Annotated in this window: 67 protein-coding genes, 1 tRNA gene and 12 pseudogenes (1 of these 80 only partly in view); 27 read left to right on the top strand and 53 right to left on the bottom strand. The window is 65.8% G+C overall.

The features are described from left to right. Positions 1–29: 29 nt before the first annotated feature. The 3 genes from ADT71_RS19105 to pobA form a co-directional block, all read right to left on the bottom strand. The gene (locus ADT71_RS19105; RefSeq protein ID WP_054439342.1) at positions 30–1,205 is read right to left on the bottom strand and encodes an efflux RND transporter periplasmic adaptor subunit; all 1,176 of its coding nucleotides are present in this window, start codon (positions 1,203–1,205) and stop codon (positions 30–32) included. Then, complete coding sequence (locus tag ADT71_RS19100) at positions 1,198–2,442, bottom strand: hypothetical protein (RefSeq protein WP_054439340.1); 1,245 nt, start codon at positions 2,440–2,442, stop codon at positions 1,198–1,200. Before ADT71_RS19100 ends, ADT71_RS19105 begins: the two co-directional genes overlap by 8 nt. A gap of 278 nt (positions 2,443–2,720) precedes the next feature. After that, complete coding sequence (pobA, locus tag ADT71_RS19095) at positions 2,721–3,890, bottom strand: 4-hydroxybenzoate 3-monooxygenase (RefSeq protein ID WP_054439338.1); 1,170 nt, start codon at positions 3,888–3,890, stop codon at positions 2,721–2,723. A 140-nt stretch (positions 3,891–4,030) separates the two neighbouring features. Here pobA and ADT71_RS19090 point away from each other — a divergent pair, with 140 nt between their 5' ends. After that, on the top strand, positions 4,031–4,897 hold the full coding sequence (locus ADT71_RS19090; protein ID WP_054439336.1) for a helix-turn-helix domain-containing protein: 867 nt from the start codon (positions 4,031–4,033) through the stop codon (positions 4,895–4,897). Positions 4,898–4,931: 34 nt separating this feature from the next. Here ADT71_RS19090 and phoB read toward each other — a convergent pair whose 3' ends face one another. Genes phoB through ADT71_RS19060 form a run of 6 tightly spaced genes read right to left on the bottom strand, consistent with a single transcriptional unit; the run spans position 4,932 to position 10,527 of the window. Next, complete coding sequence (gene phoB / locus ADT71_RS19085; RefSeq protein WP_054439334.1) at positions 4,932–5,618, bottom strand: phosphate regulon transcriptional regulator PhoB; 687 nt, start codon at positions 5,616–5,618, stop codon at positions 4,932–4,934. Then, positions 5,615–6,310, bottom strand: coding sequence for a phosphate signaling complex protein PhoU (phoU, locus tag ADT71_RS19080; protein ID WP_054439332.1), 696 nt, complete (start codon positions 6,308–6,310; stop codon positions 5,615–5,617). Before phoU ends, phoB begins: the two co-directional genes overlap by 4 nt. A 50-nt stretch (positions 6,311–6,360) precedes the next feature. Continuing rightward, a complete protein-coding gene (gene pstB / locus ADT71_RS19075) occupies positions 6,361–7,122 on the bottom strand; it encodes a phosphate ABC transporter ATP-binding protein PstB (RefSeq protein WP_054439330.1) in 762 nt (253 codons plus the stop codon). Between the two features lie 4 nt (positions 7,123–7,126). Next, positions 7,127–8,080, bottom strand: coding sequence for a phosphate ABC transporter permease PstA (gene pstA / locus ADT71_RS19070; RefSeq protein WP_132469284.1), 954 nt, complete (start codon positions 8,078–8,080; stop codon positions 7,127–7,129). Further along, positions 8,073–9,446 carry a phosphate ABC transporter permease subunit PstC gene (pstC, locus tag ADT71_RS19065; RefSeq protein WP_054439326.1) on the bottom strand — a complete coding sequence of 458 codons (1,374 nt, stop codon included), beginning with the start codon at positions 9,444–9,446 and terminating at the stop codon, positions 8,073–8,075. Before pstC ends, pstA begins: the two co-directional genes overlap by 8 nt. Before the next feature lie 37 nt (positions 9,447–9,483). Continuing rightward, a complete protein-coding gene (locus ADT71_RS19060; RefSeq protein ID WP_054439323.1) occupies positions 9,484–10,527 on the bottom strand; it encodes a substrate-binding domain-containing protein in 1,044 nt (347 codons plus the stop codon). 485 nt (positions 10,528–11,012) lie between these two features. On the opposite strand from ADT71_RS19060, the gene ADT71_RS19055 reads away from it, so the two are divergent. Then, a complete protein-coding gene (locus ADT71_RS19055) occupies positions 11,013–12,473 on the top strand; it encodes a porin (RefSeq protein WP_347812938.1) in 1,461 nt (486 codons plus the stop codon). 47 nt (positions 12,474–12,520) lie between these two features. Here the strand turns inward: ADT71_RS19055 and ADT71_RS19050 are convergent, their stop codons facing one another. Continuing rightward, a complete protein-coding gene (locus tag ADT71_RS19050) occupies positions 12,521–13,519 on the bottom strand; it encodes a cell wall metabolism sensor histidine kinase WalK (protein ID WP_054439320.1) in 999 nt (332 codons plus the stop codon). 424 nt (positions 13,520–13,943) lie between these two features. Between ADT71_RS19050 and zwf the strand changes: the two genes are divergently transcribed. The 5 genes and pseudogenes from zwf to ADT71_RS19025 all read left to right on the top strand — a co-directional run bounded on the left by zwf (position 13,944) and on the right by ADT71_RS19025 (position 21,844). Beyond that, positions 13,944–15,401, top strand: coding sequence for a glucose-6-phosphate dehydrogenase (gene zwf, locus ADT71_RS19045; protein ID WP_255351673.1), 1,458 nt, complete (start codon positions 13,944–13,946; stop codon positions 15,399–15,401). A 222-nt stretch (positions 15,402–15,623) separates the two neighbouring features. Beyond that, positions 15,624–17,438 carry a phosphogluconate dehydratase gene (edd, locus tag ADT71_RS19040; RefSeq protein WP_054439318.1) on the top strand — a complete coding sequence of 605 codons (1,815 nt, stop codon included), beginning with the start codon at positions 15,624–15,626 and terminating at the stop codon, positions 17,436–17,438. Beyond that, positions 17,435–18,439 (top strand): ROK family protein, encoded by a 1,005-nt coding sequence (locus ADT71_RS19035; protein ID WP_054439316.1) that lies wholly within the window; start codon positions 17,435–17,437, stop codon positions 18,437–18,439. The genes edd and ADT71_RS19035 overlap by 4 nt, the downstream gene beginning before the upstream one ends. Beyond that, the gene (gene eda / locus ADT71_RS19030) at positions 18,436–19,062 is read left to right on the top strand and encodes a bifunctional 4-hydroxy-2-oxoglutarate aldolase/2-dehydro-3-deoxy-phosphogluconate aldolase (protein ID WP_054439314.1); all 627 of its coding nucleotides are present in this window, start codon (positions 18,436–18,438) and stop codon (positions 19,060–19,062) included. Before ADT71_RS19035 ends, eda begins: the two co-directional genes overlap by 4 nt. Then, positions 19,059–21,844 (top strand): annotated as a pseudogene (locus ADT71_RS19025) (phosphoenolpyruvate carboxylase). Before eda ends, ADT71_RS19025 begins: the two are co-directional and overlap by 4 nt. Positions 21,845–21,889: 45 nt before the next feature. On the opposite strand, the gene ADT71_RS19020 reads toward ADT71_RS19025, so the two are convergent. From ADT71_RS19020 to ADT71_RS19010, 3 genes are all read right to left on the bottom strand, one after another. After that, positions 21,890–22,252 (bottom strand): tol-pal system YbgF family protein, encoded by a 363-nt coding sequence (locus ADT71_RS19020; RefSeq protein WP_054439312.1) that lies wholly within the window; start codon positions 22,250–22,252, stop codon positions 21,890–21,892. A 296-nt stretch (positions 22,253–22,548) separates the two neighbouring features. After that, on the bottom strand, positions 22,549–23,859 hold the full coding sequence (locus ADT71_RS19015) for a glycoside hydrolase family 130 protein (RefSeq protein WP_054439310.1): 1,311 nt from the start codon (positions 23,857–23,859) through the stop codon (positions 22,549–22,551). After that, positions 23,831–26,176 carry a glycosyltransferase family 4 protein gene (locus ADT71_RS19010; RefSeq protein WP_082370450.1) on the bottom strand — a complete coding sequence of 782 codons (2,346 nt, stop codon included), beginning with the start codon at positions 26,174–26,176 and terminating at the stop codon, positions 23,831–23,833. Before ADT71_RS19010 ends, ADT71_RS19015 begins: the two co-directional genes overlap by 29 nt. Before the next feature lie 297 nt (positions 26,177–26,473). Between ADT71_RS19010 and ADT71_RS19005 the strand changes: the two genes are divergently transcribed. The 7 genes and pseudogenes from ADT71_RS19005 (at position 26,474) to ADT71_RS18975 (ending at position 33,542) form a co-directional block, all read left to right on the top strand. Further along, positions 26,474–27,505, top strand: coding sequence for a 2-oxoadipate dioxygenase/decarboxylase family protein (locus ADT71_RS19005; RefSeq protein WP_054439308.1), 1,032 nt, complete (start codon positions 26,474–26,476; stop codon positions 27,503–27,505). Continuing rightward, a pseudogene (gene astD / locus ADT71_RS19000) lies at positions 27,502–28,916 on the top strand (succinylglutamate-semialdehyde dehydrogenase). Before ADT71_RS19005 ends, astD begins: the two are co-directional and overlap by 4 nt. Further along, a pseudogene (locus ADT71_RS18995) lies at positions 28,916–30,123 on the top strand (hydrolase). Before astD ends, ADT71_RS18995 begins: the two co-directional pseudogenes overlap by 1 nt. Next, entirely contained in the window at positions 30,120–31,139 is a 1,020-nt protein-coding gene (locus ADT71_RS18990) for an arginine N-succinyltransferase (RefSeq protein WP_054439306.1), read from the top strand. The pseudogene ADT71_RS18995 and the gene ADT71_RS18990 overlap by 4 nt, the downstream one beginning before the upstream one ends. Positions 31,140–31,147: 8 nt before the next feature. Further along, a pseudogene (locus tag ADT71_RS18985) lies at positions 31,148–32,409 on the top strand (N-succinylarginine dihydrolase). 127 nt (positions 32,410–32,536) lie between these two features. Further along, a complete protein-coding gene (locus tag ADT71_RS18980) occupies positions 32,537–33,238 on the top strand; it encodes an HAD family phosphatase (protein WP_054439304.1) in 702 nt (233 codons plus the stop codon). A 103-nt stretch (positions 33,239–33,341) separates the two neighbouring features. Then, complete coding sequence (locus tag ADT71_RS18975) at positions 33,342–33,542, top strand: hypothetical protein (RefSeq protein ID WP_054439302.1); 201 nt, start codon at positions 33,342–33,344, stop codon at positions 33,540–33,542. 21 nt (positions 33,543–33,563) lie between these two features. Here the strand turns inward: ADT71_RS18975 and maiA are convergent, their stop codons facing one another. The 4 genes from maiA to phhA all read right to left on the bottom strand — a co-directional run bounded on the left by maiA (position 33,564) and on the right by phhA (position 36,888). Beyond that, entirely contained in the window at positions 33,564–34,199 is a 636-nt protein-coding gene (gene maiA, locus ADT71_RS18970; protein ID WP_054439300.1) for a maleylacetoacetate isomerase, read from the bottom strand. A gap of 4 nt (positions 34,200–34,203) precedes the next feature. Beyond that, entirely contained in the window at positions 34,204–34,770 is a 567-nt protein-coding gene (locus tag ADT71_RS18965) for a VOC family protein (protein ID WP_054439298.1), read from the bottom strand. 124 nt (positions 34,771–34,894) lie between these two features. Continuing rightward, positions 34,895–36,034, bottom strand: coding sequence for a 4-hydroxyphenylpyruvate dioxygenase (hppD, locus tag ADT71_RS18960; RefSeq protein ID WP_054439296.1), 1,140 nt, complete (start codon positions 36,032–36,034; stop codon positions 34,895–34,897). After that, positions 36,031–36,888 carry a phenylalanine 4-monooxygenase gene (gene phhA / locus ADT71_RS18955; RefSeq protein ID WP_054439294.1) on the bottom strand — a complete coding sequence of 286 codons (858 nt, stop codon included), beginning with the start codon at positions 36,886–36,888 and terminating at the stop codon, positions 36,031–36,033. The genes hppD and phhA overlap by 4 nt, the downstream gene beginning before the upstream one ends. 107 nt (positions 36,889–36,995) lie before the next feature. On the opposite strand from phhA, the gene ADT71_RS18950 reads away from it, so the two are divergent. After that, the gene (locus ADT71_RS18950; RefSeq protein WP_054439292.1) at positions 36,996–37,457 is read left to right on the top strand and encodes an Lrp/AsnC family transcriptional regulator; all 462 of its coding nucleotides are present in this window, start codon (positions 36,996–36,998) and stop codon (positions 37,455–37,457) included. A gap of 40 nt (positions 37,458–37,497) precedes the next feature. Here the strand turns inward: ADT71_RS18950 and ADT71_RS18945 are convergent, their stop codons facing one another. The 3 genes and pseudogenes from ADT71_RS18945 to ADT71_RS18935 all read right to left on the bottom strand — a co-directional run bounded on the left by ADT71_RS18945 (position 37,498) and on the right by ADT71_RS18935 (position 42,466). Next, a complete protein-coding gene (locus ADT71_RS18945; protein WP_054439368.1) occupies positions 37,498–38,862 on the bottom strand; it encodes an SRPBCC family protein in 1,365 nt (454 codons plus the stop codon). Positions 38,863–39,137: 275 nt separating this feature from the next. Continuing rightward, a pseudogene (locus ADT71_RS18940) lies at positions 39,138–41,587 on the bottom strand (alkaline phosphatase PhoX); the annotation flags it as partial. Positions 41,588–41,737: 150 nt separating this feature from the next. Beyond that, positions 41,738–42,466: a Crp/Fnr family transcriptional regulator gene (locus ADT71_RS18935; protein WP_054439366.1), complete on the bottom strand. Its 729-nt coding sequence runs from the start codon at positions 42,464–42,466 to the stop codon at positions 41,738–41,740. Positions 42,467–42,723: 257 nt separating this feature from the next. Between ADT71_RS18935 and ADT71_RS31535 the strand changes: the two genes are divergently transcribed. The 4 genes and pseudogenes from ADT71_RS31535 to ADT71_RS34110 all read left to right on the top strand — a co-directional run bounded on the left by ADT71_RS31535 (position 42,724) and on the right by ADT71_RS34110 (position 45,440). After that, complete coding sequence (locus tag ADT71_RS31535) at positions 42,724–42,888, top strand: hypothetical protein (protein WP_156336691.1); 165 nt, start codon at positions 42,724–42,726, stop codon at positions 42,886–42,888. Then, positions 42,881–43,267: a hypothetical protein gene (locus ADT71_RS34120; RefSeq protein WP_231636039.1), complete on the top strand. Its 387-nt coding sequence runs from the start codon at positions 42,881–42,883 to the stop codon at positions 43,265–43,267. The genes ADT71_RS31535 and ADT71_RS34120 overlap by 8 nt, the downstream gene beginning before the upstream one ends. Positions 43,268–43,281: 14 nt before the next feature. Next, a pseudogene (locus ADT71_RS35895) lies at positions 43,282–43,680 on the top strand (GAF domain-containing protein); the annotation flags it as partial. Positions 43,681–44,057: 377 nt separating this feature from the next. Continuing rightward, positions 44,058–45,440, top strand: coding sequence for an HWE histidine kinase domain-containing protein (locus tag ADT71_RS34110; protein WP_231636038.1), 1,383 nt, complete (start codon positions 44,058–44,060; stop codon positions 45,438–45,440). Positions 45,441–45,488: 48 nt separating this feature from the next. Here ADT71_RS34110 and ADT71_RS18925 read toward each other — a convergent pair whose 3' ends face one another. Then, entirely contained in the window at positions 45,489–46,487 is a 999-nt protein-coding gene (locus tag ADT71_RS18925) for a DNA topoisomerase IB (RefSeq protein ID WP_054439290.1), read from the bottom strand. A 169-nt stretch (positions 46,488–46,656) separates the two neighbouring features. Between ADT71_RS18925 and ADT71_RS35890 the strand changes: the two genes are divergently transcribed. Next, on the top strand, positions 46,657–47,700 hold the full coding sequence (locus tag ADT71_RS35890) for a pyridoxamine 5'-phosphate oxidase family protein (protein WP_369818308.1): 1,044 nt from the start codon (positions 46,657–46,659) through the stop codon (positions 47,698–47,700). A gap of 62 nt (positions 47,701–47,762) precedes the next feature. Here the strand turns inward: ADT71_RS35890 and ADT71_RS18910 are convergent, their stop codons facing one another. Beyond that, the gene (locus ADT71_RS18910; protein WP_054439288.1) at positions 47,763–48,182 is read right to left on the bottom strand and encodes a response regulator; all 420 of its coding nucleotides are present in this window, start codon (positions 48,180–48,182) and stop codon (positions 47,763–47,765) included. A gap of 23 nt (positions 48,183–48,205) precedes the next feature. Further along, entirely contained in the window at positions 48,206–48,886 is a 681-nt protein-coding gene (locus ADT71_RS18905) for a sigma-70 family RNA polymerase sigma factor (protein WP_082370454.1), read from the bottom strand. A 511-nt stretch (positions 48,887–49,397) separates the two neighbouring features. On the opposite strand from ADT71_RS18905, the gene ADT71_RS18900 reads away from it, so the two are divergent. Beyond that, positions 49,398–50,192 (top strand): response regulator, encoded by a 795-nt coding sequence (locus tag ADT71_RS18900; RefSeq protein WP_054439286.1) that lies wholly within the window; start codon positions 49,398–49,400, stop codon positions 50,190–50,192. Between the two features lie 65 nt (positions 50,193–50,257). Here ADT71_RS18900 and ADT71_RS18895 read toward each other — a convergent pair whose 3' ends face one another. Next, positions 50,258–50,629, bottom strand: a complete 372-nt coding sequence (locus ADT71_RS18895) for a PilZ domain-containing protein (RefSeq protein WP_054439283.1) — start codon at positions 50,627–50,629, stop codon at positions 50,258–50,260. A gap of 142 nt (positions 50,630–50,771) precedes the next feature. Next, positions 50,772–52,388 carry a CHASE domain-containing protein gene (locus ADT71_RS18890; RefSeq protein WP_231636037.1) on the bottom strand — a complete coding sequence of 539 codons (1,617 nt, stop codon included), beginning with the start codon at positions 52,386–52,388 and terminating at the stop codon, positions 50,772–50,774. Positions 52,389–52,695: 307 nt separating this feature from the next. Here ADT71_RS18890 and ADT71_RS18885 point away from each other — a divergent pair, with 307 nt between their 5' ends. Further along, positions 52,696–52,878, top strand: coding sequence for a NepR family anti-sigma factor (locus ADT71_RS18885; RefSeq protein WP_132469274.1), 183 nt, complete (start codon positions 52,696–52,698; stop codon positions 52,876–52,878). Then, a complete protein-coding gene (locus ADT71_RS18880; RefSeq protein WP_082370448.1) occupies positions 52,871–53,461 on the top strand; it encodes a sigma-70 family RNA polymerase sigma factor in 591 nt (196 codons plus the stop codon). Before ADT71_RS18885 ends, ADT71_RS18880 begins: the two co-directional genes overlap by 8 nt. A gap of 40 nt (positions 53,462–53,501) precedes the next feature. On the opposite strand, the gene ADT71_RS18875 is transcribed toward ADT71_RS18880, so the two are convergent. Continuing rightward, positions 53,502–54,368 carry an NAD(P)-dependent oxidoreductase gene (locus tag ADT71_RS18875; protein ID WP_054439278.1) on the bottom strand — a complete coding sequence of 289 codons (867 nt, stop codon included), beginning with the start codon at positions 54,366–54,368 and terminating at the stop codon, positions 53,502–53,504. 122 nt (positions 54,369–54,490) lie between these two features. After that, positions 54,491–55,093, bottom strand: coding sequence for a superoxide dismutase (locus ADT71_RS18870; protein WP_054439275.1), 603 nt, complete (start codon positions 55,091–55,093; stop codon positions 54,491–54,493). On the opposite strand from ADT71_RS18870, the gene ADT71_RS31530 reads away from it, so the two are divergent. Next, positions 55,092–55,418, top strand: coding sequence for a hypothetical protein (locus tag ADT71_RS31530; protein WP_132469273.1), 327 nt, complete (start codon positions 55,092–55,094; stop codon positions 55,416–55,418). The genes ADT71_RS18870 and ADT71_RS31530 overlap by 2 nt on opposite strands. On the opposite strand, the gene ADT71_RS18865 is transcribed toward ADT71_RS31530, so the two are convergent. Both ADT71_RS18865 and ADT71_RS18860 read right to left on the bottom strand, forming a co-directional pair. After that, complete coding sequence (locus ADT71_RS18865) at positions 55,402–55,689, bottom strand: hypothetical protein (protein ID WP_054439356.1); 288 nt, start codon at positions 55,687–55,689, stop codon at positions 55,402–55,404. The genes ADT71_RS31530 and ADT71_RS18865 overlap by 17 nt on opposite strands. Before the next feature lie 85 nt (positions 55,690–55,774). Beyond that, a complete protein-coding gene (locus ADT71_RS18860; RefSeq protein WP_054439274.1) occupies positions 55,775–56,044 on the bottom strand; it encodes a GlsB/YeaQ/YmgE family stress response membrane protein in 270 nt (89 codons plus the stop codon). 188 nt (positions 56,045–56,232) lie between these two features. On the opposite strand from ADT71_RS18860, the gene ADT71_RS18855 reads away from it, so the two are divergent. Continuing rightward, positions 56,233–56,982: an energy transducer TonB gene (locus ADT71_RS18855; RefSeq protein ID WP_054439271.1), complete on the top strand. Its 750-nt coding sequence runs from the start codon at positions 56,233–56,235 to the stop codon at positions 56,980–56,982. Between the two features lie 60 nt (positions 56,983–57,042). Further along, positions 57,043–58,358, top strand: a pseudogene (fahA, locus tag ADT71_RS18850) (fumarylacetoacetase). A gap of 66 nt (positions 58,359–58,424) precedes the next feature. Here fahA and ADT71_RS18845 read toward each other — a convergent pair. The 3 genes from ADT71_RS18845 to ADT71_RS18835 form a co-directional block, all read right to left on the bottom strand. Then, positions 58,425–59,369, bottom strand: coding sequence for an NAD(P)-dependent oxidoreductase (locus tag ADT71_RS18845; protein ID WP_054439268.1), 945 nt, complete (start codon positions 59,367–59,369; stop codon positions 58,425–58,427). Then, on the bottom strand, positions 59,366–60,496 hold the full coding sequence (gene proB, locus ADT71_RS18840; RefSeq protein WP_054439265.1) for a glutamate 5-kinase: 1,131 nt from the start codon (positions 60,494–60,496) through the stop codon (positions 59,366–59,368). Before proB ends, ADT71_RS18845 begins: the two co-directional genes overlap by 4 nt. An 85-nt stretch (positions 60,497–60,581) precedes the next feature. Further along, positions 60,582–61,529 carry a DMT family transporter gene (locus tag ADT71_RS18835; protein ID WP_054439262.1) on the bottom strand — a complete coding sequence of 316 codons (948 nt, stop codon included), beginning with the start codon at positions 61,527–61,529 and terminating at the stop codon, positions 60,582–60,584. A 218-nt stretch (positions 61,530–61,747) separates the two neighbouring features. On the opposite strand from ADT71_RS18835, the gene ADT71_RS18830 reads away from it, so the two are divergent. Beyond that, positions 61,748–63,079, top strand: coding sequence for a family 1 glycosylhydrolase (locus ADT71_RS18830; RefSeq protein WP_054439259.1), 1,332 nt, complete (start codon positions 61,748–61,750; stop codon positions 63,077–63,079). A 62-nt stretch (positions 63,080–63,141) separates the two neighbouring features. Here ADT71_RS18830 and ADT71_RS18825 read toward each other — a convergent pair whose 3' ends face one another. From ADT71_RS18825 to ADT71_RS18725, 21 genes and pseudogenes are all read right to left on the bottom strand, one after another. Beyond that, positions 63,142–64,029 (bottom strand): alpha/beta hydrolase, encoded by an 888-nt coding sequence (locus ADT71_RS18825; RefSeq protein WP_054439256.1) that lies wholly within the window; start codon positions 64,027–64,029, stop codon positions 63,142–63,144. 98 nt (positions 64,030–64,127) lie between these two features. Continuing rightward, complete coding sequence (obgE, locus tag ADT71_RS18820; RefSeq protein ID WP_054439254.1) at positions 64,128–65,183, bottom strand: GTPase ObgE; 1,056 nt, start codon at positions 65,181–65,183, stop codon at positions 64,128–64,130. A 187-nt stretch (positions 65,184–65,370) separates the two neighbouring features. Further along, positions 65,371–65,446, bottom strand: a tRNA-Ala gene (locus ADT71_RS18815). 143 nt (positions 65,447–65,589) lie between these two features. Further along, entirely contained in the window at positions 65,590–66,159 is a 570-nt protein-coding gene (locus ADT71_RS18810) for a hypothetical protein (protein ID WP_197283081.1), read from the bottom strand. A 288-nt stretch (positions 66,160–66,447) separates the two neighbouring features. Then, positions 66,448–67,187: pseudogene (locus tag ADT71_RS18805) on the bottom strand (Bax inhibitor-1/YccA family protein). Positions 67,188–67,350: 163 nt separating this feature from the next. Then, complete coding sequence (locus tag ADT71_RS18800; RefSeq protein ID WP_054439251.1) at positions 67,351–68,157, bottom strand: pyrroline-5-carboxylate reductase; 807 nt, start codon at positions 68,155–68,157, stop codon at positions 67,351–67,353. Positions 68,158–68,299: 142 nt separating this feature from the next. Continuing rightward, entirely contained in the window at positions 68,300–68,818 is a 519-nt protein-coding gene (locus ADT71_RS18795) for a YbjN domain-containing protein (protein ID WP_082370452.1), read from the bottom strand. A 195-nt stretch (positions 68,819–69,013) separates the two neighbouring features. Continuing rightward, positions 69,014–70,948 (bottom strand): SPOR domain-containing protein, encoded by a 1,935-nt coding sequence (locus ADT71_RS18790; RefSeq protein WP_231636036.1) that lies wholly within the window; start codon positions 70,946–70,948, stop codon positions 69,014–69,016. A 195-nt stretch (positions 70,949–71,143) separates the two neighbouring features. After that, positions 71,144–72,711 (bottom strand): annotated as a pseudogene (gene ftsZ / locus ADT71_RS18785) (cell division protein FtsZ). A gap of 66 nt (positions 72,712–72,777) precedes the next feature. Continuing rightward, the gene (gene ftsA, locus ADT71_RS18780; RefSeq protein ID WP_082370447.1) at positions 72,778–74,160 is read right to left on the bottom strand and encodes a cell division protein FtsA; all 1,383 of its coding nucleotides are present in this window, start codon (positions 74,158–74,160) and stop codon (positions 72,778–72,780) included. Further along, complete coding sequence (locus ADT71_RS18775) at positions 74,160–75,122, bottom strand: cell division protein FtsQ/DivIB (RefSeq protein ID WP_054439245.1); 963 nt, start codon at positions 75,120–75,122, stop codon at positions 74,160–74,162. The genes ftsA and ADT71_RS18775 overlap by 1 nt, the downstream gene beginning before the upstream one ends. Then, a pseudogene (locus ADT71_RS18770) lies at positions 75,119–76,089 on the bottom strand (D-alanine--D-alanine ligase). Before ADT71_RS18770 ends, ADT71_RS18775 begins: the two are co-directional and overlap by 4 nt. Continuing rightward, complete coding sequence (murB, locus tag ADT71_RS18765; RefSeq protein ID WP_054439352.1) at positions 76,086–77,021, bottom strand: UDP-N-acetylmuramate dehydrogenase; 936 nt, start codon at positions 77,019–77,021, stop codon at positions 76,086–76,088. Before murB ends, ADT71_RS18770 begins: the two are co-directional and overlap by 4 nt. Further along, a complete protein-coding gene (murC, locus tag ADT71_RS18760) occupies positions 77,018–78,439 on the bottom strand; it encodes a UDP-N-acetylmuramate--L-alanine ligase (RefSeq protein WP_054439243.1) in 1,422 nt (473 codons plus the stop codon). Before murC ends, murB begins: the two co-directional genes overlap by 4 nt. Next, positions 78,436–79,724, bottom strand: a pseudogene (murG, locus tag ADT71_RS18755) (undecaprenyldiphospho-muramoylpentapeptide beta-N-acetylglucosaminyltransferase). Before murG ends, murC begins: the two are co-directional and overlap by 4 nt. Continuing rightward, positions 79,721–80,926, bottom strand: a complete 1,206-nt coding sequence (locus ADT71_RS18750; RefSeq protein ID WP_054439239.1) for an FtsW/RodA/SpoVE family cell cycle protein — start codon at positions 80,924–80,926, stop codon at positions 79,721–79,723. Before ADT71_RS18750 ends, murG begins: the two are co-directional and overlap by 4 nt. Continuing rightward, complete coding sequence (gene murD / locus ADT71_RS18745; RefSeq protein WP_054439236.1) at positions 80,926–82,305, bottom strand: UDP-N-acetylmuramoyl-L-alanine--D-glutamate ligase; 1,380 nt, start codon at positions 82,303–82,305, stop codon at positions 80,926–80,928. Before murD ends, ADT71_RS18750 begins: the two co-directional genes overlap by 1 nt. A gap of 10 nt (positions 82,306–82,315) precedes the next feature. After that, positions 82,316–83,386 (bottom strand): phospho-N-acetylmuramoyl-pentapeptide-transferase, encoded by a 1,071-nt coding sequence (gene mraY / locus ADT71_RS18740; protein ID WP_054439234.1) that lies wholly within the window; start codon positions 83,384–83,386, stop codon positions 82,316–82,318. A 17-nt stretch (positions 83,387–83,403) separates the two neighbouring features. Beyond that, a pseudogene (gene murF, locus ADT71_RS18735) lies at positions 83,404–84,950 on the bottom strand (UDP-N-acetylmuramoyl-tripeptide--D-alanyl-D-alanine ligase). A 6-nt stretch (positions 84,951–84,956) separates the two neighbouring features. Further along, a complete protein-coding gene (locus ADT71_RS18730; protein ID WP_054439230.1) occupies positions 84,957–86,420 on the bottom strand; it encodes a UDP-N-acetylmuramoyl-L-alanyl-D-glutamate--2,6-diaminopimelate ligase in 1,464 nt (487 codons plus the stop codon). Between the two features lie 10 nt (positions 86,421–86,430). Further along, positions 86,431–87,623, bottom strand: partial view of a peptidoglycan D,D-transpeptidase FtsI family protein gene (locus tag ADT71_RS18725; protein WP_369818310.1) — the 3' portion only. It continues 481 nt past the right edge of the window; 1,193 of the gene's 1,674 nt are visible here — the last part of the coding sequence; the start codon falls outside the window, past its right edge; it ends in the stop codon at positions 86,431–86,433.

Genomic DNA, 87,623 nt, shown 5'->3' with positions numbered 1-87,623 from the left:
ACGTCCCTCGATTGGGTGCTCGGGCAGTCTCAGCGAGCAGGCGGGTTGCGCCATCCGATGATGACCTCGTCGCCAGGCTTGAGGTCGTTCGCGATGACTTCGGTGCGCTTGCCATCGCCCGCGCCGGTCGCAACATAGACCCGGCGCGGCTCTCCGTCCGCCGAAACGAGATAAATGCGCGCCCTGCTGCGATCAGCCGAGTTTTCCGGTTCGAAGGTCAGCGCGGCATCGGGCACCAGCATCACGCCCTTGCGCGGCGGCAGGGCGATCTCGACGGTGGCGGCCATGCCGGGGCGAACGGTCTGCGCCGGATTTTCCAGCGTGAACGCCGCGCGGCGCGAACCCGGCGCATCGGCGCGGTCCACCAGCACGCGCGCCAGCGTGGCCTGCTGCGCTTCGTCCGGCATCGCATCCAGCCGCACCCGCGCGACCGTGCCGGTGCCGATCTCGGCATTGCCGGCCTTGGCCAGCGGGACCTCGATCTCCAGCGTCTCGTCGCTGGCCGCCAGCGTGAACAGGCGCATCCCGGTGCGGACGCGCTGGCCGTTGCTGATGTTGCGATCGACCACGAAGCCCGAGAACGGCGCGCGGACCACGGCGGAAGCCAGCTTCTCGCTATCGGCCTTCAGGCTGCTTCTTGCGGCGGAAAGCCGGGCTTCGGCGGCGGAAACCTCGCGGCCGGCACGTTCCACGGCGCCGCGCGCACCTTCGAGTTCGTTGATCGCGGGAACCCGGTGGCCGGAGCGCCGCCAGACATCCTCGAACCGGCCGAGCTTGGCCGCCGCCTCCTCGCGCGCGGCGCGGGCGGCCTCAAGGTCGGATTCGGCGGCGGACACCAGCGCACGGTCCGCGGCCAGCGTGCTGCGCAGGGGCTCGGCGTCGATGGTGGCAAGGACTTGCCCTTCCTCCACCTTGCCGCCGGCCGGAACGCCTTCCGCCGTGACGGTGCCGTCCAGCGCCGCCGCCAGCACGACTTCGCCGCTGCCGTGGACAGTGCCGCGCTCGGACACCAGCGGCGTCACGTCGCCGCGTTCGACCAGGGCGGTGTAATAAGGAGAATCGGTGCCGCCCAGGAACCGCATCAGCAGGAAGATCGAGGCGATCACCGCCAGCGCCAGCAGCGCGAGGCTGAGCTTGTGCCCCCGCCCGCGCCGGTTGCCCGCGCCCAGGAATGTATCGAGTACGCCCGTTTCGGCTTCAGTCACAGGCCGCGCCCCCCACCGGCGGTTCGAGGTCGGCGGCGGACCAGCCCGCGCCTTCCAGCCTGTGCAGGCGGATCACCGCCGCCGCGCGGTCGGCATGGAGCGAAACCCGCGCCTCTTCGGCGGCCAGTGCTGCCGCCTCGGTGACGTAGAGCGTGGCGAAATCGCCGAAACCGGCGCGATAGGCCGCGCGCGCATCGGTAACCGCGCGCTTCGCCTGCGCGGCCGCATCGGCCAGCGCGGCTTCCCGCGGGCCGAATGCGGCAAGCGCCTGGCGCGCCGAAACCATCTCGGCGCGGGCATCGGCCTGCGTCTTGTCGAGCTTGCGAATCGCCTCCCGCAAGGACGGCGGCACGGCCGCGCCATCCGGGTCGGCACGCGCCGCGTCGAGCTGCTCCTGCGTCACCTTTTCGTGCGCGAGGCTGGATTCGAGGCGGCTGCGCAGGGCCATGAGGTCCGCCCGGTGAAGCGGAGCATCGGGGGCGGGCGCGGTGCCCGGCGGGAAAGCGGGAATCTCTGCGCTTTCGCCGAGCGCGGTCAGCAGGGCATCGCCGTCCATCCCGGTCATCGCCGCAAGCGCGGCGCGCGCGGCATCGAAGCGGGCGCGCGTGGAAGCGACATCGGCATCGACCACGCCGGCCATGCTGTTGCCCAGCCCGCCGTCGATCGCGGTGACGAGCCCGGCCTGGCGGCGGAACTCGGCGATCACCGCATTGTCGCGGAACTGGTCGAGCCGCTCTGTCCGCAGCACGAGGATTTGCTGGAGCCTGCGAACCTGCACATAGGCCTGCGCCACTTCGCTGGCGCGGTCGGCGCGGGCCTGCGCATAGGCATAGGCCCAGGCGGAGCGGGCAGCGTCACGCTCGGGCGCCTCGTCCTTGCCCACCAGCGCGCGGACCTTCCCGGCCAGCCGCCGCGAAGCCGCCGCGTCGCTTTCCTCCTGCTGGTGAAGCCGCGCGGCCCGGCAGGCCAGATCGCCATCTGCGGCAAGGCCCCGCTCCACGAGGTTCGCGAGCAGCGGATCGCCTGCCGATTTCCACCAGTCCCCATCGGTCGGCGCTTCCACGGGGGGCGCCAGCGACAGGCTGGCGTGGACTTCGGGCGCCTGCGGCGTGGCGCAGGCGGCCAGCGCAAGCGGCACCGTAGCGGCCAGGGCACGGGGCAACGAACGGGGCAGCGCACGGGCCAGCGCCAGTACGAGCGGGCCGCCCGCGCGGCTTATGACAGCATGGTTTCGCACGTTGGCTGCGATAGCAGCAATGTTCGCAGAGGCAATCGTGCTGCGTATGCGAAGGCACCAACTTCTTGCAGTTCGGGGTAAAACCCCATCGCCGCCGCAGGCCGGAACATCCCTTTCGGCGCCCGTTTTCCTGCTGGCCAGACCGTAATTCATCGAACGTCCCATCCTCCCGTGCATTCGGCTTCGGGAACCGAACGCACGGGACGGAAGAGAGTTGTCGAAATGCTTCGCGGTCAGGCGGCGTGGGCCGGCGAGCAGGGGCTCCGCCAGTTTACGACCTAGACCGGAAGCCCCACGTAGTTCTCGGCGATCACCCGCCGGGCGTGTTCGCTCGATGCGATATAGTCTAGCTCGGCAAGCTGCATCCGGCGCTCGAAGGGGCCATCGTCGGGGAAGCGGTGCATGAGCTTGGTGAGCGACCAGCTGAACCGTTCAGAAGCCCAGACCCGGCGCAGCGCCTTGGCCGAGTAGCCCGCCACGGCGTCGTTGTCGCCCGCCTTGAAGAACGCGCCGAGCGCCTCGCAGGCGTAGTAGACGTCGCTGGCGGCAAGGTTGAGGCCCTTGGCGCCGGTGGGCGGCACGATATGCGCGGAATCGCCGCAGAGAAGCAGGCTGCCGTGCCGCATCGGCTCGAACACGAAGGAGCGCAGCGGCGCGATCGACTTTTCGATGGAAGGGCCGCGCGTGATGTGCGCGGCGGCATCGGGGCCGAGGCGGATCGAGAGTTCGTCCCAGATGCGCTCGTCGCTCCAGTCCTCCAGCTTCTCGGTCAGCGGCACGTCGATATAATAGCGGCTGCGCGTGTGGCTGCGCTGCGAGGCGAGCGCGAAGCCGCGTTCGTGGTGCGCATAGATCAGTTCGTGATTGCACGGCGGCACGTCGGCCAGGATGCCGAGCCAGCCGAAGGGGTAGACGCGCTCGAAAGTCTGGCCGACGCTGGCCGGGATCGCCGCGCGCGAGGGACCGTGGAAACCGTCGCAGCCGACGATGAAGCGCGCGTCGATGCGGTGCGCCTCGCCGTCTTTCATGTAGGTAACGAAAGGCGCGTCGCTCTCGATATCGTGCAGGGCGACATCGGCGGCCTGGTAGATCACTTCGAGGCCGCGTTCCTCGCTCGCTTCCATCAGGTCGCGCGTGAGTTCGGTCTGCCCGTAGACCATGACCTGCTTGCCGGTCAGCGCCTTGATGTCGATGCGGATCAGGCGTTCGCCGTCGGCCAGGTTGAACCCGTCATGCGGCAGCCCTTCGGCTTTCATCCGGGCATCGAGGCCGAGGCGCTCCATCAGTGCGACGGTGCCCTGTTCGAGCACGCCGGCGCGGATGCGGGAGAGGACATATTCGCCGGTCTGCCGCTCGACGACGACACAGTCGATGCCCTCGGCACGCAGCAGGTGTCCGAGCAGAAGTCCGGCCGGTCCGGCCCCGACGATGGCAACTTGAGTGCGCATGTTCGCATTCTCCCAATTTCAGACCTGCGGGCTCTCGCTCCTCTTGCGGGGGAGCCTCGCTTCGCCCTTGGGATTGACAGGCGCCGCCACCTGGCGGAATGCACCGGACGGCCATTCTTCCGGTACTTTCGAGACACGCCATGACAACAGCCCGGCCCGTCCCCTCTTATGTCCTCTATGGCGAGGACATACCCGACAGCTCGCCGGAATTCGGTCATATCGAGACGATAGCGGCCCGAAGTTCCTTGCACGACTGGGAAATCGCACCGCATCGCCATGTGCGCAGCGTGCAGGTCATGCTGGTATCGAAGGGACAGGTCACGCTCACGATCGACAATGTCACCGAGACGCTGGAGGGGCCGTGCCACATCGTCGTGCCGGTGGGCAGCGTCCATGGCTTCCGTTTCCGGCCGGAAACGGTCGGCTACGTGCTGACGCTGTCGAGCGGCTTCGCGCAGCGCCGCAGCGCCGACGCGGACCCGATGCTGCATGCCCTCACGCACGGGCGCGCCGGGATGACGCCGGCAGAGGTGCAGGATCGGGTGGAATTCCTGTCCGCCGAAATGCTGGGCATCACGCAGGACTGGCGGCGGCCGAGCGGCCTGTTCCTCGCCATGGCGGAAGCCCTGCTGCGCTCGCTGGTGCCGGAGATCGAGGCCGACGGCGGCGACCACGGCAGCGACCTGCGCCTCTCGCGCCTGCGCCACCTCGTGGAACTGCACTTTCGGGACCAGTTGCCGATCGGCTGGTATGCGCAGCGGCTGGGCATGACCACGCGCACCCTCACCCGCCTGTGCCGCGCAAAGCTGGATTGCTCGCCGCAGGAACTGCTTCACGCCCGCCTTGCCCTGGAGGCGCAGCGCCTGCTCTGCTTCGCCAATGCCAGCGTTGTGCAGGTCTCGAACGAACTGGGCTTCTCGGACCCGTCGTACTTCTCGCGGTTCTACTTGCGGATGACGGGGCATCGCCCGCACCTCGACAAGTCCACTCACGCCCATGGAGAATGAGGGCGCCCGGCCCTCACCCTCCCGTCAGGTCAGGTCAGGTGACGTCCATCGCGTAGCCGGCGGCGCGCACGGTGCGGATCGGATCGGTGTCACCGTCGCGGTTGATCGCCTTGCGCAACCGGCGGATGTGAACGTCCACCGTGCGCTCGTCGATGTCGGAGTCCATGCCCCAGACCCCGTCGAGGATCTGCTGGCGCGAGACCACCCGGTTCGGGCGTTCCATGAAGTAGCGCAGCAGGCGGAATTCGGTGGGGCCGAGGTGCAGTGCCTCGCCGCCGCGGCGCACGCGGTGGCTGGTGGCGTCCAGCTCGATGTCGCCCCACTGGAGCACGTTGCCCGCCAGCGAAGGCCGCGCGCGGCGCAGCAGCGCCTCGATACGGGCCAGCAGTTCGCGCGGGGAGAACGGCTTGGTCACATAGTCGTCCGCGCCGGTCTTGAGGCCGCGGATGCGGTCCTCCTCCTCGCCGCGGGCGGTGAGCATGAGGATCGGGATCTGCGCCGTGTCCTTGTCCTTGCGAAGCTGGCGGCAGACCTCGATGCCGGGCACATGCTCGATCATCCAGTCAAGAATGATGGCATCGGGCACCTGTTCCTGCACCATCAGCAGGGCTTCCTCGCCGTCGCCGGTGCTGCGCACCTGGTATCCTTCGGCGCTGAGGTTCCAGGTGAGCAGTTCGCAAAGGGCGCGGTCGTCTTCGACGACAAGGACGGAAGGGTTCACGGCAGGTCCCTTGTATCGTCGGTCTGGCTGTCGCGCTCGGCGTGGTATTCGCCGGTCGCGGCATAGTAGACCATTTCGGCGACATTGGTGGCGTGATCGCCGATGCGTTCGAGGTTGCGGGCGATGAAGAGAAGCTGCGCGGCGCTGGAAATCGTCGCCGGGTTCTCCATCATGTGGGTCAGCAGCGAGCGGAACAGCGTGTTGTAGAACTGGTCCAGCTTCTCATCGCGGCGGATCACTTCCTGCGCCAGCGCGGCATCGCGCGAGCCATAGGCATTGAGCACGTCGCGGACCATGCCCTCGGCAATCTCGGCCATCATCGGCACGAGTTCGAGCGGCTCGATCTTGCCCCGGTTTTCCAGCGCATTCACGCGCTTGGCGATGTTCTTCGCATAGTCGCCGATGCGCTCGATCACGCCGGAGATCTTCAGCGCGGCGATCACGTCGCGCAGATCGTCGGCCATGGGCGCGCGCAGCGCGATCGTGCGGACGGCGAGCCGGTCCACTTCGGCTTCCAGCGCATCGAGGCGCGCATCGGCCGCGACGACTTGCGCGGCGAGTTCCTCGTCGTGCTGCGTGAGCGCGACGATGGCGTCGCGGATCGCGACTTCGGCGAGCCCGCCCATTTCGGCGACGAGGCCGCGAAGCTGCCCGATCTCGCTGTCGAAGGCCTTGACTGTATGATCGACCATTTGGTGTCTTCCCTGAATTTCCCTGACTTATAGCACCGGCGGCGGGCCGATCAGCCGTAGCGGCCGGTGATATAGTCCTTGGTCTTTTCCTCGCGCGGGGTAGTGAAGATCTGGCTGGTGTCGCCATATTCCACCAGGTTGCCGAGGTGGAAGAACGCCGTGCGCTGCGAAACGCGCGCGGCCTGCTGCATCGAGTGCGTGACGATGACGATGGCGTAAGTGTCCTTCAGCTCGTCGATCAGTTCCTCGATGCGCGCGGTGGCGATCGGGTCGAGCGCGGAGCACGGCTCGTCCATCAGGATCACTTCCGGGCTGACGGCAATGGCGCGGGCGATGCACAGGCGCTGCTGCTGGCCGCCCGACAGCGCGGTGCCGGGCTCCTGCAGGCGGTCCTTCACCTCGTCCCACAGGCCCGCCTTGGTCAGCGAGCTTTCGATGATCCCGTCGAGGTCCGCCCTGGACGGCGCCAGGCCGTGGATGCGCGGGCCATAGGCGATGTTCTCGTAGATCGACTTGGGGAACGGGTTCGGCTTCTGGAACACCATGCCGACGCGGGCGCGCAGGGCCACCGGGTCCATCGAGGCGGCGTAGATGTCCTCGCCGTCCAGCAGGATCTCGCCGGTGACGCGGGCATCCGCGATCGTGTCGTTCATGCGGTTCAGCGAACGCAGGAACGTCGACTTGCCGCAGCCCGAGGGGCCGATGAAAGCGGTGACGAGGCCGTTGTCGATCTCGATAGAGACGTTGTTGATGGCCTTTTTGGGGCCGTAGAACACGTCGACGTTACGGGCGGTGAGTTTGGCTTTTGTCATGTCTCTACCAACGCACTTCGAACTTGTTTCGAAGGTAAATCGCAAGGCCGTTCATCGCCAGCAGGAAGACCAGCAGGACGATGATCGCAGCGGAAGTGTTCTGGACGAAACCGGCGTCGATCTCGTCAGACCACAGGAAGATCTGCATCGGCAGCACGCTGGAGGGATCGGTGATCCCGCCCGGCGGGGTGACGACGAAGGCGCGCATGCCGATCATCAGCAGCGGCGCGGTTTCACCCAGCGCGCGGGCCATGCCGATGATGGTGCCGGTGAGGATGCCGGGCAGCGCAAGCGGCAGGACATGGTGGAACACCGTCTGCATCTTGCTCGCCCCGATCGCCAGCGCGGCGTCGCGGATCGAGGGCGGCACCGCCTTGATCGCGTTGCGGCCCGAGATGACGATGACCGGCATCGTCATCAGCGCCAGCGTGAGGCCGCCGACCAGCGGCGAGGAGCGCGGCATGCCCAGCGTATTGATGAACACCGCAAGGCCCAGCAGGCCGAAGATGATCGAGGGCACCGCCGCGAGGTTGTTGATCGAGACTTCGACCCATTCGATCCAGCGCGCGCGGGGAGCGAATTCCTCGAGGTAGATCGCCGCCAGCACGCCCATCGGGAACGAGAGCAGCAGGGTGACGAGCATCGTCAGCAGCGAACCCTTGGCTGCCCCCCAGACGCCGGCGACGTCGGGATCGGTTGAATCGGAGCCGGAGAGGAAGTTCCAGTCCAGCCCGCCGAGGCCGTTCTTCAGCATGATGACCAGCAGCAGCGCCAGGAAGGCGAGGCTGAGGACGATCGCGCCAAGACCGATCAGCTTGAAGCGGCGCTCGGAGGCATTGCGGCGGGAAATCCGGCGCAATGCCTCGGGCGTTTGCCAGCGTGCATTGCCGTGGGTGCCGTGGGGGACGGCGCCCCCGGCGGTGCCCCCGCGCGCGTCACTGAGAGATGCGTTACTCATAAGCTTCCCGGAAGCGCTTCACCACGCGCAGCGCGATGATGTTGAGGATGAGCGTGACGATGAACAGCACCAGGCCCAGCGCGAAGGCGGACAGGGTCTTGGGGCTGTTGAATTCCTGGTCGCCGGTCAGCATCTGCACGATCTGGTAGGTGACCGTGGTCATCGAGGCGAAGGGATTGGCCGAAAGGTTCGCGGCAGCGCCCGCGGCCATGACGACGATCATGGTCTCGCCGATGGCGCGGCTGATCGCCAGCATCACGCCGGCGACGATGCCGGGCAGCGCGGCAGGCAGCAGCACTTTCTTGATCGTTTCCGACTTGGTGGCGCCCAGCGCCAGCGAACCGTCGCTCATCGCGCGGGGCACGGCAGCCAGAGCATCGTCCGCCATCGAGGAGACGAAGGGAATGATCATCACGCCCATGACGACGCCGGCAGCCAGCGCGCTCTCGGTAGACGGGTTGGACATGCCCAGCGAACCTGCAAAGTCGCGGAAGATCGGCGCCACCGTCAGCGCGGCGAAGTAGCCGTAGACCACCGTGGGAATGCCCGCGAGGATCTCCAGCATGGGCTTCAGCCACTTGCGGATCGTGCCCGAGGCATATTGCGTGAGGTAGACCGCGCTCATCAGGCCCAATGGGATGGCCACGATCATGGCGATGATCGCGCCGATGTAGATCGTGCCCCAGAACAGCGGCACCGCGCCGAAGCTGTCGGCCAGGTTGTCCGGCCGTGCATTGCCGGGCGACCAGTGCGTGCCGGTGAGGAACGCGATCGGCGAAACGTCCTTGAAGAACATCCCGGCCTCGAACACCAGCGAGGCGACGATGCCGAACGTGGTCAGCACCGCCATCAGCGAGGCGATCAGCAGCAGTCCCAACACGCCGCGTTCCACGCGGGTGCGCGCGGGATAGCCGGCCCGGATGCGGGTGAAGGCCCAGCCGCCGCCGGCCAGCGCGACGATCGCCACCACCAGCCCGCCGATCAGCCCGAAGCGGCCATGCGCCTCGCGGACCGGGACGGACAGGCTGTTGGACAGCGGATTGAACGCCACCGCATCGGGATTGTCGGCAATGGTCTTCGCTTCGGCAAGGATCGCCGCGCGGCTCATCGCATCGGCGGGAAGCTGCTGCGCGGCGGGGTCGGCCATGACCGCCCCGTCCACGAGGCCAGGCATGATCGCCTGCCACGCCCCCCAGGCGACCAGCGCCGGGATGACGATCCACAGGGCGACGTGCCATGCGTGATAGCCGGGCATCGAATGCATCGAGCCCCGGCCGGTATGGAGCAGCCGGGCCCGGCCCGTTGCGGCAAACCAGCCGACGAGACCGAGGCCGAGGACGGCCAGGAGAACTCCGGTGAGAATCATGAATGGCCGCCCTTCGCGTCCCAGTCGTCCAAGGTGATTACTTCAGTTCGGCCGGGTCGAGCACGGTCATCTTGGCGGCGATCTCGGCGCTCTTGCGGCGCACGTCCTCAGGCGCGATCACCATGCCCTTGGCCTTGAGCGAACCGTCGGGGCCCCACGACTTGGCCCATTCGGCCACGTAGCCCAGGAGGTCCTTGATCGGGCCGAGGTGCTGCTTCTTCACGTAGATGTAGAGCGGGCGGGCGCCGGGATAGGTGAAGTCGGAAATGGTGGCGTAGGTCGGCTCGATCCCGGACATGGTGATGCCCTTGATGGTGCCGGTGTTTTCCTCGAGGAACGAGAAGCCGAAGATGCCGATCGCCTTGGGGTTCTGCGAGATCTTCTGGACGATCAGGTTGTCGTTCTCGCCGGCGTCAACATAAGGGCCGTCCTCGCGGATGTCGTGGCAGATCGCCTCGTACTTGTCCTTGGCGGTTTCCTTGAGCGCGGCGGTCACGGCATCGGTCTTGCAGCCTGCTTCGAGGATCAGTTCCTTGAGAGCATCGCGCGTGCCCGAAGTCGAAGGCGGGCCATAGACCAGGATCGGCTCGTTCGGCAGCGACGGGTTCACGTCCTTCCAGGTCCTGGCGGTGTTCGGCTTGCCATAGGGATTGGCGGCCAGCGCCTTGTAGACGTCGGTCGGGGTCAGCTTCATGCCGGGGCCGTTCTTGCCCTCGGCGAAGGCGATGCCGTCAAGGCCGACCTGGATCTCGACGATCTCGGTCACGCCGTTCTTGCGGCATTCCTCGAATTCCGACTTCTTGATGCGGCGCGAGGCATCCTCGACGTCGGGGTGCTGGGCGCCGACGCCCGCGCAGAACAGCTTCATGCCGGCGCCGGTGCCGGTCGATTCGACCACCGGGGACTGCGCGCCGGTCTTCGCATACTGTTCGGCAATGACGTTGGCGAAAGGCGCCACGGTGGAGGAGCCCACGGCTCGCACGAAATTGCGCGAACCCGCGGTGGAGCCGCCCGAACCGCCACAGGCGCTCAGGGCCAGCACGGAAACGGCGGCAACAATGATTGTCTTGGTCGGACGCATGGATTTGACCCCTTGGGATTTCTTCTGCGACGCCCCTATTGGGATAGCATGACACTTCCATGACAATGAAGTGACATAACTCGGCAAGTCACGCAAATGCTGGGGTTCCAGCGCTTCGAACCGCCACCCGGCCAGGCGCCGCGAACCTGTTCTGGGCCTCGGCCGGGTCAGCAGGATGACAATCGTGAGACGTCGCGCAGGGAGGCGCCCGGCCGTTCAGCCGCCGGTCCCGGAGTCGCGCTGCGGCCCGGCGCCTCTCCTGCGCGACGTGTCGGGATTGTTTCCCGCCCGTGTCGATGAGAAACTCGATCATGTCGCCGGTGCGACTCCGGCCGAATCCCGGATCGGGCGCGGATACCCGAACGAAGCCCCCCGCGCCGATCGTCATATTCGTCATATTCGCAGTCACAATCGTCATCAAACTGTCACTGAACGGCAATAGTCGGCCTCGTCGCGCCCAGCACATCGGTGCAGCGCTCTGGAGAATGCCTGATATGCGCCTCGTCATGGCCTGCGCGACCGCCGTCGCCATCGTTCTGTCCGCCCCCGGCGCCCATGCGCAGGCGATCTCGGCTGAGGAAGCGGAAGTTCTCCGCGCGCAGATCCGCACGATGAAGGCCCAGATGGAGGCGATGGAAGCGCGGCTCAACGCGGCCTCCCCCGCCGCAGCCGCGGCACAAGCCTCCCCCGCCGCAGCCGCGGCACAGGGCACCGCCCAGAGCGCCGCGCCGGCCGGCACGCCTGCCATTGCCGCCGGCACCGCCGCTCCCGCCCCCCGCGCCGGCGACAAGGACGCCACCAGCATCGACTGGAAGGGCAGCCCGCAGTTCGCGCAGGGCGACCGCGCATTCAAGGTCAAGGGCCGCATCCAGGCCGACGCCAACTATGTCAGCGCGCCCGGCAGCCTCGACGACAAGGGTCTTGGCTTCAACAACGAGATGCGCCGCATCCGACTCGGCGCCGAAGGCGCGCTGGGCGCCGGTTTCGACTACAAGCTGGAACTGGAACTGTCCGACAACGCGGTCGATCTGGTGGATACCTATGTGGGCTATCACACCGGCCCGTGGCAGATCCGGCTCGGCAACCAGAACTCCTTCCAGTCGCTGGACGAACTCACCGGCGACACCTCCGGCAGCGTGATGGAGCGCGCCGCCTTCACCGACGCCTTCAACTTCGAACGCCGCCTCGGTCTCGCCTTCCAGTACGGCAAGGGGCCGTGGCTGGCGCAGGCGGGCGTGTTCACCGACGACATTTCCGCGCTCGCCAACGACAGCGACGGCGAGAACGGCGGCGACGAGAACAACAGCTACGGCCTCGACGGCCGCCTCGTCTTCGCGCCGAAGATCGGCGATCTCCAGCTGCACTTCGGCGGCTCGGCCCACTGGCGCCGCCTCGGCCGCCTTGCCGAAAGCGACACCCGCTACCGCCAGCGCCCCTTCGTCCATTCGACCAACACGCGCCTGATCGGCACCCCGGCGATGAACGTCTCGGAGGAGGATCACTACGGCGTGGAATTCGCCGCCATTCGCGGCCGCTGGCACGCCGCCGCCGAATATCACGCGCTCACCGCCAACCGCGTCGACGCCTCCACCGTCACCTTCCAGGGCGCCTATGCCGAGACCGGCCTGTTCCTGACCAAGGGCGATCATCGCGGCTACAAGGAAGGCATCTTCCGCGTCGAGAAGCCTGCCCACCCGGTGGGCGAAGGCGGCATCGGCTCGGTCCTGTTCACGCTGCGCTACGACTGGCTCGACCTCAACGACCGTGACATTCGCGGCGGCACCCAGAACGGCTACATCGCCGCGCTGGTGTGGGAGCCGATCCAGAACCTGCGCTTCAACGTGAACTATGCGCTGATGGACTATACCGGCGCCAAGGCCCTGCCCTCCGGCAAGACCGACTACGACGCGCAGGTCATCGGCACCCGGTTCGAACTGGATTTCTGAGGGCGAACAGCCTGCCGGGAGGCAGGCCCGCCGCCCAGGTTGTATACCTAACCCGCCGCCGCTTCCTTGCGCAGCGGCAACATCAGCGAGGCGGTAGTCCCCTGCCCCGGACGGCTGTCGATATCGAAGCGGCCCCGGTGGCGCTCGACGATGTGCTTGACGATCGACAGGCCCAGCCCGGTGCCGCCCACGGCGCGGCTGCGGCTGGTGTCGGCGCGGTAGAAGCGCTCGGTCACGCGGGGAAGATGCTCCGGCGCGATACCCTCGCCGTGATCGCGCACGGTCACCAGCACCCAGCCGGTCGCGGTCGCCTCCAGGCTCACGTCCACCGGCCCGCCCGATTTGCCGTACTTCAGCGAATTGTCGATGAGATTGCGCAGGACCTGCGCAAGCTGGCCGCGATCGCCGGCGACCACCGCCTGCTCGCAGTTGGACTGCACCGCGATCTGCGCGTCGCCGCGCGCCTCACCGGCGATCTCGTTGGCGAGCGACACCATCTCCACCCGCTCGGAGGGCACCTCGTGCTTCACCGCCTCGATCCGCGAAAGCGACATGAGGTCCGAGATCAGCGCTTCCATGCGCTGGGCCTCGTGGCGAATCGTGTCGAGGAAGCGCTTGCGCACGCCTTCGTCGCCGCCCGCCTTGGGGTTGTGCAGGGTTTCGACGTAGCCCAGCACGTTGGCCAGCGGCGTGCGCAGTTCGTGGCTGGCATTGGCGACGAAATCGGCATGGGACTTGGCCACGCTGACCCGTTCGGAAAGATCGTAGAGGCTGACCAGCCGGTCCGTCGCCGAGACCACCCGGCAATCGACTTCCCAGACGCTGCCGCCGGTGGACAGCCCGCTGACGCGGGCGGTGCCGCCCTCATCGCTGAGGATCGCCGCCACGGCGCGCGGCTCGCGGATGGCGATGCGGACGTCCTGCCCCACGATATGCGCGCCCAGCAGGGCACGCGCGGCGCTGTTGGCGAAACGGACCTGGCCCCGTGAAACCATCATCGCGGGTGTCTGGAGGTGTTCGAGGAGGTGTACGCCCTCACCGGCCATGATCTATTCGCCTTCCGTCCTTCTGCGCGCCGTTCCGATCGGCGCCGATCTTTCTCCATGCCCGCGCCGGACGACAGGACAAAGACGCCCGGGCAACGAACTTGCGGAAAATCCTGCCGCGAGCCGGTGCTAAATACGTATACGGGCACTTGTTGCGTTCAATCCGTGCAAACGTGGTTGAGGTTTGCCGCGCTCTCGCCTAGCACTTCGCACGCAGTCCATGTTATGCTGCAACCGCGAAGACCAGACGTCCTGCCTGATACCCCGATCGTGACATCCTGCCACTTCCAGGATCGACTCTATCCCATGGCCGACCCTTTCTCCTCGTGTTGCATATGACTGGATTGTTGGAGGAGGAGCCCGTCGATCCCCGGCGGAAAATGACCATATAGGTGGATAACCCCCAGAAGGTGGACTGCGCCCAGTGACCAATTCCATATCGGCCCCATTCACGTCAGATCGTCTGCTCCTGTTCGGCGCCACCGGCGACCTTTCGCGCCGCATGCTCCTTCCCTCGCTCTGCGCCCTCGATGCCGAAGGCCTGCTCGACCCCAAGGTCGAGATCATCGGCACGGCCCGTTCCGACCATGACGACGCCGAGTTCCGCAATTTCGCGCGGGCCTCGCTCGAACAGTTCCTGCCCGCCGACCGGCGCGGCGGCATGGCGCGGTTCCTCAACCGCCTGTCGTACCAGACGCTCGACGCCAACCAGATGGAAGGCTTCAATGCGCTGGCAGCCAAGGTCGGACAGCCGCAGGACGGTCTCTCGATCTTCCTGTCCACCGCGCCCAGCCTGTTCGAGCCGACCATTCGCGGCCTGCAGGCCAGCGGCCTTGCCGGGGACAATGTGCGCATCGGGCTGGAAAAGCCGCTCGGCATCGATCTTGCCTCCAGCAAGGTCATCAACGACGCCGTGGCCCGCGCCTTCCCGGAAGACCGCATCTTCCGCATCGACCACTATCTGGGCAAGGAAACCGTCCAGAACCTGCTGGCGCTGCGCTTCGCCAACCTGATGTTCGAACCGCTGTGGAACGCGGCGCATATCGATCATGTGCAGATCACCGTGGCCGAAACCGTGGGCCTCGAATCGCGCGTGGCTTATTACGACGATTCGGGCGCGCTGCGGGACATGGTGCAGAACCACATGCTCCAGCTGCTCGCGCTCGTCGCCATGGAGCCGCCGGTCAGCTATGACGCCACCAGCGTGCGGGACGAAAAGGTGAAGATCCTGCGCTCCTTGCGCAAGGTTGCCGCCAACGAGACCGTCACCGGCCAGTACCGCGCCGGCGCCATCGGCGGCCAGGCCGTGCCCGGCTACGACGACGAACTGGGCAAGGATTCGAACACCGAGACTTTCGTCGCGATCAAGGCGCATATCGACAACTGGCGCTGGCAGGGCGTGCCCTTCTATCTGCGCACCGGCAAGCGCCTGCCCAAGCGCACGACCGAGATCGTCGTCCAGTTCCGCGACGTGCCGCACTCGATCTTCCATGGCAGGGGCGCCCGCACGGTGCCCAACCGCCTCGTCATCGGCATCCAGCCGAGCGAAAACATCACGCTTTCGCTCATGGCCAAGGTGCCGGGCCTCGATCGCAACGGCTTCGGCCTGCGCTCGATCCCGCTCGCCATCACCATGCCCGACGCATTCGCCGGCCCGCAGCGCCGCATCGCTTACGAGCGCCTGCTGCTGGACCTGATCGAGGGTGAGCAGACGCTGTTCGTCCGCCGGGACGAAGTGGAAGCCCAGTGGGACTGGATCGACGCCATCCGCGCCGAGTGGGAGGAACAGGCCCAGGAGCCCAAGACCTACACTGCCGGAAGCTGGGGCCCCTCCGCCGCCATCGCCCTCGCCGAGCGCGACGGCGTCACGTGGCATGAGTGACCGGGCCAGAGTAAAAAGGCCAGGGCGGGCATGACCTCGCAGCGCACCCTATATGCCAGGGTGCGCGCGTCGTCCCGCGCCCCCGTTCCCCCGCAAACCGGTGGAAGATAGATGTTGACACCGGTTACCTAAATGCCTTCAAGCCTTCGCTCGGGAGATCCTGTTGCGGCGGCTTCGGGAGGCTGAGACAAAAAGACAGACGGAAAGTGCAGGAGTAACCCCATGAGCAATCTCAGCCCGGTGGTCGCCCGCGTGACTGATCGCATTATCGAGCGGTCGAAGCCCAGCCGCGAACGCTATCTCGCCATGATCGAACGCGAAGCCGGCCGTCATTCGGACCGTTCGTTCCTTTCGTGCTCCAACCTCGCGCATGGTTTTGCGGCCAGCGGCGAAGACAAGCCCGCCATCGCCACCGGCAAGGCGATCAACGTCGGCATCGTCACCGCTTACAACGACATGCTCTCGGCCCATCAGCCCTATGGCCGCTATCCCGAGCAGATGAAGCTCTACGCCCGCGAAGTGGGCGCTACGGCACAGGTCGCAGGCGGCGTGCCCGCCATGTGCGACGGCGTGACCCAGGGCTTCGACGGCATGGAACTCTCGCTGTTCAGCCGCGACACCATCGCCCTCTCCACCGCCGTCTCGCTGAGCCATGCGATGTATGACGGCATGACCCTCCTGGGCATCTGCGACAAGATCGTGCCGGGCCTGGTCATGGGCGCGCTGCGCTTCGGCCATCTTCCGGCGGTGTTCATCCCCTCCGGCCCGATGCCCAGCGGCATCTCCAACAAGGAGAAGCAGAAGGTCCGCCAGCTCTATGCAGAGGGCAAGGTCGGCCGTGAGGAACTGCTGGCCAGCGAAAGCGCCTCCTATCACTCGGCGGGCACCTGCACGTTCTACGGCACCGCCAACTCCAACCAGATGATGATGGAGATGATGGGTCTGCACATGCCCGGCGCCGCCTTCGTGCCGCCCGGCACCTCGCTGCGTCAGGCCGTGACCCGCGCCGCCGTCCACCGCGTGACCGAGATGACCCGCAAGGGCGACGATTTCCGCCCGATGGGCCACGTCGTGGACGAGAAGGCGATCGTCAACGCCATCGTCGGCCTGCTCGCCACCGGCGGATCGACCAACCACGCCATCCACCTGCCCGCCATGGCCCGCTGCGCCGGCATCCACATCGACTGGCAGGACTTCGACGAACTGTCAGGCGCGGTGCCGCTCATCACCCGCGTCTATCCCAACGGTTCGGGCGACGTGAACCACTTCCACGCCGCCGGCGGCATGGGCTGGGTGGTGCGCGAGCTGCTCGATGCAGGGCTGGCCCATGAGGACATCCTCACCGTCTCCAGCGGCGGCATGCGCGCCTATGCCACTGAGCCGACGCTCGACGATGGCGAACTCAAGTGGAAGCCCGCGCCTGCCGTCAGCGGCGACGATTCCATGCTGAGCACGGTGGCCAAGCCCTTCCTGCCCGACGGCGGCATGCGCCTCGTTTCCGGCAACGTGGGCCGCGCCACCTTCAAGACCAGCGCGGTCGATCAGGAGCGCTGGACCATCGAGGCGCCGTGCCGCGTGTTCGAGACGCAGGAAGCCGTCATCAACGCCTTCAAGGCGGGCGAGTTGGACCGCGACGTGGTGGTGGTCGTGCGCCATCAGGGCCCGCGCGCCAACGGCATGCCCGAACTGCACAAGCTGACCCCGCCGCTCGGCGTGCTGCAGGATCGCGGCTTCAAGGTGGCGCTGGTCACTGACGGGCGCATGTCTGGCGCTTCGGGCAAGGTTCCCGCCGCGATCCACGTCACCCCGGAAGCGCTGGCCGACGGCCCGATCGCCTATCTGCAGGACGGCGATATCGTGCGCCTCTCGGCGGAAGACGGCACGCTGTCCACCACGGCGGACCTCTCCGGTCGCTCGCCCGCCCCGCTGCCCGCGCCTGCCGAAGGCATGGGCCGCGAACTCTTCGCGATGTTCCGCATGAATGCGGGCGGCGCCGAACAGGGCGGCTCCTCGATGCTGGAGGTCGCGGGACTGTGAGCGCCCAGGGAAGTACCGAACTCGTAGCCGTCGATATCGGCGGCACGCACGCACGCTTCGCGCTGGCCGCAGTCGATGGACAGGGCCAGATCACGCTGGACGAGCCGGTCACGCTCCACACCAGCGACCACGGCAGCTTCCAGCTTGCCTGGCAGGCCTTCCGTGAGCGGAACGGCGGGACAGTCCCGCCGGCGGTATCGATTGCCATCGCCGGTCCGGTCGGCGGCGACGTGATCCGTTTCACCAACAACCCGTGGATCATCCGCCCCGGCCTGATCCCCGAAAAGCTGGGCGTGGAACGCTACACCGTGGTCAACGACTTCGCGGCGGTGGCCTATGCCGTGGCGCTGGCGCCGGAAGACCAGTTCCTGCATCTGGCCGGGCCGGACGTGCCGCTGCCGGTATCGGGCACGCTCAGCGTGCTCGGCCCGGGCACCGGGCTTGGCGTGGCGCACTTGTGGCGCAACGGCCTGCCCCACGGCCAGGGCGGGTTCTACCACGTGCAGGCGACCGAAGGCGGCCATACCGACTATGCGCCGCTGGACCTGATCGAGGACGCGATCCTCGCCCGTCTGCGCAAGCGGCACAACCGCGTCTCCACCGAGCGCGTCGTCTCCGGCCCCGCCATCGTCGACATCTACCAGACGCTCGCCGCCATGGAGAACCGCGCGATTCACGATATGACCGACGTCGATATCTGGACTGCAGGCACCAATCTTTCCGACCCGCTGGCCGCCGCCGCCGTCGACCGTTTCTGCCTGGCACTCGGCAGCGCGGCGGGTGACTGCGCGCTGGCGCACGGCGCCAGCGGCGTCGTGATCGCCGGCGGGCTCGGCTACCGTATCCGCGAAACCATTCTGTCCTCGGGCTTTGCCGAGCGTTTCTGCGCCAAGGGCCGCTTTGCCGGCATGATGGCGCAGATGCCGGTCAAGCTCATCACCCATCCGCAGCCCGGCCTGTTCGGCGCGGCTGCCGCCTATGTCAGGGAGCACGTTCAATGAGCAGCCCGTCCGAAGCCGTCGAAAAGGTCATGCGTCTGGCCCCGGTGATCCCGGTGCTGGTGATCGAGGATATCGAACACGCCCTGCCGATCGCCGAAGCGCTCGTCGCGGGCGGGTTGCCCGCGCTCGAAGTGACGCTGCGCACCGAATGCGCGATCGAGGCGATCAAGGTGATGAAGCAGGTTCCCGGCGCCGTGGTCGGCGCGGGCACCGTGCTTTCGCCCGACGACCTGAAGCGCTCCATCGATGCGGGCGCCGAATTCATCGTCTCGCCCGGCCTCACCCCGATGCTGGCCGAAGCCGCCTACAAGACCGGAATCCCGTTCCTGCCCGGCACCGCCAATGCCAGCGACGTGATGTTCGCACTGGAATGCGGGTTCGACCGGCTGAAGTTCTTCCCCGCCATGGCGGCGGGCGGTCCTCCGGCCCTGAAGGCGATCTCTGCCCCGCTGTTCAAGGCCAAGTTCTGCCCGACCGGCGGGGTGACGCCTGAAAACGCCCCCGAATGGCTGGCGCTTGATGCCGTGCTCTGCGTCGGCGGCAGCTGGATGGTGCCCAAGGGCAAGCCCGATGTGGCGAAGATCGAGGCGGCCGCCCGCCTCGCCGCGGGGCTCCCGCGATGACGGGCGCGGCGCTGACCACGGTCGACGATCTCGACCGCCGCCTTCAGGAACTCCATGTCCTGACCGCCCAGCACGCCGCTCTACAATCCGGTTTTCCAGCTGGGGCTCGAATTGTCGCGCCAGCTGGAAAACGGCGAAATGGGCCTCGACCAGATCGAGGCCCTCGTCGCCGAGATGGAGTGCGAGGGGCTGCGCGCCCGCGCCGCGCGGCTTGACCGCATGCTCGCCCCCATCGCCACGGCCGAAAACGAAAAGCGGCTCGACGAAGCCGCCAGCGAAGAAGACTTCACCGCCTTCGCCGTGCGCTGGCAGCGCCCCGCCGCCCATGTCGTCTTCACCGGGCACCCTACTTTCCTGCTCTCCACCGCCCAGACCGAAGCCGTGACTCACGCCGCCTCCACCGGCGATCACAGCGAGGCCACCGTCTGCGCCGCCTCGCCCGACCGTGATACGATCACGCTCGATTACGAGCACGGCAAGGCGATGGAGGCGATCGCGCGCGGCCAGAAGGCCCGCGACCGTATCAACGAACGCCTGTTCGACATTGCCGCCGCCCGCTGGCCCAAGCGCTGGAAGGGCCTGAACCCCATGCCCGTGCGCTTCGCCTCGTGGGTGGGCTACGACATGGACGGGCGCACCGATATCGGCTGGTCCACCTCGATCCGCTACCGGCTGGAGGAAAAGGCACAGCGTCTTGCCGGCTATGCCGCGATGCTGGAACATGCAGCCCCGGACACCGCAGCCAGGCTGGCCCGCGCCGGCACGCTCGCCGGGGACATGGCCGCGCACTTCGCGCAGGACTTCTCCTCGCCAGAGCGCTGTCGGAAGCAGCCAACGCGCTCACCGCCGAACATCCCGACAAGCTCGTCAGCCTTGAAGGCATCGTGAGCGACCTCGAATACGAAGCGCGCCACGCCGATCAGGACCAGGCCCGCACACTGCTGGTCGCCGCCGCCGCCATGCGGGCGGACGGGCTTGGCATGGGCTGGATCCACTTCCGCGTGAACGCCTCGCAGCTCCAGAACGCGATCCGCCTGCGTATCGACCCGGAAGGCAAGCTGAACCTCGCCAGCCAGGCCGCGCTGGTCCGCACGCGCGAGCTGCTGGCCGAAGTCCGCCCGCTCAGGTCGAACTTCGCCGCACTCGCCATCGAGAATTCCACCGCCGTGCGCCAGTTCCTGGCGATGGCGCAGATCCTCGCCCATATCGACGCGGATGCGCCGATCCGCATGCTCGTGGCCGAGTGCGAGGAGCCCACCACGATCCTCGCCGCGCTCTACTTCGCGCGGATGTTCGGGATCGACGAGAAAGTCGACGTCTCGCCGCTGTTCGAGACGGAAAGCGCGCTGGAGCATGGCGGCCGCTTCATCGACGCGGTGCTGGCAGAACCCGCCTACCGCGAATATGCCCACAAGCGCGGCCGCGTCTCGATCCAGACCGGCTTCTCGGACGCGGGCCGCTTCGTCGGGCAAGTTCCCGCCGCGCTCGCCATCGAGCGACTGCAGGGCCGCCTTTCCGAAGCCATGGTGGCGAACGGCCTCACCGACGTTTCGGCGCTGATCTTCAACACCCACGGCGAATCGATGGGCCGCGGCGCGCATCCCTCCAGCCTCAAGGACCGGTTCGACTGGCCGATGAGCCCCTGGGCCCGCCGCCGCTTCCTGCGCGCGGGCATCCGGCTGGAGCCCGAAGTCTCGTTCCAGGGCGGTGACGGTTATCTCTGGTTCGGGTCGGACGAACTGGCGCTCGCCACGCTCACCCGCATGGCCGAAATGCCGCTGTGGGGCGCCGACGCCGAAGCGCCGACCGACCTGTTCTATCGCCGCACCGACCTCAGCCTCGATTTCTACCGCGCCATTCGCGGCGTGCAGCACGAGCATCTGGAAAGCAGCACTTACAGTCGCGCGATCACGGCCTTCGGTCTGGGGCTGCTCAACGATACCGGCAGCCGCAAGTCGCGCCGCCAGTCGGACCTTGCGGCCGACCGCTCGATGAGCCTGCGCCAGATCCGCGCGATCCCGCACAACGCGATCCTCCAGCAACTGGGCTATCCGGTGAACGTGATCGCCGGGATCGGCACCGCGTCCGACGGCAACCGCGAGGAAGTGGCCGCCCTGCTGCGCGAAAGCGAGCGCGGGCAGCAGTTGATGCGGCTTGCCCGGCATGCCAACGCGCTGGCCTCGATCAAGACGGTGGCGGCCTATGGCGAACTGTTCAACTCGGCCTACTGGGCCAGCCGCCCCTATCGCGGCGACGAGCAGCACATCGCGGGGGCTTGCCTCAAGCTGGCCGAATACCTGACCAAGGATGACCGCACCGGCGTCTATCGCCGCCTCGCCTCGCGCCTCAGGGTCGATGCGATGAAGCTGCACTTCCTGCTCGACCTGCTGCCGAACGAAGCACCGCTGCCGGACCGCGAGCATACCCGCCGCAGCCTGGGCGTACTGCAATCGCTGCGGATCGCCTTGTTCAAGCACATGTTCCTGCGTGTGGTCATGGTGCCGCAGTTCAGCCGCGCGAACGATATCAGCCGCGACGACGTGCTGGAGATGTTCTTCACCCTGCGTGTCGAGGATGGCCTCGCCCAGCTTCGCCGCGCCTTCCCGACGAGCTTCCCCTCGATCGACGATTTCAAGGTGGAACTGCCAAGCGATTATCCGGATTCAAGCGCGACCGGATATACCCCTATCCACCGCGACTACATCGATCCGATCGCACGCTCCTATGCGCTTTCACTGCGGATCACCACGCGCTGGCGAACGAGTTCGGCGCCCACGGGTAAAGGAACATGGTGCCCCCGCTCATCCGGGCGGGGGCATGAGCTTCGCTAGCCCAGGGCCTTTTCCACAGTGGAAACGGCCTGCTCTATCGAAGTGCTGCGCGAACAGCGTCCGTCGCAGCGATCGTCCTGCGACTTGAGAGTTTCGAGTATTCGCTCTGCCGCCGGCCTATTACCCAGTTGAATTTCCGAAAGCGCAAGGCCCGTCATGGCGCCGGCATGCCGCGTTTTCCGGCTCATCAGCACGGACTTGAAATAGGTCCGGGCCGACGCCGACTGGCCTGTGCCGAGCGAGGAAACGCCCTTCAGGAAATAGGTCTCGCTATTGTTCGAGCGGTGGACGAGATCAGTCAATATCCGGTCTGCTTCGGCATATTTGCCTTCCGCAAGTAGAGTGCGCGCCAGCGTCATTTGCGGACCGGCGCCTCGTCCCGGCCCGGAGAAGGCAGGCTGCATCGGAATGCCGGAAAAGGCTGGAACGCCCGGAGACCGATCCGCTCCGGCGGACAATGCGCCCGACTGAAGAACTTGAGAAAAGGCAGGCGTGGAAACGAGAGCCGCTGCCGCAAGCAAAATAGCCAGGCGCATATGCACATCCGTTCAACAATATGAAAAAACGTAACATCGCGCCATCAGAGCGGTCAACGCTCCCCGTACGCAGCATTGATTTGTAAAAAAACAGTGCATCTCCCGCACTGCGCTTCACATCACGCCATCAGCTTCAAAAGCCCCTCGATCTCGCAGGTCGCGAAGCCGACTGTACTGTCGGAAATACCATATGGCAGAAGCAGCCGTTCCCCCACCTTGAGCGCACCGCATGTATAGACCACGTTGGGCACGTAGCCCGAACGATCCGCGTTTTCGGCGGTCAGCACCGGCTCCGTCGTGCGCGCCAGCACTTTCGACGGGTCCTTGAGGTCGAGCAATGCGCAGCCGAGCGCGTATTTGCGCATCGCGCCGACACCGTGCGTGAACAGCAGCCAGCCATGCTCGGTGGGGATCGGGCTGCCGCAATTGCCGATCTGGATGAATTCCCAGGGGTACTTCGGCCCCATCAGCAGAACGCCGTCATCATCCCAGATGTCGAGCGAGTCGGACCGGAGCAGGAACAGGTTCTTGCCGTCCTGCCTGCCGACCATGGCGAACTGGCCGTCGATCTTCTGCGGGAACAGCGCCATGCCCTTGTTGCGGCCCGCCCTGCCCCGGATCGGTTCCAGTTCGAACGCCCGGAAATCGCGGGTCCGCAGCAGTTCGGAGCGAATGGAGCTGCCGGAATAGGCGGTGTAAGTGCCCACCCATTCGTAATCCCCGTCCCCATGGTCGAACCGCACGAGGCGCAGGTCTTCCAATCCTCCGCGCTGTTGCTCGGTGATGGGGAAGATCACGGTGTTGGACAGGCTGGACTCCGGATGGCGATGGACCGCCACCGTGCCGTCGGCATCGACCTCGCCTTCCTCGTCGAGTTCGACCGAGGTAGCGAAAGAGGCCTGCGGCCAGAGACAGAACGTCCCGTCGGCCTCGGCTATGCCCTCGCGAAAGGCGATGGAACTGATGTGGCCTTCGCCCACCGCCCGCAGCGACATGATGAAGCGCACCGCGCCGTCCTGCATGCCCGACTGGTCAGGCGCAGGCACGATCGAGGGATTCATCAGCGCCGCCGCCGCGAACGTGTATTCGTGGCAGAAATAGGCCCCGATCAGGCGCTGGCGGGTTTCCGAAAATTGCCCCGGATCGAGTTCGAGGTTCGCCGCGACCTCCAGAAAGCGGTCGGCGAATATATTCTCGGTCTGCCAGTGGCGTTCCTTGAAATCGCGCAAGACGCGTTCGTATTCGGAAGCAACCTGCTCCTCGCTGAGGCCCGCGATATCTTCCACCAGCTTGTTGGCACGGCCGCCGGGCGCGTTCTTGCCCTGCCAGCCAAGGTGGAACGGACGCAGCACGACTCGTGCCGGATCGGCATAGAGGCGAGTCTCGAAGACATGGAGCGGTTCAGACCAGACGTTCTCGGGCCGATTCAAGCAATCCTCCTCCACGTCCGAGCGGTGCCGACACGGCAAGCTCGGCCAGAGCATAGTGCGAAAGTTGGAAGGCGAGAATGGATTCCGCGCCGCAATTGCCGTTCACTCCCCTCGGCGTGACCCCATCGCGGCATCGGCCCGTCGCAATGTCGGCCAGAACGACGCCGCGGTCGTTGCCGCCGAAGAACCAGCGCCAGGCCGTCATCGCATGTTCCGTCCAGAACGCACCGTTGGTGGCGCGCCATGCGCTGGCCGCCGCCTCGATCGCGGCCTGCGCTTCCAGCGGCTGCTGGTCGAACGGCAGATAGCTGTGCGGCTTGTGGAAGCTCTCCGAACCGATCGGCCGGAACTGCCCCCGCGCGGAAAGCTGCTGGCGGCAGATCCACTCCAGCGTTTCGAGCCCGGCGCCGATCCATGCTTCCTGGCCCAGCGCCAGCCCGGCCTCGATCAAGGCCTGCGGGAGGCGCGGATTATCGTAGCCGAGCACGGCCTCGAACCAGGCCCAGTCCGGCCGCCGACCGTGGCCGAGCAGCCGCATCAGGAAGTCGCCGCCCTCGCGCACGCAGGCGATGGCCGCCTGATGCTGCGGATGGCGGCGCAGCACGGCGCAGGCGCCGAGCATGGTGAAAGCCTTGGCGCGCGGCGCGTCCACGTCCGCCAGCGAGGGGAGCACAGTGTCGAAGAGTTGCAGGCCCCACTCCGCCAGCCCCTGATCCCCGGCCCGCTCGGACGTCTGGCCGAGCGCCCAGACGGCGCGGCCGTTCGAATCCTCGGAACCCTCGTCCTCGCACCATGACCGGTCGAAGCGCATGAAGTTGCGGAAGCGCCCGGCATCCGGGTTCCAGGCGAACTGCACGAAGGACGCGTAAGCCAGGCTCCATTTCATCCGCTCGCCCACCGGCAGCCCCCGCGCCACGTTCATGAGCATGAGCGCGCGGGCATTGTCGTCGAGGCAATAGCCATGGCGGCGATCGGGCACCACGCCGATGGAATGCTGGAGCATGCCGGTGGCATCGCTCATGGCGAGAATGGCGGAAAGGCCCGGCGTCGCGGTGATCGGCGGCAGCGCGGGATCGGGCGCGCGGGCGCGGGATACCAGCCGCACGCTGGCATCGGCGAACCGGGGCCAGATCATCTCCCGTCCCCGCACCCAGGCGCGGCGTTGCAGCGCGGCGAGTTCATCGGGATCGTCGAGCAGCGCCGTCACGGCCTCGGCGATCGCCTCGCTGGAGCCGGGCTCGATCAGCTTGCCGATATCCTCGCCCAGCAGTTCGCGCGCATGAACGTAAGGCGTGGAAACCACGGCCTTGCCCAGCGCAACGGCGTAGCTGAGCGTGCCCGAGGTCGACTGCTGCAGCCCCGGATAGGGCGTAAGATAGATGTCGCAGGATTCGAGCTGGTCAAGCAGGTCGTCGGTTTCGAGGAAGCGGTTTTCCCACGCGATGTGGTCCGCCACGCCCAGTTCGGCGGCGAGCGCCTCCAGTTCCTCGCGGTAAGCCTCACCCTCTCGTGCGACGAGATTGGGGTGCGTGGCGCCGACGATGCGATAGACCACCTCGGGATGCCGCGCGACGATCGCCGGCAGCGCGCCGATGGCATGTTCCAGCCCCTTGCCGCGTCCGAGCAGGCCGAAGGTCATCAGCACCTTGCGATCAGACAGGCCCTGACGCGCCTTGAATTCCTCGTGCCGACCGAACGGCCGGTCCGGCGCGCCATGCTCGATCACCTCGACGATGCGGGACGGCACCTCGTAACGGCTTTCCAGCAGATCGCGGGAACGGCGTGACATGACCATGATCCGCGAAGCCCGCGAGACCAGATGCCGCATGATCGCGTCCTGCCGCTCCGAAGGTTCGGACAGGACGGTATGCAAGGTAAGGACGAGAGGCGCAGCAAGGCGGTCCACGAAATCGAGCACCATCTCGCCGTCCGGCCCGCCGAAGATACCGTATTCGTGCTGGACCCATACCGCATCCACCCCGGATTCGTTGATCTGCCGAGCGGCGCGGGCATAGTCCTGGGGATCGTTGCAGGTGATGGTACCGGCGACGTGGCGATAATCGAGCGGCAGCGCCGGATCGTCGAGGGCATGGACCTCTACCGCCACTTCCGGGTGATGTTCGCGCAGCTTTTCGAAGATATCGGTCGTAAACGTCGCGATTCCGCACTTGCGAGGCGCGAAATTGCCGACAAGCGCAATACGCAACAGTTCCTCCCCCTTGGGAGGCAATGCCGGCGGAGTAACTTCGAAAATCGAACGTATCTTGTCTGAGCCCGATTTCTGGCCGGGTTCATCGTCACGAGGCATCAGGTTCATGCGCACCCCGTCTGCATAATGGAGGAGATTGCTTGCTCAATTCGCGAGCATGGCATGAGTTTCCCGCTGCACTGCAAAAAACTTCACATAACGCGCCAAAACGGTGCCAAATGGCGACCTGCCGAACGAACCGCGTCCCTGCGTTCACATCTGCACGGTCGCGACTCGGAATCGTGCTGCACTTGCTGCCTAAAAGTATAGACAAAAAAGCGCCGCTTACCCCTGGGCGGCATGGACTTACCCATGGCCGTTTCCTATGTCGTTCCATAACGCGCAACAGAGAAACGACGGGAACCGATGCCCTCTGCCTCCAGCCTTTTCGCGAACCGGGACCAGATGCTGTACCGGCTGCTTTCCGCGGTCGTCGGCGAACAGCCGGCAACCCTTGCCCTGACCACTCTTGCCATCGATCCCGCGCTTGCCGGCACCGGAGACAGCGCCAGTCGCGCGCAAGTCGCGATGGCGCTCAACGCGGCGCTGTTCGTGGACCTGCTGGACCGCGTGCCAACCGCGGACCGCTATGTGCAATCGATCCGCGACGCGGGCGAAGCCATCGTGTTCGACCATGGCGCGCTTCGCACGATCGACGGCGAGACCGGCGAACTCCCGCGCGGGCATGAAGCGTTCGCCCGCTTCCTCGCGCCGCTGGGCTATGAAGTGGGCGGCCTCTATCCGCTTCCCGCGCTGAAAATGACCGGGCGCGCCTATGTCCAGCGCGATTTGCCCGAAACGATCCCCCAGTTCTTCGTTTCGGAACTCCACGTTTCGGAACTGCCCGAAGCCGCACAGACCGCCTGCGCCAATGTGTTCGGCACGTCGGCCGATCCGCTGGGCACGGCCGAATGGCAGGCGCTCGGTGCCCTGTCCGAACATGGCGAAGCCAGCTTCGACGAGGCCGTCACCGCCCTCAAGGGCGCGCTGGCCGCTTTCGGGCGCCAGCACGAACCGCCCGCCCTTGCGGATTACGAGGTGCTGCTGCCCGCCACCAAGGAAGGGGCCTGGATCGCCACGGAAGGCAACGCCTTCAACCATGCCACGACCCGCGTTGCGAACGTGATCGCGCTGGCCGAGGAACTGAGGGAGGACGGCTATCCGATGAAGCCTTCGGTCGAGATTTCCCGGAACGGCCGCGTGCGCCAGACCGCGATCCTTGCCGACAAGGTGGTCCGCCCCTTCCGCGAGGCGGACGGCGCCGAAGTGCCGCTGCCAGTGCCGGGGTCGTTCTACGAATTCATCACCCGCGATATCGATCCGGAAACCGGCAAGCTCGATCTCACTTTCGATTCCGGCAATGCCACCGGAATCTTCGCCGTCACGAGGAACGCATGAGCCAGCTCCGGTCCTACGATCCGGCGAGCGGTGCGCTCGTCTGGGAGGGTGAGATCGCCACCCCGGAAGCCGTGAACGCCGCGCTCGCCCGCGCCCGCGCGGCCTTCCCCGGCTGGGCCTCGCTTCCCGTCGCCGCGCGCGTCGAGGCGGCACAGCGGTTCAAGGCCGTGCTCGAAGCCCGCAAGGAGGCGATTGCCGAGACGATCTCGCGCGAGACCGGCAAGCCGCTCTGGGAAACCCGCACCGAACTGGCCTCGATGATCGGCAAGGTCGGCATCTCGATCGCCGCACAGGCCGAGCGTGCCGGCGAGAAGCGCAGCGACATGCCGTTCGGACAGGCCGTTCTGCGCCACCGCCCGCACGGCGTCATGGCGGTGCTCGGGCCGTTCAACTTCCCCGGCCACTTGCCGAACGGCCACATCGTTCCTGCCCTGCTGGCGGGGAACGCCGTGGTCTTCAAGCCCTCGGAAATGACCCCCGCGACCGGGCAGGCCATGGCCGATGCCTGGGCCGAAGCGGGGCTGCCCGAAGGCGTGTTCCAGATTGTCCACGGAGCCCGCGAAACCGGCGAGGCGCTGGTCGCCGGACATATCGACGGACTGCTGTTCACCGGCTCGGCAGGCGCGGGTGCGCATTTCCGGCGGGTCTTCGCTGATCGGCCCGATGTGATCCTGGCCCTCGAACTCGGCGGCAACAACCCGCTGGTGGTCTGGGACGGCGACGTCGATGAAGCCGCCTCGGTCATCGTCCAGTCGAGCTTCATCACCACCGGCCAGCGCTGCTCCTGCGCCCGCCGCGTCATCGTGCCGGACAGCCCGTTCGGTGCCGCGCTCGTCGATGCCGTCGGCGCATTGGCGGACCGGATCGCGATCGGCGAATGGAACGAGACGCCCGAACCCTGGATCGGCCCGCTGATCTCGGAAGCCGCCGCCGAGGCCGCGATCGACCGGTTCGCCGAACTCGCCGCGCGCGGTGCCAGGATCGTCCGCCCGTTCGGCGGCGTGGCAGGCCGCAGCGGCGCCTTCGTCACCCCCGGCATGATCGACGTGACCGGGATCGCGGTGCCGGACGAGGAAATCTTCGCCCCGGTGATCCAGATCACCGCGCGCCAGACTTCAACGCCGCCATGGCCGCCGCCAACGCGACCCGCTTCGGCCTCTCCGCCGGGCTTGTCAGCGCCGATGACGCCCTGTGGGACCGCTTCGTGCTGGAAAGCCGCGCCGGCGTGGTCAACCGCAACCGCCCCACCACGGGCGCTGCAGGCTCGATGCCGTTCGGCGGCCTGGGCGACAGCGGCAATCACCGGCCGAGCGCCTATTACGCGGCCGACTACTGCGCCTATCCGGTCGCCAGCTTCGAGGCGGCAACGGTTGCCGGCAACAGCGGCGCACTCACCGGCAAGCTGCGCTGATGGCGGGCCTGACCGGAGCCGAACAGGAACTGCTCGCCCCGGTCGCGCGTGCACCGATCCTCGCCCACACGCTGGACTGGGCGGCGATCAACAGCGGCACCGCCCATGTCGAGGGGCTGGCGGCGATGGCCGCGCGCCTTGCCGATGCCTTCGCGATCCTGCCGGGCGATGTCCGGCTGGTCGATCCCGCCCCGGTCGAAAAAGTCGACGCGCAGGGCCGGCTCCGCGAAGTCGTCCATGGCCGCCATCTGGTGGTCTCCGTGCGCCCGCAGGCCGAACGGCGCGTGATCCTCACCGGCCACATGGACACCGTCTACCCACGCGAACATCCGTTCCAGACTTGCGACTGGCTGGACGACAACACGCTTCACGGCCCCGGCACCGCCGACATGAAAGGCGGCCTCGCGCTGATGCTGGCGGGACTTGCCGCCTACGAACGATCCGGGCCGACGCTGGGCTACGACGTCCTCGTCAACAGCGACGAGGAGACCGGTTCGCTCTCCTCCGCCGCCCTGATCGCCGGTCTGGCGAAGGACAAGCTGGCGGCGCTGACCTATGAACCCGCGCTGCCCGGCGGGCAGATGGCGCGGGCGCGGCCCGGTTCGGGCAACTACGCGGTCGTCGTTCAAGGCCGCTCAGCCCACGCCGGGCGCAATCCCGAGGACGGGCGCAATGCGGTGGTCGCGGCCGGCGACCTCGCCCTGCGGCTTGCCGCGATGCGGCGCCCGGGCCTTTCCGTGAACCCCGCCAGGATCGAAGGCGCGCCCCTAACAATACCGTGCCGGACCTTGCGATCCTGCACTTCAACATGCGCCCCGCCACCCCCGAACTCGCCGCCGAGGCGCAGGCCCTGATCGATGCCATGGTGGCCGAAGTGACCGCCATCCACGACGTGCATGTCCACCTGCACGGTCACGTCTCGCGCCCGCCCAAGGCGATCTCCACGGGGACCGAGGCGCTCTACGGCCTCGTCAGCAAGGCCGCCGCCGACCTGGGACAGCCGATGAGCTGGAAGGACACCGGCGGCGTGTGCGACGGCAACAATATCGCCGCCTGCGGTGTGCCGGTGCTCGACACCATGGGCGCGCTGGGCGGCGCCATCCATTCGCCCGACGAATTCCTGCTGGCCGATTCCCTCGATGCCCGCGCCCGCCTCACCGCCCTGGTCCTGCACCGTCTGGACCGCACCGGAGTACTTGCCGCATGACGTTCCTCCTGCGCACCGCACAGGAAAAGGACCTTGAAGCCCTTTACCGCATGGCCAAGGGCACCGGGGGAGGCTTCACCAATCTCCCGCCAGACAAGCCGACACTCGAAGCCAAGCTCACCCGCACCGCGAAGAGCTTCGCGCGCGAGAGCGACGAGATCGCCAACGATCTCTTCGTATTCATTCTCGAGGACACCGAATCCGGCAAAGTGCGCGGCACCTGCCAGGCGTTCTCGCAAGTCGGCACCGAACTGCCGTTCTATTCCTATCGCATCGGCCGCATCACCCAGCATTCCAAGGAGCTGGACCGCACGTTCCGCGCCGACATGCTGACCCTCTGCACCGATCTCGACGGCGCGAGCGAAGTGGGCGGGCTCTATCTCGACGCCACCGAGCGTTCGGCGGGCGTGGGGAAACTGCTCGCCCGGAGCCGCTACCTGTTCATCCGGATGCACCGTGCGCGGTTCGGCGACACCACGCTGGCCGAACTGCGCGGCGCCATCGACGATGCCGGCAACTCCCCGTTCTGGGACGGGCTCGCCGGGCGCTTCTTCGACATGAGCTTCCGCGATGCCGACGAATTCAACGCCAAGCACGGCAACCAGTTCATCGCCGACCTCATGCCCAAGCATCCGATCTACACCGCGCTCCTTTCCGAAGCCGCGCGGCAGGTCATGGGCCAGCCGCACTATTCGGGCCGTCCGGCGATGCGGATGCTGGAAAACGAGGGCTTCGCCTTCCAGAATTACGTCGACATCTTCGACGGCGGGCCGACCATGATCGCCCGCACCGATCACATCCGCACCGTGCAGGAAGCCCGCACGGCGCCGATCACCGCGCTGGTGGAGGATGACGGAACCGAGGCCAGCCACCTCGTCGCCACCGGCCATCTCGCCACGTTCCGCGCCTGCCTCGGCCATGTCGACACGGCGGATGGCGGCGTCGTGCTGGACAGTGCGGCGGCAGCCCTGCTCGGCGTCGCGCCGGGCGACACGATCACTTACGCCAGCGCCTGAGGCCCTTCATGCTCACCGAGATCAATTTTGACGGCATCGTCGGCCCGACCCACAACTATGCAGGCCTCAGCCTCGGCAATCTCGCCTCGGCCCGGAACCTCGGCAAGGTCTCTGCCCCGCGCGCCGCAGCCCTGCAGGGCATCGCCAAGATGCGCGCGAACCTGGGCCGCGGGCTGGCGCAGGGCTTTTTCCTGCCCCAGCGCCGCCCCGATGCAGGTTGGCTGCCCCGGCTCGCGCCACGCCCGAAACGGCGAGCGCCACGCTCCGGGCCAATGCCCTCTCGGCCTCGTCGATGTGGGCCGCCAATGCCGCCACCGTCTCTCCCGCGCCCGACACCGCCGACGGTCGCTGCCATCTCACTGCGGCGAACCTCGTCACGATGCCGCACCGCAGCCACGAATGGCAGGAGACGCTGGCGCAGCTCCGAATCGCCTTCGCCAATGACGCGCATTTCGCCGTCCACGCCCCGGTGCCGCCCCCCTTCGGCGATGAAGGCGCCGCCAATCACATGCGCCTCTGCGCCCGCCACGATGCGCCGGGCGTGGAGGTCTTCGTCTACGGCGAGGCGGGCGGCCCGTTCCCCGCCCGCCAGCACCGTGAAGCCAGCGCCGCCGCTGCCCGCCGCCACGGCCTCGACCCGGAGCGCACGATCCTTGTCCTCCAGTCGGCCGAGGCCATCGCCGCCGGCGCCTTCCACAACGATGTCGTCGCGGTCGCCAACGAGCGCGTGCTGTTCACGCACGAACAGGCCTTCGCCGACCGCGAGGGCTTTTACGCCGACTTGCGCGCGAAGCTGCCGGAAGTGGAAATCGTCGAGGTCCCCGCAAGCGAGGTGAGCCTTGCCGATGCGATCCGCTCCTACCTGTTCAATGCCCAGCTGGTAACGCTGCCCTCGGGCGAGGCTGCGCTCGTGCTGCCCGGAGAAGCGCGGGAAACGCCGGCCGTGTGGGCCTGGCTGGAACGCCATGTCTCCGGCAACGGGCCGATCCGCCATCTCTTCGTCCATGACCTGCGCGAATCGATGGCCAATGGCGGCGGCCCCGCCTGCCTGCGCCTTCGCGTCGTCGCCGATCCCGCGGCGGTAGACCCGCGCTTCATGGCGACGCCTGAAAAGCTCGACCGCATCGAAGCCCTCGTCGCGCGCCTCTGGCCCGAACACATCGCCGTGGAAGACCTGTCGAACCCTGCCCTCTGGGCCGATTGCCTGTCCGCCCGCGCCGCACTCTGCAAGGAACTGGGGCTTGAGGAACTGGACCGGGATGCGTTCTGACACCTGACCCGTCACTGCCTTTTTTCCAGCCAGAAGCATCCGGCCGCGCGCGCAACCGGCGCTTTTCGCAACTGCACATTCCTGTTTTGCAATGGTTCCGCCGCACTCAGCCTTCATATTGTAAGGTATGGCCCTGATTTCAGAAACCGTTCGCTCTTCCCTTCTTCCCGATCCGATCCGCGCCGCGATCTTCGACATGGACGGCACCCTGCTCGATACCGAGGCCGCGCATGGCAGGGCTTTCGCGCAGACCGGCAAGGCGATGGGCTATCCGCTGGCCGAAGAACTGCAGGCCTCCATGGTCGGCATTCACCGCGATGGATCGCGCCGGCTGGTGGCGGACTTCATGGGGCCTGACTTTCCGCTCGACCGGTTCTTTGCGGAGAGCGACGCGGTGTTCGAAGCCATGCTCGAAGCCGGAATTCCGCTTCGTCCCGGTGCGGAAGTGATTCTGGCGCACTTCGCCAAGGCAGGCGTGCCGATGGCGATCGCCACGTCTTCCGAGGCGCCTTATGCGCAGCAGCGGCTGGAGAAGGCCGGGCTGCTCCACTATTTCGATGTCGTCGTCACCCGCAACGACGTGACGCAGGCAAAGCCTCATCCCGAACCCTATCTCCTGGCCGCCAGCCGTCTCGGCGTCGATCCGGCGCACTGCGTCGCCATCGAGGACAGCCCCGCGGGCGTTCGCTCGGCCACGGCGGCGGGGATCGCCACGGTCATGGTGCCCGATCTCCTGCCCGCGACCGAGGAACAGGCGCTGGTCTGCGCGCAGGTTCTGCCGAGCCTCCATGCACTGCGCGACCTGCTGCTGGCGCCTGCGGAAAGCTGATCCGGCCGCCGTCCCGGATCGAAATCCGGGGCGATGAATTGGGCCGTGCATAGCTGCGGTTCGCGCTGGACCCGCCCGGCCCGACATGGCTACGGGCGGGCGGATGAGCATCATCGCCACCATCATGAATTCGACCACCGGCCAGCCCATCCAGAAGATGACCTTCGGCCGCATGCCCAAGCCCTGGGCCAGCTTCAACCTCGCGAGCGGCGAACTCGTTACCGCGGACCGCGTCCATGTGGGCAAGCCCGCACCGGGCAAGTTCGCGGCTCCGGTCGAAGTCTGGGTCACGCCGAAGGCCTGATCCTTTTCGCAAACCCCGCCCTCAGGAGGGGCGAGCCGCCTGAACGTCGGGATGCGCCGCGGCGAAAGCCGGGTGCTCCCGGCAAGCCGCCTCGATCTGCGTCAGATGCGGAAAGGCCCCGAGATCGCAGGAAAATCGCCGCGCATTATAGAGCTGCGGCATAAGAACGCATTCGAACATGCCGGGCGCGCCGAGCAGGAACTCCCCCGCCCCGCGCTGCGCCAGCCGCGCCTCCACGCCCTCGAAAGTGCGGGCGATCCAGTGCCGATACCAGACATCGATCTCGTCCTGCGAATGGCCGAGGTCGTGTTTGAGGTAAGCCAGCACCGGCAGGTTGAGCGGTGCGTGAAGTTCGGTGGCGATCGCCATGGCCAGTTCGCGCACGGCGAAACGATCCTCGACATCGCGGGGGAGCAGCGGGCGGTCCGGGAACCGCTCGTCGAGCCATTCCAGGATCGCCATCGACTGCGCGTAGATGCGCCCGTCGACCTCCAGCGCCGGAACACCGCCGAAGGGATTCAGGCGGCGGTATTCCTCGGAGCGCTGCTCCGCGCCAAGCAGGTTCACTTCGACCTGCTCGTATTCCAACCCCTTGAGGGCCAGCGCAATCCGCAGGCGATAGCTGGTGGAGCTGCGCCAGTAGCCATGAAGCCGCACGCGATCAGGTCTCCGCCGCGATCTTCTCATGCAGCCACGCGGCATGGCGCGGCGCCTTGCGGGTACGCGACCACTCCTCCAGCATGTCATCCGCAACCGCCCTGAGGCTCGCCATCTGGCTGGAGGTGCCGAATTGCCAGGCCAGTTCGAGGCGGTGGCCGTTCGGATCGAAGAAATAGATCGACTTGAACACCCCGTGGTGGACCGGGCCCACCACTTCCAGCCCGCGCGCTTCGGCCCGCTGTTTGGCGCAAAGCAGACCTTCCTCGCTCTCGACCTTGAAGGCGATATGCTGGACCCAGGCCGGGGTCGCCTCGTCCCGGCCCATCTCGGGCGCGTTGGGCAGCTCGAAGAAAGCCAGCACGTTGCCGCCGCCGCAGTCGAGGAAGACATGCATGTAGGGATCGGGTGCGCCGGTGGAGGGCACCTTGTCCTCGGCAATGGCGAGCATGAAATCCATGCCCATCACATCGCGGTAGAAGTCCACGGTCTCCTTGGCGTCGCGGCAGCGGTAGGCGACATGGTGGATTCCGCCGAGAATGGGGGCCGGTTGGGGGCTCTGTTCAGTCATCTTCTCTCTCCGTACATCCGAAGTGGTGCGCCGCTCGTGCCTGGACAAGCTTCCACTTCGGCAGGGCTCGGAATGGGCGGGATGAGGTTTTCCTCTTCTCTCCCGCCCTTTCGGTAGTGCTCGCCTATTCCGCCGGTTCTTCCATCTCTCGGGCGGGGCTCTCGACAGGCTTCAGCACGCCGCGGCGGATCTGGTCGCGCTCCATGCTCTCGAACAGCGCCTTGAAGTTGCCGTTGCCGAAGCCGTCGTCGCCCTTGCGCTGGATGAATTCGAAGAACACCGGCCCCACCCGCGCTTCGGCGAAGATCTGGAGCAGGAGGCGCGGCTGGCCGCCGTCGGTCGTACCATCCAGCAGGATGCCCCGCGCCTTGAGTTCGTCTGCAGGCTCGCCGTGCCCGGGCAGGCGCTCGGCCAGCATCTCGTAATAGGTTTCCGGCGGCGCGGTCATGAAGGGCACGCCAAGCGACTTCAGACGATCCCATGCGCCGATGAGATCGTCGCAGATCAGGGCGATATGCTGGATGCCCTCACCGTTGAAGGCCCGGAGGAACTCATCGATCTGCCCCTTGCCGCCCTCGGCTTCCTCGTTGAGCGGGATGCGGATCTTGCCGTCCGGCGCGGTGAGCGCCTTGGAGGTCAGGCCGGTATATTCGCCCTTGATGTCGAAGTAGCGAATCTCGCGGAAATTGAAGAGCTTCTCGTAATAATCCGCCCAATAGGCCATGCGGCCGCCATAGACGTTGTGCGTGAGGTGATCGATCAGGTCGAACCCGGCGCCGACCGGATGACGGTCCACCCCGGGCAGATATTCGAAATCGATGTCATAGATCGACAGCGCGCCGTCGCTTTCCCCGTTTTCATCGATCCGCTCATAGCGGTCGATCAGGTAGATGATCGAATTGCCAATGCCGCGAATGCCGGGAAGGTGCAGTTCCATCGGGCCGGTCGCGACCTGGATCGGCTCGGCCGAACGCGCCAGAAGTTCGGCATAGGCAGCGCGGGCGTCCCTGACGCGGAATCCCATGCCGCAGGCGGAGGGACCGTGTTCGCGGCTGAAGAACCAGGCCGGGCTGTGCGGCTCGTAATTGGTGATGAAGTTGATGCCGCCCTGACGCCACAGCTCAACGTCCTTCGAACGGTGGCGGGCGATCTTCTTGAAGCCCATCGCTTCGAAAACCGGCTCCAGCACACCCTTCTCGGGTGCGGAGAATTCGACGAACTCGAATCCGTCGAGGCCGATGGGGTTGTCGAAGATGTCGGTCATGGGGTCAGTTCTCCGAAGGGGGTTTCGCCGGAAAGCAGGTCTCCGGCGGGAATGGGCGGCGCGGCGCGCCAGGTTTCGTAGACCGGGCCGAAGTCCAGCCCGACGAGGTCCTCGATCAGCTGCGGCAGGCTTTCGAGGACGAAATAGGTCTTCTGGAAGGAGTCGATCATGTAGCCCGTGCGCATGACGCGGACCGCATCGAACGGCAGGCGCAGGACCTCGCGATCCTCGATCGAATAGCGCGTCTCGCTGGACGAGGAGATGATCCCGGCGCCGAAGACCTTCAGCCCGCCATCCTCGCGCACCAGCCCGAACTCGATGGTGTACCAGTAGATCCGTGCCAGCATGTCGAGCGCGTCCATCGCCATCGCCCGCGTTCCGGCCTTGCCGTAAAGCTCCAGGAAATCGGCGATCGTCGGGTCCAGCAGCATCGGCACATGGCCGAAGAAATCATGGAACACGTCCGGCTCGACGAGGTAGTCCAGTTCATGTTCCTCCCGCAGCCAGCGCGTCACCGGGAAGCGGCGATGGGCGAGATGGTCGAAGAACACCGCATCGGGAATGAAACCGGGCACGCCGACAAGCTGCCAGCCGGTTTCAGGGCCGAGAATCGCATTGGCATCCTCGAAACGCGGAATACCCTCCGCACAGTCCAGCCGCGCGAGCCCTTCGCGGAAGGCCGCACAGGCATGCGTCGCCACCAGCGCCGATTGCCTCGCGTGGAGGCGGCGCCAGCGTTCGTGCATCTCCGGGGGGTAGGAATGCCAGTCCTGGCCGACGGTATAGTCGGCGGCGGCGCCTTCGTACTCTCCCCGAAGCCCGCTCGTGGATGTCTCTGTCGACGGCTTCTTCATTCTGGAGAGATTATCACAGGCCGCGCGCAAGATTCGTGCATTTGCACGCGCCGTCTTATGTCATAATAGCGGAATCCACCAGGAACCCGGATTTCTGAAGGGGAATCATGCAGCTCGACCTTTTCGACCGCAAGATCATCGCATCGCTACAGGAAGACGCGCGCATGGCGGTGGCGCAAGTGGCGGAACGCACCGCCCTTTCCGCCACGCCGGTAAGCCGCCGGATCAAGCGTCTGGAAGATGAAGGCGTCATCCTGGGCTATGCGCCGGTGCTCGACCCACGCAAGCTGGGCTTCGAGATCGAAGCCTATGTGCTCATCAACCTCAACGCCCATATCGACGAGAACATCACGCGCTTCGAACAGGCGATCCGCGACAATCCCTATGTCATCGCTTGCCACGCCGTGACGGGGGACATGGACTATCTGGTCCACATCATCGCCCGGGACGTGGAGCATCTCTCGCAGATCACGCTGAAGACGCTGGTTCGCATCCCCGGCGTGCGCGATGTGAAGTCGAGCATCGTGCTGGAGGCGATCAAGGAGCCCCGCACCCTTCCTCTCGAATAAGCGCCGCCGGACGGCACGGGGCCATCCGGCGATGTAGGCCCTAGTCGTAATCGATGGCCAGCTTGGTGGGCGCGCCGCGCCCTTCAAGGAAGTTCGCGAGGTTGCGGTGAAGGTTGATGACCTTCTGCTCCTGATGCGGATTGGGCAGCGGCCCGCGGAAGCCCGAAGACTTCATGCCCTTCTGCACGAACTCCATGTTCGAGAAGTCCTGAGCCAGCACCGAACCCCAGTTGTCGCCGGTCGGATCGGCATAGGTCCACTCCGTTTCCGGCACTTCGCCTTCGGGGAAGCGTTCCAGCGCATAGCTTTCGAAAATGCACTTGTTCGGATCGTCGCCATAGGGACGCACGCGGTAGCAGAGTGCGAAAGTCACCCCGTGCAAGATGTTCTGGTTGGGGAACAGGCCCCAGGCGAGCCCGGCCTCGGCCATGATCTCGGCCGGGACTTCCGGCCAGGCGACGCCCCGCGCGGCATCGTCGCGCTTGGCCGATGCCATCCAGTGCGCGATGACATCCTGCGCCGAGGTCCCCTCCGGCAGTTCGTCGACCAGGCGGCTGGCCGCGTTGACGAGTGTTTCCGTCGAGGCGGAGTAGTTCACCGTCTCGTAGTTTTCCTTGATCAGCTCGTACGTCGAGCGGCGCGGATCGTCGCCCTTGCCAGCGCGGGTGGTGCCGGCGCTTTCGCTCATCGCGAACTTGCTGTCGCGCGTGTCGTAGCTGGACACCGAGTGCAGCCCATACTGCTTCGAGAGCGCGTAGTAATTGCCGTAGGCCAGAAGCTGGGTATGGGTCCCGGCAACGTGATAGGGTTCCAGGAACGCCTCGATCGCGGTCTTCCAGTTGCAATCGTAGATGGCCCACTGGCGCCACTTGTAGCGCATCTTCGCGAGTTCGAAGTGATCGAGGATCTCGCCCGCGCGGCCCATCCATTCCTTCAGGGGAACGCAGTCCGGGTCCATGTTGATATAGATGAAGCCGCCCCAGGTATCGACTTGCACGTCCGACAGGCAGGTCATCTCCGGCGTGAGCTTGTTGTGCCAGTCCTGCGGGTCGAGAATGTAGGTGTTCTTCCCGTCGAGATCGAAGGTCCAGCCGTGGAAACCGCAAACGAAGCTGCGGCGATTGCTGCCGCGCACGTCGTGAGCACCTTCGGGAACGGAGACGAGCTGGCGGCCGCGGTGGGGGCAGACATTGTGGAAGGCCCGCAGCGAGCCGTCATCCCGGCGCAGGACGATGACCGATTCGTCCGCGACGTTATAGGTCATCCAGTCTCCCGGATTGGGAAGGTCGGTCTCCCGCTCGACCATTTGCCAGATCTTCGGCCACAGCAGCTTCTTCTCTGCCGCAAGGTATTCCTTCGAAAGGAAGGCATCGGTGGGGTAAGTGGCGAGGCGTTCCTCATCCATGTCCTTGGCGGTCAGCGTAGCCGACTGCGACTTGCCCGTCTCTTTCACGTGGCCTCTCCCGTTATCAACAGGTGTGTTCATTAAGCCATCGCACGAGGCAGTGCCAGCCGCCGCGCTGCCAAGCGCACGCCCGGGCGATACAACCATGGGAGATGCGCAGAAGGGGAGGGAACGCGGCGCGTCCCTCCCCTTCCACTTTTTCAGAGAGCGATGGCGAGGCGCGGATGTGCGCCCCGCCCTTCACTCACCCGGGCGTCATCACAGGGCGATGACGCGCCGTCGTCCTTGGTGATCGCCACGATCGCCGAACGCGGACGCACCGTCGCCGCCGGAGAGCCGGCCTGGCTATCCGGCCAGTGGCTGGACGGCGCGGCGGGCGTGCCGTTCTCGCCGGGATGCTGGATGCCGACGAAGAGCGTGCGCCCATCGGGCGTCATGTCGATGCCGGTGATCTCGCACTGGACCGGACCGACCAGGAAGCGGCGCAGGTTGGCGGCGGTCGCTGCCGCGCCGACGATAGTGGCCTGGGTTGCCGTGGCGCCGGCCGAGTCCTTGTTGGTGATGGTCTTCGCCCCGCCATCGCCGACATGGCCGGGGATCGCGGCGAGCAGCATGCAATTGGTGCGGTCCGTCATCGCACCGTCGTCGGTCTCGATCCAGAGCACAGGGTTGATCTGGCCCGCCGGATTGGTGCTGCGCGAGAAATAGCAGCCGTCCGGGCTGGAAAAGTCGTTGTCCACGGTGAGTCCGGAGACGTTGACGTTGGCGTCGCTGCCGTAATCGGTCGCATCGGCGCCGAACAGGTAGATATCCCACTTGAAGGTGAGCGATGCGGTATTGTCGCCATCTTCGCGCAGGCGGACGATGTGGCCGTTCGGATTGCCGTAGCTGGTCGAGGCCGAAAGGTTGGGATCGCCATAATGACGCGGATTGGCAGGATCGGTGCCGGCGAGCGGGCGACCGGCGGCATTGTTGTTGGTGAGCGTGAGATAGATTTCTCCCGTCACCGGGTTGCCTGCCGTCCATTCCGGCCGGTCCATCGGGGTTGCGCCCAAGGCGTCCGCGGCAAGGCGCGGATTGACGAGAATGTCGGCCTGGTCGGCAAAGACGTATTCCGGCGTGGAGCCGCTTGCCGGGCGGTTGGGAACCGAACCGAACACCAGCGGCAGCCACTGGCCCGTGCCGTCGGCACCGAACTTCGCGACGTAGAGGATACCGGCGTCGAGGTACTTGTCGCCCATGGCGAGGCGGCTGGTCGTCGAAGCATCGGCGGCGACATAGGTCGCCGTGGACACGAACTTGTAGAGGTATTCACGGCGCGAATCGTCGCCCATGTAGACGCCGACCTTTTGCCCGGCGACGGCACGCACGAAAGCGCCTTCATGGCCGAAACGCCCCAGCGCGGTGCGTTTGCGCGGCGTCGAGGTCGGATCGTAGGGATCGATTTCGACGACCCATCCGTACTGGTTGGGCTCGTTGCGGAAATCGTCCGAAGCGGCAGCGCCGATGGCGCTGGCGTTCCACTTGGTGAAGATCGTGTCGGTCGAGGCCACGGTCGACCAGGCGTAGCTGCCCACCGTGCTGGTCACGCCGTAGCGGGCCAGCGCCGTGACTTCCCGAACCGGTCTTGCGGCGTTGTCGGTGCTGACGCGGCGGAAATAGCCTGCCCAGTTTTCCTCGCAGGTGAGGTTGGTTCCCCAGGGCGCGATGCCGTTGGCGCAGTTGTTGATCGTTCCGCGTCCCGCGGTGCCGGCGGCAGAATAGGCGGTAACCAGCAGGGTCGAGCCGGCGGCGGGGCCGTGGAAGCTCATCGGCGTGTTCGGGGTAATGCGGCGATTGAACGCGCTGGTCGGCACATAGGACCACTTGCGGCTGCCGGCATCGATATATTCCGACACCGAGACACCGTGCGCCTCGATCTCCTTGAGCGCTTCCGCTGCAGGGCGGGGGCCGGTGGAGACGTTGGTGGGGCCGTTGGGATGCAGGTACTGGACGTTGAGGTTCTCGTGGTTCTGCACCATGAGCCCGCGCGTCGAGCTGGTTTCGTCACGTGCGCCGGCCGCCGAAAGCCCGAAGAAGTGCAGAGCATCGCCATGGTCGCCGATGCGCTGGGCGAAGTTGTCGTCCGTGCCGTCGTTGGCATAGGCGGAAACGCCGGTGGCGAGCGGATCGCCGAGGCGGGTCATCACCGTGACCGAATAGCCTGACGGCACCTTCACGGTATCTGCAAGGCTGTGAGGTACGGCAGCGAAGCCCAGCACCGCCGGCGACACGCGAATGGTCGTGGTGGCGGTGCGGGTCTTGCCGACGACGTCCTTGGCCGAGAACGTGAAGACCAGATCGGTCGCGGCGCTCACGGCGGGTGCGATGAAGGAGACCGACGAACCCGAGCCGGTCAGTTCGACATCGGGACCCGAGGTCTGCGCCCAGGCGGTGTCGAACCCGGCGTAACCGTTCGCCGGGCTGCCGGTGAGGTCACGACACGTCCGGCGCTGGTCGCGGCATTGGCGCCGGCGGTAACGGCCACGCCTTCGCCGTCGTCATCCCCGCAGGCGGCGAGCACGGCGGTGCCCATGAACGCCATGGTCGTTGCGCCTGCGCCCCGGAACAGGGCCTGCCGGCGCGAATAGCGCTCTGCCGCCATGCTTTCGAGCGAGCGCTCGGTGGTGGAATTGGTATCGACATCGCCATCGGTGTAACCGTTGGCGGGAAGCCCTTCAGTCATGGATTTGCCCCTGTTCCTGTAACATTCGCACAGGGGGTGCTAGGGGCGCTTCATGGCAATTGAGCGCAAGTTCGATGGCAGTTCAGTGTCTCTTTCACGACAACCGGACCGGAACGGATCCAATAGCCGCGCGAAGGCCGGACCTGCGGTTCAATCCGCGGAGGGATAGACTCCGCCGAGCACTTTATTGAAATGCGCAGCGACGTGATCGTTGCACGAACAGGCCTTGCTGCGCAGGCTCTCGCGGTCGGACACGGCGATGCCGCCACGGCGCGTGCGGACCAGCCCTTCCCGCTTGAAACGCTGGAGTACGCGGCTGGCATAGCTGCGACCGATCCCCATCATGGAGGCAAGCTGCTCCTGCGTCATCGTCACGTCGTTGCGGCCGATCCGGTCGACCGCGGCGCCGAGCCACTTGGCCGCGCGCTGTTCGATCGTGTGGACGGCATTGCAGGCGATCGACTGGAACACTTGCGCCATCATGCAGTCCGCATAACGCGAGAAAAGATTGCCGATCACCGGGGACTGGCGCTTCGCCTCGTCAAGCTGCCGCGTCGGGATGCGCCAGAACAGGCCGCCGTGAAGCACGTTGGCCCGGGCATAGGCGGGAAGGCTGCCCTGGCTGACCACTCCGCCAAGCGCGCCTTCGCGCCCCACCAGAATCGTTTCCACCGCGATGCCGCTGTCGAGCTCCACGAAGAACGAGCAGACCGAGGCCCCGCGCGGAAGATAGCAATACTCCACCGCATCGCCCGGCTGGTAGATCACCTCGCCGGATTTCATGCGCACTTCCGCAAGATGTGGTTGCAGCAGGGCGAAGTCCGCGGGCCTCAGCGCTGCGAGAAGATCGCTTTGCTCCTGGCTCGTCTGTAACTCCATTTTCATCGGCTCCCTGATCTGCCGTGATGCCTTTGCCGCGCGGACCCGGGCGGTAAGGGTCACAATGCGGCAGGTCGCTTGCGGTTCCCGCTTCAACCGTACAGAAGTGAACAGACGGCGCGCAGAGAGCTCGCTAAAGCGTTCCTGAGGAACATATCTCCAACGCAAGCGTTCTGCTGCCTTGGACGGGGGCAGTTCCGCAAAGACGGTCGCGCACCCATCCGCTTGCGACGATTCAATGTTAGGCGAATTTGAGAATGCGGACCGAGGACCTGACTTTCCAAGACACCGACCTGCCGACCGCGCTGCGCGCCGCCACGGCAGAGCTCGCAGGCTTCGACGCCTTCGCCCCTGCTTTCGCCCAGGCCTTCGCGCTCAGCGCGGATATCGTTATTGTTTCCGAAAGCGAAGCGCGTGGCTGACGGCATGCATCAGGTAAACCTTTCCACCTGCGACCTCGAACCGATCCACATCATCGGCCGCATCCAGAGCTTCGGCTGGCTTCTGTCGTTTTCGAGCGACTGGATCATCAATCACGTCTCTCTCAACTGCGAAACCCTGTTCGGCGTTGCGCCAGCCGACATGGTGGGCGTGCCCGCCACGCAGTTCCTCTCGCCCGAGGCGATGCACGACGTGCGCACGCGCCTCCAGGTTCTCGGCGGCGCCGCCACTGTAGAGCGCCTCTTCGAAGTGGACCTGCTTGGCGACGGACGGCTGTTCGACATGGCGGTCCATGCCTCCGGCCGATCCTATGTGCTGGAGATCGAACCGCATGAGGGCGGCGCCGCCGCGATTTCGTGAGCTACGTGCGCCCGATGATCGACCGTCTGCGCCAGTCCAGCTCGATCGAGCAACTCTGCGCCAGTGCTGCCCGGCACTTGCGCGGCCTCACCGGGTTCGACCGCGTGATGGTCTACCGCTTCGAGGGGGACGGGGCCGGCGAAGTCGTGGCCGAAAGCCTCAACGGCATGGTCGACAGCTTCAAGGGCCTGCATTTTCCCGCCTCCGACATTCCCGCCCAGGCACGCCGGCTCTACACCCGCAACCTGCTGCGCATTATCAGCGACGTGGACGACCCCACCGTGCCGATCTACCCGGCGACCGATCCGAACGGCGATCCGCTGGACCTGTCGATGTCGGGCCTGCGGGCGGTCTCTCCGATCCATGTCGAATACTTGCGGAACATGGGCGTGAAGGCGTCGATGTCGGTCTCGATCATGCGGCGCGGCAAGCTCTGGGGCCTGATGGCCTGCCATCACTATTCTCCCCTCACACTGTCCTATTCGGTCCGCACCGCGAGCGAGCTGTTCGGCGAATTCTTCGCCTATCTGCTGGAGCAGAAGGAAACCGACTTCGCGCTGGAGCAACGCTCCGCCTCGATGCGCCTTCACGACGAGATGATGGCCCGCGTGGCCTCCGGCGGATCGCTGCTCGAAGCCTTCGAGGATTTCTCGGAATCCATCGGCCGCGTCATCCCGTTCGACGGGGTGATCGGCTGGGTGGACGGCCGCTTCATGAGCCATGGTACGACGCCGAGCGAGCGCAGTTCTCGCTGCTCGCCCGCTTCCTCAACACGGCCGGCGCAAGCACGGTGTGGTCCACCGATTCGATCGGCTCGCTGTTCGAGCCCGCACGTGAATGGACGGACAGGGCCGCCGGCCTGCTCGCGCTGCCGGTCAGCCGCACCCCGCGCGACTATATCGTGCTGTTCCGCCGCGAGCAGCTTCGCGAAGTGAGCTGGGCCGGCAATCCCGAGAAGGCGATCGAACTCGGCCCGAACGGTGCCCGGCTCACCCCGCGCAAGAGCTTCGAGATCTGGAAGGAAGAACGGCGTGGGCAATCGCGCCCCTGGACGGAGGAGGAAACCCTCGCCGCCGATGCCCTGCGCATCACCTTGCTCGAAGTGGTCCTCCGGCTCGCCGACGCCGCCCATATCGAGCGCGAACAGGCGACCCGCCAGCAGGACATGCTGATCGCGGAACTCAACCACCGCGTCCGCAACATCCTCAACCTGATCCGGGGTCTGGTTACCCAGAGCAAGGAAGGCGCCCGAACGATCGACGATTTCGCCGAGATCGTCGGCAGCCGCATCCACGCCCTTGCCCGCGCGCACGATCAGGTGACGCAGAAGGACTGGACACCCTCGTCGCTCTACGACCTGATCCGCACCGAAACCGCCGCCTATGTCAGCGACGGCGCCGATCGCGTCGTGATCGACGGACCCGACGCCCTCATCGCGCCCAGCGCCTTCACGACACTGGCGCTGGTGTTCCACGAACTGATGACCAACTCGTGCAAGTACGGGGCGCTCTCGGACTCGCGCGGCACGGTCACCGTTTCGCTCAATCGCGGCGAGGACGGATCACTGGAGATTGACTGGCACGAATCCGGTGGCCCCGCAGTAAGGACACCCACCCGGCGCGGCTTCGGCTCCACCATCATCGAACGGACCATCCCGCATGAACTGGGCGGCTCGGCCTCGGTGGTCTATCCGGTGGAGGGGATGAAGGCCCTGTTCCTGCTCCCCGCCGATCACGTCGCCAGTTTCGAGACGCCCAGTGCGGCCGAGCGCGAACCCGCGCCGCATGTGCCCGAAGCCTCGGACCTTGCCGGCACCTTGCAGGACGGCATCGCCCTGATCGTCGAGGATAACGTCATCATCGCGATGGAGGCGGAAGACGTGCTGCGCGACCTCGGCTTCGGCGACTGCCGCATCACCGGTTCGGTGCAGGACGCCATGGCCCTTGTCGAAGGCAACGGCGTTTCCTTCGCGATGCTCGACGTCAATCTCGGCAAGGACACCAGCGAGCCGATCGCCCACGCCCTACACGAGCGCGGCGTGCCGTTCATTTTCGCAAGCGGCTACGGCGAACGCGCGTTGATGGCCGGAGATTTCAAGCGCGTGCCGGTCGTGACCAAGCCTTATGGCGAACGCGACGTGCGGGCGGCCATTGGGCGATTGCGGCGAGGCTAGAAAGGAAGGGCAGGAATCGGCGCCCTGCCCACTAGCCCCAGCTCGCCACTAGCCCCAACTCGCCGCGGCAGGAGCCGCTTCCAGAAAAGCGATCAGCCCCCGCTCCTCACGCGCGAGCCACTGGGTCCGGCGCGGCAACCGGGCCGGAAGCTCCGGCACCGGCTCCGCATGGCGGACGAATGCGATCAGCGCCGGGTGGACATAGGACTTTCGCGCAATCGCGGGCGTATTGCCGAGATGCTCGGCCACGTCCTCCAGCACGGCCTTCAGCGTCACGCCCGGCTCCCGCCAGATCCGCGCGAAAGCCAGAGTGCTCGCGGCGAACGTGCGGAAATCCTTGGCCGAAAAGTCCTCGCCCATGGTCTCGTGCAGGTAGTCGTTCACGTCCTGCGAGCCGACCGGGACCGAGCACCCCTCCCCGTCGAGATACTGGAACAGGTGCTGTCCCGGCAAGTCCTGCATCTTCCTGACGCAGGACACGAGCGCCCGGTCGCTGGAGGTGACCTCGCGCAGCTTGCCGTGCTTGCCCCGGAACCGCAGCCGTAGCTTGCGCCCCTTGAGCGTGGCATGGCGCCCGCGCAGCGTCGTTGCCCCGAAACTGCGGTTCTGGGTGGCATAGCGCTCGTTACCCACGCGCATGGCCGCACTGTCCAGCAAGGCGACAACCGATGCCACCGCCCGCTCCCGGCACAAGGTGGAGAGCGCGAGGTCTGTCGCCACCCGCTGCCGCAACCCGGCAAGCGCATGGCCGAAAGCGGCGCAGCGGTCGAACTTGGAGGCATCCCGATCCGCGCGGTATTCGGGATGATAGCGATATTGCTTGCGTCCGCGCGCATCGAACCCCGTCGCCAGCAGGTGGGCGGCGGGATCGGGCGAAAACCAGCAATCGACATAGGCAGGCGGCAGGGCGATGCGATTCAGCCGGTCGATCTCCTCGCGGTCGGTGATGCGGCCGCCATCGGGATCGTGATAGGCCCATTTGCCTGACCTGATCGGCCTGCGGGTGATGCCCGGCTCGGTTCCATCGGCAAATGTGAGACGCGCCATCGAAAAGGGCCCTTGGTCGGAGCGCCGCGTTATCGGGCGCCTGCCCTGTCAAAACGCACGATACGGCGCGAAGTTGTCCCGCGGCGGAACCCTGCGCGCATACCGGCCGTTGCTCCTGCAATACCCGGCGCCGCCCGCAGAGGGCCCCCGCACAGGAAGGAGCAGGACCATGGCCGATGCCCGTATCTTCGAGGATCTCAAGTCCGATCACGACCGTCACCGCAAGATGCTCGCCCAGCTTGGCGAGACGCAGGGCGACAGCCCGGAACGCCGCGAGCTATTCGAGGATCTGCGGCGCGAACTGCAGGCTCACGCCGCGGCGGAAGAAGAAGCGCTCTACGCCACCATGCTCGCCTGCCCCGACTTGCGGGACGAGGCCCGGCACTCGGTATCCGAGCACAAGGAGATCGACGACTATCTCGGCGAGCTGCTCGACATCGACATGAGTTCGGGCGCCTGGCTGATGAAGTTCAAGGACATGCGCCACCGCTATCTCCACCATATCGACGAAGAGGAGGAGGAGATGTTCCCTTCGGCCGCCAAGACCCTTTCCGGCGAAGCGGAGAAGAAGATGGCGCAGACGTTCGAGAAGCGGAAGCCGAAGGAACTCGCCATGCGGCGGAACAGAAGCCCGGCGACGACAAGGAGTGAATTCCTGCGGCGGGCCGGCCCACTCGGCCCGTCGCAGTTTCGGGAACGTCAGGCCCACAGGCGGCGTTGGATTTATGCAATCAGGAGGAGACCTGCCATGGAAACCCATGTTCGCGACAAGTTCTGGAAAGCCTTCGCGGCCAGTCCGCTGATGATGATAAAGCTCGATGCGGCCCATGGCCATGCCGAGCCGATGACTGCCCTGCTGGACAGGGACGCGCATCACGCGGTGTGGTTCTTCTGCAAACGCGACAACCGCATCGGACAGGGCGGACGTGCCATGGGGCAGGTCATCACCAAGGGACACGACGTGTTCGCCTGCATCGCCGGCACCCTGGTGGAGGAAACCGACGCTGCCGTTCGCGACCGCCACTGGAGCAATGCGGTAGAGGCTTGGTTCCCGCACGGGAAATCCGACCCGTCGATCGTGATGCTGCGCTTCGAGATCGACGATGCCGAAGTCTGGACTTCCGATATCGGAATTACCGGCCTGTTCAAGCTCGCGACCGGCGGGACCATCGATCCCTCCAGGGCCGGCGAGCACGAAGTCGGCGCGGTCTGATCTTCAAACAATAAAAAGCGCGGGAAAGGCCGAAACCTTTCCCGCGCTTTTTATTGTCCGGATCAGGTGCGGACCAGCGGTTCCAGTTCCACGGGGCGTTCGCTATCCGGGCTATCGGCAAGGGCATAAGCGATCGCAGCGAGGATCGCTTGGCGCGAGAACGGCTTCTGCACCACGCCGATCGCGGTCGGAGCCGGAGAGTCGATCTGACCGGGATTGGCGGTGACATAGATGACGCGGGCCCCGAACCGGACGGCCAGGTCCCGGGCAACCGCAGGGCCGGTCAATCCGTCCCGCAAGTTGAGATCGACCAGCGCGACATCGGGCGCCTCCCCCAGCGCCGCCACGGAAGCGGCGTCGGGGAAAGTGCCGAGGACGGCATGTCCGCCATCGGAGAGGATATCTTCCAACTGCAATGCCACGAGGAATTCGTCCTCGACGATAAGAACCTTGGCGAAACTTTTGGCAGAATTCGGGATCATGGAGCCCAAGACGGCTTTCCTTGTCAGGCAGCGACCGCTTCGCGGGCTTCTGCAATCTCGTCGGCGTTGGCGATCTTGACCAGTTCGGCGAAGAACGCATCGACCGCTTCACCGGTAAGGACGAAGTTATGGCGGAAATCGGGGAGCTGGCCGGATTCGATGACCTTCGACAGCATCGAGCGGGCACGGCAGATCCGGCTCTTCACGGTGCCAAGCGCGATGCCGCAGATGTGAGCGATCTCTTCATAGGAGAGATTGCCTGCCGCCACCAGGATCAGCGCTTCGCGGTAGCTGTCGGGAATGGCGGTCAGCGCGCGCAGGACATCCGCCAGTTCGACGGCGCTTTCCTGGCTCGCTTCGGCGCGCAGGATACGCTCGGCCGCCACTTCGTCATATTCGCCGTGGAAGCGGGCGCGGCGCGCTTCGCTGTAGAAATGATTGCGCAGGATCGTGAAGGTCCAGGCCTTGAAATTGGTACCCGCTGCATAGCGATGACGCGCGGCCCATGCGCGGAGCATGGCTTCCTGCGCAAGATCGTCCGCCCGGTCGCGGCAACCGCAAAGACCGCGCGCGAAAGCGCGAAGATGCGGGGCCACTTCGGCAAGGGCGCGCTTGAAATCGCGGTCGCTGAGGGCTGCCACTTCCACAGGCACGGTCGTCGCTGCGTTATCGGCACCGGTTCCGGCTTCGGTTGTTGCGGACATCGTGTTTCCCTCCATGGCTGATCACGGCTCGTGATCCGTCAGTTGGGCAAACGCGACTAATGCACACAAAGTTCCCGAAACCGCACTGAACGCCGTTCAGAAGCACCTGCCACACGATGGAACGAGGCCCCGGCGCGACCGATCGCGCAATCACGCCTTCCCAGCGCACCGGAGCAGGCTGAAAATTTCCGTGGCATGCAGATTTTTTGGCGACCGCCGGGAACAACCATGCTCCGGAAACTTTGAGGCCTCCGTCCACTCTGCGGTGAACGGAGGCCTCCGGGATCGGGTCACCACCGGTTTGCGGGGGGTGGGGGAGCCAGTGGTGATACCGTTGGAACGTGCATTGCCAGACTTGGTTCCCGCGTGATGTTTGTGTGCGAGAAAAATTTTCGGGTTGCCCTGCCCCATCTGCCGCGTCAGACAAGGAACGCTGGTCGGGAGGGGGCGCGAGCCGCCGATGCGAGATGAAAACACGGGAAGATGACTTCCCACGATCCGAGGAATTTCGATGTCCGTCTCTGACCAGATCGCCATCCAGCTGCCCTATCTGCGCCGCTATGCCCGCGCGCTGACAGGTTCGCAGCATTCAGGCGATGCTTATGTCCGCGCCACTCTCGAGGCCGCGCTGGCCGACAAGACGCTGCGCGACGATATCGCGCGCAGCCGCGCTGCGCTCTACGCCGCATTCACCCGCATCTGGTCGACCAGCCATGTCGACGATCCGGGTCTGTCCGGCGAAGGCGGCCAGCACGAGCAGGCTGCGCAGACCCGGCTTGCGATCGTTGCCCCCACGCACCGGCAGGCCCTTCTGCTGACCACGGTGGAAGAATTCTCCCGCGAGGATACCGCACGCATCCTCGACGTGACGCCCGACGGCGTGGATGCGCTGGTTGCCCAGGCCATCCTCGAAATCGAGAGCGAAAGCACCACCGAAGTTCTCATCATCGAGGACGAGCCGCTCATTTCGATGCAGCTTGAAGGGCTCGTCACCGAACTCGGCCACCGCGTAGTCGGTACGGCCGCAACCCATGCCCAGGCGGTGGAGATCTTCGAGCGCTCGCCCGCCGGTCTCGTCCTGGCCGATATCCAGCTCGCCGATGGCAGTTCGGGCATCGAGGCAGTGGAAGACCTGCTCAAGTTCGGGGACGTGCCGGTGATCTTCATCACCGCCTACCCCGAACGCCTGCTCACCGGGGAACGTCCGGAACCGACCTATCTGGTCACCAAGCCGTTCCAGGAAGCCACCGTGCGCGCGGCGATCAGCCAGGCCCTGTTCTTCGGATCGAGCAAGCCGCTCGGCTGATCGGCTCCGGCCCTACCCATTCGGTCATACCCGCCCCCGCCGGTTCACCCCGGCGGGGTTTTTCCTCAGCTATTCGCGGGGCGTTCGCCTGCATCGATAGGGGGAAGCGCGCGGCCGAACCGGTCGCGCGGGGCCTGCTCCTCGAACGTCAGCGGCGGCGGCTGGAAGCCGAGATGCAGGACCAGGGCATCATGGATCGGCGCAAGGAAACGCACCCCGGCACAGCCACCGACCTGCCAGACGACTTCCCCGGCCACGACCTGATCCTTGCAAAGTCGAAGTTCGATCCGCTCACCCGGTTTCGCCGCGGCCTCAGGAAATTCCACCATGCAGCCGCCGGCGGACAGGTCATAGAGAAAGACCGAATCCCTGCGGTCTTGCCCCAGGCAGTCGATCTTCTTTTCGACGATATGCCGATCCCACTCTCGCGCGTCCATTCGTCTTGCCCTCGATGGATGACGACCGGCAGCTTGCACAAGTGTGCCTAATAATTCCTGAAGAACACCTCTCGTGCCGCGCCGCGCCGCGCGCAACCCGTTGGCCATATGGAACTTTCCGGCTGCAGCCCGATGCCGGCGTTTATCGCCGGTCGTTTCGCAGCGTGAATTCGCGGCTGGCCCGTACCGGCACCTTGAGTCGGCATTCCACCCCGCTCGGCTTGAACCTCAGGTCCACGTCCGACTTGAGTTCGTGAGCCACGATCTTCTCGATCAGATCTCGCCCGAAGCCGCGCTTGGCCGGTTCCACCACCGGCGGACCGCCTTCTTCGCGCCAGTCGATCTCGGCAAGTTCCGGGCTGACCAGGATCCAGTGAACGTGGATCCGCCCGCCTGTCGTGCTCAGCGCACCGTATTTGGCGGCATTCGTGGCCAGTTCGTGGATGGCGAGGCCCAGCGACATGGCGTCGTTAGGCGCCAGCCGGACTTCCGGTCCCGACATTTCCACGTGGCTTTCGTTACCCTCCATGTAGGGCGCCAGTTCCGATCGCACGACATCGCCCAGGACGGCATGTGTCCAGTCGGACTGGGAGAGCAGGTCATGCGTGGCCGAAAGCGCGCGAATGCGGGCGGTCAGGCTTTCGGTGAAATCGTCGATATCGGTGGCGCGCCTGCGGGTGAGCGCGGCGATGGACAGGACGTTGGCCAGAGTGTTCTTCACGCGGTGGTTCAGTTCGCGTGTCAGCGAATTGCGGATCGCCGCCTGGCTCTGGAGCCACTCCAGCACCATGCGGTCTTCCGCCGAACGGCGCGTGATGAGCCGCCCGATCGCCATGACCATAAGCGAGGCCAGCGCACCGAAGAACAGGGTGATCCGCGAAGCGGTGGAAAGCACGCCGACCTTGCGATCACTGATGACGACGACCCATGAGTGGCTGCCCACGTCGATCCGCCGCTCCATCGTCGGCCCGGCGGAACCGTCCGCCCGGCGCTCCGCCAGCAGTTTGTCGGGCGCCACCTCGCCGTCGTAGATCGCCACGTCGATATTGTTGTTGCGATAGAGCTCGCTGGCCGATGTCAGGAAAGTCTCCGCCCGGAATGGGCTGAACACGAAACCCTTCACCTGCCGGCCCGATCGCCCTGACAGGACCGGCATGTAGATCAGGAAACCGGCGGCCTCGGCATTGCTCTCGTCCTGCACCAGATGGACCTTGCCGGATGCCACCGGCTTGCCCAGCTTCATCGCCCGTTCCATCGCCGCGCGGCGCACTTCCTCCGAGAACATGTCGTAGCCGAGCGCCTGCCCGTTACCGTTGATGTCCGGTTCGAGATAGACGATCGGCGCCGCCGTGGTCCGGTCGAAGGTCGGCCTGGGGTAGACGAGGAAATCGGCCCGGCCCGCCGCCTGTATGGACATCTCCATTTCCGACAGGCGATCCACCGCCACGATCGGCGCCCAGCCCATGCCGAGCGAGCCGTAAAGGTCGCCCTTGCCCTGGAGATCCTGCGCGAAAGCGCGGAACTGGTCCTCGCTCACCTCGCGCTGGGTGGCGAAGAGAGCGGCGCCCGCGCGCAGCAGCGCGATATTCTCGGTCGTGCGGCGTTGCAGCGCGGAAGCGATCTCGGTGAGATTGCGATCCAGCTCCACCTGCCGGGTCTGCCGGTCCGCCCGCTCGATCGCCATGACCGACACGGCCGTGGTGATCGAAGCGATAATGAACAGCAGGAACGGCCAGCGCGCGGATACTTGTGGAACCAAGCCTGCTTCTGGACCCTATCGAGCAGAGCCTGATCAATCACCGGAAATCCCTGCCATCAAATGGGCCTGCATCATTCCTAAAGAGCATCGCCATGCTCCGGACCATTTGCGTGGCAGCCCAGGACAAGACTTCGTAACAAAGGGAACCAAGACCTGCCTCGATTGTTCCAGCGAAAACGACGTTCGGTTGCCTTGCCGGCAATATCACAAGCGGATCGGTCTGTCGCAGCGTGCAACGCGCTTGCAGCATGGCTCTTGACCCGCTTGCGGCCAGCAAGCAAGTGTTCAGGTTACGATGGAGTCAAAGTTGAATCAGCCCGAAGGACATGGCGAGCCGGCACAGCCCGGTCTGCCGCCTGAAGTCCGCAAGGACGGAGAACCCGGCTGGGCCGGGGGGCTGAGGAAGCTGTACAACTCCGTGGTGGACGAACCGCTTCCGGACAGCTTCAGGGATCTTCTCAAGAAGCTGGACGGGGCGGACGATGCCTGACCGCCAGTCTTCGCACCCCGATCAGCCCACCGCACGCAAGTCCGACCCCAGCGCAAGCCGCCCAGAGGACGAGGCTTTCCGCCGGGAACTGCTTGGCGTCCTGCCGCATTTGCGCGCTTTCGCACGCGGCCTTTCCGGTCGCCCGGATTTCGCTGACGATCTGGTGCAGGAGGCCGCGATAAAGGCCTGGACCGCGCGTGAACGCTACACGCCCGGCACCAACATGCGAGCCTGGACATTCGCGATCCTGCGCAACCACTACCTGTCGGAACTGCGCAAGAGCAAGCGCCAGACCGACCTTGACGAAGGCGCGGTTGAGCGGATGCTGGTGATGGACGCGGACCAGGAAGGCCCGCTTCACCTCGGCGACATGGAAACGGCATTGCAGAAACTCGCCCCCGAACGGCGCGAGGCGGTGCTGCTCGTGGGTGCGTCCGGCTTCAGTTACGAGGAAGCGGCCGACATCTCCGGTTGTCCGATCGGCACGATGAAGAGCCGCGTCGCCCGCGCCCGCGCGGACCTGGCGCGCATGCTCGACGGCGAAGTGGAACTGGTGGACGTGGGCGGGCGCCGGAACCTGTAATCGGCCCGGCCGCCTGCCCTGTTCCCGGCGGTGCGGCCGATCAGCCTTTAGCGGTGCCGATGGTATATTCCGCCATGATACCCCAGTCCCGATCGGCATGGCCCGCTTCTATCGCCGCTCCCATCCGGGCGTGCACCGCATCAAGCATGGGCAGGCTCCCCTGCGTGCCGATCGCGGTTTCGGCAGCCAACTCGCGGGCGAGGCGCAGGTCCTTCAGGCCAAGAACCGCCTTGAAGCCCGGCTCGTACTTGCGCTCGGCGATGATGCCCGAATAGTTCTGGTAGACCCGGCTGCCGAACAGGGTGCCGAGCATCAGTTCGAAGAACTTCTCCCGCGGGAGCCCCTTGCCCTCGGTCAGCACGACGGCCTCGGCCATGCCTTCGATGGCCATGGTGATCATCATGTTGCAGGCGATCTTGGCGGCATTGGCAACGGTGGCGTCCTCGCCCATGTCCCAGACCTTACCGGCAATCGCCTCGAAGACCGGCTCCAGCCTTGCGGCATGTCCGGCCGGGCCGCCGAGGATCACGTTGAGCTGGCCCGCCGCCGCCACATCGGGACGGCCAAGCACCGGCGCCGAAAGATAGCCCACGCCGGCAGCGTCATGGCGCTCCACCAGTTCGCGCGCGAAGGCCACCGAAATGGTCGAACAAACGAGATGGACCACGCCCGCCGGCGCCCCGTCCAGCACGCCGCTGTCAAGCAGGACCTCGCGAATGGCGGCGTCTTCGGAAAGCATGGTCAGCACGGCGTCGCCCACGAAGGCTTCTGCCGGGGAGGTGACCATCTCCACGCCTTCCACCGAGCCCCCGGAGCGATTCCATGCCCGCACCCTGTGCCCTGCCGCCGCGAGATTGCGTGCCATGGCGGTGCCCATCGCACCGAGACCGATGAAGCCGATGTCCATTGTGATAATCCTGAAAACCGAAAAAAAGAGGCGGTAAAATGCTTCGGGCGGATCGCGCTGTGTAGCGGCGACCCGGCCGGTTCAGCGTGTCATGGTGCCCGGCGCCGGCCGGGCTGCCGGGCTCAGGCCGGGTAGACCCAGGCCGTGCCGCGGTCGAAGTTGTCCGAGGCGAACTTCCAGTTGATGAGGTTCTCGAGAACCGTCTTCACATAGACCGGGCGCTTGTTCATCTGGTCGATGTAGTAGGCGTGCTCCCATACGTCGATCGTGATGAGCGGGTTCACGTCGGTGGTGATCGGGGTGCCGGCGTCATGGGTCGAGATGACCTTGAGCTTGCCAGCTTCGACGACGAGCCATGCCCAGCCCGAAGCGAAGTGATTGACGGCTTCGTTCGAAAGCGCTTCGAGCAGCGCGTCGAGCGAACCGAAATCGGCGTTGATCGCGGCGAGCAGGCTCTCGCTCGGCGCGGTCTTTTCCGGGCTCAGCGAGTGCCAGTAGAAGCCGTGGTTCCAGGTCTGCGCGGCGTTGTTGAACAGCGGGCCCGACGCCGACTTGGTGATTTCCTCAACCGACTTGTCGGCATTCTCGGTGCCCTCGATGGCGGCGTTCAGCTTGTCGACGTAAGTCTTGTGGTGAGCACCGTGGTGGATTTCCAGGGTCTTGGCCGAGATGTGCGGTTCCAGCGCGTCCTGCGCATAGGGCAGCGGGATCAGGGAAATGGTCATGGCTATCTTCCTGTTTCAGGTTATCAAAGGTTTGGACATGCACGCATCCGCAAGGACCGGGCGCAAACACCGGACGGCGCGTGAACTGGCACTCGGACTTTCGGGGGGCTATGTCTGCCCTCTTGCCCGACAATTCAAGCATCTATTGGCGGCATTTTCATTGCACCGCCTGATAGCAAGGCTTGGCGGCGAATCCGATTATCCGCGCGGGCACTTCGGATGCAAGAACGCCATATGCAAGAAGGACGGCGGGTTGCCCCGCCATCCTTCTGCTCTCGTTCCTGACGAGAAGCCGGATCGCTGTCGGATCAGTTCTGCTTCCTGATCTCGTCCGCCTTGTTTTCCAGCGCGTCGGACTTTGCCTCGCCCGCCGCCTCGACCGCATCGGCCTTCTTGTCGACAGCCTCGGACGCGGCGCCGGTCATCTGGTCGGCCTGGTCGCGCATGGCGTCGGCCGTTGCATCGGACGACTGTTCAACGGCATCCGCCTGCTGCTCCGTCGCATCGTCCGCCTTGTTGTTGCAGGCGGCGAGGCCGAGCGAACCGGCGGAAACGATCGCGATCATGGCGAGGCGCGAAGTGGTCATGGCTTTCATGGCAGGCATCCTTTCCCTGTTATTGAAAAAGGGCGCGTTTTCCATCGGAGGACGCGCCGGCCTCGTTCAGACCCCAACGGGATCCTTAGCGGATGGAACCGCGACGGAAGAGGTTGACGATCGCCAGCAGAACGACCGCGCCGAGGAACGAAGCGAAGAGCGACATGATGTCGAACGCACCGCTGGTGATGGGCGCGCCGCCGATGAGCGGCGTGATGATGAGACCCGCGATCAGGGCACCGACGACACCGACGACCACGTTCAGGAATACACCCTGCTGCGCATCGGTGCGCATGAGGATGGAAGCGAGCCAGCCGATAACGCCGCCGACCAGGAGAATAAGAAGTAGAGTCATTGTGCTTCTCCAAAAATTTGTGTCGTTGCGGGATTAACTGCGCTGTTCGCACAAGGTTCCGGAGCGCGGCCAACCGTTCGCCGCAGGGAGGTCGATTGTCCCGCAATGAGAAAAGCGCGGGAGCTTTCGATGCGGCAACTTGTTCCGGCAATGTCGGCAGCGAAGGCCGTCCATGAAAGGAGCACCCGGTGCATTCCCTTCCACGCGCCCCTCACCACGCCCTCCGACGTGAGCGCGCGATTTCCGCGACGGCATCGGCCGCAATCGTGATCGGCGGGCTTGCCGCGCTTGCATGGGGGCTGGGCGTGAACCTGCCGGCGTTTCCCGAGCGCTCCACCCTTACCGCGACGGTGTTGCTGCCCGAGGCCCGCAAAACTCCCGAAAAGCGCCCGCAGGAAACAACGTCATCCGCCCATCGGGGCGCGCCCGCACCGGAGGGTCGCAAAACGCGGGCTGCACCGGTGGTCCTGCCTGCTCCCCGCATCGTTCTGCCATCCCCCGTAACGATCGTGGCGGCCCGGCATCCGGGAGATGGCGACAGGCCGGCACAAGGCTCCGGAACCTCCGGCTCCGGCAGTGGATCGGGCGGCAGGGGAAACGGCGGAGGAGGCGGCGGAGAGGGAGCCGGAGTCAACGAAGGGGTCGCCACCCTGCCCCGGCAGATCGCCGGCCGCCTCCACTATGGCGATCTGCCTGCGGACTTGCGCAAGGCGCGCAGCGGCGCCGACCTGACCCTGCGCTACCGCATCGGCATTGACGGGCGAGTAAGCGGATGCACCGTGATTTCCTCCAGCGGCCGACCCGACCTGGATGCGGGAACGTGCCAGCGCATCACCGAACGCTTCCGCTTCCGCCCGGCACGCGATGCACAGGGGCAGCCGGTGCCTTTCGTGATGACCGAGACGCATGGTTGGGACGATGGCAAAGAGGGCCCGTGACCTGACGCGGCCGAGCGGCTAGGGAAGCGCTCCAAACATCAGACGGAAGAGGAGATTCCCATGGCGACGATCGACGAAACCCACGACAGCGCGCTGCGCTCCTGGGTGGAAAGTGCGAACGGCCATGGCGACTTCCCGATCCAGAACCTGCCGCTGGGCGTGTTCTCCAACGGCGGGAATTCCGCACGCGGGGGCGTGGCGATCGGTGACCTGATCCTCGATCTTGCCGCACTGGCCGGGTCGGGACTGCTCGAAGGCCAGGCGCTGGAAGCCGCGCGGGCCGCCTCGGGCGAAAGCCTCAACCCGTTGCTCGCCCTTGGCGCCGGTCCGCGCCGGGCGCTGCGCCGGCGCATCTCCGCCCTGCTGGCAGAAGGCGCCGCAGAGCGTGCGCAAGTCGAACCGCTACTGGTTCCGATGGCACAGGCCACGCTGCATCTGCCTGCGAAGATCGCGGACTACACCGATTTCTATGTGGGCATCCATCACGCCACCAACATCGGCAAGCTGTTCCGCCCGGACAATCCGCTGCTGCCCAACTACAAGCACGTCCCCATCGGCTACCACGGCCGCGCCTCGACCGTGAGGCCGAGCGGTGCGCCGGTGATCCGCCCCAACGGCCAGACCAAGGCGCCCGATGCCGAAAGCCCTTCGTTCGGCCCCATCGGCCGGCTCGACTACGAGCTGGAGCTGGGCGTGTGGATGGCGCAAGGCAACGAACTCGGTCAGCCCATTCCTATCGGCGAGGCGCTCGATCACGTTGCCGGCGTAACCCTGCTCAACGACTGGTCCGCCCGCGATGTGCAGGCCTGGGAATACCAGCCGCTCGGGCCGTTCCTCGCCAAGAACTTCATCACCACCGTCTCGCCGTGGATCGTCACGATGGAGGCGCTGGCCCCGTTCCGCATCGCCCAGCCGCCCCGGCCCGAGGGCGATCCCAGCCCCCTGCCCTATCTCTGGAACCGGGACGACCAGGACGAGGGCGCCCTGTCCCTCGATCTCGAAGTCAGCCTCAGCACCGCGACAATGCGTGCGGACGGCGTTCGGCCCATCGCCTCAGCCGCGGGCCGGCCAGCAACATGTACTGGACCATCGCCCAGATGGTCACGCACCACGCCTCGAACGGCTGCGAGATGAATCCGGGAGACCTGCTCGGCACCGGCACCATTTCCGGTCCCGAGGACGGTTCGCAGGGCAGCCTGATGGAAATCACCCGCTCCGGCCGGGAGAAGGTGACGCTTGCCACGGGCGAGACGCGAACGTTCCTTGAGGACGGAGACGAACTGGCGCTTTCCGGACGCTTCGTGGCAGATGGCGCGGTAACGATCGGGTTCGGTCCGTGCAGCGGGATCGTGCAGCCGGCGGTACCGCTGAACTAGGACGGAATTTACGGGAGCCTGGGGATCGTCCCTCAGGCTTCCCCCCGTCGGCCTGGAACCTGCGGCCTAAAGCCAGTCGTTCGCGCGGTACCACTCTGCCGTGGCCCGCAGACCGTCCCGCGTATCGATGCGGGGCTCCCAGATCGTCGGCGGCACGGCCGCGCCTGCTCCCACCACCCAGTTGGGATGGCTGAAATAGGCGGCGCGATCGGCGGTCATCTTCGCGCCGTCGCCGCGCAGGAACTGGTCGGCCCGAGCCGCCAGCCGCAACGCCCCGGACGAAAGCGAGATCACCCGGGCACGGCGGCCAACCGCAGCGCCGATGGCGCGGGCCATTTCGGCATTGTCCCAGCCTTCGGGCTTGCCGTCGTCAGGCTCGAACAACTTGCCTGTCACGTCCTCACCACCCGGTATCAGCGCCACCAGCAGGCGGGCGAGATCCTCGACATGGATCATCGAGGCGCGGCCGTCCTTCGGCACCGGAACCAGCCCCCAGCGCGCAGCGCGGAACAGTTCGAACATCTCCTTGTCGCGCGGGCCGTAGATCGCGGGCGGGCGCACGATCGTCCAGTCCAGCGGACTGGCGCGCAGCAGCTTCTCGGCCTTGGCCTTCGAGGCGCCGTAAGCCGAAAGATCGGGCTCGCGCGCGGAAAGCGAGGAAACGAAGACGAAACGCCGGATGCCCTTGGCCACGCCGGTCTCGATGAGGTTCAGGGTGCCCGCGACATTGCCTGCCTCATACCCGGCGGCATCGGGCGCGCTCACCACGCCCGCAACGTGGACGATCGCCTCGGCACCGCGCGTCAGCTCGGACAGCGAGGCGGTATCGCGCAGTTCGCCGCGTACCCAGGTGACGTTCTCGCGCCGCTCCTGTTCGCGGCGGGTCAGCGCGCGCACGTCGTACCCTGCGGCCACCGCTTCCTCCAGCACGCACTGGCCGACGAAGCCGGTTGCGCCGGTCAGGGCGATGGTGGGGCGGTCTATCTCGTTCATCTGGGGAAAAGCGGTCATTTCAGCACGAGCTGGTCACGATGGACCACGGAGGAACGCGGCGAATATCCCAGCACTTCGGCCTGCTCGCTCGAATGGAGCCCCTTGATCGCGGCGCATTCGCCAGCATGGTACTCCGAAAGGCCATGGGCGACCACGCGGCCGCCGGCATCGACGATGGCCACGGGATCCCCGCGTTCGAAATGCCCCTCCACGGCGGTCACGCCCTTGGCAAGGAGGCTCGACCCGCGCAGCAATGCGGCGGCCGCGCCGGCATCGACGACAATGCTGCCCTTGAGCCGCAACCGCCCGCCGAGCCAGGCCTTGCGAGCGCCCGCACGGCGGCGGGGGAGGAACAGCGTGCCGATCCCCTGATCGATGATCCGCGCCACCGGGCGGGCGTGCTGGCCATTGCCGATGACGAGGCAGATGCCCGCCAGTTCGGCGATCTCGGCTGCCTGGAGCTTGGAAACCATGCCGCCGGACCCCATGCCCGAATTCGATTCCGCACTCGCCATGGCGTGGACTTCGGGCGTCACGCCTTCGACCACCGGAATCATCTTCGCGCCGGGCTCCCGAGGGTGGCGGTCGTAAAGGCCGTCGATGTCGGAGAGCAGCAACACCGCGCTGGCCTGCGCCGCCTGCGCGACGCGGGCGGCCAGGCGGTCATTGTCACCGAAGCGGATTTCCTGAGTCGCGACCGAATCGTTCTCGTTGATCACCGGCACCGCGCCCGCATCGAGCAGGCGCGTGAGCGTTGCGGTGACGTTGAGATAACGGCGCCGGTCCTCGAGATCCTCCAGCGTCAGCAGCATCTGCGCGGCGGTGATGCCGTGGCTGCCCAGCAGTTCGGCCCAGAGCCCCGAAAGCGCGATCTGGCCCACGGCCGCGGCGGCCTGTGCGTCCGCCAGCGAGCCGCGTCCGCCCTTGTCGAGCCCCAGAGTCGCCGCGCCCAGCGCAATCGCGCCCGAAGAGACGACGATCACGTCCTGCCCGCGTGCGCGCGCCTCGGCGATCTCGGCGACCAGCGCGGTCAACCATTCGCGCCGCACACCTTCCTTACCGACAAGCAGCGCCGACCCCACCTTGACGACGAGGCGGGGGCTCAGGACTTTGTCGGAGAGATCGGAAAGGCGGGATACAGGCATGGAGGCCGAGCCTCTAGGACACTTGCCGCCCGGAGGAAAGCGCTCGCTTGCAAAGGACCGCGCACCCCGTCCCGTCGCGGGAACGTCAGGACGTGGCGGCCAGACGGCGCGCCTGCCGGGCCTTGAACATCTCGTGCCCGCTGACCAGCAGGATTCCCGCCATGACCATCAGCGCGCCGGCGATGAAGGCCGGCTCCAGCCGCTCGCCGAGCAGAACGACGCCGAAGGCCACGCCGAACAACGGAGTCATGAACGAAAGCACGCCCAGCCGCGAAGCCAGATAGACCCGCAGCATCCCGAACCATACCAGAAGGCTGACCAGCGAAACGAAGACGATCTGGAACGCCATGCTCATCGCCAGCAGCGGGGTCGGCCTGACCAATGTCTGCCCCGAGCCGAGCGCCAGCGCCCCCAGCAGCACGAATGCACCGAGAAGCTGATAGAGCGTCGTGACGCTGCTCGGCGCCTGCGACAGGCGGGAAAAGCGCAAGGTGAGCGTCGTCGCGCCCCAGGCGGCACCGGCGCCGATCCCCATGAGATCGCCGATCCACGCCGAATCGTGCTGCGAGCCCGCGCTTGCCCCGCCGAGGAAGGACACCGCCACTCCGCCGAAGGCCGTGACGATGCCCAGCCATTGCAAAGGACTCAGGCGCTCTTCCGGCAATCCGAAGTGGAGGCCGAGTGCCGTGAAGATCGGCGCGGTATAGAGGAAGATCCCCATGTGCGAGGCATTGGTGAAGCGCAGCCCCTCCCCCATGAACAGGTATTCCAGCGCGAAGAGCGCTCCGATCGCCACCCCCGGCTTCCAGGTGCCCCCGCGAAGAGCATGGCCGTCGCCGCGCAGACGGACCAGCGCCGCGATGAACAGCGCGGCGATCCCGGAACGCAGCGAAATCTGGAGGACCGGCGCCATGTCCGGCGCGGCCGCCTTGAGCGCGGTCTGTTGCATTCCCCAGATCGCGCAGAGCCCGACCATCAGCAATGCGGCGCCACCGTCGACCGGCCTTCGCGAATTCGCTTCCATCTTTTCCATTACCGCAACTTCAGTTCGCAAGCTCGGCGGACCCGATGCGCCAGCCTCGCGCCCAACCCGAAATCGCCGATGCCGTCAACCTCCCTGCCCCCGCCGGTGCCGCGCTGCGCTGCGGCCATGGAGGTTCCGACTTCGCGCTTTCATTTTAGAATAATGATTCTAGATATGAAGCGCGAGGCCGATTCGAACGAGATCGGCGCGACGAGGGAGAAAAACGCGTGATCGATCGCCGCACCATGCTGGCCGCCGCCGCCGCGGCAACCGCAGCCAGTATCACCGCACCCGCCTTTTCACGCGGGGCACGACCGGTCGATCCGAAGTTCCCGCAGGGCTTCCTCTGGGGCACGGCCACGGCGGCGTATCAGGTGGAGGGAAACAACCTCAACAGCGACGTCTGGGCGATGGAACATGCCCGTCCCACGGTCTACGCCGAACCTTCGGGAGACGCGGCCAACAGCTTCGCGCTCTGGCCGGTGGACCTCGATATTGTGAAAGGCATGGGGCTCAATACCTACCGCTTCAGCCTTGAATGGGCCCGCATCGAACCGGCGAAGGGCGAATTCTCCATCGCCATGCTCGATCACTACAAGGCCATGATCGAGGGCTGTCATGCGCGCGGCCTCACGCCCATGGTCACCTTCAACCACTTTACCACGCCCATCTGGTTCGCGGCGCAGGGCGGTTGGTCCAACGCGGAAGCGCCCTCGCTGTTTGCCCGCTACTGCGAGCGTGCCGCGCGCCATCTTGCCGCGATCATCGGCTATGCCACGACCCTCAACGAACCGAACCTGTCGGGCCTCCTCGACGTGGTGCTGCCCGGAGACATCGGCCCGCGCCTGCTGGGGGCGGACAAGGCCATGCAGGAAGCCGCGGCACGGGAACATGCCGTCGCCCGGTTCCTGCCCGGAAACCCTCTCTACGTCGCCGATCCGCAAGTGGTGCAGGCCAACCTGATTGCCGGACACAAGGCCGGACGAGAAGCGATCAAGGGGGTGCGCCCCGACCTGCCCGTCGGCGTCAGCCTCGCCGTCATCGACGATCAGGCAGCAGGCAGGAACAGCCTTCGCGACGCCATGCGCGCGAAGCTCTACCGGCCCTGGCTGGAAGCCGCCCGGGGGAACGACTTCGTCGGCGTGCAGAATTACGAGCGCACCGTCTGGACCGACAAGGGCAGGCTTTCCGCGCCGGAAGGCGCCGAAACCAACGATGCCGGATCGGAAGTATACCCTGCCTCGCTCGCCGGCGCGGTACGCTATGCCCATGCGGTGAGCGGGGTTCCCGTGGTCGTCACCGAGCACGGCATCAACTCCGCGGACGACACCAAGCGAGCCCGCCTGATCCCGGCGGCGCTGGCCGAACTCAAGCGGGCGATGGAAGACGGCGTGCCCGTTCTGGGCTATATGCACTGGTCGCTCGTCGACAATTTCGAGTGGGTCTTCGGCTACAAGCCCCAGTTCGGATTGCACACGCTGGACCGCACCACGTTCAAGCGCACCGCCAAGCCCAGTGCCGCCGTGCTGGGCGCGATCGCCCGCCGCAACGCGCTCTGATCGGCAGAACGCCGAATGCGCCGGTCAATGCGCCGGCGCTGCAGGCGGAGACGCCCCTTCGATCATGAACCACGGCGTCTGCCCCTGCTCATAGGGCGGCGCCGGATAGAGCCAGCGAAGCGCTTCCTCGGCAGCATGGTGATAGACCGTGGCGTGAGACGCGCTCTTGCTGAAATCGGCATAGCGCACCGTGATCCGCGCGGGCGGCTGCTTGCCGAAATAGGCGCGCACGCGGTCGATACCGTCCTGCATCGTTCCGCCCTCGTCCCCCACCGCAAGGTAAAGGCGCTCGCCGGACATACCCTGCCCTGCCGCGGTCCGATCGAGATCGCGCAGCGGACGCGATCGTCCCACCACAGGCTGGGGCTGACCGCCACATAGTCGCCGAAAAGCGTGGGATCGTTCAGGAGCGTGTCCACCACGAACAGGCCCGCAAGGGACTCTCCCATCAGGGCGCGCCGATCTCCACTGCGAAAGCGCGCCTCCACGAAGGGGATGACCTCATCCCGCAGGAACCGGCGGAAGCGGTCGGCTCCGCCGCTTTCAGGAAAGGCCGAGAGATATCGGGGATCGGTGGGGCGCGAAGTCAGTTCGGCACGCCGGTCCTTCGTCTGCACGCCGACGACGATCATCGGCCCGTAAGTCCAGCTCAGCGAGGCCAGACTGCCAAGCCCTGCGATATGCACGAAATCCTGGTCCAGCCCGCCATCCAGCAGATAGACCACCGGATAACGGTCAGCCGACTTGTCATAGCCCGTGGGCAACCAGACGTTCACTTCGCGCGTGTCGCCAAGAACGGCGGATCGCAGCTCATAGCGCGTGCCGAGTTCGATAGGTTGACCCGAAATCTCCCGCGGCGCCGCATCCTTCGCGCTTGCGATTTGCGGGGCCAGAACGAGCCCTGCGGCGAAAAGCCCCGGGATGACAAGCGAAGTGGCGATGATCTTCATCGCCACGGTCTAGCGAGAGCCGCCTGCCCTGCCAATATGCGCCTGAAGCGTAACGAATAAAAGCGAGCGACGCCGCTGCGTCGCTCGCCCGGATTGGATCAGATCGGGGACCAGGGCTTGTCGTCGGCTTCCTCGCGCTCGCCTTCCGGACGCTCGGTCACGGTGGCGGCAGGGAGATAGTCAATCACCGCATCGAGCAGCTTCGACATGCCCTTGCCCGTCGCGCCCGAAATCGGGAAGACCTCGTCGGCTCCGGCCTTGAGCAGCTCGCGGGCATAGTCCGCCGCCAGCGCGTCATCGACGAGATCAATCTTGTTGAGCGCGACGAGACGCGGCTTGTCTTCAAGGCCTTCGCCGTAAGCCTCGAGCTCTTCCTCGACGATCCGCATCGCTTCAACCGGGTCGGTGCTGGAGATGTCGATAAGGTGGACCAGCACGCGGCAACGCTCGATATGGCCCAGGAAACGGTCGCCAATGCCGGCACCGTCCGCCGCGCCGGCGATCAGGCCGGGGATGTCGGCCAGCACGAACTCACGGTTCTTGTGCGTGACGACGCCGAGCTGCGGCCGCAGCGTGGTGAAGGCATAATCGCCCACCTTGGCCTTGGTGTTCGAAAGCTTGTTGATGAAAGTCGATTTGCCAGCGTTGGGCATGCCCACCAGACCGACGTCCGCCAGCAGCTTGAGACGCAGCCAGACCCACAGCTCCTGCGGCGGGATGCCCGGCTGGTGCTGGCGCGGCGCGCGGTTGGTGCTGGTCTTGTAGCTGGCGTTGCCACGGCCGCCCATGCCGCCTTCGAGCAGGACCACGCGCTGGCCCGCCTCGGTAAGGTCGGCCAGAACCGTCTCGCGGTCGTCGTCATCGATGAGCTGGGTGCCGACCGGAACCTTGACTACAAGGTCCTTGCCAGCCGCGCCGTTGCGGTTCTTGCCCATGCCGTGGCCGCCGCGCGGGGCCTTGAAATGCTGGGTATAGCGGAAGTCGATCAGGGTGTTGAGACCGGCGACGGCCTCGAAGATCACGTCTCCGCCCTTGCCGCCGTTACCGCCGTCGGGGCCGCCATATTCCACGTACTTCTCACGCCGGAAGGAAACGGCACCCGGTCCGCCGCCGCCCGAACGGATGTAGATCTTGGCCTGGTCGAGAAAATGCATGGGTCTTTTTTCCGGCAATCCTGAGAGCTGAAGTGGGCTGGCGGAGGCTCCGCCGGGGCGGCACCGGCTCTCTTCCAGTGCCTGGCGATGCTGGCTGAACCCGCAACGCAGATAAACAAAAAACCCGGCCATGTCTCGGGCCGGGTGATGCCCGGCACCGAGCCGGACACGCATCAATCTAGAATACTGGTGGAGCCGAGGGGGATCGAACCCCTGACCTCGTCATTGCGAACGACGCGCTCTCCCATCTGAGCTACGGCCCCGTTCCAGTATCTTCGCAAAACGTCCAGCGTTCAGCGAGGCGCTCCCATAGCGAAGTGCTCTTTCGCTTGAAAGAGCAAAAATGCCGCAGAACCAATTTTGCAGGACAGGAGCGCCTGCCCCTGCCCTGCCTATGCCTTGAGCTTTACTGGGCGAAGGCCTGCGCCGCGACCTTGGGCTGCGTGCCCGCCGCCGCCACGGGAGCGGCGGCCCCCGAAGTGGCCGATGCGGCGCCGTAGCGCGACTCCCAGGCCGCGAGATCGGCGCGATACTGGTCGTAGCTGTTGAAGAACTCCTTGAACGGAGCCTCCGCCTTGGCAAGGCCGCTGACGGCGAAACCGTCAAGCTGGCCCGCCGGAACTGCCTGCAGGTCAACCGCAAGCCCCATCGCCGCGTTGCACAGGGCGGGAACGACCGGCGGCAATGCGAAATAGTTATAGACCTGCGTCTGATAGGCTTCGCGCTCCCGCACGGATTTCGCGCCGAACCGGGTGCGGAACTCCTTGTCGAGCGCCTTGTTCGTGGCCGTCAGCGACTTGGCATGCTTCTTCAGGAAGTCCTTGTAGCCTGCAAGAATAGGCTCGTACTGAGGGCCAAGGCAGTTCAATGCCGCAACATTGTAGGCCGAACGGAGATTCCACAACGCCTGCGCCTGCGACACGCCGCTGTTCACGGTATGGCGCGAACCATCCACGGCAAGGGCGGGAACCGTCATGTTGGGCGCGCACCAAGCGGCGGCATCGGGCGCGGCGGGATCACGATAACGGGCGGCGGCGGCGGCGGGGCCACGGCAACCTCTTTCGGGCCGCAGCTGGAAAGCACCGCAACGAGCGAAACCGCCATCAGCGGGAGGCCGCGCAGAAGGCCTCGTTTCTTCAGGTTAACCACCCCGGACACTCCATTTCTCAGAGCGCTATTACTAACTCTTCTTGACTCCAAAGAAAATGCCCGGCGCGACGAATCGCACCGGGCATTTTCGATTTACCTGTCAAAAAGCCGTGGATTAACGGCGATCGCCCAGGAACGTCAGCAGGAACTGGAACATGTTGATGAAGTCCAGATAGAGGCTGAGCGCGCCCAGAATCACGGCCTTTCCGACGAAGTCGTGCCGCGAAGCTGGTAATACTGGTTCTTGAGCATCTGCGTGTCATAGGCGGTGAGGCCTGCGAAGATCAGCACGCCGAGCACCGAAATCGCCAGTGCCAAGACGCTTGAACCCACGAAGATGTTCACCAGCATGGCCACCAGAATGCCGACGAGGCCCATGATAAGGAACGTGCCGAAGCCCGACAGGTCCTTCTTGGTGGTGTAGCCATACAGACTGAGGCCAGCGAATGCCGCCGCCGTCGCGAAGAAAGTCGTCGCGATCGAGGTGGACGTGAAGACCAGGAAAATCGTCGACAGCGAGAGACCCATGACGACGCAGAAGCCCCAGTAGAGCATCTGGAGAGTCGAGGTCTTCATGCGGTTGACGCCGAAGTTCATCGCCATCACGAAACCGAGCGGGGCCAACATGATCACCCAGCGCAGCGGCGTCGTCAGCACCTGCATCGCCATTCCGGAGGAGGCGAACAGCAGCGCCACGATGCCCGAGAGCAGCACGCCCGAGGCCATGTAGTTGTAGATGGACAGCATGTGCCGACGCAGGCCAGCGTCGTAAGCGGCCTGACCGGCAGTACGTCCATCGAGGCTCGGAGACGCACCGAAGCCCGTGCGGGGCTGGGGGTCGTTCCAATTCGCCATTTCAAACTCCCTTTCACGGGCTCCTGCGAAATGCGGACCCCGTACGCTCCTGAATATCGGCTCCGGCGCAGGGGATTTCAAGAAAAACCGGCCAAAGGGATTTGTGTCAAAATGTAAAGATCGCCTCCGGATCGGAGTAATGCTGCCGATCCGGTGCGAAATATCAGGACTTGCGGGCTTCCGCCGCCATCTCGGCATTGCGATCCCGCGAAGCTTCCATCGCCGCGGCGACGACCTTCGCCAATGCCCCGCCCTCGTCCAGCACGTTCATGCCCGCACGGGTCGAACCGCCCGGGCTCGCGACCTTGTCAGCCAGTTCGCCGGGCGAGAACGGCGAGGCCGCGGCAAGCTGCGCCGCGCCTTCCACCATGGCCACGGCGAGCCGGCGCGACTGTCCCTCGTCAAGCCCGAGCGCAACCGCGCCGGCCGCCAGGGAATCGATGAAACGATAGACGAAAGCTGGGCCGCAGCCTGCCAGCGCGGTCACGGAATCGAACAGTTCCTCGCCGGCAAGCCATTCCGGCGTGCCCAGCTTCTCCATCATCGCCGTCACCGCTGCCCGCCCCATCTCGTCAAGACCACGCGAATCCAGCGCAATGGGTGACTTGCCGATCGCCGCCGCCAGGTTCGGCATGATCCGCACGATGGCGCCCGCATCGGGGAAGCGTGCCGCAAGACTGTCGAATTCCACACCGGCCAGGATCGAGAACAGCACTGTCCCCTTGCCCACCAGCGGCGCTATGGCCGGAGCGGCACCGTCCAGCCCTTGCGGCTTGATCCCGAGCATGACCGCATCGAAACGGGCAGCGGGCAGTTCCTTGAGCAAGGTCACGCCTGCGGGAACTTCCGCACGGTGCGGGTCAACGACAGTGAAGCGGGAGGCCGGAATTCCGCCAGCCAGCCAGCCTTCCAGCATGGCACCGGCCATATTGCCGCAGCCGACGAGAAGGATGTTCTGAAAGCGGTCCATGTCATTCCCCTAACGCGAGAAGACGCCTTGCGATGCGTCTCGATTGCCCGCGCTTAAGGCAGCGCATAACCGGTGCCAAGGGCCAATGGCCCTCATCGGGGCCGGGCCACGCCCTCAGGCACGGCTCCGGCCTTGGCCGGGTTCAGGCTTCGCCGGCCGCGTCGATCATTGCAGCGGTCAGCGCCTCGGCAGGGGTCTTGTCGCCCCAGAGGATGAACTGGAACACCGGATAGAAACGATCACATTCCTCGATCGCGGCTTCCACCACCGTTTGCGCCTGACCCGGGCCGAGAAGCCCGTCCTCACCCAGCATCAGGCCGTGGCGATAAAGCACGACGCCGCTGCTCGACCAGGTATCGAAGTGGCCGACCCAGATCTGCTCGTTGATGAGCGCCAGAGCCTCGAACATCGCCTGCCGCTTGGCGTCGGCGATGCGCACGTCAGGCAGGCACAGGAGCTGCAGGACGCGATCTTCGGCGCGCCAGATCGCCTGGACCTGATAGGTCGCCCAGGCGCCCTTCACTTCTGCGGAAATCTCGTCTTCGCCCGAATATTCAAAGGGCCAGTCACGCGCTTCGAAGAGCGACGCGAGCATCTCGATCGGTGCGGACTCGTCCTCCCGGCCGATGTCGTCCTGTACCGTTCTCATGATTTCCGACATTTGCCCTCCGGGAAGCGTGAAGGCATGGATGCTTTGCATCGGGGGGCAAGCACAATCCGCGACCCGCGATCGCCTGAGCAAAACTGCACTAGCCTGTTCACAGGGTGTGGATAAGACTAACCGCTCCTTAATTCGGACAGGTTGCCGACCACGGAATTGACCGAGAGATTCTCCGAAGAGCGCTTTACGTAAACGTTACTTGACCGAAAGAGCGTCCACCACCTGCCCCGCAGGGCTGGTCCAGGGCAGCGCATCGCTGAAGCCCTGCTTCTTGGCTTCGGCGATGAAAGTGCCGGCGGCCTTCTGAGTCTCGAACGGGCCGACGAGAATGCGGTTCGTTCGCCCCATATCGCTGATGTAGGGCTGCCGCCCCTTGAGCAGTGCTGGCGCCTGCTTGAGCGATCGCCGCCAGTCGAACGCGATCGCATCCTTGTCCCGGCCTACGCCGACCTGCACCCAGATGCGGCTCGGATGCGCGGGCGGAAGCGGCTTCTTGGGCTTGGCGGGCTCTGCCTTCGCAGGCTTGGCGCTCGATTTCGCGTCTGCCTTGGCCGTTTTCGGATCAAGCTTGGGATCGACCTTGGCGGCCGCCTTCGGATCGGTCTTGGTGGCAGGCTTGTCCGCGGCTTTCGAATCCGGTTCCGGCTTGGGAAGTTCGATGCGCGGAGGCGCCGGACGGGCCGGTTCGATCTGCCGAATATCGACCGCACCGGAAGTGGGGACGATCTGCATCGTCGGCTTTCCGAGATCGGCGAAGATCTGTTCGAGCGAAAGCTGCTGGGCACTGGGCACCGGCGGCGCTTCGGGTGTGGCCGGCCTGACAGCCGGAGACGACGCGGCAGGCGTCACCGCGGTCTGCTGGCCGGGCACGCGGGCAAGGTCGAAACCGGGCGAGGCCGCTGCCACTTGAGCCGCGGCGGGCCTCGTCGTTTCCGGCACAGACGCGGACGCCGCGGCAAGCGGTGCAGCAGGCGCAGGTTGCGACGAAACGGATGCGGGGGCCTTGGACGCGGATGTCGCCGCGAGCGCTGCGGGCACTTCCGTCTTCGGTCTGACGGGCGGCAATTCGCCTGCCGCAGTTTCGTTACGCTCGATGGTCGGCTTGGGTTCGGGCGGCGCAACGCGGACCTGCTCCCGGGAAGGATTGGCAGGCAGCGGGACGTGAGCGGAGCCCGCGCGGGACACGGCCGCGCGGTTACTGTCAGCAACGGCAACGGAAGTCGTCCGTGCCGTACCGCTTGCCGTCCGCGTGGTACGCGGCGATTTGGATGAAGCCTTCCCGCCGCCCAGCGCCTCTCCGCGCGGGACAAGGTTGGCGTCAGCCGTCGCCACGCGTGTGGTCGGCGCATAGGCAGCGATGCGGGCATCGTCCCGGCCGATTTCCGAAGCGCGGGGGAACTTGCCCAGATTGGCAGCAGCCGCCTGCTGCGCCGGGGTCAAGCGCGGCATGTACCGCAAGTACGGCGCAATGTTCTGGGCGAGTTGGGGCGGCAGGATCGTATCCGAAACTTCCACTGCCTGCTTGGTGTCACCGGCAATCGCCAGAGCAAAGGCACGGGTGCGCCAGCCCGGCTTGTCCTGCTTGCGCAGGAGCGGCATGATCGTCGCTTCGGAGGTCTTGGCGTCACCGGCGATGGCCTGGCTTATCGCCAGCCGCATGCGAACCTCGTCATCGGCGGCCGTGCCCAGCACCATCGCATAATAGCGCTGCGCCGTCGCATTGTCGCCGACGAGATCATAAGCGAGGCCGCGATCGGCAGCGATAAGCGCTGGCGTGGCCCCTGCCCGCTCGGCTTCGGCGAACAGCGGCAGCGCGGCAACCGGATCGCCGCTCTGCGCAAGAGAAGCGGCAAGCCCGGCCTTCACCCGCCCATTGCCCGGAGAGATTTCATCCGCACGGCGATAGAAGCCGATGGCCGCATCGAAATCGCCCAGCTTCCTCGCGGAATCGCCGGCTTCGAGGAGGGCTGCGGTATCGCGGGGGTTACGACCCAGCCTCGCCAGCGCGCCGTTGAGCGCTTTCTGATCGGCGCTGGGAAGCGCCTGCACCACGGGGCGCGAGACGACAGGAGCCTGCGCCTGTAGCGTCATCGGGAAAGCCAGCGCAACACAGGCTGCCGTGCCGGCCAACCACTTGCTCGATACCCTCTGGCGCAGACGCAAGACCCGGGAAACCTCTCAAAAACGCGCAAGGCCCGGCTGGTGGCGGGCCTGAACCTGTAACTGAACGGGGCAGCCTATGCCGCCCCTTTCCTGAACCCGAGGAGAATAAGCGGAAAACGGCGGTTCGGACCGGCATGACACTAGGCCGAACCGCTATATCGTTTACTGGTTGTTCTGACGTCCGAGGAAACGCGGAATGCTGATCGAACCGCCCTCGTCATCCTCTCCGGTCGGCTCGCTGGAAGCGGCCTTGGGACGTGAAAGACTGGTCATGCGTTCGAACAGCGTGCTGCCGCCGGCGGGGCGGGCAGGCGCGGGCTCCACCGGACGCTGGCGAACCGGCGGGACCGGAGCCTGGGCATCGGGAACGAGACCGCCGTTGAGCAGCAGTTCGTCCTGCTGACGCTGCGGCGCCGGCTGAGCCTGTGCCGAGGCACCGAGGTCGAGCGGTTCCGAACGCTGGCCGTGCAGGCCGGAAAGGCTTGCGTAATTGTTCGATGCTTCCGGCTCGGCTTCTGCGCCGAATTCGTCACCGGCACCGAGTTCCAGTTCGCCGAACGCCTGCGGAGCGGCTTCAGGAGCGGGGGTGGACAGTTCGAAAGGCTCGGACGCGGCCGGAGCCGAGGGCGTGAAAGCCACCGGAGCCGGTGCTTCCACGGCCGCAGGCGCGGGCGCCGGGGCGGGAGCAGGACGCGAGACCATCGGCCGGACGCCGCGCGATGCACCGAGGTTGAGCGGGCGCGAGGCGATTTCCGCCATCTCGGTCGTCTGTTCGATACCGGTGGCAACCACCGAGACGCGGATCTTGCCCTGAAGGTCCGGGTTGAAAGCCGAGCCCCAGATGATGTTGGCATCGGGATCGACCAGCTCACGGATATGGTTCGCGGCCTCGTCGACTTCGAGCAGCTTCATGTCGTCGCCGCCGATGATCGAGATGATCACGCCCTTGGCACCCTGCATCGACACGCCGTCAAGCAACGGGTTCGCTATGGCGCGTTCAGCCGCTTCCAGTGCGCGGTTCTGGCCTTCGCCCTCACCGGTGCCCATCATCGCCTTGCCCATTTCGCCCATGACCGAGCGGACGTCCGCGAAGTCGAGGTTGATGAGGCCGGGCATGATCATGAGATCGGTGATCGAGCGCACGCCCTGCTGGAGCACTTCGTCGGCAAGCTGGAAAGCTTCCTTGAAAGTGGTCTCTGCCTTGGCGACCAGGAACAGGTTCTGGTTCGGAATGACGATCAGGGTATCGACGTGCTTCTGAAGCTCCTCGATGCCCGAGTCCGCCGAACGCATGCGGCGCGTGCCTTCGAACATGAAGGGCTTGGACACCACGCCCACCGTCAGCACGCCCTTGGCGCGCGCGGCCTGCGCGATGATCGGCGCGGCACCCGTGCCGGTGCCGCCGCCCATGCCGGCGGCGATGAAGACCATGTGAACGCCGTCAAGCAGACGTTCGATCTCTTCGATGGTTTCTTCCGCTGCGCCCGGCCCACTTCCGGACGCGCGCCGGCGCCGAGCCCCTGCGTGATCTCGGGCCCGAGCTGGATGCGGGTTTCGGCGATCGAATTGTTGAGCGCCTGGGCGTCGGTATTGGCGACGACGAAGTCCACACCCTCTATTTGGGCCTGGATCATATTGGCGATGGCGTTGCCGCCCGCACCGCCTACGCCGATGACGACAATGCGCGGGCGAAGCTCTTCGATCGCCGGCGGTCCGATGTTGATGCTCATTTCGTTCTCCTGGCAGGCACGTGCGCGAAGAAATTTACCTTGACTAGCCTGATTGCACGCCTGCCTTCATCTAGGCAAAGCATGCGGCCCTGTTGTCCACAGCCGAAACCGCGAAATCCAGCCGATCGTGCCATCCCCGTCGCAAGGATTGCACGGCTGGGCAAAGTGCTCAAAGTATTCCCTCAATGCTCTATAGACGCGATTGACCACACCGAGGCCGCTGTAACTCACTGAACCTTGTCTGTTCTTGCCGAAAGTACGAATGTCGATCGGGTCGGCCGCGGCATACAGGACAAGCCCGGCAAGCGTGGAAAAGCCCGGTTTGACGTGAGCTTCGGCCAGGCCGGACAGGTGCGGAACACGGCCGATACGGACCGGTTTTCCAAGTGCGGCCTGCGCATAGTCGGCAAGTCCCACAAGCTCGGCACCGCCACCGGTGAAGACCACCTGTTTGCCGCGCTGCGCGTTGAAGCGCATCAGCTTGAGCGCCTTGTTGATCTCTTCCATCAGGATACCGAGCTGGCCGGTAATGACGCCGATCAACTCGGCGCGCGGTATCCGGTTCTTGTCGTCGGCATGACGGGCGATCGGGCCGGTTCCCTCTTCGCCCGGAGCATTGACCGGGATCAGTTCGCGGTGATCGTGCGGGCTGGCGATCGCCGAACCGTTCACGCACTTGAGGCGCTCCGCCTGGAAACGGCGAATACCGAAGGCCGAGGCCACGGCATCGGTGATGTCCGCCGAGCCCATCGGGATCGAGATCATGTCGATCAGCAGCCCGTGCGAATAGACCGCGACATTGGTAACTTCCGCGCCGAATTCAACAAGCGCCACGCCAAGGTCGCGCTCTTCCGGCGAAAGACAGGCCTGACCCGCCGCAATCGGCGAGCCGACCACCGCCTCGACTTCGAGGTGCGCGCACTGCACGGCCTCGGTCAGGTTCCTGATCGGGGCGCCTTCGGCCAGCATGATGTGGATGTCGACACCCAGCCGTTCGGCATGGAGCCCCTTGGGATTGCCAACGCCGTGCGCACCGTCGAGGCGATATTGCGCGGGCTGCGCATGGAGCACCATGCGTCCGTCCGGCTGGATCACCTCACGCGCCGAGATCAGGAGCTGGTCGATATCCTCCTGCTCGATGCGGCGACCGCCGATCTCGGCATCGAACTGGTCGATGCGGCTGGCGAGCCCTGCGCCCGAGCAGCCGATCCAGACCTTGGAAACGCTGGTGTCGGCCATTTTCTCGGCGCGGTCGATGGCATCGCGCACAGCGTAAGTTGCCGCCGCCATATCCGTGACGTAGCCGCGCTTGATCCCCTGGGATGCGCGGTGGCCCGAACCCAGCACGATCATGTCGCCCATCTCGGACATGCCCGCAACGATGGCGGAAATGCGGAAGGAACCGATATTGACCGCACCGAATACGCGGGTGATGCGAGGTGGTGCCATCACTGTTCCTCCGCTGCGGCGGCATCGCCGCTGGCTTCAACGCCGGTATGGGGGACTGCACCCGCCTTCATCGCCAATTCCTGTCCTTCGGCATCGGGAACCCGCAGATAGATGCGGTCCTTCGCCCGCATGTCGATTGCAGTGACCTTGCCGCCGATCAACCGGTTAGTGCCGTCCAGCCGCGCGAATGTCACCAGTGCGCCGGCGGATTCGTTGTCGCCCTCCGGCAGCGCCAGCACTTGTCCGGTCTGGAAAGTCAGGTTCCAGCGGCGGTTGCCGATCCACTCCGCCTCCTGGACCTTGGGCTGAAGCGCGGGCGCCGCTTCAAGCAAGTGCCCGAGCTGCGTAACCTGCTGACCCGCACCGGGGCCGGAGACGATCAGCTTGCCCTTGGCATCCTTGCGGTTGATCGCCTCAAGCTCCTGCCCGGTCTCGTCGATCAGCACGAAGCGGTCGGCCTTGCGCAGGACGGCGTGCGGTTCGCGTTCGACGATGTCGATCACCAACGTATCGGGAAGCTGCCGCGAAACACGCGCGTCCTTGACCCACGACAGGCCAAGCAGCTCGCCGCGCAGCCCGTCAAGGTCGACCTGCGTCATCGACCGGTCGCGCTCGGCCAGGGCCTTTTCGTAGACTTTCAGCTCGTTGAGGTTCTTCACGCCGCGCACTTCCACGCGCTTAACCTCGAACCCGGCATCTGCGGCGACTTGCGCAAACTGCTTGCCCGCAAGCATCGGCACGCCCGCTGCATTAGCCACGACCCAGACGAGCAAGCCCGCGCCGCCGAGGATGGCGACGAGGAAGATCTTGTGAAGCTGCTCCTCGGTGAAGGGCAGCCAGCTCATCACCGTGTCGACGGCCGTGCCGCTCGTCGCCTTGGCCTGGCGCACCTTGGCCTTGGTGTTCTGGGCCGCTGCGGCCTTTCGCGCTGTCTTCGGCTTGCGCCGGATCGTCTGGCTCATTTGCCCCCCTTGGCGACCTTTCCGGCGTCGGCAAGCGCTTCGGCGATGATAGCCTCCACGAGATCGGGGTATTCCATGCCGCAGGCACGCGCCTGTTCGGGAACGAGGCTGAGCGGGGTCATGCCCGGCTGGGTGTTGACCTCCAGCAGGAACAAGCCCTCGATGCCCTGCGTGTCGTCCCAGCGGAAGTCGGCGCGGCTGGTGCCCTTGCAGCCGAGCAACTGGTGGGAGCGCAGCGCGAGATCCTTGCAGGCCGCCGTGATCTCGTCGGGGATTTCCGCCGGGCAGACGTGTTCGGTCATGCCGTCGGTATACTTGGCGTCGAAGTCATAGAAGCCAGACTTCGGCTTGAGTTCGGTGACCAGCAGAGCCCGTTCCCCTGTGTTCGGCCCGCCGATCACGGCGGTGGTCAGTTCGCGGCCACGGATGAACGGTTCGGCCAAAAGGCGGTCGAATTCCTGCCACGGCCCCTTGGCATCCGGCGCGATGGGATTGCCGTAGTTCCCCTCGGCGGTGACGATGGCCACGCCGACCGAGGACCCCTCGTTGACGGGCTTGAGTACATAGGGACGCGGCAGCGGATCGCGCTTGTGGATTTCCGCGCTCTCAACGATGCGGCCGCCGGGCATCGGAATGCCGTGGGGGACCAGCGCCTGCTTGGTCAGTTCCTTGTCGATGGCGATCACCGAAGTGGCGAGGCCGGAATGCGTGTAGGTGAGGCCCATCAGGTCCATCATGCCCTGCACCGTGCCGTCCTCGCCCGGCGCCCCGTGGAGCGCGTTGAACACGACATCCGGCTTCGCTTCCGACAGACGCAGCGCGACATCGCGGTCCATGTCGATACGGGTGACCTTGTGGCCCTTGGACTCGAGCGCTTGGCCACGCCCTCGCCGCTCATCAGCGAGACCGGCCGTTCGTTCGACCAACCGCCCATCAGGACTGCGACGTGGAGTTTGGGGAGAGTCACTTCTGGATACCTACTCGTGCTTGGCCTGACGCGTCGGCGAACATGCCCACGCGCTGAATTTCCCATTCGAGCGCGACGCCCGACTTTTCCTTGACCCGGCGGCGGACTTCCTCGCCCAGGGCCTCGATATCGCTGCTGGTGGCGTCGGAGACGTTGAGCAGGAAGTTGGTGTGCTTCTCGCTCACTTGCGCGCCGCCGAGGGTCAGGCCGCGGCATCCTGCTTCGTCCACAAGCTGCCAGGCCTTGTGGCCTTCGGGGTTCTTGAAGGTCGAGCCACCGGTCTTGCTGCGCAGCGGCTGGCTGGCCTCGCGGCTGGCGGAAATGCGGTCCATCTCGGCCTGGATCGCTTCCGGTTCACCGGCACGGCCCTTGAAGCGCGCAGCGACAACGACGGCGCCTTCGGGGAGTTCGGAGTGGCGATAGGTATAGCCGAGATCGACATTGCCGAGCGTGACCAGCGAACCGTCGCGCAGAACCACGTCGCAATCGACAAGCACGTCCTTGACCTCGCCGCCATAGGCGCCGCCGTTCATCCGCACGAAGCCGCCGACAGTGCCGGGGATCGAGCGCAGGAATTCGACGCCGGCAATACCGTTGTCCCGCGCGGTGGAGGAGACGAGAATGCCGCTGGCCCCGCCGCCGCATTCGAGCGTGACCTCATCGGCGCGGGTGACTTTCGCGAACGCCTTGCCGAGGCGGATCACTACGCCCGGAACGCCGCCGTCGCGCACGATCATGTTCGAACCAAGGCCCAGCGCCATCACCGGGACCGACGGATCGAGATCGCGCAGGAATCCCTGAAGATCGGCCAGATCCTTCGGCTCGAACACGCCACGTCGGCCGCCGCCCGACTTGAACCAGACGAGCGGCGCCAGCGGTGCGTCGGCTTTCAGCTTGCCGGAAACCTGCGGAAGATGCGCGGCTTGGCTCAAGCGGCCCTCCGCGCCCGGATCGCGTCGGCGAGACCTGCCGCCCACTTGGTGATGTCACCTGCGCCGAGGCAGACGATCATGTCGCCCGGCTGGATCGAGGTTGCCAGCACATCGGCCAGTGCGTCGGGGCCGGCAATGACTTGCGCGGAACGGTGCCCGCGCGCCTTCATGCCGGAGACCATGTGATCGGAATCGACGCCTTCGATCGGCTGCTCGCCCGCTGCGTAGACCGGCGCCGCATAAACCACGTCGGCATCGTTGAAGGCGCCTTCGAAGTCTTCCATATGGTCACGCAGGCGCGTGAAGCGGTGCGGCTGAACCACGGCGATCACGCGATTGCGCACGCCTTCGCGCGCAGCGGCGAGCACGGCGCGAATCTCGACCGGATGGTGGCCGTAATCATCGATCACGGTGACGACACCGCCATCCACCTCGATTTCGCCGACCTTGGTGAAGCGGCGCTTCACGCCGCCGAATTTCGAGAACCCCGTCTGGATGCACTCTTCCGAGCAACCCATCTCCACCGCGACGCCGACAGCGGCGAGCGCGTTCTGGACGTTGTGGCGGCCCGGCATCGGCAGTTCGATGCCCTCGATCCGGCGGAACGAGCCGTCCCGCTGGCGCAGCGCCACGTCGAAGCGGTTGCCGCCGGGAATGGGCGTCACGTTCTCGCCCCGAATGTCGGCCTGAGCGGAGAAGCCGTAAGTCACCACGCGGCGGTCGCGGATCTTGGGGATGATCGCCTGCACTTCCGGGTGGTCGATGCAGAGCATCGCCGCGCCGTAGAAGGGCACGTTCTCGATGAATTCGACGAAGGAATCCTTCACCTTGTCGAACGAGCCGTAGTGATCGAGATGCTCGGGATCGATATTGGTGACGACGGCGATAGTCCCATCGAGGCGCAGGAACGAGCCGTCGCTCTCGTCGGCTTCCACCACCATCCAGTCCGAGGCGCCGAGGCGCGCGTTCGAACCGTAGGAATTGATGATGCCGCCGTTGATGACGGTGGGATCGACCCCGCCCGCATCGAGCAGCGCCGCAACCATGGACGTGGTCGTGGTCTTGCCGTGAGTGCCAGCCACCGCCACGGTGTTCTTGAGGCGCATCAGTTCGGCCAGCATCTCGGCGCGGCGGACCACGGGAATGCGGTTTTCGAGCGCATGGACAACTTCGGGATTATCGCGCTTCACGGCGGTCGAGGTGACGACCACGGCCACGCCTTCGACGTTCTCCGCCGACTGCCCGATCATGACCTTGATCCCGCGCCCGCGCAGGCCCTCCACCACATAGCCCTCGGCGATGTCGGAGCCCTGCACCGAGTAGCCGAGGTTGTGCATCACTTCGGCGATGCCCGACATGCCGATGCCGCCGATGCCCACGAAGTGGATCGTGCCGATGTCAGTGCCGACGCCCCTCACTGCACGGATTCCTTGACCAGCTTGCTCTTGGCAAGGGCTTCGCCGCCCTTGGCGGGCATGGCCTTCTCCATTCGAATTACGTCCATTATCGGGGTGGCGCCGAAGCCTTCGACAAGATCGGCAAGATCGCTGGCGGCATTGGGATAGCCGCAGTTCCATGCGGCATGCGCGGCATTGGCCAGCGTTTCGGGATTCTGGGCGATGGCCTGGATCTGCAGGCAGACTTCCTTGGCCATCTTCTGGAACAGGTCGGCCTGCTCCTTCAGAAGCGCATTGCGCCGTTCGCCGCTGTAAGTGTCCGCATCCTCGGTGGTGATCGCCGGCTGGCGGATCACACGCGCACCGCCCGCAGCCACGATCTCGCGCGCATTGGCGGTCTGGTGGTCGTCGGTTGCGTAAGGCAGCGGAATCAGGATCGCAGGACGGCCCACATCGGTCAGTTCCGCGATGGTCGACGCGCCAGAGCGTCCGATGAACAAGTGCGCACCGGCAAGGCGCTCGGCCATGTCCTCGAAATAGGTCGCAAGTTCGGCCGGAATACCGTGGTTTACATAGCGCGCACGGACGCCTTCGATATCCTCGGCGCGGCACTGCTGGATGACCTGGAGGCGCGAACGCAAGGTGGGTGGCAGCATCGCGAGAGCATCGGGCACGACTTGCGACAGAACGCGAGCGCCCTGGCTTCCGCCGGTCACGAGGATGCGCAGCAGGCTGTCCTCGCCGAATTCGGGGAACGGCGCGTCACGCAGGGCCAGGACTTCGTCCCGCACCGGATTGCGACCAGCGTCACCTTGTCCGAAAACCTGGGATCGAGCATGTCAACTTGCTCGAAAGCCGTGGCGATGGCGTTCACCTTGCTCGCGAAATAACGGTTTACACGGCCCAGCACCGAATTCTGCTCATGCAGGATAGTCGGGATTTTAGCCGAGTTGGCGGCCAGCATCGTCGGCAGCGCGGGATAGCCGCCGAAGCCCACCACGGCGGTCGGTTCGAAGCTTTCGAACAGGCGCAGCGCCATGGCGCGGCCGGAAAGAATGCCCTTGGCACCCCTGAGCCAGTTCAGCGGGTTTTTCCCAGCGATCCGGCCCTGCGGCAGGACATGGGCAGGCAGATAGTCAGGCTTGCCCGGAATCGCCGCGCCCCGCTCGTCCGTGATGAGCGCAACATGATGCCCGCGCCGATCCAGTTCGGCGGCGAGCGCGAAAGCGGGAATGAGGTGCCCGCCCGTCCCGCCCGCGGCAAGGACGTAGTGGCGGCTTACCGAGCCTTTTACGGCCGAACTCATGAAGAAAAGTCTCCAACGGCGCGAAGCGAGAACCTCTCGCGCTTGATGAACGGATTGCGGCGCGTGATCGCCAGCAGCAGCCCCACCGTCATGCACATGGCCACCGTGGACGAACCGCCATAGCTGATCAGCGGCAGGGTCATGCCCTTGGAAGGGAAGAGTTGCAGGTTGACCAGGATATTGATGAAGGCCTGCCCCCCGAACTGCGAGCCGATCCCGGCTGCCGCGAGTACCGTGAAAAGGTCTTCCTCGTCCACCAGGCGCAGCATCACGCGGGTCAGCAGCGCAAGATAGATCATGACGATGATGATGCAGGCGATCAGGCCGAATTCCTCACCGATCACCGAGAAGATATAGTCGGTATGGGCTTCGGGCAGCGCCATCTTCCTGATGCCCATCCAGAAACCCTGTCCGAACCATCCACCGTTGAGCAAGGTGCGCTGCGCGAGGTCCACCTGATCGAAGGCATTCCCGCCCGACAGGAAGGAATCGATGCGATTACGCCCGTTGTCATAGGTGAAGTACATCAGGACAAGGCCGCCGATGCCCACGCCCGCGAACATGCCGATGCGCTTGAGCTGGATACCGGCCAGCAGGATCATCACGAAGAACGTGCCCGAAAACAGCATCGTCGAACCGAAATCGGGCTGCGCCATCAGTAGCGCGCCCAGCAGGCCCATCAGGCAGAAGCAGATCGCAACCACCGGAATATGCGGATCACGCGCGCGCCACGAGAGGATCCAGGCCAGCAGGATCGGAAAGCCCGATCCCAGAAACTGCGAAGGCTGGATCGAGATCCCCAGCTTCAGCCAGCGCCGCGCGCCATTCACTTCGGAACCGACCACCGGGACCAGCACCAGCCCGACAAGCATGACGGCCGCGATGAGGATGCCGACCCGGCGCGCACTGTCCTTCGACAGGCTGGAAGCCCAGAACATCGCGCAAAGGCCCACGAACTGCCACCGCAGGTGCAGCCAGAAGAAGTGCAGCTGCGAAAGCTTCTCGTGCGCCGTCGAAAGGCGCCGCGCGCTCGCCGGAGAGCCCGCCGCCACCGCCACCGCGCCGATCCCCATCAGGATCAGCACCAGCGCAAGCACGCTGCGGTCGATCTCCTGCCACCAGATCGCGAGTTGCCCCCGGCGGTTGCGGTTGTAGCGTGTGTTCGCGGGAACCGCTCCGGTGCCGGGCGCGATTGTGGCCATCAGTGCTTCACCCCATCGGCATCTTCGCCCTGCGCCTCGAGCAGCGCCTCGACGATCTGGCGGAACACCAGGCCGCGCGCCTCATAGTCGCGGAACTGATCGAAACTGGCGCAAGCCGGAGACAGCATGACAACATCGCCGGGCTTCGCGCGGGCCATGGCCTCGCGGATTGCCTCGGCCATCATCTCGCTGCGATGGACTTCGGTAAATGGCGTCAGGATCTCGGCGAAGCGCGGGCCGGCATCGCCGATGGTATAGGCGGCGGCCACATTGCCGAAGAAAGGCGCGCACTCGTCAAGGTCGTCGCCCTTTGGCAGACCGCCCAGAATCCAGTGGATGCGCGGCGCCGGATCAGGTGGAAACGCAGCAAGCGCAGGCGCGGTCGAGGCCGGGTTGGTAGCCTTGCTGTCATTGATGTAAAGGACGCCGTTCGCCTCGGCCACGCGCTCCATGCGGTGCGGCAATCCGCTGAACGTGCGCAGCGCCGGTTCCCACTGCTCGGCGGGAATGCCCAGCGCCTCTACGATGGCGACCGCTACGGCCGCGTTCTGAAGGTTGTGCGGACCTTGCAGCGAAGGCCAGTCCTTTTGCAGCGCGACGAGACCCTGCCCGTCGACCCGGCGCACGAGGCCGGCCGCGCGGCGCGCCTCCTCTGCCTCGGCAATATCGGAAGTCTCGCGGTCGCCCGTGCCGAAGATGGCCGGACGGGCGGCATCCTGCATCTCGAACAGGCGGGCCTTCGAGGCCGCATAAGCCTCGAAACCATCGTAGCGATCGAGATGGTCGGGCGTGATGTTGAGCAGCGCCGCCACGTCGCAATCGAGGCTGCGGGTGAGGTCGATCTGGTAGCTCGACAGTTCCAGCACATAGACGCCGCCCTCGGGCAGCGGAACTTCGCCAAGCACCGGCACGCCGATGTTGCCGCCGACGCGCGCGGGCACTCCGGCGCTTTCGAGAAGGTGGTGGACCAGCGAGGTCGTGGTGGACTTGCCGTTGGTGCCGGTGATGCCCACCACGCGGTGCGCGGGCAAACCGCCCTCGCCGGGCGCGATCGTGCGCGCCAGTGCGAAAAGCTCTATATCGCCGATTACCGGCACGTCCTGACGGCGCGCGACCTCGGCGATCGGATGCTTGTTCAGCGGAACGCCGGGCGAGACGATGACGCCGTCATAGCCGGTAAGATCAGCCGTGACCGGATCGGCCACTTCTACGCTCTCGTCCTGGCTGCGTGCGCAGAGCGCCTGGCGCGGTTCCTCGCGCGAATCCCAGGCCATGACGTGAGCGCCGCTCGCCAGCAGCGTCTCGACCGCGGTGAGGCCCGAGCGCGCGAGCCCTAGGACCGCATAGCGTTTTCCGGCAAAGGCGGGGGAGACGATCACGTCGGGCGCCTCATCGTAGCTTGAGCGTCGAAAGGCCGATCACCGCAAGGACGATCGAAATGATCCAGAAGCGGATGACAACGGTGGATTCCTTCCAGCCCTTCTGCTCGAAGTGGTGGTGGATCGGCGCCATGCGGAACACGCGGCGACCGGTCCGCTTGAACCAGAAGACCTGGATTATGACCGAAACAGCCTCCAGCACGAACAGGCCGCCGACGATGGCCAGAACGATCTCGTGGTGCGCGGCAACGGCGATGGCGCCCAGTGCGCCGCCCAGTGCAAGGCTGCCAGTGTCGCCCATGAAAACGGCTGCAGGCGGCGCGTTGAACCACAGGAAGGCGAGGCAGGCCCCGATGATGCCGGCGCAGAATACCGCCAGCTCGCCTGCGCGCGGCACGTGCGGGATGCCAAGGTAGTTGGCATAGTCCACGCGGCCGGCAAGGTAGCAGATGATCGCGAAAGTGCCGGCCGCGATCACCACCGGCATCGTGGCAAGACCGTCGAGACCGTCGGTCAGGTTCACCGCATTGCCGGCACCCACGATCACCACGGCCGCAAAGACGTAATAGAACGGCCCGAGCGGGATATAGCGCCCCGAAAGGAACGGCACGTAGAGGTTCGTATTGAGCTGGCTGACGATGATGTACGAGGCAATCCCCGCAACCACGAATTCGAGCGCCAGCCGCAGCTTGCTCGACAGGCCCGCCGTGCTGCGCTTGGCCACCTTGTCGTAATCGTCGAGGAATCCGATGATGCCGAAGCCCACCGTGACGGCGACACAGGCCCAGACGAACGGGTTCTTCACGTCCATGAACAGGATCATCGCGCTGACCAGCGCAGTGAGGATCATGAGCCCGCCCATCGTGGGGGTGCCGCGCTTGGCAAGGTGGCTTTGCGGGCCGTCCTCGCGGATCGGTTGCCCCTTGCCCTGACGTACGCGCAGCATGTTGATGAAGCGCGGGCCGATCAGCAGCCCGATGCCCAGCGCCGTCATCAGCGCCGCGCCCGACCGGAACGACTGGTATCGGAAGAGGTTGGACAGTCCCTCGAAATGGAACCATTCTGCGATGAGATACAGCATCTTGCGGGGGAGCCCCCCTACCCTTCCTGTTTGTCGAGCGCGGTCACCAGGGAAGCCAGGCCCACCGAGTTCGAGCCCTTGACCAGGATGACGTCATCCCGTTCGAGACCGAATTCGCGCAGAGCGTCGACAGCTTCCCGCACAGTCAGGCAATGCGCGAAGGGCACGTCCTTGCCAAGCGGAAGCGCCCCGGATTTCCCCAGTTCCCCGGAATTCTCCCCCGCTTCAAGGGCTTTTGCGAGTGGGGCCATCTCCTCGCCCACCAGCACGGCGTAATCGACACCCGCTTCGCGGATCGGGCCGGCAAGCGCGGCGTGATAGTCAGGGCCGTGGCTGCCCAGCTCCTTCATCGCGCCGAGCACGGCAATACGGCGGTGGGCCGGCGTGCGACCAAGCTGATCCAGCGTCGCGCGCATGGAGGCGGGATTGGCGTTGTAGCTCTCGTCGATCAGCAAGGCCTTTGCGGAAGCGGCGCGGCGCCCGTCAGCATTGGCTTCGGCGCCGGGCTCCCCACCCGGAACGTCGATCTGAAGCCGGGCGCGCGCCCAGGCAACCCGCCCATTTCGGCGAGCGCCACGCCTGCGGCACCGAGGTCTCCCCTGACCCCGCGCACCGCGGCCATCACCGCGAGCGAATTGATCACATGATGTTCACCGGGCGAGGCGACGGTGTAGCAAACCCGCCGGTCCCCCATGTCGATCGTCACCAGCGAGCCGCCGCCGATCGCCGGAACCGCATCCAGCAACCGTACGTCGGCGTCTCGCGCCTTGCCGAAGGAGACCACTTGCGCGCCCGCTTCGAGCGCGGCTTCCTTCAGCCTGTTGAAATAGGGACTGTCGGCCGGAATCACGGCCACGCCGCCCTTCTCCAGCCCTTCGAAGATTTCCGCCTTGGCGTCGGCGATGGCCTCCATCGAACCCAACATCTCGATGTGAGCGGGCGCAATGGTGGTGATGACCGCGACGTTCGGACGGACCTGGCGGGTCAGCCCGGCAATTTCGCCGGCGTGGTTCATTCCCATCTCGAAAATGCCGAAACGCGCACGCGCGGGCATTCGCGCAAGGCTCAGCGGAACGCCGACATGGTTGTTGTAGCTCTTGACCGAACGATGGGCATCACCCCGGCTGGCGCGGTCGAGCGCAGCCCAGATCGCCTCCTTCACGCCGGTCTTTCCGACCGAACCCGTCACGCCGATGATCGGCCCGCGCGACCGGATGCGCGCGGCGGCCCCCAGCCGCTCCAGCGCCTCGGTCGTGTCCTCCACCAGGATGTGGGGACCATCGACCGGCCGATCGACCACGGCTGCAGCCGCACCTTTGGCAAAAGCCCCATCGACGAAGCGATGACCGTCCATGGCCTCGCCCTTGAGCGCGAAGAACAGGTCGCCGGGCTCGACGTCGCGGCTGTCGATCTCGACGCCGGAAACGGTGAAGTCACCGCTGGCCGTACCCTTCAGAACCCGCGCCAGCGTGGCCGAGTCCCAAAGGGCGAGAGGCCACGGAGAGAGCGGGTTTTCCTCGGCCGCATCGCTGGGCCACTCGAGGATCCGGGCTACAGCATTCATCGCCTACTACCTTCCCTGCGGACCAGACATTTCCCTGGCCACGGTGACGTCGTCGAATGGCAGGACGCGCACTGCATCGCCGCTGCCGATGATCTGCCCCTGTTCGTGCCCCTTGCCGGCGATGAGGACGATGTCCCCCCGCCCGGCTTCGGCGATGGCCGCACCGATCGCCTCTCGCCGATCGCCGATTTCTCGCGCGCCGCCGCTCATTCCGGCGAGAATCATGGCGCGAATTGCCGCCGGGTCTTCCCCGCGCGGGTTGTCGTCAGTGACGATCGCCACGTCCGCACCCTCGCTGGCCACCCGGCCCATTTCCGGCCGCTTGCCCTGATCGCGGTCGCCGCCCGCGCCGAATACCACGATCAGGCGTCCTTCCACATGGGGACGGAGCGCCGCGATCGCCGCTTCCAGCGCATCGGGCGTATGCGCATAGTCGACATAGACTGGCGCGCCTACCGAGGAAATCGCCGCACGCTCGAGCCGCCCGCGCACGGTCACGAGCCGCTTCAGGGCATCGAACGTCGTGTGCGCATCGCCGCCGCTGGCCAGCACCAGCCCCGCCGCGACAAGCGAATTTGCCGCCTGATAGGCGCCGATCAGCGGGAGCTCGAGCACGTAGGCTTTGCCCTCATGCTCGAGCTCCAGCTTCTGGCCGAGTCCGCCCGGCTTGCGACCCGAGAGGCGGATGCTGGTGCCCTTGGCACCCACGGTGAACGTCTTGAGCCCGCGCTGTTCGGCATGGGCAATGGCTTTGTCGGACCACGGATCGTCGGCCCAGATCACGGCGGTGCCGCCATCGACGACCACTTCGTCGAACAGGCGCATCTTCGCCGCGAAATAGTCGTCCATGTCTGCGTGGTAGTCGAGATGGTCGCGCGAGAGGTTGGTGAAGGCGCCCGCCGCCACGCGCGGTCCCTCGATGCGGAACTGCGAAAGACCGTGGCTCGACGCTTCGTAAGCGACGTGGGAAACACCCTCGCGGGCAAGACCGGTGAGGTTGGCCAGGAACGTCACGATGTCCGGAGTGGTGAGACCTGTGGAAACTGTTTCATCGCTGGTGGTGACGCCGAGCGTGCCGATCGAGGCGGCGCGCTGGCCGGCCATGCGCCAGATCTGACGGGTCAGCTCCACGGTCGAGGTCTTGCCGTTGGTGCCGGTGACGGCCACCAGCGTCTCCGGCACGGGCTGGAAGAACGGCGCGGCAAGTCGCGCGAAGAGACGGCGCGGCTCAGGATCGGCGAAGTGCACCGCACCTTCGACCCTGGCATCGGGATGCGCCACGACCGCGACGGCGCCGGCTTCGATAGCTGCGGCGATATAGTCTTCGCCGTTGAACCTGGCGCCCCGGAACGCGCCGAACACCGTGCCGGGCGCGACCTTGCGGTGATCGATGGCAAAGCCGGTCACGTTGGCATCTGCGCCCTCGACCAGAGGAACATCGGCAGCAGCGCAGAGGGCAGTCAATTTCATTCTTCCAGGCTCACTCTTCAGCGGTTCCGGCCGGGATCAACGGCTTGAGGTCGGAAATGTCGATGTCGCGGGTTTCGTCGGGCATGATGCCGAGCAGAGGCCCGATGCGCGGGACCACGCGCTGGATCACCGGCGCCGAGTTCCACGCGGCAGTGCGCTGGAACGAGGTTGCCTCGGTGCCCTGTGGCTCGTCCATCATGGCGATGACGACGTAGCGCGGGCGGTCCATCGGGAAGGCGGCGGCGAAGGTCGCCACCAGCGAGTGCTTGCGGTAACCGCCGACGCCCGGCTTTTCCGCCGATCCGGTCTTGCCCCCGACACGGAATCCCGGCGCGTCGGCCTTGCGGCCGGTGCCGTAGGACACGATCATGCGCAGGAGCTGGCGCATGCGCGCGCTGGTCGCGGCGGTGAACACGCGGCGACCGGCAGGAACCTGCGATGGCTCAAGCTTCTTGAGCGTCGCCGGACGCCAGATGCCGCCGTTGACGAGCGAGGCATAAGCCGAGGCGAGATGCAGCGGCGTCACGGCGATACCGTGGCCATAAGCAACCGTCATCGTGCGCAGACGCGGCCATTCACCACGCGGCCACAGCGGGAAGCCGCGCGCAGGCAGCTCGACGTAGGGACGCTGGTTCATCGCCAGCGATTCCATGGTCTTCTTGAGCCGCTCGCCGCCAAGCTCGTCCGCGATATGGGCCGTGACCGTGTTCGACGAGTGGATCAGCGTTTCCAGCACGTTCAGCGAACTGCCGTAGTTGTGCAGGTCATGGATCGTGAACTTGCCGACGTGAAGCGGCGTTGCCGGCCAGCGACGGCGCAAGTCGGTGATCGTGCCCGCGTCGAGCGCGGCAGCGACGGTGATCGGCTTGAAGGTCGAACCGAGTTCGTAGACCTGGTTGGTCACGCGGTTGAAACCACGCGGCACGTTGCCGTCCCGCGCCTGCTCCTCGGTGATGACGAGATCGCTGGGCTGGACGTGGTTCGGATCGAACGAGGGCAGCGACGCCAGCGCCAGTATCTCGCCGGTATCCACGTCGAGAATGACGCCGGCCGCACCCTTCGCCTTGCTCAGCGCCATGCCCTTGCCCAGTTCATCTTCCAGCGCGCTTTGCACGCGGAAGTCGATCGAGAGCACTGCAGGGTTGGCACGCCCTTCTGGGCTGGTGAGCTGCTTGTCGAAAGCCTGCTCCATGCCGACCTGGC

Source organism: Novosphingobium sp. ST904 (assembly GCF_001298105.1).
Taxonomy (GTDB): Bacteria; Pseudomonadota; Alphaproteobacteria; order Sphingomonadales; family Sphingomonadaceae; genus Novosphingobium.
This window is presented reverse-complemented; position numbering and strand designations above follow the sequence as displayed.

Excerpts from the sequence above, each read along its gene's own strand:
- mraY (WP_054439234.1), bottom strand. The coding sequence starts at position 83,386 with ATGCTGTATCTCATCGCAGAATGGTTCCATTTCGAGGGACTGTCCAAC.
- ADT71_RS18935 (WP_054439366.1), bottom strand. The coding sequence starts at position 42,466 with ATGGAGTTACAGACGAGCCAGGAGCAAAGCGATCTTCTCGCAGCGCTG.
- ADT71_RS19050 (WP_054439320.1), bottom strand. The coding sequence starts at position 13,519 with ATGGCCGGTGAGGGCGTACACCTCCTCGAACACCTCCAGACACCCGCG.
- ADT71_RS19010 (WP_082370450.1), bottom strand. The coding sequence starts at position 26,176 with ATGAACCTGATGCCTCGTGACGATGAACCCGGCCAGAAATCGGGCTCA.
- ADT71_RS19005 (WP_054439308.1), top strand. The coding sequence starts at position 26,474 with ATGCCCTCTGCCTCCAGCCTTTTCGCGAACCGGGACCAGATGCTGTAC.
- ftsA (WP_082370447.1), bottom strand. The coding sequence starts at position 74,160 with ATGGCACCACCTCGCATCACCCGCGTATTCGGTGCGGTCAATATCGGT.
- ADT71_RS18965 (WP_054439298.1), bottom strand. The coding sequence starts at position 34,770 with ATGACTGAACAGAGCCCCCAACCGGCCCCCATTCTCGGCGGAATCCAC.
- ADT71_RS19090 (WP_054439336.1), top strand. The coding sequence starts at position 4,031 with ATGACAACAGCCCGGCCCGTCCCCTCTTATGTCCTCTATGGCGAGGAC.
- ADT71_RS31535 (WP_156336691.1), top strand. The coding sequence starts at position 42,724 with ATGCGGACCGAGGACCTGACTTTCCAAGACACCGACCTGCCGACCGCG.
- ADT71_RS31530 (WP_132469273.1), top strand. The coding sequence starts at position 55,092 with ATGGCTATCTTCCTGTTTCAGGTTATCAAAGGTTTGGACATGCACGCA.
- proB (WP_054439265.1), bottom strand. The coding sequence starts at position 60,496 with ATGCCTGTATCCCGCCTTTCCGATCTCTCCGACAAAGTCCTGAGCCCC.
- ADT71_RS19060 (WP_054439323.1), bottom strand. The coding sequence starts at position 10,527 with ATGCGTCCGACCAAGACAATCATTGTTGCCGCCGTTTCCGTGCTGGCC.
- ADT71_RS18810 (WP_197283081.1), bottom strand. The coding sequence starts at position 66,159 with ATGACGGTTCCCGCCCTTGCCGTGGATGGTTCGCGCCATACCGTGAAC.
- ADT71_RS18845 (WP_054439268.1), bottom strand. The coding sequence starts at position 59,369 with ATGACCGCTTTTCCCCAGATGAACGAGATAGACCGCCCCACCATCGCC.
- ADT71_RS18905 (WP_082370454.1), bottom strand. The coding sequence starts at position 48,886 with ATGTCCGCAACAACCGAAGCCGGAACCGGTGCCGATAACGCAGCGACG.
- ADT71_RS18750 (WP_054439239.1), bottom strand. The coding sequence starts at position 80,926 with ATGGCCACAATCGCGCCCGGCACCGGAGCGGTTCCCGCGAACACACGC.
- ADT71_RS18990 (WP_054439306.1), top strand. The coding sequence starts at position 30,120 with ATGACGTTCCTCCTGCGCACCGCACAGGAAAAGGACCTTGAAGCCCTT.
- ADT71_RS18900 (WP_054439286.1), top strand. The coding sequence starts at position 49,398 with ATGTCCGTCTCTGACCAGATCGCCATCCAGCTGCCCTATCTGCGCCGC.
- hppD (WP_054439296.1), bottom strand. The coding sequence starts at position 36,034 with ATGACCGACATCTTCGACAACCCCATCGGCCTCGACGGATTCGAGTTC.
- obgE (WP_054439254.1), bottom strand. The coding sequence starts at position 65,183 with ATGCATTTTCTCGACCAGGCCAAGATCTACATCCGTTCGGGCGGCGGC.
- pstB (WP_054439330.1), bottom strand. The coding sequence starts at position 7,122 with ATGACAAAAGCCAAACTCACCGCCCGTAACGTCGACGTGTTCTACGGC.
- ADT71_RS18860 (WP_054439274.1), bottom strand. The coding sequence starts at position 56,044 with ATGACTCTACTTCTTATTCTCCTGGTCGGCGGCGTTATCGGCTGGCTC.
- phhA (WP_054439294.1), bottom strand. The coding sequence starts at position 36,888 with ATGAAGAAGCCGTCGACAGAGACATCCACGAGCGGGCTTCGGGGAGAG.
- ADT71_RS18925 (WP_054439290.1), bottom strand. The coding sequence starts at position 46,487 with ATGGCGCGTCTCACATTTGCCGATGGAACCGAGCCGGGCATCACCCGC.
- ADT71_RS18800 (WP_054439251.1), bottom strand. The coding sequence starts at position 68,157 with ATGGACCGCTTTCAGAACATCCTTCTCGTCGGCTGCGGCAATATGGCC.
- ADT71_RS18875 (WP_054439278.1), bottom strand. The coding sequence starts at position 54,368 with ATGGACATCGGCTTCATCGGTCTCGGTGCGATGGGCACCGCCATGGCA.
- ADT71_RS19055 (WP_347812938.1), top strand. The coding sequence starts at position 11,013 with ATGCCTGATATGCGCCTCGTCATGGCCTGCGCGACCGCCGTCGCCATC.
- eda (WP_054439314.1), top strand. The coding sequence starts at position 18,436 with ATGAGCAGCCCGTCCGAAGCCGTCGAAAAGGTCATGCGTCTGGCCCCG.
- ADT71_RS18980 (WP_054439304.1), top strand. The coding sequence starts at position 32,537 with ATGGCCCTGATTTCAGAAACCGTTCGCTCTTCCCTTCTTCCCGATCCG.
- ADT71_RS19020 (WP_054439312.1), bottom strand. The coding sequence starts at position 22,252 with ATGACGCTGGCGCGCACTCTACTTGCGGAAGGCAAATATGCCGAAGCA.
- ADT71_RS35890 (WP_369818308.1), top strand. The coding sequence starts at position 46,657 with ATGGCCGATGCCCGTATCTTCGAGGATCTCAAGTCCGATCACGACCGT.
- ADT71_RS18865 (WP_054439356.1), bottom strand. The coding sequence starts at position 55,689 with ATGAAAGCCATGACCACTTCGCGCCTCGCCATGATCGCGATCGTTTCC.
- ADT71_RS18950 (WP_054439292.1), top strand. The coding sequence starts at position 36,996 with ATGCAGCTCGACCTTTTCGACCGCAAGATCATCGCATCGCTACAGGAA.
- ADT71_RS18870 (WP_054439275.1), bottom strand. The coding sequence starts at position 55,093 with ATGACCATTTCCCTGATCCCGCTGCCCTATGCGCAGGACGCGCTGGAA.
- ADT71_RS18775 (WP_054439245.1), bottom strand. The coding sequence starts at position 75,122 with ATGAGCCAGACGATCCGGCGCAAGCCGAAGACAGCGCGAAAGGCCGCA.
- ADT71_RS18880 (WP_082370448.1), top strand. The coding sequence starts at position 52,871 with ATGCCTGACCGCCAGTCTTCGCACCCCGATCAGCCCACCGCACGCAAG.
- ADT71_RS18835 (WP_054439262.1), bottom strand. The coding sequence starts at position 61,529 with ATGGAAAAGATGGAAGCGAATTCGCGAAGGCCGGTCGACGGTGGCGCC.
- ADT71_RS18975 (WP_054439302.1), top strand. The coding sequence starts at position 33,342 with ATGAGCATCATCGCCACCATCATGAATTCGACCACCGGCCAGCCCATC.
- pstC (WP_054439326.1), bottom strand. The coding sequence starts at position 9,446 with ATGATTCTCACCGGAGTTCTCCTGGCCGTCCTCGGCCTCGGTCTCGTC.
- ADT71_RS18945 (WP_054439368.1), bottom strand. The coding sequence starts at position 38,862 with ATGGATGAGGAACGCCTCGCCACTTACCCCACCGATGCCTTCCTTTCG.
- phoU (WP_054439332.1), bottom strand. The coding sequence starts at position 6,310 with ATGGTCGATCATACAGTCAAGGCCTTCGACAGCGAGATCGGGCAGCTT.
- edd (WP_054439318.1), top strand. The coding sequence starts at position 15,624 with ATGAGCAATCTCAGCCCGGTGGTCGCCCGCGTGACTGATCGCATTATC.
- pstA (WP_132469284.1), bottom strand. The coding sequence starts at position 8,080 with ATGAGTAACGCATCTCTCAGTGACGCGCGCGGGGGCACCGCCGGGGGC.
- ADT71_RS18895 (WP_054439283.1), bottom strand. The coding sequence starts at position 50,629 with ATGGACGCGCGAGAGTGGGATCGGCATATCGTCGAAAAGAAGATCGAC.
- ADT71_RS18825 (WP_054439256.1), bottom strand. The coding sequence starts at position 64,029 with ATGAAGATCATCGCCACTTCGCTTGTCATCCCGGGGCTTTTCGCCGCA.
- ADT71_RS18795 (WP_082370452.1), bottom strand. The coding sequence starts at position 68,818 with ATGTCGGAAATCATGAGAACGGTACAGGACGACATCGGCCGGGAGGAC.
- ADT71_RS18730 (WP_054439230.1), bottom strand. The coding sequence starts at position 86,420 with ATGAAATTGACTGCCCTCTGCGCTGCTGCCGATGTTCCTCTGGTCGAG.
- ADT71_RS18910 (WP_054439288.1), bottom strand. The coding sequence starts at position 48,182 with ATGATCCCGAATTCTGCCAAAAGTTTCGCCAAGGTTCTTATCGTCGAG.
- pobA (WP_054439338.1), bottom strand. The coding sequence starts at position 3,890 with ATGCGCACTCAAGTTGCCATCGTCGGGGCCGGACCGGCCGGACTTCTG.